At 41.2% G+C, this 115,343-nt stretch carries 100 protein-coding genes, 1 other RNA gene, 2 pseudogenes and 1 other annotated feature (1 of these 104 running past the window's edge); of the genes and pseudogenes, 16 read left to right on the top strand and 87 right to left on the bottom strand.

What is annotated here, in order from left to right; all coding sequences use genetic code 11:
• The 19 genes and pseudogenes from DXC04_RS05250 to DXC04_RS05160 form a co-directional block, all read right to left on the bottom strand.
• Positions 1 to 752, bottom strand: the 5' portion of a protein-coding gene (locus tag DXC04_RS05250) for a DUF5688 family protein (RefSeq protein ID WP_118660284.1). It extends 235 nt beyond the left edge of the window; 752 of the gene's 987 nt are visible here — the first part of the coding sequence; it begins with the start codon at positions 750 to 752; its stop codon lies off the left edge, out of view.
• A 120-nt stretch (positions 753 to 872) separates the two neighbouring features.
• Positions 873 to 980: a DUF3789 domain-containing protein gene (locus DXC04_RS05245; RefSeq protein ID WP_243112108.1), complete on the bottom strand. Its 108-nt coding sequence runs from the start codon at positions 978 to 980 to the stop codon at positions 873 to 875.
• A gap of 239 nt (positions 981 to 1,219) precedes the next feature.
• A complete protein-coding gene (locus DXC04_RS05240; protein ID WP_243112107.1) occupies positions 1,220 to 1,462 on the bottom strand; it encodes a hypothetical protein in 243 nt (80 codons plus the stop codon).
• 15 nt (positions 1,463 to 1,477) lie between these two features.
• Positions 1,478 to 2,464, bottom strand: coding sequence for a DUF3991 and TOPRIM domain-containing protein (locus DXC04_RS05235; protein ID WP_118660280.1), 987 nt, complete (start codon positions 2,462 to 2,464; stop codon positions 1,478 to 1,480).
• 141 nt (positions 2,465 to 2,605) lie between these two features.
• Positions 2,606 to 4,579 carry a DUF3732 domain-containing protein gene (locus tag DXC04_RS05230; RefSeq protein WP_118660278.1) on the bottom strand — a complete coding sequence of 658 codons (1,974 nt, stop codon included), beginning with the start codon at positions 4,577 to 4,579 and terminating at the stop codon, positions 2,606 to 2,608.
• A 1-nt stretch (position 4,580) separates the two neighbouring features.
• Positions 4,581 to 5,081 (bottom strand): three component ABC system middle component, encoded by a 501-nt coding sequence (locus tag DXC04_RS05225; RefSeq protein WP_118660276.1) that lies wholly within the window; start codon positions 5,079 to 5,081, stop codon positions 4,581 to 4,583.
• Positions 5,069 to 6,289 (bottom strand): ABC-three component system protein, encoded by a 1,221-nt coding sequence (locus tag DXC04_RS05220; RefSeq protein WP_118660274.1) that lies wholly within the window; start codon positions 6,287 to 6,289, stop codon positions 5,069 to 5,071. The genes DXC04_RS05225 and DXC04_RS05220 overlap by 13 nt, the downstream gene beginning before the upstream one ends.
• A 182-nt stretch (positions 6,290 to 6,471) precedes the next feature.
• On the bottom strand, positions 6,472 to 7,173 hold the full coding sequence (locus DXC04_RS05215; protein ID WP_118660272.1) for an RloB family protein: 702 nt from the start codon (positions 7,171 to 7,173) through the stop codon (positions 6,472 to 6,474).
• 2 nt (positions 7,174 to 7,175) lie between these two features.
• Positions 7,176 to 8,531 carry an AAA family ATPase gene (locus DXC04_RS05210; RefSeq protein WP_009268661.1) on the bottom strand — a complete coding sequence of 452 codons (1,356 nt, stop codon included), beginning with the start codon at positions 8,529 to 8,531 and terminating at the stop codon, positions 7,176 to 7,178.
• 232 nt (positions 8,532 to 8,763) lie between these two features.
• A pseudogene (locus tag DXC04_RS05205) lies at positions 8,764 to 9,138 on the bottom strand (JAB domain-containing protein).
• 43 nt (positions 9,139 to 9,181) lie between these two features.
• Positions 9,182 to 9,409, bottom strand: a pseudogene (locus tag DXC04_RS05200) (AAA family ATPase); the annotation flags it as partial.
• Between the two features lie 548 nt (positions 9,410 to 9,957).
• Positions 9,958 to 12,333 (bottom strand): trans-4-hydroxy-L-proline dehydratase, encoded by a 2,376-nt coding sequence (gene hypD / locus DXC04_RS05195; RefSeq protein WP_021859592.1) that lies wholly within the window; start codon positions 12,331 to 12,333, stop codon positions 9,958 to 9,960.
• 4 nt (positions 12,334 to 12,337) lie between these two features.
• Entirely contained in the window at positions 12,338 to 13,246 is a 909-nt protein-coding gene (locus DXC04_RS05190; RefSeq protein ID WP_021859591.1) for a trans-4-hydroxy-L-proline dehydratase activase, read from the bottom strand.
• A gap of 264 nt (positions 13,247 to 13,510) precedes the next feature.
• Positions 13,511 to 14,113: a ribosome biogenesis GTP-binding protein YihA/YsxC gene (gene yihA, locus DXC04_RS05185; protein WP_021859590.1), complete on the bottom strand. Its 603-nt coding sequence runs from the start codon at positions 14,111 to 14,113 to the stop codon at positions 13,511 to 13,513.
• A 15-nt stretch (positions 14,114 to 14,128) separates the two neighbouring features.
• A complete protein-coding gene (lon, locus tag DXC04_RS05180; protein ID WP_021859589.1) occupies positions 14,129 to 16,465 on the bottom strand; it encodes an endopeptidase La in 2,337 nt (778 codons plus the stop codon).
• Positions 16,466 to 16,615: 150 nt separating this feature from the next.
• Entirely contained in the window at positions 16,616 to 17,872 is a 1,257-nt protein-coding gene (clpX, locus tag DXC04_RS05175; protein ID WP_021859588.1) for an ATP-dependent Clp protease ATP-binding subunit ClpX, read from the bottom strand.
• A gap of 29 nt (positions 17,873 to 17,901) precedes the next feature.
• Entirely contained in the window at positions 17,902 to 18,483 is a 582-nt protein-coding gene (clpP, locus tag DXC04_RS05170; protein ID WP_021859587.1) for an ATP-dependent Clp endopeptidase proteolytic subunit ClpP, read from the bottom strand.
• A gap of 34 nt (positions 18,484 to 18,517) precedes the next feature.
• Entirely contained in the window at positions 18,518 to 19,804 is a 1,287-nt protein-coding gene (gene tig / locus DXC04_RS05165; protein WP_021859586.1) for a trigger factor, read from the bottom strand.
• A gap of 222 nt (positions 19,805 to 20,026) precedes the next feature.
• Positions 20,027 to 20,578 (bottom strand): DJ-1 family glyoxalase III, encoded by a 552-nt coding sequence (locus DXC04_RS05160; RefSeq protein WP_118287732.1) that lies wholly within the window; start codon positions 20,576 to 20,578, stop codon positions 20,027 to 20,029.
• A gap of 132 nt (positions 20,579 to 20,710) precedes the next feature.
• Here DXC04_RS05160 and DXC04_RS05155 point away from each other — a divergent pair, with 132 nt between their 5' ends.
• Together DXC04_RS05155 and DXC04_RS05150 are read left to right on the top strand one after the other, a co-directional pair.
• Positions 20,711 to 21,160 carry a CYTH domain-containing protein gene (locus DXC04_RS05155; RefSeq protein WP_021859570.1) on the top strand — a complete coding sequence of 150 codons (450 nt, stop codon included), beginning with the start codon at positions 20,711 to 20,713 and terminating at the stop codon, positions 21,158 to 21,160.
• A 111-nt stretch (positions 21,161 to 21,271) separates the two neighbouring features.
• The gene (locus DXC04_RS05150) at positions 21,272 to 21,670 is read left to right on the top strand and encodes a helix-turn-helix domain-containing protein (protein ID WP_118660270.1); all 399 of its coding nucleotides are present in this window, start codon (positions 21,272 to 21,274) and stop codon (positions 21,668 to 21,670) included.
• A 7-nt stretch (positions 21,671 to 21,677) separates the two neighbouring features.
• Here the strand turns inward: DXC04_RS05150 and DXC04_RS05145 are convergent, their stop codons facing one another.
• From DXC04_RS05145 to DXC04_RS05100, 10 genes are all read right to left on the bottom strand, one after another.
• The gene (locus tag DXC04_RS05145; RefSeq protein WP_021859568.1) at positions 21,678 to 22,886 is read right to left on the bottom strand and encodes an aspartate kinase; all 1,209 of its coding nucleotides are present in this window, start codon (positions 22,884 to 22,886) and stop codon (positions 21,678 to 21,680) included.
• A 17-nt stretch (positions 22,887 to 22,903) separates the two neighbouring features.
• The gene (locus tag DXC04_RS05140; RefSeq protein WP_117538114.1) at positions 22,904 to 24,133 is read right to left on the bottom strand and encodes a homoserine dehydrogenase; all 1,230 of its coding nucleotides are present in this window, start codon (positions 24,131 to 24,133) and stop codon (positions 22,904 to 22,906) included.
• Between the two features lie 11 nt (positions 24,134 to 24,144).
• Positions 24,145 to 25,252, bottom strand: a protein-coding gene (prfB, locus tag DXC04_RS05135) for a peptide chain release factor 2 (RefSeq protein ID WP_118660268.1) whose coding sequence is annotated in 2 segments (ribosomal slippage) — positions 24,145 to 25,176 and positions 25,178 to 25,252 — 1,107 coding nt in all. Because the reading frame shifts where the segments join, the coding sequence is not laid out codon by codon here.
• 63 nt (positions 25,253 to 25,315) lie between these two features.
• Positions 25,316 to 27,880: a preprotein translocase subunit SecA gene (gene secA, locus DXC04_RS05130; protein WP_117538112.1), complete on the bottom strand. Its 2,565-nt coding sequence runs from the start codon at positions 27,878 to 27,880 to the stop codon at positions 25,316 to 25,318.
• A 107-nt stretch (positions 27,881 to 27,987) separates the two neighbouring features.
• A complete protein-coding gene (gene hisA / locus DXC04_RS05125) occupies positions 27,988 to 28,761 on the bottom strand; it encodes a phosphoribosylformimino-5-aminoimidazole carboxamide ribotide isomerase (protein WP_118660266.1) in 774 nt (257 codons plus the stop codon).
• Between the two features lie 291 nt (positions 28,762 to 29,052).
• A complete protein-coding gene (locus DXC04_RS05120; RefSeq protein ID WP_021859563.1) occupies positions 29,053 to 29,394 on the bottom strand; it encodes a hypothetical protein in 342 nt (113 codons plus the stop codon).
• 155 nt (positions 29,395 to 29,549) lie between these two features.
• Positions 29,550 to 31,502 carry a fructose-1,6-bisphosphatase gene (locus DXC04_RS05115; RefSeq protein WP_118660264.1) on the bottom strand — a complete coding sequence of 651 codons (1,953 nt, stop codon included), beginning with the start codon at positions 31,500 to 31,502 and terminating at the stop codon, positions 29,550 to 29,552.
• A gap of 15 nt (positions 31,503 to 31,517) precedes the next feature.
• Positions 31,518 to 32,276, bottom strand: a complete 759-nt coding sequence (gene dapB / locus DXC04_RS05110) for a 4-hydroxy-tetrahydrodipicolinate reductase (protein WP_021859561.1) — start codon at positions 32,274 to 32,276, stop codon at positions 31,518 to 31,520.
• 109 nt (positions 32,277 to 32,385) lie between these two features.
• A complete protein-coding gene (gene dapA / locus DXC04_RS05105) occupies positions 32,386 to 33,276 on the bottom strand; it encodes a 4-hydroxy-tetrahydrodipicolinate synthase (RefSeq protein ID WP_021859560.1) in 891 nt (296 codons plus the stop codon).
• Between the two features lie 115 nt (positions 33,277 to 33,391).
• A complete protein-coding gene (locus DXC04_RS05100; protein WP_118660262.1) occupies positions 33,392 to 34,021 on the bottom strand; it encodes a single-stranded DNA-binding protein in 630 nt (209 codons plus the stop codon).
• A gap of 175 nt (positions 34,022 to 34,196) precedes the next feature.
• Between DXC04_RS05100 and typA the strand changes: the two genes are divergently transcribed.
• The 4 genes from typA (at position 34,197) to hpf (ending at position 38,169) form a co-directional block, all read left to right on the top strand.
• Complete coding sequence (gene typA, locus DXC04_RS05095) at positions 34,197 to 36,023, top strand: translational GTPase TypA (RefSeq protein WP_021859558.1); 1,827 nt, start codon at positions 34,197 to 34,199, stop codon at positions 36,021 to 36,023.
• Positions 36,020 to 36,907, top strand: a complete 888-nt coding sequence (locus DXC04_RS05090) for a phosphatase PAP2 family protein (RefSeq protein ID WP_021859557.1) — start codon at positions 36,020 to 36,022, stop codon at positions 36,905 to 36,907. Before typA ends, DXC04_RS05090 begins: the two co-directional genes overlap by 4 nt.
• Positions 36,908 to 36,919: 12 nt before the next feature.
• Positions 36,920 to 37,534 carry a phosphate-starvation-inducible PsiE family protein gene (locus DXC04_RS05085; RefSeq protein WP_021859556.1) on the top strand — a complete coding sequence of 205 codons (615 nt, stop codon included), beginning with the start codon at positions 36,920 to 36,922 and terminating at the stop codon, positions 37,532 to 37,534.
• 101 nt (positions 37,535 to 37,635) lie between these two features.
• Positions 37,636 to 38,169 (top strand): ribosome hibernation-promoting factor, HPF/YfiA family, encoded by a 534-nt coding sequence (gene hpf, locus DXC04_RS05080; RefSeq protein ID WP_021859555.1) that lies wholly within the window; start codon positions 37,636 to 37,638, stop codon positions 38,167 to 38,169.
• A gap of 262 nt (positions 38,170 to 38,431) precedes the next feature.
• Here the strand turns inward: hpf and DXC04_RS05075 are convergent, their stop codons facing one another.
• Complete coding sequence (locus DXC04_RS05075; RefSeq protein ID WP_118660260.1) at positions 38,432 to 39,085, bottom strand: YigZ family protein; 654 nt, start codon at positions 39,083 to 39,085, stop codon at positions 38,432 to 38,434.
• Between the two features lie 212 nt (positions 39,086 to 39,297).
• Between DXC04_RS05075 and DXC04_RS05070 the strand changes: the two genes are divergently transcribed.
• Positions 39,298 to 41,985, top strand: a complete 2,688-nt coding sequence (locus DXC04_RS05070) for a transglycosylase domain-containing protein (protein ID WP_118660258.1) — start codon at positions 39,298 to 39,300, stop codon at positions 41,983 to 41,985.
• A 110-nt stretch (positions 41,986 to 42,095) separates the two neighbouring features.
• On the opposite strand, the gene DXC04_RS05065 is transcribed toward DXC04_RS05070, so the two are convergent.
• The 4 genes from DXC04_RS05065 to ftsH form a co-directional block, all read right to left on the bottom strand.
• Positions 42,096 to 43,031 carry an ROK family glucokinase gene (locus DXC04_RS05065; protein ID WP_118660256.1) on the bottom strand — a complete coding sequence of 312 codons (936 nt, stop codon included), beginning with the start codon at positions 43,029 to 43,031 and terminating at the stop codon, positions 42,096 to 42,098.
• Positions 43,032 to 43,033: 2 nt separating this feature from the next.
• Complete coding sequence (gene hprK / locus DXC04_RS05060) at positions 43,034 to 43,969, bottom strand: HPr(Ser) kinase/phosphatase (RefSeq protein ID WP_021861292.1); 936 nt, start codon at positions 43,967 to 43,969, stop codon at positions 43,034 to 43,036.
• Positions 43,970 to 44,040: 71 nt separating this feature from the next.
• Positions 44,041 to 45,879 carry an excinuclease ABC subunit UvrC gene (gene uvrC / locus DXC04_RS05055; RefSeq protein ID WP_118660254.1) on the bottom strand — a complete coding sequence of 613 codons (1,839 nt, stop codon included), beginning with the start codon at positions 45,877 to 45,879 and terminating at the stop codon, positions 44,041 to 44,043.
• Positions 45,880 to 46,068: 189 nt separating this feature from the next.
• A complete protein-coding gene (ftsH, locus tag DXC04_RS05050; protein WP_118660252.1) occupies positions 46,069 to 47,967 on the bottom strand; it encodes an ATP-dependent zinc metalloprotease FtsH in 1,899 nt (632 codons plus the stop codon).
• Positions 47,968 to 48,148: 181 nt separating this feature from the next.
• On the opposite strand from ftsH, the gene DXC04_RS05045 reads away from it, so the two are divergent.
• Both DXC04_RS05045 and DXC04_RS05040 read left to right on the top strand, forming a co-directional pair.
• Complete coding sequence (locus tag DXC04_RS05045) at positions 48,149 to 49,642, top strand: DUF1846 domain-containing protein (protein ID WP_117538101.1); 1,494 nt, start codon at positions 48,149 to 48,151, stop codon at positions 49,640 to 49,642.
• 55 nt (positions 49,643 to 49,697) lie between these two features.
• Positions 49,698 to 51,317, top strand: coding sequence for a CTP synthase (locus tag DXC04_RS05040; RefSeq protein ID WP_117538100.1), 1,620 nt, complete (start codon positions 49,698 to 49,700; stop codon positions 51,315 to 51,317).
• 169 nt (positions 51,318 to 51,486) lie between these two features.
• On the opposite strand, the gene DXC04_RS05035 is transcribed toward DXC04_RS05040, so the two are convergent.
• The 13 genes from DXC04_RS05035 to DXC04_RS04980 form a co-directional block, all read right to left on the bottom strand.
• Positions 51,487 to 54,669 (bottom strand): AAA family ATPase, encoded by a 3,183-nt coding sequence (locus DXC04_RS05035; protein WP_118660250.1) that lies wholly within the window; start codon positions 54,667 to 54,669, stop codon positions 51,487 to 51,489.
• 1 nt (position 54,670) lies between these two features.
• Positions 54,671 to 55,819, bottom strand: coding sequence for an exonuclease SbcCD subunit D (locus DXC04_RS05030; RefSeq protein ID WP_118660248.1), 1,149 nt, complete (start codon positions 55,817 to 55,819; stop codon positions 54,671 to 54,673).
• A gap of 16 nt (positions 55,820 to 55,835) precedes the next feature.
• A complete protein-coding gene (locus DXC04_RS05025; protein WP_118660246.1) occupies positions 55,836 to 57,221 on the bottom strand; it encodes a sodium-dependent transporter in 1,386 nt (461 codons plus the stop codon).
• Positions 57,222 to 57,343: 122 nt separating this feature from the next.
• Positions 57,344 to 58,702: a M20 family metallopeptidase gene (locus DXC04_RS05020; RefSeq protein WP_199692525.1), complete on the bottom strand. Its 1,359-nt coding sequence runs from the start codon at positions 58,700 to 58,702 to the stop codon at positions 57,344 to 57,346.
• A gap of 91 nt (positions 58,703 to 58,793) precedes the next feature.
• Positions 58,794 to 59,903 (bottom strand): YkvI family membrane protein, encoded by a 1,110-nt coding sequence (locus DXC04_RS05015; protein ID WP_118660244.1) that lies wholly within the window; start codon positions 59,901 to 59,903, stop codon positions 58,794 to 58,796.
• A 1-nt stretch (position 59,904) separates the two neighbouring features.
• Entirely contained in the window at positions 59,905 to 60,438 is a 534-nt protein-coding gene (locus tag DXC04_RS05010) for a TIGR00730 family Rossman fold protein (RefSeq protein ID WP_118660242.1), read from the bottom strand.
• Between the two features lie 315 nt (positions 60,439 to 60,753).
• Positions 60,754 to 61,788 (bottom strand): fibronectin type III domain-containing protein, encoded by a 1,035-nt coding sequence (locus DXC04_RS05005; protein ID WP_118660240.1) that lies wholly within the window; start codon positions 61,786 to 61,788, stop codon positions 60,754 to 60,756.
• A 130-nt stretch (positions 61,789 to 61,918) separates the two neighbouring features.
• The gene (locus DXC04_RS05000; protein WP_118660238.1) at positions 61,919 to 63,478 is read right to left on the bottom strand and encodes an RNA polymerase sigma factor; all 1,560 of its coding nucleotides are present in this window, start codon (positions 63,476 to 63,478) and stop codon (positions 61,919 to 61,921) included.
• A 30-nt stretch (positions 63,479 to 63,508) separates the two neighbouring features.
• Positions 63,509 to 63,922, bottom strand: a complete 414-nt coding sequence (locus DXC04_RS04995; RefSeq protein ID WP_021861279.1) for a C-GCAxxG-C-C family protein — start codon at positions 63,920 to 63,922, stop codon at positions 63,509 to 63,511.
• Positions 63,923 to 63,979: 57 nt separating this feature from the next.
• The gene (locus tag DXC04_RS15505; RefSeq protein WP_021861277.1) at positions 63,980 to 64,117 is read right to left on the bottom strand and encodes a hypothetical protein; all 138 of its coding nucleotides are present in this window, start codon (positions 64,115 to 64,117) and stop codon (positions 63,980 to 63,982) included.
• Positions 64,118 to 64,297: 180 nt separating this feature from the next.
• The gene (locus DXC04_RS04990; protein ID WP_243112106.1) at positions 64,298 to 64,441 is read right to left on the bottom strand and encodes a YibE/F family protein; all 144 of its coding nucleotides are present in this window, start codon (positions 64,439 to 64,441) and stop codon (positions 64,298 to 64,300) included.
• 92 nt (positions 64,442 to 64,533) lie between these two features.
• On the bottom strand, positions 64,534 to 65,436 hold the full coding sequence (locus DXC04_RS04985) for a hypothetical protein (RefSeq protein WP_118520874.1): 903 nt from the start codon (positions 65,434 to 65,436) through the stop codon (positions 64,534 to 64,536).
• Positions 65,437 to 65,593: 157 nt separating this feature from the next.
• Positions 65,594 to 66,184, bottom strand: coding sequence for a methylated-DNA--[protein]-cysteine S-methyltransferase (locus DXC04_RS04980; protein ID WP_118660236.1), 591 nt, complete (start codon positions 66,182 to 66,184; stop codon positions 65,594 to 65,596).
• A 181-nt stretch (positions 66,185 to 66,365) separates the two neighbouring features.
• Between DXC04_RS04980 and DXC04_RS04975 the strand changes: the two genes are divergently transcribed.
• Together DXC04_RS04975 and DXC04_RS04970 are read left to right on the top strand one after the other, a co-directional pair.
• Positions 66,366 to 66,641, top strand: coding sequence for an aldo/keto reductase (locus DXC04_RS04975; RefSeq protein WP_118660233.1), 276 nt, complete (start codon positions 66,366 to 66,368; stop codon positions 66,639 to 66,641).
• Complete coding sequence (locus DXC04_RS04970) at positions 66,638 to 67,681, top strand: ABC transporter substrate-binding protein (protein WP_021861271.1); 1,044 nt, start codon at positions 66,638 to 66,640, stop codon at positions 67,679 to 67,681. The genes DXC04_RS04975 and DXC04_RS04970 overlap by 4 nt, the downstream gene beginning before the upstream one ends.
• Positions 67,682 to 67,878: 197 nt before the next feature.
• Here DXC04_RS04970 and DXC04_RS04965 read toward each other — a convergent pair whose 3' ends face one another.
• Positions 67,879 to 68,382 (bottom strand): CarD family transcriptional regulator, encoded by a 504-nt coding sequence (locus DXC04_RS04965; RefSeq protein WP_021861270.1) that lies wholly within the window; start codon positions 68,380 to 68,382, stop codon positions 67,879 to 67,881.
• 164 nt (positions 68,383 to 68,546) lie between these two features.
• Here DXC04_RS04965 and DXC04_RS04960 point away from each other — a divergent pair, with 164 nt between their 5' ends.
• Positions 68,547 to 69,365, top strand: coding sequence for a polysaccharide deacetylase family protein (locus tag DXC04_RS04960; RefSeq protein ID WP_118660231.1), 819 nt, complete (start codon positions 68,547 to 68,549; stop codon positions 69,363 to 69,365).
• Here the strand turns inward: DXC04_RS04960 and DXC04_RS04955 are convergent.
• From DXC04_RS04955 to ptsP (DXC04_RS04920), 8 genes are all read right to left on the bottom strand, one after another.
• Positions 69,335 to 71,191 carry an ABC-F family ATP-binding cassette domain-containing protein gene (locus tag DXC04_RS04955; protein ID WP_118660229.1) on the bottom strand — a complete coding sequence of 619 codons (1,857 nt, stop codon included), beginning with the start codon at positions 71,189 to 71,191 and terminating at the stop codon, positions 69,335 to 69,337. The two genes, DXC04_RS04960 and DXC04_RS04955, sit on opposite strands and share 31 nt — an antisense overlap.
• Before the next feature lie 19 nt (positions 71,192 to 71,210).
• On the bottom strand, positions 71,211 to 72,593 hold the full coding sequence (locus DXC04_RS04950) for an NCS2 family permease (protein WP_021861267.1): 1,383 nt from the start codon (positions 72,591 to 72,593) through the stop codon (positions 71,211 to 71,213).
• Between the two features lie 167 nt (positions 72,594 to 72,760).
• Positions 72,761 to 74,383 carry a phosphoenolpyruvate--protein phosphotransferase gene (ptsP, locus tag DXC04_RS04945; protein ID WP_118660228.1) on the bottom strand — a complete coding sequence of 541 codons (1,623 nt, stop codon included), beginning with the start codon at positions 74,381 to 74,383 and terminating at the stop codon, positions 72,761 to 72,763.
• Between the two features lie 16 nt (positions 74,384 to 74,399).
• Positions 74,400 to 74,657, bottom strand: a complete 258-nt coding sequence (locus tag DXC04_RS04940) for an HPr family phosphocarrier protein (RefSeq protein WP_021861265.1) — start codon at positions 74,655 to 74,657, stop codon at positions 74,400 to 74,402.
• 76 nt (positions 74,658 to 74,733) lie between these two features.
• Positions 74,734 to 76,671 (bottom strand): PTS fructose transporter subunit IIABC, encoded by a 1,938-nt coding sequence (locus DXC04_RS04935; RefSeq protein ID WP_021861264.1) that lies wholly within the window; start codon positions 76,669 to 76,671, stop codon positions 74,734 to 74,736.
• Positions 76,672 to 76,682: 11 nt separating this feature from the next.
• Positions 76,683 to 77,603 (bottom strand): 1-phosphofructokinase, encoded by a 921-nt coding sequence (gene pfkB / locus DXC04_RS04930; RefSeq protein ID WP_021861263.1) that lies wholly within the window; start codon positions 77,601 to 77,603, stop codon positions 76,683 to 76,685.
• A complete protein-coding gene (locus tag DXC04_RS04925; RefSeq protein ID WP_021861262.1) occupies positions 77,600 to 78,349 on the bottom strand; it encodes a DeoR/GlpR family DNA-binding transcription regulator in 750 nt (249 codons plus the stop codon). Before DXC04_RS04925 ends, pfkB begins: the two co-directional genes overlap by 4 nt.
• Before the next feature lie 209 nt (positions 78,350 to 78,558).
• A complete protein-coding gene (gene ptsP, locus DXC04_RS04920) occupies positions 78,559 to 80,184 on the bottom strand; it encodes a phosphoenolpyruvate--protein phosphotransferase (protein ID WP_118660226.1) in 1,626 nt (541 codons plus the stop codon).
• Between the two features lie 253 nt (positions 80,185 to 80,437).
• On the opposite strand from ptsP (DXC04_RS04920), the gene DXC04_RS04915 reads away from it, so the two are divergent.
• Positions 80,438 to 80,635, top strand: a complete 198-nt coding sequence (locus DXC04_RS04915) for a cold-shock protein (RefSeq protein WP_021861260.1) — start codon at positions 80,438 to 80,440, stop codon at positions 80,633 to 80,635.
• Between the two features lie 191 nt (positions 80,636 to 80,826).
• On the opposite strand, the gene DXC04_RS04910 is transcribed toward DXC04_RS04915, so the two are convergent.
• From DXC04_RS04910 to DXC04_RS04825, 18 genes are all read right to left on the bottom strand, one after another.
• A complete protein-coding gene (locus DXC04_RS04910; protein ID WP_118660224.1) occupies positions 80,827 to 81,567 on the bottom strand; it encodes an SseB family protein in 741 nt (246 codons plus the stop codon).
• A gap of 32 nt (positions 81,568 to 81,599) precedes the next feature.
• A complete protein-coding gene (locus DXC04_RS04905; protein ID WP_442873168.1) occupies positions 81,600 to 82,415 on the bottom strand; it encodes a YitT family protein in 816 nt (271 codons plus the stop codon).
• Between the two features lie 126 nt (positions 82,416 to 82,541).
• Positions 82,542 to 83,219, bottom strand: a complete 678-nt coding sequence (locus DXC04_RS04900; RefSeq protein WP_021861257.1) for a hypothetical protein — start codon at positions 83,217 to 83,219, stop codon at positions 82,542 to 82,544.
• An 8-nt stretch (positions 83,220 to 83,227) separates the two neighbouring features.
• Complete coding sequence (locus tag DXC04_RS04895; RefSeq protein ID WP_118660222.1) at positions 83,228 to 83,995, bottom strand: hypothetical protein; 768 nt, start codon at positions 83,993 to 83,995, stop codon at positions 83,228 to 83,230.
• Between the two features lie 27 nt (positions 83,996 to 84,022).
• On the bottom strand, positions 84,023 to 85,048 hold the full coding sequence (gene queA, locus DXC04_RS04890; RefSeq protein WP_021861255.1) for a tRNA preQ1(34) S-adenosylmethionine ribosyltransferase-isomerase QueA: 1,026 nt from the start codon (positions 85,046 to 85,048) through the stop codon (positions 84,023 to 84,025).
• Positions 85,023 to 85,538: an RDD family protein gene (locus DXC04_RS04885; RefSeq protein ID WP_118660220.1), complete on the bottom strand. Its 516-nt coding sequence runs from the start codon at positions 85,536 to 85,538 to the stop codon at positions 85,023 to 85,025. The genes queA and DXC04_RS04885 overlap by 26 nt, the downstream gene beginning before the upstream one ends.
• The gene (gene sppA, locus DXC04_RS04880) at positions 85,519 to 86,505 is read right to left on the bottom strand and encodes a signal peptide peptidase SppA (RefSeq protein WP_118287718.1); all 987 of its coding nucleotides are present in this window, start codon (positions 86,503 to 86,505) and stop codon (positions 85,519 to 85,521) included. Before sppA ends, DXC04_RS04885 begins: the two co-directional genes overlap by 20 nt.
• Positions 86,506 to 86,541: 36 nt before the next feature.
• A complete protein-coding gene (pheT, locus tag DXC04_RS04875; RefSeq protein WP_118660218.1) occupies positions 86,542 to 88,962 on the bottom strand; it encodes a phenylalanine--tRNA ligase subunit beta in 2,421 nt (806 codons plus the stop codon).
• 33 nt (positions 88,963 to 88,995) lie between these two features.
• The gene (pheS, locus tag DXC04_RS04870) at positions 88,996 to 90,015 is read right to left on the bottom strand and encodes a phenylalanine--tRNA ligase subunit alpha (protein ID WP_021861251.1); all 1,020 of its coding nucleotides are present in this window, start codon (positions 90,013 to 90,015) and stop codon (positions 88,996 to 88,998) included.
• Between the two features lie 110 nt (positions 90,016 to 90,125).
• Positions 90,126 to 90,367, bottom strand: a binding site (T-box leader).
• Positions 90,368 to 90,428: 61 nt separating this feature from the next.
• On the bottom strand, positions 90,429 to 91,256 hold the full coding sequence (locus tag DXC04_RS04865) for a YihY/virulence factor BrkB family protein (RefSeq protein WP_118660216.1): 828 nt from the start codon (positions 91,254 to 91,256) through the stop codon (positions 90,429 to 90,431).
• Between the two features lie 113 nt (positions 91,257 to 91,369).
• Entirely contained in the window at positions 91,370 to 92,725 is a 1,356-nt protein-coding gene (locus DXC04_RS04860; RefSeq protein WP_243112105.1) for a SpoIID/LytB domain-containing protein, read from the bottom strand.
• Between the two features lie 155 nt (positions 92,726 to 92,880).
• Positions 92,881 to 93,064, bottom strand: a non-coding RNA gene (ssrS, locus tag DXC04_RS04855) — 6S RNA.
• Positions 93,065 to 93,111: 47 nt separating this feature from the next.
• A complete protein-coding gene (gene pckA, locus DXC04_RS04850) occupies positions 93,112 to 94,716 on the bottom strand; it encodes a phosphoenolpyruvate carboxykinase (ATP) (protein WP_118660214.1) in 1,605 nt (534 codons plus the stop codon).
• A gap of 217 nt (positions 94,717 to 94,933) precedes the next feature.
• Positions 94,934 to 95,275 (bottom strand): hypothetical protein, encoded by a 342-nt coding sequence (locus tag DXC04_RS04845; protein WP_021861247.1) that lies wholly within the window; start codon positions 95,273 to 95,275, stop codon positions 94,934 to 94,936.
• A gap of 42 nt (positions 95,276 to 95,317) precedes the next feature.
• The gene (gene thrC / locus DXC04_RS04840; protein WP_118520182.1) at positions 95,318 to 96,805 is read right to left on the bottom strand and encodes a threonine synthase; all 1,488 of its coding nucleotides are present in this window, start codon (positions 96,803 to 96,805) and stop codon (positions 95,318 to 95,320) included.
• Positions 96,806 to 96,836: 31 nt separating this feature from the next.
• Positions 96,837 to 97,328 carry a 3-isopropylmalate dehydratase small subunit gene (locus DXC04_RS04835; protein WP_117538267.1) on the bottom strand — a complete coding sequence of 164 codons (492 nt, stop codon included), beginning with the start codon at positions 97,326 to 97,328 and terminating at the stop codon, positions 96,837 to 96,839.
• Positions 97,328 to 98,602 (bottom strand): 3-isopropylmalate dehydratase large subunit, encoded by a 1,275-nt coding sequence (gene leuC, locus DXC04_RS04830; RefSeq protein ID WP_118660212.1) that lies wholly within the window; start codon positions 98,600 to 98,602, stop codon positions 97,328 to 97,330. The genes DXC04_RS04835 and leuC overlap by 1 nt, the downstream gene beginning before the upstream one ends.
• Before the next feature lie 20 nt (positions 98,603 to 98,622).
• Positions 98,623 to 100,152 carry an isopeptide-forming domain-containing fimbrial protein gene (locus DXC04_RS04825; protein ID WP_118520184.1) on the bottom strand — a complete coding sequence of 510 codons (1,530 nt, stop codon included), beginning with the start codon at positions 100,150 to 100,152 and terminating at the stop codon, positions 98,623 to 98,625.
• A gap of 304 nt (positions 100,153 to 100,456) precedes the next feature.
• Here DXC04_RS04825 and DXC04_RS04820 point away from each other — a divergent pair, with 304 nt between their 5' ends.
• Positions 100,457 to 100,681: a FeoA family protein gene (locus DXC04_RS04820; protein ID WP_021861242.1), complete on the top strand. Its 225-nt coding sequence runs from the start codon at positions 100,457 to 100,459 to the stop codon at positions 100,679 to 100,681.
• A gap of 1 nt (position 100,682) precedes the next feature.
• Positions 100,683 to 102,773 carry a ferrous iron transport protein B gene (gene feoB / locus DXC04_RS04815; protein WP_118520186.1) on the top strand — a complete coding sequence of 697 codons (2,091 nt, stop codon included), beginning with the start codon at positions 100,683 to 100,685 and terminating at the stop codon, positions 102,771 to 102,773.
• 132 nt (positions 102,774 to 102,905) lie between these two features.
• On the opposite strand, the gene DXC04_RS04810 is transcribed toward feoB, so the two are convergent.
• From DXC04_RS04810 to DXC04_RS04750, 13 genes are all read right to left on the bottom strand, one after another.
• Positions 102,906 to 103,733 (bottom strand): PHP domain-containing protein, encoded by an 828-nt coding sequence (locus tag DXC04_RS04810; protein WP_117538263.1) that lies wholly within the window; start codon positions 103,731 to 103,733, stop codon positions 102,906 to 102,908.
• An 87-nt stretch (positions 103,734 to 103,820) separates the two neighbouring features.
• Positions 103,821 to 104,015: a hypothetical protein gene (locus DXC04_RS04805; RefSeq protein ID WP_117538262.1), complete on the bottom strand. Its 195-nt coding sequence runs from the start codon at positions 104,013 to 104,015 to the stop codon at positions 103,821 to 103,823.
• Between the two features lie 66 nt (positions 104,016 to 104,081).
• Complete coding sequence (locus DXC04_RS04800) at positions 104,082 to 104,819, bottom strand: transmembrane protein (protein ID WP_021861238.1); 738 nt, start codon at positions 104,817 to 104,819, stop codon at positions 104,082 to 104,084.
• 50 nt (positions 104,820 to 104,869) lie between these two features.
• On the bottom strand, positions 104,870 to 105,388 hold the full coding sequence (locus DXC04_RS04795) for a DUF6465 family protein (RefSeq protein ID WP_021861237.1): 519 nt from the start codon (positions 105,386 to 105,388) through the stop codon (positions 104,870 to 104,872).
• Between the two features lie 106 nt (positions 105,389 to 105,494).
• Complete coding sequence (locus DXC04_RS04790; protein ID WP_118660210.1) at positions 105,495 to 106,355, bottom strand: YitT family protein; 861 nt, start codon at positions 106,353 to 106,355, stop codon at positions 105,495 to 105,497.
• Between the two features lie 40 nt (positions 106,356 to 106,395).
• Positions 106,396 to 106,905, bottom strand: a complete 510-nt coding sequence (locus DXC04_RS04785) for a transcription repressor NadR (protein WP_117538259.1) — start codon at positions 106,903 to 106,905, stop codon at positions 106,396 to 106,398.
• A gap of 69 nt (positions 106,906 to 106,974) precedes the next feature.
• On the bottom strand, positions 106,975 to 109,287 hold the full coding sequence (locus DXC04_RS04780; protein ID WP_118660208.1) for an ABC transporter permease: 2,313 nt from the start codon (positions 109,285 to 109,287) through the stop codon (positions 106,975 to 106,977).
• 13 nt (positions 109,288 to 109,300) lie between these two features.
• The gene (locus DXC04_RS04775) at positions 109,301 to 109,999 is read right to left on the bottom strand and encodes an ABC transporter ATP-binding protein (RefSeq protein WP_021861233.1); all 699 of its coding nucleotides are present in this window, start codon (positions 109,997 to 109,999) and stop codon (positions 109,301 to 109,303) included.
• Between the two features lie 196 nt (positions 110,000 to 110,195).
• Positions 110,196 to 111,518: a sodium-dependent transporter gene (locus tag DXC04_RS04770; protein ID WP_118520190.1), complete on the bottom strand. Its 1,323-nt coding sequence runs from the start codon at positions 111,516 to 111,518 to the stop codon at positions 110,196 to 110,198.
• A 22-nt stretch (positions 111,519 to 111,540) separates the two neighbouring features.
• Positions 111,541 to 111,762, bottom strand: coding sequence for a tautomerase family protein (locus DXC04_RS04765; RefSeq protein WP_021861231.1), 222 nt, complete (start codon positions 111,760 to 111,762; stop codon positions 111,541 to 111,543).
• Positions 111,763 to 112,029: 267 nt separating this feature from the next.
• Positions 112,030 to 112,695, bottom strand: coding sequence for a hypothetical protein (locus DXC04_RS04760; RefSeq protein WP_147366232.1), 666 nt, complete (start codon positions 112,693 to 112,695; stop codon positions 112,030 to 112,032).
• Between the two features lie 87 nt (positions 112,696 to 112,782).
• Positions 112,783 to 113,880: a zinc ribbon domain-containing protein gene (locus tag DXC04_RS04755; RefSeq protein WP_118660204.1), complete on the bottom strand. Its 1,098-nt coding sequence runs from the start codon at positions 113,878 to 113,880 to the stop codon at positions 112,783 to 112,785.
• 1 nt (position 113,881) lies between these two features.
• Positions 113,882 to 114,721, bottom strand: a complete 840-nt coding sequence (locus DXC04_RS04750; protein ID WP_118660202.1) for a zinc ribbon domain-containing protein — start codon at positions 114,719 to 114,721, stop codon at positions 113,882 to 113,884.
• Positions 114,722 to 114,921: 200 nt separating this feature from the next.
• On the opposite strand from DXC04_RS04750, the gene DXC04_RS04745 reads away from it, so the two are divergent.
• Entirely contained in the window at positions 114,922 to 115,134 is a 213-nt protein-coding gene (locus DXC04_RS04745) for a helix-turn-helix domain-containing protein (RefSeq protein ID WP_118660200.1), read from the top strand.
• The last annotated feature ends 209 nt before the right edge of the window (positions 115,135 to 115,343 follow it).

Genomic DNA, 115,343 nt, shown 5'->3' with positions numbered 1-115,343 from the left:
TGTTCCAATTTATTTAAAACTTCTGGCTGCGTGATCATAGATGCCCCATATTGTTTTTCTACATTCGTAAGTGCATACAACATATCATGTGAACGAAGTCCAAAATCGACATTTTCATCTAACAGGTTTGTCGCATGTCCTTCTTCATTAAAAATACTCAACAACATTTCGTCCATTGACTGAAGAATTGGTGTATTTACAGGCTGTGTATTCGCTCTGGCCTGCTGGAACAGTTCCTTTGCATCCACATTCCACATCTTAAGATGTTCATTTTTCACCTTCATAGTCGCTTTTCCATCGTTAGACTCTACCGGGAAATCCACATAACAAATAGCCGACAGATCTTCCATATTTTCATGAGGCATTTCCTGTAACATTCGTTTGTTTGCCTGCGTGTTCACAAGCATCACTGCCAGATGTTCCTTCACTGAATCATAATCCATTGGGTTGATACCGCTATGCACAAACGGAACTTTGCCTGCTTCTTCCATACATCTTGCAATTTCATTCATCACTTTATCAACAGGTTCACCCAAACGTATTTCATTGAAGAACGGCTCTATATAAACAACTGGGCACACATTTTCTTCCTGTAGTCTTACCTGTACTCCTACCATCTGGACTCCATTATTTTTATTCATCTGCATTACCTGAAATTCTGCATTCTCATATTTAGCTGGGAGAAAATTCCGGATGTCCTTTGCTACACCTTCCGCAAACACCTTTTCTGCTATCATTTCTTTTGCAATCATTTCTTCAGTTCTCCCTTCTTCTTGTTCATTTTCTTTAAATATTCCTGATACCGTTTTTCTGCTTTCTTCTTGTCTTTCACGGATACTTCAACCTGCATCTTGTATCTCCTTTCTTTTCGTCTACTGAATCTTGTTAATCTGCAACAGGCACATCATCACAACTCCTATGATGCCACCTACTAATACTCCACAAATAAACTTCAACATTGTTACTTTCTCCTTTTCCATTTTCTGAGGGTTTCAGGGATTCTCCCTGACAAGCTGCCGCCGGACTGACAGACAGGAAACCTGTATGGCAATCCAAAGGCGTTGCTTGCTGGTATTGTGTATTCTTCTGCACCCGTCTCACTGTTCCGGGTATCAGAAGATTTACTTGCCGAAAAAACAATTGCTTTTTTTATTTTTTCAGTTCACAAATCCCGCAAGTTTCACACAAATATTCACAATCTATGCATCGTACATTTTCATCAGTTGCCCATGCATTCTTCACTTGCCGGACAATACTTTTGACAACTTCCACACTGCTCCGTACAGTCTTCTTCTGACACTTTTTCAGCAATAATTCCAAGCAATTCATCCTGTTCTTTTTCTTCTTTCAACTGTGTTTCCAGAAAAATCCTCAGCAGTTCTTCGCTGTCTACATCGTCTTCCATCGTCAAAATCAACTCTTTCTTATGCACAACCTTCAGTTCATATCTTGCAATTTTCATATCTTTTTTCACCTTCTATCTCTCATATTTTTCATGAACAGACATACTCTTTTTCGTGCTTTTTTCCCGCTTTGTAATTGCCAGATTTAACTTGATGCAGACCCGATCGTTGTAATCTTTTCCTTGTTTTGGCGGTACATCTTTTACCTGATATTGCTTCGGAAGTACTGTAGAAATTGCTTTTGTGGCAAGTCTTCCAATACGGTCATTGTCCAAATGCAGAACGATTGTCTTCACCTCTGGATGTATTTTTAGTGCTCTTGCCAACGCAGCAGGGACTTTACTTTTTTCAATTTCTTTTGCTGGCTGATAGACACCTGCCAGTGACAATAAATGTTCTTTTCTCCACTCCTTCCCGTCCAATTTCAACAATGTCGCATAAGATAACAGATCAATGGCTGACTCAAACAGATGCACCGTATCACATGATCTTTCTGTGAAAATAGAAAAAGAATAGTTCTTATCACTTCCATTTGCTTCTCCGATAAAACTGGTACCGGTTCCCCTAATGGCTGCATATTTCGGATTATCTTTCTCATCCATCCCCACAAACACCGCGTTGTGATGAAATGCACTTTCATAAACTCTTCCAGACTCTAAGCAAAACTGAATGATTTCCTTATCAATCCCACGTCCAGAAAGATACGTGATCACTTTTTGATCATCTTGATTCTTCTTTGGCAACAGCAACTGTTTCTCCATCGGAACATTCTCAGATACAGAAAGAGGCGGCTGAATATTTGCCCGTTCTGCAAGCAATTCAACCGCCTCTAAAAAACTGTATCCTCTTACTTTGATCAGATAATCCAGTGCTGATCTTCCACCGGTTCTCTGACTCCACCACATCCATTTCCCATTTGATATTTTCAAACTGTCGTGTGTTCTGGTAGTGTAGGTGTTGCCTGAAAAGTGAACTAATTCGTATGGTTCATAATTTTTCAGGTATGTGAGCAAGTCCATCCGCTTGACCTCCTGCACGACTGATAGTGGTATATATGGCATAATTTTCATCTCCTTTCCTGCCTTGGATTGATATTATTGGGAATAATATCCGGGCATGAAAATAGCCAGGTGATTCCTTTGGTTGGAACCATCTGGCTATGTATTATATTATTTTATTCAAGATAATTATTATACCTCTTTTTAATCCAACCATTCATTTGGAATCAATTTATTATTTTCGCCTCTCCACTCTTCAACCAAATGCATATTACTAACTCCTTCCCATGCCGATTCATCCGCATGCTCCAATACTATAATCTGCATCCGGTGCTTCGTCTTTTCCATGGCTTCAGACATTGCTTCAAAAATCTTTTTTACAGCTAAAATATCTTCGTCTTCCAAATGAGGATCTACATCTTTATCCTCTTCTTTTTGCGCTGCCTTATTAGGAAAATATACTTGGCTAGGCTGATCATATACAATAAACTGCGGAATTGGCGAATACTTTTTCTCTGCAAAAAACATCTGAAATGCTAATGATACAGAAATATGATAAGATAGCCAGTTAGAACCACTACCTATTTCCCATAAATAATCTTTTCTTCCAGATTTACTTGTAACAGTTATTGTAAGATTTTTGTAATCAATTTTAACACTATCTTCTGGTCTTTCCGTATCTAGCAAAGGTAATAATTTCATTATTTTCAACTCAATATTCTCCAATGCAGACGCAAATCTTTTCCTTATGCCTCCCTCATTAATTTCATTCTGTAATACAATGATTTTCTTTTGTAATTCAGAAATTTCTTCTTGTAACTCACCATCATAGCCTATTGCTCTATATGTTTCTTCTGCATACTGAAGCTTTCCTAAAAACCTGGACACACTTTCCAATGTATATTTTTGATTATATGTCTCATCTTTCTTATTATTTTGAATCTTAATACTCTTTTGAACTGCCCCAAGTCTCTCTGTCAATTCGGATATTTTTCCTTGTACAATAGAATACTCTCTTTCAAATGCTACCGGAATTTCTGCGATTTCCTCCGACTCTTCTTCTAAATCCTCTAAATTTCCAATTAGCTCCCTCATTTGACCATCAACATTATGTTTGCTACCGCAAAACGGACAAATTTCATTTTGACTTATTAATTCATTCAACCATTTTGATATACTTAATCGATCAATTTGTATTGTTAATGTTTTCCTGTATTCATCAATACTATCTATAAATTGAGTCATCTCTATATATCGACTTTTATATTTTGACAACTCCATTGATATTCGATTTTCTTGTTTTCTAAGCGATATAATTTCTTTAGATGCCGCTTCTACATTCTCTTTTAATATCACAGTATCTTCACTACTTTTTTGTGATATTCTTTTCAACAAATTCATTTGTGCATCAAAATCAAGCGTATCTGTAGAATATTTTGCATCTATTAATCCTATTTCTTTTGCAGCATTAATCCAACTACCTATTTCAATACGCCATTTTTCGGACACTTCTTGCATTTTTTGAAGTTCGCGTTCTTTTCTCTTCAATTTCTTTTGCAATTCATTCAATTCTTGCCGTTTAGCTAAAATCTCAGGTGTAATTGCCCCCAAAATGTAAGGAAAAATATTAATAAGTTTTGTACGATGCTCCATTGTATCTGCTTTATAAAATAAGGTATTAGCATTAGCCACTATATTTTGTGTTTGATAACAAAAAGCCATCATATCTCTAAAAGATGGCCTATCTGTAAACCCGTTAAATTCATCTTGATTAAGCTCTAAGAATGTAACTCTTGCTAACTCATCTAAATATCTGCGGACATTCTTACATGTTGTATTTTTCCCTGGAATCTCAGGTATCTCTATCTCTTCGCCTTCCATTAACATCATATCATCTGTTACCTTGTGTTGTCCTGGCTCTCTTCTGGCCAACAATAATTTTTTCTCATCAATTTTTACGATGATACCAAACCAAGAACAAGCATCTCTTATTGTATTAACAGGTATCTGGCATTGTCCATCACCTAGGCAATAATCTATTATTGGAATAATTGCTGATTTACCTGTTCTTGAAGCACCTGTAATTACATTTATTTTATCACAACAAAAATTTACAGTTTTATAGGAATACTGTACTTTTTTTGACCATAATATTATCTTTTCAACTTGAAAATACATCTTAAAACCTCACTTTCAAAATTTGAGAAATTTCCATCAATGTCAATCTTGAACACCATATTCCTAATTTTTCGGCAGCTTTTCCCATTTTTTCTAATTCTTTGGACTTTGTTTTAAAACTACTAATATTATCCTCTAACGGCAAAACATATGCATCTTTTTGAATCTCAAATATTTTTCCAGACATCCCTATTCCAATAGCTTCTAATGTCATTACCTTGTATCGTTGACTGGTATTTTGAATTTGGAGAATCAGGTCCTTATTACTATTCTTTTTTTCAGTGAATTTATCAGCGAAAAAACGCAATCCAGATTTCTTTTGTGTTGATGCTATAAAATCCACAATTTCTTTTTTATACATCATCGGCAGCACTATAAATAACAATGGCATTGGTGCCATATCTTGATTTTCTTCCATATATCCTAATGAAAATCTTGAAAGCAAATATGCACTTAATGCCGGATTTTGAATATTGTAAAATTCCTTAACTAAATTTCCCAACTATCACTTTCCTCCTTGATTAACTCCGAATATTGCGGATGCCAACCAATTTCTAAATTATTTGCTAAAGCATGATAACATCCATTTTTAAAAAAATCTGGCACATATACTGAATCCATTTCTACATTTTTATCTTGACATTTATAATATATCATTTTACCTTGATCTTCAGATGATTCATTCTTTTTTTCGAGCATAACTATTCTTTTTTGTAACTTCCATGTGCGCTTCAAATTGGATTCATATGTTTGAATACTTTGCATACTTATGTCTCCATTTTCCGCCCATGTAGCCCGATCAATCGCTGCTCTTAGATAATCATTAATAGCCTCTACCTTTTCAGTATAATCGCAATCGATAATATCTAACTGTTCAATATATACTCTCTTTTTCTGAAATTCTTGTTCAATTTCTTGATCACTTGGTTCTACAGAATAAGTCATAAGACTATGCTTTTGATTGTATTCTCGATATAAAGCTCTTAATTGTTTTTGGTAATCTTCTAAAGATATAGCGATTGGTTGTCCAGCCTCTACCATTTTTGTTACTTTAATGTCTATCCACCCGATAATTCCTACATAAATAGGATCAATAATATCCTCTGGAATTCCAGATTTGTTAAACTCATTCCTAACTGTAATTGTATAATCCTCAATACACTTCTTATATTTAAATTTTTCAATTATTTTTAAAGCCAAATCTTTTTTTTCATCTTTATAAAAATACTCAACATATTTTCTACATTCTTCTCCTATTTCTTTTAGCTTCCCTTCCTCATCATAAAATATTTCTTTTGTCTTATTCCACGCATCAATAGCTTCTTCTGTAGATTTCACTGAATGAAATTTATCAACAATAGTTCCTTTTTTATTAACATTAATAAATAATATATACTTTGTATTTTCCGGATCCAATTCTCCTGTTTCTGCAGAAAGCATCCAATTATACATTGTTTTCCATAAATCAATAGCCTTATTTGAAACAGGATTTCTATTTGATAATGCACTTTTCAACTGAATAGCATCCCGACTTCCATCTGGATGTTCCACACCAACATCATCAAAGACTTCTACACTTACACTGTCTCCCTTTTCACAATTTAACAATTCATACAACATATGATGCGATTGTATCATATAAGCATATACTTTATCTGGAACATGTGTATTACTAATATTCGTTTTCTTGACTACCTTTTTATTCCCCATATTCCGACTCCAAAACATAAGTAATTTTTTTCTTATTTTAGCATATTTGCTTTAAAGATTCTATTACTTAGGTTTTAATTACGCTTATTATAAGAATTTTGAGGCAATACATTAATTGAATTCACTTTACGCTCGGATTCAAAACAGATATTCACCTTTGGTTTTACTATTGATTTTATAATTTATCTTCCATCATCCTTCCGAATCTCATCAATAATCCGACCTATATTACACGTAATCTGTCCTTTACACTGATGAATATCTTCATTGATTTTCTTTTCCTGTTCAATAGCAATCTCTATATTCTTCGCCAGTTCTCCAATTGAGGAATTCTTCTTTGGATTGATTCCTGTTCTGGCAAGTAACAACTTATAGATAAATGTCTGATGTCCATCTTTTTCATTCTGGATAATCTGTTCAGCATTTGGCTCAATATCATCTTCGTATGAGTTTTCATAATGCAACAGCAGGAACAATTCAAATGCCGGATTGCTGACCGCTAATATATTATTCTTTTCACCTTCTGCTACCAATTCATCATAATCAAGTACTTTCTCTTCAAAAATATCTCCATCAAATACAACAATCATCTTATCCCGTTCTTTATCAAATGCTATTTCTGAATTTTCTTTCTGATTTTCTGCAAATTCAATCAAACGTCTTGGAAATGAAATATCCCTGTCTCCCTCTGTTTTTTCAAGTAACCGGATATCGATCAATGGATGAATATTTAACTCTTTTCGGATATCAATTAACTTTTTGAAATACCATGTTTCAGTATTTGCACCCTCACATATGAAAAAGTACTTACGATAAGGCTCAATCTGTTCTTCTTCATCTGTAGTTCTGCTATTCCAATTCGTATAACTTCTTACTGGAGCCAAGGCTACTCCTCCTCTCTAAAGTCGAATGTTGAAAATACCGGTATCGCACCATATCTTCCTTCCAGATATGCCTTGCTCAACACTTTATCATACCTCTCCTTGAAACGATCTAAGGAATAAATAGAGCTTGCATTTTCTGCGTTACGTTCTACAAACCAGATTTCATCCCTTCTAAAAATAGCCTGATCCATAATGGATGATTCATGTGTAGTGAACAATAGCTGCATACGCTGCTCATCATGTAGCTGCATAAACAATTGCAAAAATCGTTCTGTCAGCTTCGGATGTAAGCTTCTCTCCAATTCATCCACAACATAAAGAACATCTTCTCGTTTATTCAACAGCATATCCATCAAATCGAATAATCTTCTTGTTCCATCAGACTCTTCATCAAAACCGAACTCATAAAATGACTTATTATGATGCAACCGGATTGTTGTGACCTTCGGTTCAGAATGTCCTTCAACTTCGATATTAAAGAAAGTTTCCTTCGACCTCATCGTCATTCTGAATGATGGTTCTTCCTGCTCTTCCATTCTATTTTTTACATGCTGCATCATCTTATCAAATACTGATTTTGGCAATGCATTTGATAACTCATCCAATGTAATTTCTTCTATTTTCACCTGGCTGATACCCGTATCAAATGTTTTGATTAATTTGTTAATCAGCTTCAGCGAATTATCATCATAATAATATTCCAGATCAATCAATGGCGTATCCGGTGTAATGATTGAAATATGATTCTGAATCCAGTCATATACATCCCGGAAGAACAATAATTTAGATCGTGTGCTATATTTTTTTCCACGATTCATTTCTGTCAGGAACAAAGATGTTTCATTTCCTTCAAAATCATCTGCATAGGTTTCAAATTTATTTTTTTCTGTGTTTGTCAGCGTAATACCATCATTTAACACCGGACGTTTACTTCCTTCTCGTTCAAAGAGACATTTTGCTGAACCATTCTGATATAATTCATATAACCATTCTCCGGTTACTTTTCGTCTGCTTAAAACTGCAGAAAAACCATAGGCATAAAATTTGTCACCTACAGTAATCTGAATTTCAAAACTACTTTCTCGTTCCTTATTCTCCTGCCGATTCTTACAAAACATCTGTGTAGCTTCTATCGGAATACCATTGCAGACACTATCTTTAAAAAATTTAAAAAACAATGCCAGATTAGTCTTTCCAGATGCATTTGCTCCATAAACTACTGCATATTTTAATAACTGGGTACTTTTTATCTTTAACCTGTGATTTGCATTTGTTCGTATTTTATTTGAGGAAATCATTGTCAGCTCTGCTGCTTTATCAAAAGATTTAAAATTTTCAACACTTACTTTTACTAACATTCTTATACACCTCCACCTTTATTATATGTTTTACTCTTCTCTCAGTCAATGTAAATTTTCTTATTTAGAGATTTTTTCGTTATATATTGTTTCTTTTTCTATTTTTAACAATTTTATTTTGAGTTATGCATATAATATCAATGTATAAGTCAGCTTTTTGTAGCGACACTATTTTACTAATGCCGCTACATGAAATATTACAATAAATAAAAACTTCTAATTCTTTTTTCTTCTATCTCTCCCAATCCATCCTTCCTGTCACATTCAACATCTTTTCTTCTCGGAAACTGAGCATCTTTCCATTAGTTCCGCCGACAATGATATGATCCAGCAATTCTATCCCCAGTAGCTGTCCGCACTTCTACAGCTTCCTCGTAACGATCATATCCTCTTTTGACGGTTTCACATTACCACTGGGATGATTATGAAGTCCAATGATTGCAGAAGCATTTGCCAGAATACTGCTCTTAAAGACTTCCCTCGGAATTACCAGTGAGGCATTGATTGTTCCAACACTGACCAGATTCATATTGATTACCTGTCCATTATTTTTCATATTCAAGATGCAAAATACCTCTCTGTCATATTGCGATAACTCCTTCCCCATCAATTCTACAACAGCCTGTGGACTGTCCAATATCTGCTCCTCCAAACGGTTCGTCTTGTAATATTTTCTTCATTTGCGTATCCAACGTAATCGGAAGATTATCTGCATCAGTCCACCCTAATGCGGTTGTTAAGTCTCCCTGTGGATCAGCATCAACCAATAATACTTTTCGCCCCTGATGTGCAAGACCAATTCCAAGATTTAATGTCGTTGTGGTCTTAGCTGTTCCTCCCTTCTGATTTGCAAGGGCGATTACTTTACATTTGGTCATATGGTTTCCTCCTTCCTCGAAAAAATTTAATAGCCAATCCTTTTTACGGGACCGGCTATGTACAAAAATAGGCATGAAAAAAGCCGACGGATTCTTAGCGAACCAATCGGCTATGTAATTACACTTCCCTATTAATATTCTTTTGGAATTTCTTTAGAGAAAGTTATATTATAAGTTTCAGAGTATAGTTCTGGTATCCGACCTGCGTGGCAATCTCTCCGATTGTAAATGAACTCTCCTGCAGCTAACGCTCTTCTATCTGCAAACAACATCTTTTCATATAGGCATAGATCGTTATAGACAAGTTCTATTCCCGGAAAAGCACGATATAAAGATACTTCTCCGGTTCCAGTCTCATTTTCCAGATGAAACTGCTTTCCTTCCCTTTGATGAACTGCATTTCCATACTGATCTATACTTATAAATGCTCTCGTCTGCGTTATGTATAATTGATATTTAAATTTCTGGCAAGCAGCGTCAATAAAAAGATACCCGGAAACTTTTACATTTCCGGATATCCTGTCTTATATCTTATATTATTTTACATCTTAGCCGAAAGACTGCTCTGTACGGTTGATGATCTCATCCTGTAACGGTTTGCTTAAGTTACGGAAGAAGTCACTGTATCCGGCTACACGAACGATCAGGTCGCGGTAGTCATCCGGATGTTTCTGTGCTTCGATCAATGTCTGTCTGTCAATGACATTGAACTGGATATGATGTCCGTCCATTGCGAAATAGCTACGGATCAGGCTGGACATGTTCTCAAGTCCTTTTTCTCCTGCTACAACATCCGGAGTAAATTTCTGGTTCAGAAGAGTTCCTGCTGTTGCAAGGTGATCCATCTTTGAGCAGGATTTGATAACTGCTGTAGGACCGTTTGTATCAGCGGATTTCTCCGGTGAGATACCTTCAGATACCGGAACATTTGCTTTTCTTCCGTTAGCAGTTGCTCCGATTACTTCTCCGAAGTAAACGTGGCATGTTGTCGGGAGCATATCTACTCCGTATTTTCCGCCTCTCATAGTCGGACGTCCTGTAATCAAATCATGGTACAGGTTAAATACATCCTGCATGATAGAATCTGCATAGTCATCATCATTACCATACTTCGGTGTCTTATCATGTACCATACGATAAATTGCATCGTATCCTTCAAAGTTATGATCCATCGCTTCGATCAGTTCTTCCATTGTGAAGTTTTTCTTATCGAATACGTTATATTTAATTGCTGTGATACAATCTGTAACAGTTCCGATACCTACACCCTGGATATAGTTTGTATTGTATCTTGCTCCACCTGCATTATAATCTTTTGCATTGCTGATACAGTCGTTTGTTACAACTGAAAGGCACGGTGCAGGCATGTTCTCTGCATATAATTTCTCGATTACATTATTTCCACGTACTTTGATATCGATGAAATGTTTCAGCTGTTTCTGAAATGCATCCCATAATTCTTCATATGTCTTGAAGTCTTTTGCATAACCAAGTTTCAGACCGAGCTGTTTGCCGGATTCATTGTCAAATCCATTGTAAAGTGTAAGTTGGAATACTTTCGGGATGTTCAGATATCCGGTCAGGATATATGCTTCACTTCCCCATGCTCCTGTCTCAACGCATCCTGAAGATCCGCCGCGACGTGCATCTTCCAGTGATTTACCTGCATTGATAAGCTCCATTGTCTGTGCTTCTGTATTGTAGAATGCCGGCTGTCCCCATCCTTTTCTTGAGATCTCGCATGCTCTCTTTAAGAAACGTGCCGGTGTCTTCTTGCTGATTGTTACGTTAGAGTTTGGCTGAACCAGTTTCATCTCGTCCATACAGTCAAGGATCAGATAGCTGACTGCGTTAACTCCATCGCGTCCGTCCGGCGTCACACCACCTGTATTGATATTTGCAAAATCTGTGTATGTAGCACTTTCTTTTAGTGTGATACCTACTTTTACCGGTGCCGGCTGGTTGTAGAATTTCACCCATAAGCACTCTAACAGCTCTTTTGCTCTATCATCATCCAGAATTCCTGCTTCCGTATCTGCCTCGTAGTATTTGATCAGATGCTGGTCAAGACGTCCCGGGCTGAATGCATCCCATGGGTTCAGCTCTGTTGTAACTGCCAGATGTGTGAACCAGTATAACTGGATTGCCTGCCAGTATGTCTTTGGTGCATGTGCAGGAACAACTTCCAAGTTGGCTGCGATCTGTTTTAATTCTTCTTTACGAACCGGATCATCTTCTTTCTCAGCCATCTCCAGTGCTAATTCATGATATCTCTCGCCAAGGATGATCACTGCGTCGCAGGAAATATCCATAGCTTTTAACTCTTCCATCTTGTCGTATGCTTCCGGATCATTTAAGAAATCAAGCGAATCCATTGTCTTCTTGATTTTCTCTTTGTAATCCATATATCCGGTTGTAAATACCTGTTCTCCACCACATGTATGTCCCGGTCCTCTCTGCTCCATGAACTCGGTGAACATACCTGCTGAATAACAGTCATTCCACTCCGGAGTCATAGTTGCAAGAAGTTTTTCTCTCATGCTGCGTCCCTGCCAGAATGGGATGATCTCCTCTGCCTGAAGCTTTCTGTCTTCTTCTGTTGTATGGAAAGATACAAGGTCACGCTCGCTCATAACTGTCATATCTTCTACGCTGTGGCAACAAAGTTCCGGGAATGTCGGAGATGCCTGCGGGTCTTTTCCTTTTTCACCTACGATCAGTTCTCCATCACCCAGATATAATGTCTTCTTGGAGAAATACTCTTTTAATACCATAGATCTCATTACAGGAATAGAATATTTTCCATCATTCTCTCTGTAAAAATCTGTCTCGATCTTCGCTCTCTCCAAGTCGATATGTACCGGTGTTGTTACACTCAGTTCTCTCAGTTTCTGAATTCTTTCATTCATGCCTCTTTTTGCCATTGTTTTAACCTCCTATTCTGGTATTTGAGAAGCCTTCATCCTGGAAAAGTTTTACAAAACCTTCCATCTCTTCATTTGTTGGTGCCGTTAAATCAGTTCCTTTATATTCCATATCCAGTTTTGGATACTTGCTGCTTCCTGTATTATGGTACGGCAACAAATTCACCTGTGCCGGATGGATATTGTGTTCTTTTAAGAACTGAATGGTTGCCTTCATATTCTCATCATTGCCATTCACTTCTTTGACTGTCGGAATACGGATGTAAATCCTTGCTCCTGCATCCGATAATTTCACAAGGTTCTCAAGAATCAGTCTGTTATCTACGCCTATGTACTTCTTGTGAAGCTCCGGATTCATCACTTTCACATCATATAAAAATGTATCTACATACGGTAAAACCGCTTCAAATTTATCATACGGCACATATCCGCACGTATCAATTGTTAAAGAAATCTCTTCCTTCTTAAGTGCTTTGGCAATTTCCAGCACATACTCCGTAGACATTGCCATAACTTCTCCGCCGGAAAGAGTAACACCGCCGCCGGATTGCTCGTAGAACATCAGATCCTTCATCAGTTCTTTTACCAGTTCTTTTACCGGATACTCTTCTCCCACTGTCTCACGGATTCCTTCCGGGCAGTAATTCTCACACTTTCCGCAAAGATTACACAGAGATTTGTCAAGAACCGGCTTTCCCTCCGTCATTGAAATCGCGCTCTGCGGACAGACTTTTGCACAGGCTCCGCATCCAATGCATTTTTCCTTATCGTACTGAAGTTCTCTTTCAAATCGCTGCGTCTCCGGATTGTGACACCAGACACATTTCAGTGGGCATCCCTTAAAAAAAACGGTAGTACGAATTCCATCTCCGTCATGAATAGAATACTTCTGGATATTCGTAATATAATTCATGATCTTACTCCTTCCCGTTACTTTTGTTTTACTGTTAGACTTTTGTTTGTACTTTAGTCTAATAATAGCAAAAAAAGAGAAGTTTGTCAATCTGTTATCAAACTTCTCTTTCCTTATTCTCTTATTCTCTTATTCTTCGCGCTGTCTCCATGCCGTTTAATTCTTTCATGTAGGTATCAAGAAACAGCAGTTCCATAGCAGTACTGTATTCAAAAGGTTTCTTTCAATCTCTACATCTTCACAGATGACAATTTCTCTCATCCATTACTCCTCTTCATTCTTCTCCATAAATTCCGTCTCAACCAGCTCCCATATCTCATCTCTTCCTTGCTTCGTCACAGATGAAAATGGAATAACAATCGTTCCCGGAAGCAGATTTAATCCTTGGCGAATTGCTTTGATCTGCTTTTGTACCTGGCTGCGCTTGATCTTATCTAATTTAGTCGCGATAATAATTGGATTGAATCCCTGCTCCACGATCCAACTGTACATCAGTTTGTCGTTCGCAGACGGATCATGCCGGATATCAATCAGAAGAAAGACTGCCTTCAACTGTTCCGATCCATGGAGATACCGCTCAATGAGCTGACCCCATTTCGCTTTTTCCTGCTCAGATACTTTTGCATATCCATATCCCGGAAGATCTACCAGATATAATTCTTCATTAATATTGTAAAAATTAATCGTCTGTGTCTTTCCTGGTGTCGCGGAAATACGCGCAAATGATTTCCGATTCATGAGAGCATTAATGAGGGATGATTTTCCAACATTTGATTTTCCTGCAAATGCAATTTCCGGATGTTCATTTTCCGGTAATTTACTTGTAATTCCACATACTGTTTCCAGATTCAGGCTTCTTATAACCATATTCTTTTCCCCCTTTTAACGCTTTAGTGCAAGCTTCAATACTTCATCCATATGAGAAACCGGAATGATCTCCAGTCCTTTTGTAATCTCTGTTGATATCTCTTCTACATCCGCTTTATTTTCCTTTGGAACAAGAACTGTCAGGATTCCCGCATTTTTAGCAGCGAGAAGCTTTTCTTTCAGACCTCCGATTGGAAGAACCCTTCCACGCAGCGTAATTTCTCCGGTCATTGCCAGATCTGCACGGACTTTTTTCCCTGTAACAGCCGAAAAGATTGCTGTTGCCATTGTAATTCCCGCCGACGGACCATCTTTTGGCACTGCACCTTCCGGTATATGTATATGAATATCATGCTCTTTGAAAAATTTCTCATCAATCTTATGCTCCGAGCTGACGGAGCGGATATAACTGATACCTGTACGTGCGGATTCTTTCATCACATCTCCGAGCTGACCGGTCAGCAGGATTTCGCCTTCTCCCGGCATGACATTTACTTCAATCTGAAGCGTATCGCCGCCAACACTTGTCCATGCAAGTCCCCGCACAATACCAACTTCATCCTTGTCATTTTTCATCTGATAGCTGAACAACTCTCTTCCGAGATAATGCTCCAGATTCCTTTCTGTCACGCGGACTGCTTTCTTCTTATCTTCCAAAATCTCTCTTGCTGTTTTGCGGCAGATATCAGCAATTTTACGTTCCATCTGCCTGACTCCGGCTTCTTTTGTATAATTTCTTGCAATCTTCCACAGAGCTTTCTTGCTGATCGACAGTTGTTTTTCTTTTAAACCGTGCTTTTTCAGCTGTTTCGGGATCAGGTGTTCTCTTGCAATATGAAGTTTTTCATTTTCCGTATAACTGCTGATCTCAATCACTTCCATACGATCTAAAAGCGGTCTTGGAATCGTCTGTAATGTATTCGCTGTTGTCACGAATAATACTTCCGAAAGATCCAGCGGAACCTCCAGGTAATGATCTCTGAAATTCTTGTTCTGCTCCGCATCCAGTACTTCCAGAAGTGCTGAAAATGTATCCCCTTTATAATCATTGCTGACTTTGTCGATCTCATCCAGAAGGAGCAGTGGGTTCTTCACTCCGGCATTCTTCACAGCCGCTGCAATTCTTCCCGGCATCGCTCCGACATAAGTTTTTCTGTGACCGCGGATCTCTGCCTCATCTCGTACGCCTCCGAGTGAAATACGCACATACGGCTTCTTCAAAGCATGCGCCAGTGATTTTGCAATGGATGTCTTACCGGTTCCCGGAGGTCCAACCAGGCAAAGGATTGGTGCATCTGTACTCTTCGTCAGAGCGCGTACCGCGAGAAATTCAAGCACACGTTCCTTTACTTTGTCCAGTCCATAATGATCTTCGTCCAGAATCTTTTTGGCATATGCAATATCTTTGTGTTCTTTGCACATGTGATCCCACGGCATATCCAGCATCGTTTCGATATAAGTACGGATAACTCCCGACTCTGCCGGATTATTCATGGAATTACGGAATCTCCGTATCTCTTTGGAAATCTTCTCTTTTACTTCATCCGGTGCCTCCAGCGCATCACACTTCTGCTGAAATTCATCCGCATCCGATAACTGATTTTCATCTCCAAGCTCTTCACGAATCAGTTTGAGTTCTTCACGCAGAATATATTCCCGCTGGTTTTTATCCACACGTTCTTTAATCTTTTCCTGTAATTCTTCTTTAATATTAAGTACCTGAATCTCATTCACAAGCTTATAGGCAAGTTTGTCATACCGTTTCATAAGATTCGTTTCTTCCAGAAATTCCTGATATTCCGGATAAGACATCGGAACATTGGCATTGATCACATTTACCATTTTCTTAAGATCTGTAATCTGATCGATCTGATCTGAAAATTCCTTCGCAATCTTTGGATTCTTTGCCATGTATTCTTTGAAAATATCCCGGAGTCCCTGCACCATTGCTTCCAGATTGAGTGGTGACTGTTCTGCTCCGGTATCTTCCCATGAAGTATCCACATCCTCTCGCACTGCAACCATTCCGCGCAGATATGGCTCTTTAAACTCCAGATCAATGAGTTCTGCTCTCTGCTCTCCGCTTACCAGAACACGGCTGATCTTCTTCGGAAGCTTCACAATCTGTTTGATTGTTGCAATACATCCGATTCTGTGTATATCTGTCACATCCGGATCTTCTGTCTCTATCTCATACTGCCCTGTCAGGAAAATCTTCTCTCCTTCTGTCATAGCCTGGTCAATTGCCTGCAGTGATTTCTCACGGCTCACATCAAAATGTGCCACCATTTCCGGCAGGATCGTCATTCCACGCAGTGCCACAACAGGCAGACTTATTCTTTCATTTTCCATATATACTCTCCTGTTTTATCTTCTTGGATCTCTTTCGTGCTTTTCTTATAAAACTGAAAGCTTCTCCGGCTCTTCTCATACAAAGTTGAAAAGCTTCTCCGGCTAATATATAAAAGCAGGCGGGCACAATTACCTGTACCCGCCCCATAATTACGCACTCTCTGAACTTATCATCTCATGCTCACATACAGGTTCACCAATGCCTTTTACTACATCTTTCGTAATCCTGCACGTCTTCAACGTCTCATCGGAAGGTGCTTTATACATAATATCCATCATGATGTTCTCCATAATTGCACGGAGTCCCCTGGCACCTGTTCTTCTCTTAAGTGACGTCTCAGCTATCTCTTCAAGCGCAGCCTTATCAAATGTAAGATCCACACCATCAAATTCCAGCATCTTCTGATATTGTTTCACAATTGCATTCTTTGGTTCTGTTAAAATAGATATCAACGCATCACGGTCTAACATCTCCAGTGTTACATTCACCGGCACACGTCCGACCAGCTCCGGAATCAATCCGAATTTTACAAGATCCTGTGGAAGGACCTGTTTCAGCAGACGATCCACGTCATCTTCATGCTTCTCTGCAATCTCTACATTGAAACCAATAGATTTCTGATCAATACGTTTCTCAATGATTTTCTCAATTCCTTCAAACGCACCACCACAGATAAACAAAATATTCGTAGTGTCGATCTGGATCAGTTCCTGATGTGGATGTTTTCGTCCGCCCTGTGGCGGAACACTTGCCACGGTTCCTTCAATAATCTTCAACAATGCCTGCTGTACACCTTCTCCGGATACGTCTCTTGTAATTGATGGGTTCTCGGATTTTCTAGTAATCTTATCAATCTCATCAATATATATAATTCCATATTCTGCGCGCTCAATATCGCCATCTGCTGCCTGGATGATCTTAAGCAGAATGTTCTCAACATCTTCACCGACATAACCGGCTTCTGTAAGTGCAGTTGCATCCGCAATTGCAAATGGAACATTCAGGATCTTTGCAAGCGATTGTGCCAGAAGCGTCTTGCCACAACCAGTAGGTCCAAGCATCAGAATGTTACTCTTTGAAAGCTCCACACCGTCTCTTCCTGCCATAATCCGTTTATAATGATTATAAACTGCTACGGAAAGAACCTTCTTTGCTTCTTCCTGACCGATCACATACTCATCAAGAAATGCTTTGATTTCTTCTGGCTTTAACAGATTGATATCTGAGAACGGATTCCATCCGGCATTACTGTCCGGATTCATCTCCTCCTCGATAATCTCTGCGCACACTTCAACACAGTCATCACAGATATATACGCCTTCCGGTCCTGCGATCAGCTTACGCACCTGCGACTGTGTCTTATTACAAAACGAACATCTCACCTGATCATCGTTTCTTCCTGCCATTTTCTCACCTCATATCCCGGAGAACCGTCTTAGCGACGTGTAATTACCTCGTCGATCAGACCATACTCCTTTGCTTCCTCAGCCGACATAAAGTTATCACGGTCTGTGTCCCGGCTGATGACTTCTAACGGCTGTCCTGTATTCTCTGCAAGGATCTGATTCAGTTTCTGGCGTGTTTTCAAAATATGATCAGCCGCAATCTGAATCTCTGTAGCCTGTCCCTGCGCACCACCGGATGGCTGATGGATCATAATCTCCGCATTCGGGAGTGCAAGTCTCTTTCCTTTAGTTCCACCGGAGAGAAGGAAAGAACCCATGCTTGCAGCCATACCAATACAGATTGTCTCGATATCACATTTGATATACTGCATGGTATCATAAATTGCCATACCTGCTGTTACAGAGCCTCCCGGACTGTTGATATACAGATGAATATCTTTCTCCGGATCCTCTGCTTCAAGGAATAATAACTGTGCTACGATCACACTCGCGGACACGTCTGTTACTTCTTCCCCTAAAAATATAATTCTGTCTTTTAATAATCTTGAATAGATATCGTAGGAGCGCTCTCCACGGCTTGTCTGTTCAATGACATAAGGTACTAAACTCATGTATATGCCTCCTCAATATAATATCTGCTGTTATTTATTTCTCTACAGCATTTTCTACAAGGAATGTAACAGCTTCCTGAACTGCCATATCCTCTTTCATCTGCTTCTTCTCAGCATCACCCATAAATTCTTTCAGCTTGTCAGCTTCCATCTTATAAGCTTCTGCCATCTTAGCGATCTCTTCGTCCAGTTTCTCATCGCTGATCTCGATGTTCTCAGCTTTTGCAATAGCTTCCAGTACAAGACGAGTCTCGATACGTTTTACAGCCTGTGGCTTGAACTCTTCGTTCATCTTCTCCTCAGTCATTCCTGTGAACTGATAGTACTGCTCCATAGTCAGTCCCTGAGACTGGATTCTCTGTGCAAAATCGTTAGCCATCTGTGAAATCTGTGTATCAACCATAGCATCCGGGATCTCATAAGAAGCATTCTTAATTGCCTGCTCTACGGCCTGATCTTCCTGTTTGCGTTTTCCGTCTGTAGCTTTCTGCTCTTTGATCTTAGCTTTTACGTCTGCTTTGTACTCATCTAATGTATCGAACTCAGAAACTTCTGCCGCGAATTCATCATCGATCTCAGGAAGCTCTTTTGCTTTGATCTCGTGTACTGTGCATTTGAATACAGCTTCTTTTCCCTTCAGCTCTTCTGCATGATAATCTTCCGGGAATGTTACTTTTACTTCTACTTCTTTTTCGGCTTCTGCTCCGACAAGCTGCTCTTCGAATCCCGGGATAAATGATCCGGAACCGATAGTCAGTGGATAGTTCTCACCTTTTCCACCCTCAAATGCTTCTCCGTCTACAAACCCTTCAAAGTCAAGGATTACTTCGTCTCCATCCTGTACTGCACGGTCTTCAACTGTTACAGTTCTTGCGTTCTTTTCAGCTTCTTCCTCGATCTTAGCTTCTACTTCTTTCTGTGTTACACGTGTAGATACTTTGTCTACTTCCAGTCCTTTGTACTCTCCAAGAGTAACTTCCGGTTTTGTAGCTACTTCTGCTGTGAAGATAAACGGTTTTCCCTTCTCAATCTGTACGATGTTGATCTCCGGTCTGGAAACGATCTCAAGCTCGCACTCATCATAAGCATCTGCATATGCTTTTGGAATGATCTCATTTGCAGCATCATCAAAGAAGATCTCTGCTCCGTACATCTTCTCGATCATCTGACGCGGAACTTTTCCTTTACGAAATCCCGGCAGACTGATTTTGTTCTTCTGCTTCTTATACGCACTCTGAAGTGCTTTTTCTAAATCACTGGCAGGTACTTCAATTGTAAGTTTTGCCATGTTCTTTTCTAATTTTTCTACCTGTAAACTCATGTTACAATTTCCTCCTGATTCTATTCTTTAATCGCGCTTTTATGCGCCTGCCCCATACGGGGTAACGATCGCCTGTTACAGGCATATCAAATAACATTCACCACAGAATTATAACACAAACATTTGCAAATATCCACCCTTAGTTTTTATCTGTGAAAAAAACTGTTTTTTCGGGAATTTCTATACATTTTCTGCAGATATTTCTGCTCCTCCCGGTGCTTTTTATTTTTCATATACAATTGCTTCTGCAATCTCTCTTGACTTGTCTTCTCCAACAAGCACTTCGATTAGTTTCAGAGCAAATGCTATCGCCGTTCCTACTCCCCGGCTTGTAATAATATTGCCATCCACTGCTACCTGTGTGCGAAGCATAACCGCTCCCTGGATCTCTGTCTCCACCCCCGGATAGCAGGTAATTCTCTTTCCTTTTAATAATCCGAGATTACCGAGCACTGTCGGAGCTGCACAGATTGCTGCTATCGGCTTTCCTTCGGCTGCAAAATCCTTTACTACGCGTCTGACACCTTCATGTGCATTAAGATTCGTTGTTCCCGGCATTCCTCCCGGCAACACGATCATATCTGATTCCACAAAGTTCACTTCTTCAAACAGATCTTCTGTCTGTATATTAATACCATGGGCACCATGTACAGTATAATCCTCCATGATAGAAATCGTATCTACATATATCTGTGCTCTTCTGAGCAGATCAACAACGGTCAGCGCTTCGATCTCTTCAAAGCCGTCCGCCAGCAACACACTTACTTTTATCATTCCTTTTTCTTCCTTTCATCGTATTTTTTGCATTTTTCTTCCAATATAAATATTAACACCGTTTACTTTTTGTGTAAACTATATTATCATTAGTACAGAACTGTATGTCGTATCAAAAAAGGGGGACTCCTATTGGAAATCGAGCGCAAATATCTAATCCGACACTTACCGGCACATCTGCGTCTGGATTCTTTTTCTTGTCGAATCATTGAGCAGGGTTATCTAAACACAACCCCCGTCATTCGTATCCGCAAAGACAATGACAAATATGAACTCACTTACAAATCTTCCGGTCTTATGACCAGGGAAGAATACAATCTTCCGCTTACAGAAAAAGCATATCTTCATCTGTTGCCGAAGATTGACGGAAGACTGATTCGCAAGAAGCGGTATATGATTCCTTTATCCGATATTCTGACGATCGAGCTTGATCTCTTCGAAGGAGATCTTGCTCCACTCATCCTTGCCGAAGTAGAATTTCCGGATGAAACAAGTGCCAATACTTTCTGCGCACCTGACTGGTTCGGAAAGGATGTTACCTTCTCCGGTGAATACCACAACAGCAATCTCAGCAAGATGTAGCAGCAACTTTTTGTTTAAAATACTCTTTTGAAACATTTCGGTGCAAACAAAGCAATTTTTTTAGTAAATTGCTATACTAACTAACATACACTCAAGCACGGAGGTGATACCATGTCCAATATACAGCTTGCTAATAACTTACGATTTTTAAGGACAAAACACAAACTGACTCAGGATGATCTGAGCAGTCTGCTGAATATCTCCAGACAGGCTTATTCGAATTATGAAACGAGCAAACGAACCCCGGATCTGGATTCGCTGTTACATATATCCAGATTTTATCGGATTTCTATCGATGAACTGGTCCTTGATAATCTTCAGAGTACTTATCACACAAGCGCTTTGAAAACCGGAGAAGAATATATTCAGTATGTAGTTATGGCAAAAGAAAAAAATACCGGCAATTCCATTTATCTTTCCAGAGAAGAGCTTGACTTTATTATTAAATATCGTGCACTCTCTGAAGAAAACAAACAGATTCTTGCCGGTTTTCTTTCAAACAAACCTTAACAGACGATTATTCCGTCATAATGAATCCATCATGTACTGCGTTCATCGCTTTCTCGATGTCTTTCTCATCTACCAGTACAGTAATTCTGATTTCAGAAGTCGAGATCATATTAATATTAACCCTTGAGTTGTAGAGAGATTCGAACATCTTGGCTGCAACTCCCGGGTTACTCATCATTCCAGCTCCAACCACTGATAATTTTGCAACATTCTTATTACAAGTAATCTCCTGAATCGTCAGACGCTCCTTGTTCTCGTTCAGTATTTCAAGTGCACGATCCAGATCATCTGATGCAACCGTAAAGGAAATATCTTTTGTTCCTTCTCTTCCTACAGACTGGAGAATAATATCTACATTAATATTGTTCTTTGCAAGTGTATTAAATATTACAAATGCCGTGCCCGGTTTATCTTCTACACCGATCACTGAAATTCTGGCTGTATTTGCATCTGCTGCGACTCCCGTTACTAACAGTTTTTCCATCTTGGCTGCCTCCTTGACTACTGTTCCTTCTGCCTCTGTCAGGCTGGAACGTACTACTAATTCTACATTATATTTCTTTGCCATCTCTACGGAACGGTTGTGCAATACTTTGGCTCCCAGACTTGCCAGCTCCAGCATCTCGTCATATGTGATGACATCGAGTTTTCTTGCATTCTTTACTACACGTGGATCTGCTGTATAAACACCTTCAACATCTGTATAAATCTCGCATTTATCTGCATGAAGAACTGAAGCCAGCGCAACTGCTGTTGTGTCAGATCCACCACGTCCCAGAGTCGTAATATCATCGTATTTGTTAACTCCCTGAAAACCGGTGACAATAACAATCTTCCGGGAATCCAGTTCATGCTGGATACGCTCTGTATCTACGCGTTTAAAACGAGCATTTCCATATCTGGATGTAGAATGCATCATAACCTGAAATGCATTCAAGGATACCGCCGGAACATCCAGTGCCTGCATCGCCATAGCCATAAGCGATACGGATACCTGCTCTCCGGTTGTCAGAAGCATATCCAGTTCTCGCTTCTTAGCATCCGGATTAATATCATGTGCCATTTCTATCAGATTATCTGTAGTATCACCCATTGCGGATAATACAACTACTACATCATGTCCTGCTTTATAATCTTCAATGCATCGTCTGGCAACATTGAAAATACGTTCTTTATTCGCAACAGAACTGCCGCCGAATTTCTTTACAATTAACATTCGCTTGCCCTCTTTTCTTATGCTTTCTGATCTTCAATCCTTATCATATGTAAGATCTGATCTTTGTACCGGTTTGCTCTTGTATCATAATCACCTTCCATCATAACCGGCGTTACAATTCCAAATTCACCTTCTAATCCCGGGACTTTCACGATTTCGATCTCTCCAAAGGAATATTCCAGATCTTTCCGCATCTCTTCTTCATCACCTTTCATGCGGATGAAGAATCTGCGTTTGGCATCACCTTTATCTTCCAGCGTCAGTTTTTCCTGTTTCCACATTGTCATAATATTGCGGTTCAGGTGTTTTGCTGCATCTACAACATCTGCTACAACTGCACTTGCTGTCGGCAGTTTACCGGCACCGCTTCCATAAAACATTGCATCACCAAGAACATTACCATGTACAAAAATCGCATTGAACACTCCATTTACATTGTACAGTGGATGTTCCGGATAAAGCATGCAAGGCGCAACGATCGCATGCAGTCTGCTGCCGTCTCTCTTGCTGGAAGCGAGCAGCTTGATCGTTGTTCCCATTGCCTTGGCGTATTTCATATCCTCTGTCGTGATCTTCGTAATTCCTTCACAGTAAATGTCTTCAAAGTCAACCTGATTTCCACTGATCAGAGAAGATAAAATTGCAATTTTACGGCAGGCATCATATCCTTCCACATCCGCTTCCGGATTGCGCTCCGCATAACCATTCGCCTGCGCCTCTTTCAGAACCGTGTCATAATCAGCTCCTTCATAGAACATCTTTGTCAGCATATAATTTGTTGTACCATTTAAAATACCTGTGATCTCTTCAATTTCGTCCGCTGTCAGAGATGAATTGAGCGGACGGATGATCGGGATTCCGCCGCCTACACTTGCTTCAAACAGGAAATTAATGTTCTTTTCTTTTGCAATCGACAACAGCTCTGCACCGTGTTTCGCTACAAGAGCCTTGTTTGAAGTTGCAACGCTTTTTCCTGCCAGAAGACTTCTCTTTACAAATGTATAAGCAGGTTCAATTCCCCCCATCACTTCTACAACAATATTAATCTCTTCATCCTGTATGATCGTCTCAAAATCATGGACAATCTTCTCCTGCACCGGATCTCCCGGAAAATCTTTCAGATCCAGGACATACTTCACCTGAAGTTTCTCACCAATTCTCTGATTAATTCCTGCTCCATTTGTATCAATTACTTCTACGACACCGGAGCCTACGGTTCCATAACCCAAAACTGCAATATTTACCATATATCTCTCCTTTATCTTTCCGCTTTCTGTTTCAGATATGCATTAATAAATGCGTCAATATCCCCATCCAGCACCGCATTTACATTACCGTTTTCCTGACCGGTTCTGTGATCCTTGACAAGTGTATACGGCTGCATTACATAAGATCTTATCTGGTTTCCAAATCCAATCTCCTTGATCTCACCACGGATATCTGACACTTTTTCTGCCTGTTCCTGCTCTTTCATAAGCTGAAGCTTTGCTTTCAGCATCTGCATCGCTTTTTCTTTGTTGTGATGCTGCGAGCGTTCGTTCTGGCACTGCACAACAATCCCAGTAGGCAGATGCGTAATACGAATTGCCGAAGATGTCTTATTAACATGCTGACCACCCGCACCGCTGGCACGGTATGTGTCGATCTTCAGATCCTCATCTGCAATGTCAATATCAATATCATCTTCTATGTCTGGAACAACATCACAGGAAGCAAATGATGTCTGCCGTTTCCCAGCCGAATTAAACGGCGAAATGCGAACCAGACGGTGTACGCCTTTTTCAGATTTCAAATAGCCATAGGCATTCTCACCATTCACTTCAAACGTTACTGTCTTAATTCCGGTAATATCTCCATCCAGATAATGCAGTACTTTTAACGCGAACCCTCTCTGTTCTGCCCAGCGGTTATACATACGATAGAGCATACCTGCCCAGTCACAGGATTCGGTTCCTCCGGCGCCTGCGTGAATCGTCATGATCGCATTGCAGGAATCATATTCACCTGACAACAATGTCTGGATACGAAGTTCTTCAAAAAGCGTTTCGAACTTCTTCCATTCCTGTTCAATTTCTTTCACTACAGAAGGATCCTCTTCTTCATATCCCATTTCCAGAAGAATCGCCACATCTTCATATCCGGTATAAAGCGTGCGGATCTTCTCTGTAAGTTCTTTCAGATCCTTCAGTTCTTTCATAATCTTCTGGGATTCTTCCGGATCATTCCAGAAATCCGGTTCCTCTACCTTGCGCTCCAGCTCTTCGATCCTTTTCTCCTTGCCGGCGACGTCAAAGTGAATCCCTCATCTCGGCAAGAGGTTCTTCGTAAGCATTATAAATGCTCTTAAGCTGATCTAATTCAACCACTTTTGCTTCACCTCTTTCTTTTTTATATTCTCATTTTTGTATTCTGTTTACAGGCTGTGGCTCTTACTTTCTGCCACAACACTGTTTGTATTTCTTACCGCTTCCACACGGACACGGATCGTTTGGATATACCTTTTTCTCTGCTCTCTTCTTCGGAGTATGTGCTGCGGAATCGTCTTTATTCGTTCCTGTAACCTGTGCAACCTGTTCACGTTCTACTTTTTCTTCCAGCCTTACATGGAACAGTGCACGTACAGTGTCAGCAGAGATGCTCTGTGTCATCTCGCCGAACATCTCATATCCGATCATCTTATATTCTACCTTCGGATCTCTCTGTCCATAAGCCTGCAGACCAATTCCCTGACGGAGCTGATCCATATCATCGATATGATCCATCCATTTTGCATCGATAACCTTAAGCAGGATCACACGCTCGATCTCACGTACCTGTTCTGGTTCCTGATACTCCGCCTCTTTTACTTCGTATGCTTTTGCTGCACGCTCTTTTAACAGATGTTTCAGCTTCTTCGGTGACAGTCCTTTGACATCTTCCGGTGCCAGAGGTTCCATTGGAATTGTCTCTAAGATATTGCGGTTCAGTTCTACCAGATTAAACTCTTCATAATCCTGATCCGGACTTACGATCATATCTACGGTATTCTCAATATAATCATTCATCATATGGAAAATAGAATCACGCATGTTGTCTCCATCCAGTACATGTCTTCTCTCTTCATAAATGATCTCTCTCTGCTCATTCATTACCTGATCATACTCTAACAGATTCTTACGGATTCCGAAGTTGTTACTCTCGATCTTCTCCTGTGCTTTCTGAATCGCACTGGATAACATCTTATGCTGTATCTGTTCTCCTTCTTCTACACCAAGTGCATTAAATACACTCATCAGACGTTCAGATCCGAACAAACGCATCAGATCATCTTCCAGTGAAATATAGAATCTGGATTCTCCCGGGTCTCCCTGACGTCCCGAACGTCCACGAAGCTGATTATCAATACGTCTGGATTCATGACGCTCTGTCCCGATAATCTTCAGTCCGCCTGCTTCTCTGGCTTCATCGTCCAGTTTAATATCCGTACCACGACCAGCCATGTTTGTTGCGATCGTAACTGCATCATGGATACCTGCCTGTGCAACAATCTCAGCTTCCAGTTCATGGAATTTCGCATTTAATACATTGTGCTTGATTCCACGACGTTTTAGCATACCACTGAGAAGTTCGGAATTCTCAATTGTAATCGTACCAACCAGTACCGGCTGATGTTTTGCATGCGCTTCTTCGATTGCATCACATACAGCTTTGAATTTTTCCTTTTCTGTCTTGTATACAGCATCTTCCAGATCCTTCCGGATAACCGGTTTATTTGTAGGAATCTCTACAACATCCATTCCGTAAATCTCACGGAACTCCTTCTCCTCTGTCAGAGCAGTACCTGTCATACCGGACTTCTTCTCATATTTGTTAAATAAATTCTGGAACGTAATCGTCGCAAGAGTCTTACTCTCTCTCTTAACTTTTACATGCTCTTTCGCTTCAATCGCCTGATGAAGTCCGTCAGAATAACGACGTCCCGGCATAATACGTCCGGTGAACTCATCAACGATCAGTACTTCATCATCTTTTACAACATAGTCTTTGTCACGAAACATCAGATTGTGTGCACGCAGTGCCAGAATAATATTATGCTGGATCTCCAGGTTTTCTGCATCTGCCAGGTTCTCAATATGGAAGAACTTCTCTACTTTCTTCACACCATCTTCTGTAAGGTTGATGTTCTTTTCTTTCTCGTTAACAATGAAATCTCCGGTCTCTTCAATATCTTCACCAAGGATTGCATTCATTTTGGAGAACTCACCACTCGCTTCACCACGTTCTAACTGACGTGCGAGAATGTCACACGCTTCGTAAAGCTTTGTAGATTTGCCACTCTGTCCGGAAATAATAAGCGGAGTTCTTGCTTCATCGATCAATACCGAGTCAACCTCATCGATAATGGCAAATTTCATACCTCTCTGTACAAGCTGTTCCTTGTAAATTACCATGTTATCTCTCAGATAATCAAATCCAAGTTCATTGTTCGTTACATATGTGATATCGCAGTTATATGCATCTCTTCGCTCGTCATTGTCCATCTCATTCAGAACTACGCCTACGGTCAGTCCAAGGAACTCATGAACCTGTCCCATCCACTCAGCATCACGCTTTGCCAGATAATCATTGACTGTTACGATCTGCACACCTTCACCAGTCAGCGCATTCAGATATGCCGGCAACGTTGATACAAGTGTCTTTCCTTCACCAGTCTTCATCTCTGCGATACGTCCCTGATGCAGGACAATACCACCGATGATCTGTACTCTGTATGGTTTCATTCCCAGAGTACGGTATGCTGCTTCACGCACAACTGCAAATGCCTCTGGAAGGATATCATCTAATGTTTCTCCGCCAGCAAGTCTGTCTTTGAATTCTTTTGTCTTCGCTCTTAATTCTTCATCTGACAGACTCTGCATCTGCGGTTCTAACGCTTCAACCGCATCTGCGATCGGATAAATTCTCTTCAGCTCATGTTCACTGTGTGTTCCAAATATTTTCTGTATAAAACCCATGTTGATATATACTCCTTATTTGTAAATTTACTCAAATTTTATTCTAGCACTATCCGAATCTCAATTCAACCAATTTATAAAGTGTTTACAAACTGGTAACACTTCCTTTACGAACGATATTTCCGGACTTTTTCATACGGAAGCGTTCCGCCAAAGAGATCAAGGGCACTGCCGATTGTAAAGTCCAGACATCCTTTTGTCAGATGCGCAAATTGCTCTAAATCCTCCATGCTTCCGATCCCCCCCGCATATGTAACCGGATTGCCATGATATCTACCGAGAAGTTCAGCCAGATGCTTGTCCACACCGGCTGCTTTTCCCTCTACATCCACACCATGCACAAGGAATTCATCACTGTATCCCGCCAGTTCCTTTAATATCTGTTCATTCAGGACAACATCTGTAAATGTCTGCCACCGGTCTGTCACAATGTAATACTGCCCATCTTTTTTCCGGCAGCTTACATCAATGACCACATGTTCTTTTCCTACTTCTCTTTTCAGCTTCTCCATCGCATCCCAGCGGATCTTACCACCTTTAAATACATAAGAAGTTACGATTACATGGCTTGCACCTTTTTCAATATAGCCGGAAGCATTCTCCGCCGTAACCCCACCGCCGATCTGCATCCCGCCGGGATATGCCCGTAATGCTTTTTCTGCCTGTTCCAGTGTCTTCTTATAATATTCGGAAGAAGGCGGATTCAGCAATATGATATGCCCGCCTTTCAAGCCATCTTTCCTATATAAATCTGCGTAATAATCCGCATCCATTTCAGACGCAAAATTTTCTGTTGCCTGATTACCTTCGTCTCTTAAGCTTCCGCCTACGATTTGTTTTACTTTTCCATTATGAATGTCAATACATGGTCTGAATCTCATAAATCTGCGTTACTCCTTCTTTACGATTACACTACTAGTGGATAAAGCCCAACTACATTTAATAATGATACCCACGAATTGTTCCGTGCTGCGCACTCTCACAATTCTGCCCACTATTCGCATATCGTGGGATCACAATCCCACTTTTATGCTCATATTGGGGCAGGTTCCAAGGTCATACAGCCACTTATGAGCAAGCTCATGCGGCTTTCGACCTTTTGACCTTGGTATCATTGCATTATTATAGCACACCGCCTTTTCAAAAAAAAGAAAAGGCGGTGTGCTGTCTCATTATTTCTTATCTTTTTTTGTTGTTTTGTCTGTCTTCTGATCCGTTGTCTTTTTGTCTGTTGCTTTATCTGTCTTCTGATCTGCATTGTTATCTGTGCCGTCAAAGCCATCTTCTACATCATCTTTGATGTCTTCAGCTCCGTCTTCAATATCATCACCAATCTCATCTGCGACTCCATCATCATTTTTCGTATCGTCTGCTGTTCCATTTGTCGCATCATTTGTACGATCACCATTGTAGTCTGTAGCCTTATTATCTGCATTGTCATTTCCACAGCCTGTCAGTGCACCCATCACGCAGACACACAACACTACCAGCATACATCTTCTCAACTGTCTCATATTTTCATTCTCCCTTTCGTTCCTGTATATTTATCTATTTATCAAGTAATACTTGTTATCATGTAATATTTACATTTTTGCAGATTCTATACTTTCACGATTCTGGGATTATTTTACATCTATATCACAGTTTTACAATCAGCATTGTTTTCACATTACATACGCTCTGTAATCTCACCGCTTCTGTATGCCTGAAGAAGCATTTTCAGATCTTCAATCTGTTCTTTTAACTCCTGACCTATATCCGTATCTCCTACCAGCTTTCTCTCCAGCACACGTTTTACAACAACGCTGTCTGAATGGATGTCGCTTTCTTTTTCAATCGCTGCTTCTGTTGATTCAAACGGTTCATGCGCCGCAAGAATCAGTCCGTAAGAATTATAGATCAGCGTATATCCTGCAATGCCGGTCTGTTTCTGATAGGCTCTGGAAAATCCGCCATCGATCACAAGCACTTTTCCGTTACATTTGATCGGGCTTTCTCCCGTAATCGCTTTCACCGGCACATGCCCGTTAATGATATGTGCACTCTCTTCGGTCAGTCCAAATTCTTTCAGAATCATATTGATTACTTTTTCATTTTCAAGCAAATTATAATATAGGTTTTTCTTTTCTTTATGCGTCTCTTTTTCAGCAAGGAAATAACGTTCAAATGTTGCCATTTTATCTTTTCCAAACAATGGGGAATTTTCACTCAACCAGATATACCACATCATGTCCTTTCCCCGCTCTTTTTCCTTCTTATTTAATGCATAAAATCCTTTTCGCACATAGCTTTCCAGCACTTCATACAGACTCTTTCCTTTGTAGGATCTGCCGTACAGCCGTACACTTTTCAATGTTCCGTCCTCTTTAAGCGGAACACAGCCATGATAGAGCAGATTTCCATTATAGACTTTGTAGAGTCCACCCTTGTTCAACAGAAAGCGCATATGATCCTGCAGTTTCTCACAGTTTAAAAATGCACTTTCAAGGCGCGACATGATCTCTTCCTCGTCTTTGCTGAGCGCATATGGATGTTTCGGATCGATTGTCGGAAAATTTATATCCAGCATCTCATATTCTTTTCCATTCAGAGTTATAACACCACGTTCATAATCGATCTTGTCTAACAGATTGCGATCCTCCAGATGAAATCCCGGATTCTTTTTGATAATCTGTCCTTCCACTTTAAATTGAATAACCGACATTGCTTTGTGCATTCGCATCTCGAGCTGTTTTTCATTGATGTCTCTGTTCTGCTCTCCTTTTAATTTGAAACATTCACACGGATCATCCTTATATACCCGAAGTGCAAATGTCGCAAGCGGAAGCAGATTGATCCCATACCCATCCTCCAGAATATCCAGATTGCCATATCTTGCGCAGATACGGATCACATTTGCGATACAGCCACGCTGCCCGGCAGCTGCCCCCATCCACAGTACATCATGATTCCCCCACTGAATGTCTACGGAATGATAATTCTTTAATTTGTCCATGATGATATGCGGTCCCGGACCTCTGTCGTATATATCCCCCACAATATGCAGGTGATCCACCGTCAGTCTCTGGATCAGCTCACTAAGCGCCACAATAAAAGGTTCTGCTCTGCCAATTCCGATGATCGTGCTTACAATGGAGTTATAATACGACTCTTTGTCCGAAACTTCCGGACGCACCGTGATCAGCTCCTCGATTACATAAGCAAATTCTTTCGGCAGTGCCTTTCGCACTTTTGATCTTGTGTATTTGCTTGCTGCGCATTTACACACTTCAATTAACCGGTACAATGTAATCTTGTACCAGTCCTCCATACTCTCTTCGGTCTGTCTGATCCGATCCATCTTTTCTTTTGGATAATAAATAAGAGTAGCCAGAGATTGTTTGTCTCTGCTACTCAAAGTATTTCCAAATACATCATCAATTTTACGGCGCACAGAACCTGAGCCGTTCTTCAGCACATGTGAAAACGCCTCATATTCTCCGTGAATATCCGTCAGGAAATGTTCGGTTCCTTTCGGAAGATTCAAAATTGCCTGAAGATTAATAATCTCCGTTGATGCCTTAGCGATGGTCGGGTACAGCTCAGAAAGTCTCTCCAGATAACGTTCTTTTAATTCTTTCATAAACTCCTCCCATAATTAAAACTGAATGACATCCGACATGTCATACAGCCCTGCCGGTTTACCTGCCAGAAATTTGGCAGCTTCCACGGCACCTTTTCCAAAGATTGTCTTGGAATATGCTGTATGCTTAAATTCTATTACTTCATCAGTTCCGGCAAACAGTACTTCATGTTCCCCTACAATCGTACCGCCACGGACTGCTGAAATCCCAATCTCTTTTGTATCACGTTTCTTACGCTCCTGGCTTCTGTCATATACATAATGATATGCTTCATCCATTGCTTCATTCATAGAATCCGCAAGCGCAATTGCTGTTCCGCTCGGTGCGTCCAGCTTCTGGTTGTGATGCTTTTCAACAATCTCCATATCATATCCTGCCGGTGCAAGAACTTTGGTTGCTTCTTTTAATAATTTCATCAGAAGATTGATACCAAGAGACATATTTGCAGATTTTAAAACTGCTGTTTTCTTTGCTGCTTCTGGAATCTTTGCAAGTTGTTCTTCTGAAAGACCTGTCGTGCAGAGAACAACCGGCATTTTTTTCTCTTCACAGTATGTAAGCAGAGCATCTGCTGCTGCCGCGTTAGAAAAATCAATGATCACGTCTGCTTCCACGTCGCATTTTTCCAGGCTTTCAAAAACCGGATAATCATTGGCGATTCCTGTATATTTATCAATTCCTGCAACAAGCTCGATTCCTTCGTCGGCTTTAATAAGCCCCGTAATTACCTGTCCCATATGTCCATTGCATCCATGCATGATTGCTCGTACCATTTTATTTCCTCCTGTATGTTCCCACGATTGTCATAGAAAAAGGATATCACAACTGGTGCCAGTAAGCAACCAATGATATCCTTTTCACATATTCTGCACAATATGTATCTTATGCTAATTGAATTCCGAAATCTTTCATTGCTTTTGCCAGCGCCTGTTCATGCTCTTTAGAGATCTCTGTAAGTGGCATGCGAAGCGGTCCACACTCAACTCCCATAAGCTGCATGGCTTTCTTAACCGGAATCGGGTTCACTTCACAGAACAGTTGCTCAATAAGAGGCAGTGCTTTCAGCTGAAGTGCTGCACTCCCTTTTACATCTCCGTTAAAGAACTTCTCGCAGATATCATGTGTTTCCTGCGGCGCAACATTAGACAGCACAGAAATAACACCTTTGGCTCCCAGTGACAACATCGGCACGATCTGGTCATCATTACCGGAATATAAATCAATATTTCCATCTGTCAGAGCCATGATCTTCGCAACCTGTGAAATATTGCCAGACGCTTCTTTTACAGCTACGATATTATCTACATTCTTAACAAGCTCTGCAACCGTTGCCGGTTCAATATTGCATCCGGTTCTGCTTGCAACGCTGTACATGATAATCGGAGCTTTTGCTTCTTTGGCTACTGCTGTATAGTGACCGATCAGTCCTGCCTGTGTTGCCTTATTATAATAAGGTGTTACCAGTAACAGACCATCTGCGCCATAATCTGCCGCCTCTTTTGACATGTCGATGGCTGTTCTTGTGCAATTAGAACCAGTTCCGGCAATTACCGGGATTCTGCCTTTCACACGGTCAATAGCAAATTTCACACACTGCATATGCTCTTCTTCCGTCATTGTAGCAGATTCTCCGGTCGTTCCGCAGATAATGATCGCATCCGTACCGTGTGTACAATGATAATCAAGCAATTCATCAAGTTTATTATAATTAATGGTTTCGTCGCTGTTAAATGGTGTAACGATGGCTACACCTGCACCTGTAAAAATAGACATACATATCCTCCTGACTGCATTTCGTTATTAACAGAATTTTATCACCATTCAAATATGATGTCAATGAAACTCTTTCCCCCTTTACAGGCATTTTGTCATTTTCTCTCATTTTCCATCAAATTCCCACACATTCCAGTTTGCTTACCGAAACTTCATATGCTATGCGTTTTTGGGTTTCTGTCTCTGAAAGTTTCTTTACATATTCCCGGCTCTGGATTCTCCCAAGGATCTGCACATGCTCTCCCACTTCAAAAGCAGAGGCAAATCTTGCATTTCTTCCCCAGCAGATACACGGTATGTAATCTGATTTTCCATATGGCCGGTTCACCGCAAGCAGAAGATCTGCAATTTCTCTTCCGAGCGGAGTTTTACGGTATACCGGCAGTTTACAGATATAGCCGTCCAGCAGGATATTGTTTGTCCGCGCTCCATCCGGCTCTTCTTCAATAAATGTAACTTCTCTGGCGAACACGGACAGTACAAGTCTGTTTTTCTGTTCCTCATGGCGGTTGTAAGAGCGGAACTGTCCACAGATCATCAGATATTCTCCTTTATAATCCTGGCTCACATCAATCAGTCGTTCCGATACCATTACCGGTATCCGGTCCCTGGAATTGCTCAGACGCTTCACATCAACATCTACCATATAAAAGCCCTCACCGAACACTTCGTGGCTGAATGTAAAGCCTGATACAACTTCTCCCATAATTGTTACCTGATTGTTTTCAATAACCTTATCTGACATAATTTTACATTCTCCTTCCTCTGAATCGTATTTTGAGTCATACCATAATCTATGAAAGTCGGAATGCTTTTAGAACTAAATACTTGTAAATTCTATAAAATATGATAAACTAATAAAGTTGTACAATGAAAAATGGAAAATTATATGTTAATAGGAAGAGAAAAGGAAGGTTCGTATGAAGACAAAACGCGAAGATGTACGTAATATAGCAATCATTGCCCATGTCGATCACGGTAAAACGACATTGGTTGACGAATTATTGAAGCAAAGCGGTGTATTCCGTGAAAATCAGGAAGTGGAAGAACGTGTTATGGATTCCAACGATATTGAACGTGAGCGTGGAATCACAATCCTTTCCAAAAACACAGCAGTCTATTATAAAAATACAAAGATCAACATTATCGACACACCGGGGCATGCTGATTTTGGTGGCGAGGTAGAACGTGTTTTAAAAATGGTAAACGGTGTTGTCCTCGTTGTAGATGCATTTGAAGGTGCTATGCCACAGACCAAATTCGTTCTAAGAAAGGCACTGGAACTGGAACTTCCGGTTATCGTATGTATCAATAAGATCGACCGTCCGGAAGCAAGACCGGATGAAGTTATCGACGAAGTTCTTGAACTGTTCATGGATCTGGATGCTTCTGATGAACAATTAGACTGTCCGTTCGTTTACGCTTCTGCAAAAGCAGGTGTTGCAGTTCTGGATCTCTCTGATGAAGAGAAAGATATGAAGCCTCTTTTTGAGACAATCTTAGAGTATATCCCGGCTCCGGAGGGTGATCCGGAAGCTCCGACGCAGGTACTGATCAGTACAATCGATTACAATGAATATGTCGGAAGAATCGGTGTCGGCAAAGTTGATAACGGTACAATCCGTGTAAATCAGGATATGGTTCTTGTAAACCATCATGATCCTGACAAACAGGAAAAAGTAAAAATCAGCAAACTTTATGAATTTGACGGTCTGAACAAAGTAGAAGTAAAAGAAGCTACGATCGGATCTATCGTTGCAATCTCCGGTATTTCTGATATTTCCATCGGTGATACACTCTGTTCTCCGGAAGCTCCGAACGCAATTCCGTTCCAGAAGATTTCAGAGCCAACGATTTCCATGAACTTCATCGTTAACGACAGTCCGTTTGCCGGACAGGAGGGAAAATACGTTACTTCCCGTCACTTACGTGATCGTCTGTTCCGCGAGCTGAACACAGATGTCAGCCTTCGTGTAGAAGATACCGAGAACATGGACAGCTTCAAAGTATCCGGACGTGGCGAACTTCATTTATCCGTTCTAATTGAGAACATGCGCCGTGAAGGTTATGAATTTGCAGTCAGCAAAGCAGAAGTTCTTTATAAGAAAGACGAAAAAGGTAAATTATTAGAGCCTATGGAGGCAGCTTATATCGATGTGCCGGATGAATTTACCGGAACTGTCATCGACAAATTAAGCCAGCGTAAAGGTGAGCTGCAGAACATGGGTGCAACCGGTGGCGGATATACCCGTCTCGAATTCCGTATTCCGGCACGTGGTCTGATCGGATACCGTGGAGAATTCTTAACAGATACAAAAGGAAATGGTATCATCAATACTGCATTTGACGGCTATGCTCCGTACAAGGGAGACATCACTTACCGTAAGCAGGGCTCTCTGATCGCATTTGAGACAGGCGAATCTGTAACTTACGGACTGTTCAGTGCCCAGGAACGCGGTGTGCTGTTCATCGGTGCCGGCGAAAAAGTATATTCCGGTATGGTTATCGGAGAAAATGCAAAAACAGACGATATCGAAGTCAATGTATGTAAGACCAAACATCTTACCAATACCCGTTCCTCCAGTGCAGACGAAGCACTTCGTCTGACACCTCCGAAAGTATTAAGTCTGGAGCAGGCACTGGACTTCATCGACACAGACGAATTACTGGAAGTAACTCCGAAAAACTTAAGAATCCGTAAAAAGATTCTGGATCCAAAGATGAGAAAAAGAGGAAATCGATCATGATCTTTTTGTGGCAATTAGAAAATATTCGAACACCGTTTTTCAACGAAATCATGCAATTTGTCACTTATTTTGGTCAGGAACTATTAATCATAGCGGTTATCTGCGCACTGTACTGGTGCGCGGATAAGCGCTTTGCTTATTATCTGGGCTTTACTTATTTCACAGCAGGATTCTGTGTGCAGGCGTTAAAGATCACTTTCCGGATTCCAAGACCGTGGATTCTGGATCCAGAATTTAAAGCTGTAAAAAGTGCAATTCCTGCCGCCACCGGATATTCCTTCCCAAGCGGACATACTCAAGGGGCTACATGTCTCTTCTTCCCGTTAGCTCTTCGTGCCAAAAAAGCATGGGCAAAAATACTGTTTATACTCGCATTTTTATGTGTTGGTTTTTCCAGAATGTATCTCGGATGTCACACACCAAAGGATGTTTTCGTATCTATGGGTCTGTCCATTATCATTGCATCCGTTTTCTGGCATTTCCGTTCAAAACTTGAAAATGTTACTACTTGCACCGCACAGATTTCTGTCCTGCTCGGTATACTCGCATTCGCTCTCGCCGGCTATGCATGGTATTTATATCATGGACAGATGATTGCTTTGAAATATGCAATGGACTGCTTCAAAGCTGCCGGAGCCGGATTGGGTTTTGCCCTTGGCTGGTATCTTGAACGCACACATCTGGACTTTCAGCCGGATAGCTGCTCCGGAAAGGGTCAGATTTTGAAATTTATCATTGGTATACTACTGACACTTTGCGTGAAACTCATCATCTCTTTTATTTTCGGCTCTTCTATCTTGGCAAAATCCGCCGAATATTTTATACTGCTGTTATGGATCATTTATTTTTATCCTTATCTGTTTACCAAATACAGCAAACACTAAGAGGAGAATTTTATGCGAACAATCATTGCCAATTTTTTAAAACGACTGACCGAAATTCTGGAACTTTTCATTGCTTTGATGCTGGCTGCCGGTATTATTTTATTATGCGTGCGGATCGCCACATCACTTGCCAATGTTCCAGATCTGAATACGTGGCCAAACTATGACGATCTGCTGGAAACCTGTTTTAATCTGATCATCGGAGTGGAGCTTATCCGCATGGTTTATTATCATACACCGGCGACTGTATTTGAAGTTCTGATCTTTGCGATTGCAAGACAGATCATCATCGATCACTCTTCCAGCTATTCTAGCCTGATCGGCGTATGTGCAATTGCTGTTTTATTTGCAACAAGGAAATATCTGTTCTGTGAATTTGATATTCCAAACGAAACTATTTTGCGCGCAACGACGAAAGTAAAACTTGCTAATAAACTTCTGGGTATCTCGCTTCCTTACGAAGAAGATACTGCCACACTTCGAGATATTCTGGAAGAAAGCCTGAAAAAAGGAGAAACCGATATCGGTGTCGGTGCCTGCGCCTACTATTCAAACTGCGGACTTCGTGTTGCAAAAATGCATAATGGAAAAATTTCCAGAATTGAAGTAATTCATGCTATACAATAGTCAACAAACATGTTATACTGAATATATCAGATATATCTCTTTCTGTATAGCAATTGTCAGATTTTATATATCTGAAAAATGTCAAAAAGGAGTTGAGCATCATGAAGTTTATCATTATCGGAAAAAACATCGATGTAACACCAGGCTTAAAACAAGCTGTAGAAAGTAAGTTAGGAAAATTAGAAAGGTACTTCACTCCAGAGACGGAAATTCACGTAACCTTAAGCGTACAGAAAGAACATCAAAAAATTGAAGTTACAATCCCTGTAAAAGGTACAATTATCCGTTCCGAACAAGTCAGCAGTGACATGTATGTATCCATCGATCTTGTCGAAGAGGTTATTGAACGCCAGCTTCGCAAATATAAGAACAAACTTGTTGCCAGACAGCAGGAAGGCGGCAACTTTAAACAGGAATTTTTCGATACCGCAGAGAATACAGATGAAGACGAGATCAAGATCGTCCGCACAAAGAAATTCGGCATCAAACCAATGTATCCAGAAGATGCATGCATCCAGATGGAACTGCTCGGACACGATTTCTACGTATTCTGCAACGCAGAGACCGAAGAAGTCAACGTAGTCTACAAACGCAAAAACGGCTCTTTCGGATTGATAGAACCAGAGTTTTCATAAAGCTACGAGCAAGACATAGAATAAGGGAAGCGGGTGGTAATGTGAACATTACCACCCGCTTCCCTTATTCTTATGTATGGCGACAGCCATGACCGAGGAATCACCGCAGGTGGTTTCGAGGTTCTTGCTCGTTGCTTTCACTACTTCTGTGTATGGCGACAGCCATGACCGAGGAATCACCGCAGGTGGTTTCGAGGTTCTTGCTCGTTGCTTTCACTACTTCTGTGTATGGCGACAGCCATGACCGAGGAAACTTTTCCCACTACTCAAGCACCTGCTCTTTTCCGTCAACTTCCGCAAAGAAACATGCCTCTCCCACTTCCATCTTTGCCTGCCCGGAAGTTCCTTCTGTAATCTCCGCCTGCACCTGCGCCAGCTGCTCATCGGACAGTAGCACTTCCAGCACAACCTGATCCGTATACTGCGTATCCAGAACCTGAATTCCGTTCTCTCCTAATATGTACTGGATTTTACCAAGTCCGGTATAATCCGTTGTAATCTGAAGTTTAGATCCTGAAATTCTGGTTACAATCTGGGAAGAAGCCAGTCCTGCCTGCACCGAAGACGAATATGCCCGTACCAGTCCTCCTGTTCCAAGAAGTGTTCCTCCGAAATATCTTGTAACAACTACTACAACCTGATGAAGTCCCGCACCAGTCAGCACATCCAGCATCGGTTTACCGGCTGTACCATTCGGCTCCCCATCATCACTGCACCGCATCAGTTCCTGCTGCTCTCCAACAATATAGGCAAAACAATTGTGTCTGGCATTCCAGTATTTTTTCTTTGTGGCTTCGATAAAAGCAAGCGCTTCCTCTTCTGTCTTCACCGGACTTACAGTTGCAATAAAACGGGATTTCTTTTCTACAATTTCGGCTTCACCGCCGGTATATACAATTTTATATTCTAATGCCATTATCTTTGTTCCTTTCTTTCCTGCACGAGCTGATGATACTTTCCTTTTACATCAGGCAGTCACTCATGATAAAACAGCCCGAAAAATGCACTTACTTATTATAATACCGAATTTCTTAAGATTTTCCTACCAAAATATGAAGTTTTCATTTTTTTCTTTATTTCAAAGACTATCTTTGCTATAATGACGTGGTATGAAGGAGGCAAAAACTCATGAATTATGGTAAAAGAAAGGCTGCCAGGCAGCAGAAACGAATAACATCCAAATCTGCCATGCAAGGGAAACGCGTCGGCGTCCGCCTGTTCAAAGCTTTGCTACTCTGTATTGTGCTGGTCGGAGTGATTGGTATCATCGGCGGCGGATTATTTGTAAAACGTATCATAAACAATGCGCCTGAGGTATCCCCTTCCGATGTCAAACCGCAGGGATTTACAACTTTTGTTTATGCAGATGACGGTAAAACGGAAACACACCGTTTTGTAGCTTCCGGTTCAAACCGTGTTTACAAAACAATTGATGATATTCCGGATAATCTGGCTCACGCATTTGTTGCAATTGAGGATGAACGTTTTTACAAACATAATGGTATCGACTTACAGGGTATCGCCCGTGCAGCAGTTTCCACACTGACCGGTTCCGAACAAGGTGCCAGTACACTGACACAGCAGCTCATCAAGAATAATGTTTTCCCGAACTTTGTAGACGAGAAGACATTTGCAGACAAATTAGAGCGTAAGTTCCAGGAGCAGTATCTTGCTTTACAGATTGAGAAGCAGATGAGCAAGAATGAGATTCTGGAAAGTTATATGAATACGATCAACCTTGGACAGAACTGTCTTGGTGTACAGTCCGCATCCATGCGTTATTTTGGAAAAGATGTGTCCAAACTTACATTATCTGAATGTGCGGTTATTGCCGGGATCACTCAGAATCCATCCGGCTACAATCCGGTAACACATCCGGATGCCAATGCCAAGAGACGAGACAACGTTCTGAAAAACATGCTTGAACAGGGTTATATTTCAAAAAAAGAATATAACAAGGCAAAGAAAGACAAAGTTTATGCACGTATTCAGAAAGCCAACAAGAAAAACAGTGATAATAATAACGCTGCCAGCTATTTTGTAGATGCACTTTCTGACCAGGTTATCCACGATCTGAAAGAACAGCTCGGATACACAGATGCACAGGCATACAATGCTCTCTACAGTGGCGGCTTAAGCATCTATTCTACCCAAAACAAAAAGATGCAGAAGATCTGTGATGAAGAGCTGAACAAAGACTCTAACTATCCTGGACTTAAGGAATACGGTCTGGATTATGCTCTTACCGTAACCCGTGCTGACGGTTCTGTTAAGAATTACAGCTCTGGCCATGTAAAAAAATACGTCCAGAAGAAATACGGCAAATCACAGGGGCTTTTATACTCCAGCAAAGAAGAAGCCAAGCGTATGGTAAAAGAATGGAAGAAGACCATCGCCAAAAAAGGAGACAAATATAACGAAGTAATGAACATTACTCCACAGCCTCAGGCCTCCGTTACTCTGATGGATCAGAGCAACGGCGAGATCAAAGCTATGGTAGGCGGACGTGGTGCCAAAGGTTCCAGCCTCAGTCTGAACCGTGCTTACAAGGGTGCAAAACGTCAGCCTGGATCTACATTCAAGGTTCTGGCAGCTTATGCACCTGCAATTGATGCATGTGGCAAGACACTTTCTTCTACCGTTGTTGATGAGCCTTACAGTTATAAAAATGGCAAAAGCGTGCGAAATGCCAGCCGTTCTTACAAAGGAACTGTTACTTATCGTACTGCTATCGCCAATTCCATCAATGTCTGTGCAGTCAAGGTCAGTGATGAGATCACACAACAGCTGGGGTATGAATACTGTAAAGACAAATTTGGAATCAGTACACTTGTTAAGAACAAAGAAATCAACGGAAAGATTTTCAGTGATGTTAACCAGACACTTGCACTTGGTGGTATCACAGAAGGTGTTTACAACTATCAGCTCTGCGCTGCATATGCTTCCATTGCTAACGGCGGTGAATATAACACACCTACCCTTTACACGAAAATCGTAGATCATGATGGGAATGTTCTGTTAGAGAATCCGGGTTCATCCCACAGAGCAGTCAAAGAAAGCACTGCTTCTCTTCTTACAAGCGCATTACAAAGTGTTGTTAAAGAAGGTACAGGACGTTCCTGCCAGTTAGACAATATGGCAACTGCCGGTAAAACCGGTACAACAACTTCCAACAAGGACTTATGGTTCTGTGGCTTCACTCCTTATTACACCTGTGCAGTATGGGGTGGATACGATGACAACAAGGAATGCGGCTATGACACAAGCTTTCGTTTCCGTCTCTGGAAAGGAATTATGAGCCGTATCCATGAGAATCTTGAATCAAAAGATTTTGATACAAACGCAGGACTGGAAAAAGTATCTGTCTGTAGCATTACTGGTAAGCTTCCGCGTTCCGGATGTCCGACCGAGACAGAATACTTCACGGAAGACACCGTACCTACAGAGACCTGTCCGGGACATTCCAGCTACGACAGTGGATCCAATTATAACAATGATAATAACAGCAATAACGGTAACACCGGTGATACGAACAATGGTAATACCGGCAACAACTCTGGCGGTAATACTGGCGGTAACTCTGGCGGCAACTCCGGTGGCAACTCTGGTGGCAACTCTGGTGGCAACTCTGGCGGTAACTCTGGTGGCAACTCTGGCGGTAATACCGGTGGCAATACTGGCGGTAATACCGGTGGCAACACTGGTGGCAATACTGGCGGTAATACCGGTGGCAACTCTGGCGGTAATACCGGTGGCAACTCTGGTGGCAGCACTGGTGGCGGCACTGGTGGCGGCACCGGCGGACATGATAATTAATCATCAATAAATGAATAGTAAAAAAGCATTGGGTTTGTAGAACCGAATGCTTTTTCATTTGCTCAGCTATTTTTTTATTTTATGATCTCTGCAATTTTAATTCTGCAATTTTAGTCAAAGATTAGTTTTGCAGCTCCGCATATTCCTGCATCATTTCCTAATTCTGCAAGTTTAAACTGTACATCCTGATTTGCAAAGAATGCATTTGCTCTGTAGTTCTTGACAATATAGTCAAGAAGGATCTCTCCTGCCTTTGATACACCTCCACCAATTACGATTACTGCCGGATCAACAACAACTGCAATGTTAGCAAGTGCATGTCCAAGATATTTTCCAAATTCTTCTACAATCTCTTCTGCAACTTCATCCTGTGCCTTTAATGCATCAAATACTGCTTCTGCATCTACATGTTCCTGACTGCGTAACAGGCTGGACTTTGCATCCTTTGCGAGACGCAGTGCTGCAAGTCTTGCAATACCTGTAGCGGAAGCATACTGCTCCAGGCATCCTTTTTTTCCACAGCCACAGGTTTCTGTCTCTGTTTCATTCACACAGATATGACCGATCTCCCCACCGGCACCATTCGTACCAACCAGAGGATGTCCTTCCAGGATTACGCCACCGCCTACACCTGTTCCCAGCGTAACCATGACGATATTCTTCTCACCTTTTCCAGCCCCAAGCCACATCTCGCCAAGGGCTGCTACATTGGCATCATTTCCCAGTCTGACTTTCAGACCGGTCAGCTCTTCCATTTCTTTTTTAACTTCCTTATAACCCCATCCGAGATTCGCTGTATTCTGTACAATACCCACTTCCGTCACCGGAGCCGGAACACCGATTCCTACTCCTTCGATCTGATCCTTTGCAATCTTCTTTTTCTCACAAAGTTCCTCTATAGAAGCGGCAACATCCGGAAGGATCGCAGCGCCTTCGTTTTCTGTGTGGGATGGAATCTCCCATTTTTCCAGAAGTACACCATCGATCTGGAACAATCCCATCTTCACAGTTGTTCCGCCAATATCTACACCAAAACAATATTTCATAATTATTCTCCCTGTTTCTTAGCCATATTTTCCTGCACACGTTTGTATAATTCCTGTGCAGCATTATATCCCATACTTTTCTGTCTGTGGTTGATTGCCGCAGTCTCAACAATGATAGCGAGATTACGTCCCGGACGGATCGGTAACTGATGACATACAACTTTATTGCCAAGAAATTCTGTATATTCTTCTTCCAGTCCCAGTCTGTCATATTCTTTATCACGATTCCAATCTTCTAATGTGATAACAAGATCGATATTCTGTGTCTCTCTTACACTCTGTACACCAAACAGCATCTTCACATCTACAATGCCGATTCCTCTTAACTCAATAAAATGTCTCGTAATATCCGGCGCCTTACCTACCAGTGTATCATCACTGACCTTGCGGATTTCTACAACGTCATCGCTTACAAGACGATGTCCACGCTTGATCAGCTCAAGCGCCGCCTCACTCTTACCGATTCCACTCTCTCCCATGATCAGCACACCGACACCATATACATCAACAAGTACACCATGAATCGAAATGCAAGGCGCCAGTTCTACATTTAACCAGCGGATGATCTCAGCCGTAAATGTAGATGTATTGACCCCTGTAGAAAATACCGGAATATTTGCCTTATTTGCTTTCTCAAGAAGCATTGGTTCCGGTTTTAAACCACGGCAGTATACAATACACGGAATCTCATAAGACAATAACATGTCATAGATTTTCTCTTTTTTCTCTTCTTCTATATTCTGAAGATATGTGTATTCTACATATCCGATAATCTGCACACGTTCTGATGCAAAATGTTCGAAAAATCCAGTAAGCTGCAATGCCGGACGGTTTACATCCGGAACGGAAACTCCTGTTTTTGTATAATCTACATCCGGAGTCAGATTCTTTAGGTCAAACCGCTCTACAATCTGACTTAATTTCACTTGATTTACCATACTGTTTCCTCCACCCTTTCTTTCCAGTATTTCTTAATTGTGCAAAAAATAACACACAATATTATATCATATCAATGAAAGAATTTGTATACATCTTCTGCTGATTTTTTATTCATTGATGGCAGTTTCTGAAGCTCTTCTACAGATGCTTGTTTTATTGCATCTATATTTTCAAAATGCTTCATCAGTTCTTTTCTTCTTGCCGGCCCTACTCCCGGAATGTCGTCCAGAATCGAACGTACCTGTCCTTTTCCTCTCAGTTGTCTGTGGAAGGTAATAGCAAAACGGTGTGCTTCATCCTGAATTCTGGTGATCAGCCGGAATGCTTCTGAATGTATGTCGATCGGAAGCTCCACATTTTTATAATACAGCCCTCTTGTGCGGTGATGATCGTCTTTTACCATTCCACATACCGGGATCGAAATGTCAAGTTTTTGCAATACCTCTTCTGCAATATTTACCTGTCCGCGTCCACCATCCATCAGTATAAGATCTGGAAATACCGTAAATCCTCCCAGCTCTTTTCCTTCTTCCTGTTCTCTGAGACCATGGGTAAATCTGCGCGTCAGCACCTCTTCCATACTGGCATAATCATCCGGTCCCTGTACGTTCTTGATACGGAACTTACGGTAATCGTTTTTCTTTGGCTTGCCCCGCTCGTACACAACCATGGAGCCTACCGAAGCAAAACCACTTGTATTGGAAATATCAAATGCCTCCATTCTGGAAATGCCTGACAGTCCGAGTATTTTTTCCAACTCTTTGACAGCTCCGATCGTCCGTCCTTCTTCTCTTTTCAGCCGTTCCTTGTCCTTTTGTAATACCATGGCGGCATTCTTTTCAGCCAATTCAACAAGTTTCTCTTTCTGCCCTTTTTTCGGAATGATCAGGTGGACTCTCCGTTCCTTTTTCTTGCTCAGCCACTCTTCCAGAAGTTCCTGGTCTTCCACTTCCTGCGGAAGCATAAGCTGCGAAGGAATATACGGTGTTCCTGCATAAAATTGTTTGATAAAGCTGGTCAGTGTTTCTTTTTCTGTCTCTCCCGGCGCTGTTTTTAAATAAAAATGATCTCTTCCGATCAGTCTGCCTCCACGGATAAAAAAAACCTGCACGACCGCATCTGCATATTCTGTCGCCATAGCAATAACGTCTCTGTCTTCTCCTGCTGTGTCCGTGATCTTCTGCTTCTGCGCAATCTTCTGCACACTGAACAATAGCTCCCTGTATTCTGCTGCCTTCTCAAATTCCAGTACTTCTGCCGCATCCTGCATCTGTTTTTCCAATCTCTTTAATATAATGTCATAATTCCCATTCAGAAAATGCAGTACCTCCTGCACGGACTTCTGATACGCTTCCTGGCTTATATATCCCTGACAGGGCGCATCGCACTGATGAATGTGATAATTCAGGCATGGGCGTTCTTTTCCCGTATCCCTTGGCAGTTTACGATTGCAGCTCCGGATATGATATAATTTGCGGATCAGTTCGATCGTATCTTTTACTGCACCGGCACTTGTATATGGTCCAAAATATTTCGCTTTGTCTTTTATCATCTTTCGCGCCAGCATTATTCTTGGATATGCTTCATCCGCTGTCACTTTGATAAATGGATACGCCTTATCATCCATAAGCATCGTATTATACTTTGGATGGTGTTCCTTGATCAGATTACATTCCAGAACAAGCGCTTCCAGTTCAGAATCCGTAACGATATACTCAAATCTCCGGATATGCGTTACCATCTGCTCAATCTTTGCGCCTTTATTCCTGCTACTCTGGAAATACTGACGCACCCGATTTTTAAGGCTGATCGCTTTTCCGACATATATGATCCTATCTGTCTCATCATGCATGATATATACTCCCGGTTTTCCCGGAAGTTTTTTTAACTCTTCAGGTATATCAAACATTTGTCTTCCCTTTCTTTTTCTGATTCACATCGTAATTATTGTATCGGAAAATAGGTCTGTAAGCAAGGTCTTGCAGAAGGCTTTTCATTATAACAGAAATCATATTTTCTCTATGCAAGTAAAAAAGAGTACGCAGATAAGAAAAATGGAGCAGATAAAATCTGCCCCATTTTGTATACTTACAATCTCTTATACTTCTTTCATTGCAATTCGTTCTTCGCCGGATGCCTTCTTCTCTTCCGGATCGGTTCCTTCCACTTCATGTAATATCTGCATAAATTCCTTACCTGTAATGGTCTCTTTCTCGATCAGGAATGCAGCAATCTTATCCAATGTTTCTCTGTGTGCCTGTAATAATGTCTTCGCCTGCTCGTAAGCCTCTTTTAGCATCTTCATGACTTCTTTGTCAATCTCAGATTCTGTCTCTGCTCCACAGTTGGAAACCGGTCTTCCGTTCAGGTATCTGTTCTGTACCGATTCCAGTCCGATCAGTCCGAACTTCTCACTCATACCATACTGCGTGATCATCGCTCTTGCTACCTGTGTTGCTTTCTCGATATCGTTTGAAGCACCTGTCGTAACCGTATCAAATACAATCTCTTCTGCAGCACGTCCGGCAAGCATACCAACTAACATTGCTTCCAGTTCTTTCTTCGTATTCAAATACTTCTCTTCCTCCGGAGTCTGCATAACATAACCGAGTGCTCCCATCGTACGTGGTACGATCGTAATCTTCTGTACCGGCTCTGCATCCTTCTGAAGTGCGCTCACCAATGCATGTCCGACTTCGTGGTAGGAAACAATTCTTCGTTCCTCCTGACTCATAATACGGTCTTTCTTCTCCTTGCCGACCAGTACAACTTCTACAGCCTCAAACAGATCTGCCTGCGATACCGCATGTCTGTCATGTTTGACTGCATTAATCGCAGCTTCATTGATCATATTGGCAAGATCTGATCCGACAGCACCAGAAGTTGCCAGTGCGATCTCTTCCAGATCAACCGTCTCATCCATACGGACATCTTTGGAATGAACCTTTAATACTTCCACACGTCCTTTTAAATCAGGTTTTTCAACAATGATACGTCTGTCAAATCGTCCCGGTCTTAACAGCGCCGGATCCAAGATCTCCGGACGGTTCGTTGCCGCCAACAGAACAAGTCCTTTATTGCTCTCAAATCCGTCCATCTCTGCAAGGAGCTGGTTCAGTGTCTGTTCTCTCTCATCGTTACTTCCCATCTGGTTGTCACGGCTCTTACCGATTGCATCGATCTCATCAATGAAAATGATACACGGTGCCATCTGCTGTGCCTGTTTGAACAGATCTCGTACACGGGAAGCTCCAACACCCACATACATCTCAACAAAAGCCGAACCGCTGAGTGAGAAAAACGGTACTTTCGCTTCTCCGGCGACCGCTTTTGCAAGTAATGTCTTACCGGTTCCCGGAGGTCCGACTAACAGTGCACCTTTCGGAAGTTTTGCACCAACGCTTGTATATTTTCCCGGATTATGCAGAAAATCTACGACTTCCTGCAGAGATTCTTTTGCTTCATCCTGTCCTGCTACATCCTTAAATGTAACTCCGGTCTGCTTCTCCACATACATCTTGGCATTGCTCTTGCCGATTCCCATCATGCCGCCACCCTTAGACATACGCTTTGTCGTCCAAATGATCAGTGCCACCAGACATGCCACCGGAAGGAATGTGCCGAGAAGCTGGAGCATGACTGCGGATGTTGTATCCGGTATCTTTGCGTTATATTCTACATGCGCTTTATACAGTTTGTCAGACAGCTGATCGTCCTTGACAACTCCTGTATAATACTTCTTCGCAATCCGGTCTCCGGATTCTTTCTTCATTGTGATGATCAGTTTATCACTGTCGATCTCAACTTTGTCTACTTTTCCTGCATCGACATATTTTAAAAACTTGTCGTAGCTGATCTCTGTCTCGGATCCTTGTCCCTGAAACTGGTAAAGTGCCAACACAAGTATCGTCGTGATCAGAGTCACTAAAATGACAAATGAAAAGCCCTGTCGGTTGTTCTTTTTAGGATCTTGATTTTTCTTATTCTGGTTGTCCATATTCTTCCTCCTATTACATTACATAATTATAAGGACAGCCCACCCGGAAATCAATAAAAGATTTATGAAAAGATTGTAAACTTCCCATATCCTGTAGTATACTTGGATAGAAAATAGTTCATACAGAAATTTACACTTTTATGAAATATTTTTAATATAACGTTATTAAGAGGATTGAATAATGAACATAGGATTTGACAACGAAAAATACTTACAGATGCAGTCCGCTCATATCCGGGAACGTATCGCCCAGTTCGACAACAAACTTTACCTGGAATTTGGCGGCAAATTATTTGATGACTTTCACGCATCCCGTGTACTTCCGGGATTCCGGCCAGACTCCAAGATGCGTATGCTGATGCAGCTAAGCGATCAGGCAGAGATCGTCATTGTCATCAGTGCCGAAGACATTGAGAAAAACAAAGTCCGCGGAGACCTTGGCATTACTTATGATGTAGATGTTATGCGCCTCATGTCTATTTTCAAAGGCCACGGACTGTATGTCGGCAGTGTCGTAATTACCAAATACAGTGGACAGCAGAGTGCTGCTTTATTTAAGAACAAACTGGAAAAACTCGGCATCAAAGTTTACAACCACTATCCGATCGACGGCTATCCTTCCAACATTCCACACATTGTAAGTGACGAAGGCTATGGCAAAAATGATTATATCGAAACTTCCCGCCCGCTGATCGTCGTAACAGCGCCGGGACCTGGAAGCGGCAAGATGGCTGTCTGCCTGTCACAGCTCTACCATGAACACAAACGCGGGATCTGTGCCGGTTATGCCAAATTTGAAACATTTCCAATCTGGAATATCCCGCTCAAGCATCCGGTCAACCTCGCTTACGAGGCGGCAACAGCCGATCTCAACGACATCAATATGATTGATCCGTTCCATCTGGAAGCATATGGAAAGACAACCGTCAACTACAACCGTGACGTGGAGATCTTCCCTGTCCTGAATGCGATGTTTGAACGAATCTATGGAAAGAGTCCATACAAATCACCGACAGATATGGGCGTCAACATGGCAGGTAACTGTATCTGTGATGATGAGGCATGCAAAGAAGCTTCCAATCAGGAGATCATCCGCCGTTACTATGATTCCAGAAGACGTGCCCTTGCCGGTGCATGTTCGGATGAAGAAGTATACAAGATCGAGATGCTGATGAACCAGGCAGGCATCACCGTTCATGACCGTCCGGTTGTTGACGCTGCAATGAAACGTGCCGAAGAAACAGGTGCTCCGGCTGCTGCAATGGAACTGCATGATGGTCGTATGGTCACAGGCAAGACTTCCGATCTGCTCGGCGCATGCGCTGCTCTTCTTTTAAATGCTTTAAAAGAGCTTGCCGGCATTCCACATGATCGTCCGGTTATTTCTCCGGCAGCAATTGAACCGATCCAGACTTTAAAGACTCAGTATCTTGGAAGCAAGAACCCACGTCTTCACACAGACGAAGTGCTTATTGCGCTGTCTGTCAGTGCAGCTTCCGATCCGGATGCACAGAAAGCACTGGAACAGCTTCCGAATCTGAAGGGCTGCCAGGCTCATACTTCCGTAATGGTAGGTGATGTTGACCGCAAGCAGTTTATGAAACTTTCGGTTCAAGCAACTTTTGAAGCAAAATATGAAAATAATTCTGTATTTTTTCCGAAAAAGGGTGTATAATTTTTAAGTATTTTTTTGGAGCATACTTATTTATTTGAACGCGAAGGAGGAAATTATGGCAGTAAAATATGTATTTGTAACAGGTGGAGTAGTATCAGGACTCGGAAAAGGAATTACAGCCGCATCACTCGGAAGACTTCTGAAAGCACGCGGCTACACAGTGACCATGCAGAAATTCGATCCTTATATCAATATTGATCCGGGTACTATGAATCCGGTACAGCACGGAGAAGTTTTCGTCACAGACGATGGTGCTGAGACAGACCTTGACCTTGGTCACTACGAGCGTTTTATCGACGAAAGTCTGACAAAGAATTCCAACGTCACAACCGGTAAGATCTATTGGTCCGTATTGCAGAAAGAACGTCGTGGAGATTTCGGCGGAGGAACTGTACAGGTTATCCCGCACATCACAAACGAGATCAAGTCCCGTTTCTATCGCAATCCATCTGCTGAAAATACAGAAATTGCCATTATTGAAGTAGGCGGAACCGTCGGAGATATCGAAAGCCAGCCTTTCCTTGAGGCGATTCGTCAGTTCCAGCACGAGAAAGGACGCGAGAACGTTGTTCTGATCCATGTAACTTTAATTCCTTACCTTCGCGCTTCACAGGAGATGAAAACAAAGCCAACACAGGCAAGTGTCAAAGATTTACAGGGAATGGGAATCCAGCCGGATATCCTCGTATGTCGTTCTGAGCATCCTCTGGATGACGGCATCAAAGACAAGATCGCACTTTTCTGTAATGTACCATCCAACCATGTACTCCAGAATCTGGATGTGGAATATCTTTATGAAGCACCGCTTGCAATGGAGAAAGAACATCTTGCAGAAGTAGTATGTGAGTCACTTCATCTGGACTGCCCGACACCGGATCTCAAAGACTGGACAGAGATGGTTGAATATCTGAAGACACCAAATACAGAAGTAACTGTTGCTATTGTCGGTAAATATATCCAGCTTCATGATGCTTACATCAGTGTCGTAGAAGCATTAAAACATGGTGGTATCTTCAGCCGTGCTACTGTAAATATCAAATGGATCGATTCCGAGACGGTTACTGCTGAAAATGTAGATGAGCAGTTGAAAGACGTCAGCGGTATCTTGGTTCCGGGCGGATTCGGACAGCGTGGTATTGACGGAAAACTGCAAGCTATCAAATACGCACGTACCAATAAGATTCCGTTCCTCGGTCTGTGCCTGGGCATGCAGCTTGCAATCGTTGAATTTGCAAGAAATGTCATCGGTTACCGTGATGCACACAGTGCAGAACTTGATCCGGATACAACACATCCGGTTATCCATATCATGCCGGAACAGCTTGGCATTGAGGACATCGGTGGTACTTTAAGACTTGGATCTTATCCATGTGTTCTTGATAAGACTTCTACAGCATACAAATTATATGGCACAGAAGAGATTCATGAACGTCATCGTCATCGTTATGAAGTCAACAACGACTATCGTGATGCTCTGACAGCCAACGGCATGAAATTATCCGGTCTCTCACCGGACGGACGTATTGTCGAGATGATCGAGATTCCGGAACATCCTTGGTTTGTCGCAACACAGGCGCATCCGGAATTAAAGTCCAGACCGAACAGACCGCATCCGTTATTCCGTGGCTTCGTAGAAGCAGCTTTAAAATATCAGGATGATAAGGCTACAAAATAATCCTGTTTCTTCAAGCGTTTCATAAATAAGTGAATATATAAAGAATATAATTTTATATTCTGATATAGTAAAAATGTGTAAGTTTCTATGCTCAGAAACTTACACATTTTTTTATTTACTCATTTCTTAATTATCTCTTTTCTATTATCTTATCTCTATTATCTTATCTCTATGCCCAGTCGATCCTGCTTCCTTTCGCCGTTTTCTTTACGACAAGCTTCGTATCAATCTGTTCTTTTAATTCATTGACATGAGAAATAATTCCCACAAGCCGGTTTCCCCCAGCCAGTTCTACCAGCACACGGACCGCCTGCTCTCTTGTACTGTCATCGAGAGAGCCAAATCCCTCATCAATAAACATTGTATCCAGGCGGATTCCTCCGACACTACTTTGTATTGTATCTGCAAGCCCCAACGCCATCGATAACGCTGCCATAAAGGATTCTCCACCGGATAGCGTACGCACATCCCTCACTGCGTCATTTACCATGCTGTACACGTCCAGATCCAATCCTGACTGTCCCTGGCTTCCCATATGCGACAAATCTTTGCACTGCAGGATAAAAGAGCCATCCGTCATCTTAATCAAACGTCGATTCGCCGCCTGAATAATCTGTTTAAAATACTGCCGCTGTACATATGTTTCAAAATCCATCTTCACATTGCCGGTCAATGTACCATTTGCAGTCTTGCTCAGATTTGAAATCCACTCGTACTTCTTCTGCTGCTCACCGATTTTTTCAAAAAAATGTTCCAGGCGCTTTTTCGTTTCCTCGTGACTCTGCACAAGATTCGTTATCAATATCTGTTCTTTTGTAAGCTTTTCTTCTTCACTGCGTCTGCTTTCCAGTTTTTTCAAAAGTTCAGAAATATCCGGGCGCTCTTCCCCCTCCAGACGTTCCCGCAGACTCTTTAATACCCCTGTATTTTCACTGACTTGTTTTTCGTATTCCCGCAGCTTGTTCTCCAAGCCCGGAAGCCTTTCTATTTGCGTACAAAACTCTGAAAACTGCTCTTCTGTCAAACTGTATTTTTCCAATGTCTCTCTATATGATTTTTCATTTTCCAGACATTGCACTTCCTGCTCTTTCTCATTTTGAAGTTCGCTTTCTAGCTTTCCTTCCCGCTGTTTCTGGTTCGCAATCTCTTCCTGAAGTATTTTCTCTGTTCTGTCAGTTTCTTCCTGCAGTCTGTTTTTCCGGCTTGTCTTTTTCTTAAGTTCCTCTTTTGCAGCCTCTCCGGACTCCCACGGCAAAGCATCTTTTCTCGTCTCATACTCCGCTTTCAAGCTTTGTCTCTCAAGGTCCAGTGCTGCTTTTTCTTTCTCTGTCTTTTCCAGTTCCCTGTTTTGTTTTTCCAGCTCTTCCTGCTTTGCCGGCAGCTTTTCCACCAGTGCTTTTGCATGTGCAAGCTGCTCTTTATTCTGCTCTTCATTCTGTTCCAGTTTCTTTCGTTCTTCCCGGACTACAGCCAGTTTCTTTTTTAACATTTTTTCCGTTTCCAGCAGATCAAATGTAGCAGTTTTCAGGAAATCATTTTCACCAAGAAGTTTTCTGCATTCATTCGAAAATACCGACCGGCTGCTTTCAAATGCATTCCATCTCTCCCGGTACAGATCTGCCGCCTGATCTCTGGCTTTTTCTGCTTTGTCACGCATCTTCTTTGCACTCTCAACTTCCTGTTCCGATACTGCATGCAATGATAACTGCCTTGGATGCGGATGTTCTGTAGATCCACAGACCGGACATGGTCTTCCTGTCTCAAGTCCTGCTGCCAGGATTCCTGCCTGCTCTTCAAAAAACAGACTGTATTTCTGTTCATAATCCTCAAAAACAGATCGGTAATTTTTCACTGCACTCTCCAGCTTTTTCTGCAGTTCTTCACAGGCTTTCTTTTGAGTATCCAGCTTAGGGATCTGTGCCGTAAGGGTTATCACCCAGGATTCTTCTTCCGTTTTCTGCTCTTTTAACTGCCCGAGAAGCCTTCCGTTTTCTTCCCATCCTGCAATAGATTTCTCTGCTTTCTCCGTATTCTCTATCCATTTCTTCAATTCCGTATGAACAGCTTCTGCCTTTTCTTTCCGCACTTCGTTCTTACGGATTTCCGCTTCTGTCTCTTCCATCTTTTTCTTAAGGGCTTCCAACATTTCATACTGTTTCAGTCCTTCTGTAAGCTTCACAATCTCTCCCGATAATACAGGTTCTTCTCTCTTCAGACATTCCAGGGCAGATCTGGCGGTCTCTGTCTTCTCAGACACCCTATCCATGCCGGTTTCCAGCTCCTTTTTCAGCATTTCTATCGTCTGTCTGATCTTTAAAAGTCTCTTCGTTCCATTTTCCATATTTTCAAAAATCGGTCTGACATTTGCCGCCGCACGAATGTGCTCCGTCTGTTCTTTTTCTTCATGATACAGTACTTTTCTCGCTTCTAATTCTTCTGACTTTTTTTTCGCTTTCTCACAGTCATCAAAAAGCGCAAGCAGAAATTTGGCATTCTTCACTTCACTGTTTAACCGCTCCACTGCTTTTCTTTCCTCAGCCGCCAATTTCGTATAACTTTGCTTCTTTTCCTGCTCTGCGGAAATAATCTCCTTTAACACCTGTAACGTCTCATCCTGCGCCGGGAACACCTGTCCTTTTAACAGTTTCCAGTGACTGAAAAGTTCTTTCCCTGCCAGATCTGCAAGAGACTCTTCTTTCACACGTTCCATTTCCATTTGCAGATTTCTCCGGCTCTCCTGCATATCCTGCTGCATTTTCAACGCTCTCTGTCTTAAGATTTCCTGTACCTGTGCATATATTTTCGTATGGAAAATACGGGAAAAGATTTTCTTACGGTCTTTGGAATCGGCAAGCAGTAACTTCAGGAAATCGCCCTGCGCGATCATCGCCATCTGCGTAAACTGTCCGGCATCCATCCCCATGATCTCTGTGATCTTCTGCTCTGTCTCACGCTTTCTTCCCGGGAATACACTACCATCCGGCATTGTAAGTTCTACTTTTGCGCTCTCTTTTACAAGACGTACAGAACCGTCCGATGCCTTTCTCTTTCCTGCACGCATATACTCCGGATTCCGGCGCACCTCATACTGCTCTCCATGATAGTCAAACACCAGTCTGACATAAGTTTCCACATCTTCGGATGCATACTGGCTACGCATCATATTTCCTTCCCTGTTGCCACCGCTGGTCTGGCCGTAAAGCGCATACACAATAGCATCAAACACCGTCGTCTTTCCTGCTCCTGTATCTCCTGTGATCAAAAATAAACCTTGTCTTACGCCTGTAAAATCAACCACTGTCTTTCCTGCATAGGAGCCAAACGCTGACATTTCTATTGTAATCGGACGCATCTTACTCAGCCTCCTTTGCTTCTTCTAATATCTGCAGGATCAGTGTTTCCTCTTCCGGATCCATCGTTCTTCCCTGCATTTTTTCAAAGAAATCTGCAAAATTTTCTTCCGGTGTTTTCAGGACCAGCTCTTCAGCTTCCATCCATTTCGTTCGGGTTCTTGTATTATCAATCCTCACTTCCAGTATTTTGGAAAATACGGTTTCTAACTGTTCTTTCGGATGATAGGGATCTGTCTCATCAGTCAATGTAATACTGACATAATCTTCCGGGCTGCGTTCTTCTTTTAAAATCTCCTTAAGTTTCCCTGTGATCTTACGGACATCCCTGAGAGGATGCAGCGGATACTCTTCTATTTTCACAGATTTCCCTTTTTCTCCGAGCGTTACAACTGTCAAAGCTTTCGTATGAGAGGCTTCACTGACCGAATATTTTAAAGGTGTTCCACAATAACGGATATGCTCATCTTTTACTTTCTGCTTTCCATGCAAATGTCCCAGTGCAACATAATCAAACGGCTCCACGCCTGTTATGTCTATCTGATCAAGCCCGCCAATCGAAATCGTTTCCGAATCACAGGTTTCCGGCAGGTAGCTTCCCATATAAAACTGGTGGGATACTAATACATTTCTCTCATCCTTAAAATTAATATTTTCCCTCTTGATCAGACGGTTCAACGCATCACTGTATGTCTCCGGTGGATTCTCTTCAAATAATCTGCGCACATATGCTGGTTTTAAAAAAGGGAGCAGGAAGAAGTTCACTTCTCCCCACTCATCCTTCAATGCAACCTTTTCTATATGCTCTTCTTCCTTCTGCGGCACACTGCCGGCCAGGTAAATCTTCTCTTTTTTCAAAATACCTGCTGCATACCTCAGACGATCCGCAGAATCATGATTTCCACTGATGATCATAACCGGAATCTGCGGACGTATCTTTGCTAATCTTGTAAGGAAATCATCAAATAATGTTACTGCCTCTGCAGACGGCACCGGCTTATCGTAGATATCTCCAGCGATCACAACCGCATCCGGATGTAATTTTCCGGCATATTCAATAATCTCTCCAAGAATGTGTTCCTGATCTTCCTTTAAGCTGTAATGATGTAACTGTTTGCCGATATGAAGATCGGACAAATGAAAAAATCGCATATCGTCTTACACCCCTTTACATGGAAATCCATCCAAATGCATTTGCAACCGAACTTGCCAGAATAATCATAGTGAAAATCGGGCATAAGTATTTGATCATCACAACAAAAATCTTCTTCCTGCGGAAACTGTTTTCCCCATGTCTGATCTCTTCCTCGATCCGGTCAATTCCAACGACTCTTGAAACTAATAAACTTGTCATCAGCGCTGCAATCGGCATCATGACTGAATTTGTCAGAAAATCAAAGAAATCCAGGAACTGCATACCGATGATCTTTACGAACGCAAGCGGTCCATATCCCAGACAGGATAAAGTACCCAGTAAGAGCATAATTACACCTACAACCACTGTTGCTTTCTTTCTGCTCCATCCAATCTCATCCTCGAATGTCGACACTGCACTTTCCGTCAGCGCAATCGAACTTGTAACAGCAGCAAAAAGCACCAGTAAAAAGAACAGGATACCGATAGCTGTTCCAAATCCCATATTCTGGAAAACCTTTGGAATGGTAATAAACATCAGCGACGGTCCTGCCTGAAGCGTATTCGGATCCCCGCCGGAAAATGCAAAGACTGCCGGAATGATCATAAGTCCCGCCATCATTGCGATTGCTGTATCAAAAATCTCAACATTTCTTGTAGAGTCTTCGATTGATGTTTCTTTCTTCATATAAGAACCAAATGTAACCAAAATACCCATCGCAATTGACAGGGAATAGAACATCTGTCCCATAGCTGCAACAACTGACATCCATGAGAAATTCTTAAAATTCGGTATCAGGAAATACTTCACTCCTGCCATTGCTCCCGGTCTTGTCACGGAATAAATGGCGATAATTACCGATAATACAATCAGTACCGGCATCATCAACTTGGATACACGTTCAATTCCGTTCCGCACTCCTGCATAAATAATCACCAGCGTAAACATACAGAAAACTACAAAACAGATCTCTGTAGATACTCCATTTGAAATAAAGCCGGAAAAGTACCCATCGGCTGCCAAATCTTTTCCATTTCCCATAATATATTCTTTCAGATACTTGAGTACCCATCCACCAATTACAGAATAATATGGCACGATCAGTATCGGAATGATCGCATTGATCCAGCCACCAAAAGACAACCAACCTGCTTTTTCAAATGACTTGAATGCCCCAACCGGACTTTTTCTTGTCATGCGTCCGAGTGCCGATTCTGCAACGATCATCGTATACCCGAATGTTAACGCAAGTATAACATAAATGAGAAGGAACATTCCTCCTCCGTACTTTGCTGCCAAATATGGAAATCTCCATATATTTCCCAGACCGACAGAGGCACCTGCCGCTGCCAGTACATACCCCAGTTTCCCTGAAAATGAACTTCTGTGATTCTTCATGACTTTTCCTCTCTTTTTCATTCGTTTTGCACATCGTAACATTCATTCTATCATTTTTCTCATCAAAAGTCACTACAGAGTTCCAAATATGAAAGAATCACAAATCAAAATTTCATCTTTTCATTTTATCGGTCAATCCCAGATTAGATCGCCAGCAGATTTTTCAAAGCTTCCATATACATCAGCACTGCCTCTTCCATGTCTGAAATGCGAATAAACTCATCTGCACCATGAATACGATAATCGATCTCCGTCTTTTCCGGTCCAAATGCAATTACATTCTTCAGATATTTTGCATATGTTCCACCTCCGATTACGATCGGCTGATTCTTCGTATCACCTGTCACATCTACATACGATCTATAGATCGCTTCTACAAGCGGAGACTCTCTTGGATAGAACAACGGCTCACCGAGCTTCTCAATCTCCATCCTGCCGTTTTCATCTTCTAATTTACCTTCACACATTTTGCGAACATCCTCCGGATGTAACGTCACAGGCACACGCACATCAATAGTACAAATAATTGTGCCATTTTCTGTCCGGACGGTTCCGTTGCACAAAGTCAGCACTCCGAATTCATCCTCAAATTTCAGACCAATCCCGGAGCCATCGCATGCTGTACCGATATGGGAATTATAATATGTAACAAAATCATCTTCGAATCCCGCTTCTGCAAGGCACGCACATGTAACACCTGCCGCATTTACTCCCTGTGTCGGCATACTTGCATGTGCCGGTACTCCTTTCGCGTAAATATGAAGTTCTCCATTTTCTTCCGTTACTTTGTACTCCGGAAGTCCAGATTCTGAAAACGCTTTTTCCAGACGTTCTTTCAGGCCTTCCTCTGCCGGAACTACCGTTGTACAAGTGTCACATACTGCATTGAATACAAATCCACCATTCATAGAAATGATCTTTGTATGTTTGGAGTAGGCATTTAACGCCATCTGTCCCATCTCTCCGTGAATACATGGGAAATCTGCGTCCGGGGTAAATCCATAGGACAGCTCTTCTGCGACTTTGTTGTAGTGTTTCATACACTCGGAGCCATTTTCCTCATTGCATCCCATAATCAGGCGCACTCTTTTATTCAGTTTTACACCGGAATCACGGAGCATCTTCATAGCATACAATCCTTCTACAACCGGTCCTTTATCATCTGTTGTTCCACGCCCGTATACATAATCGCCATCCCTTGTAAGCGCAAATGGCTCATATGTCCATCCGTCTCCTTCCGGTACAACATCCAGGTGTGCCGCAATACCTATGATTTCTTCGCCTTCACCCATCTCGGCATAACCGCAATAATTATCCAGATTCACGGCCTTAAAGCCAAGCTCGTCTGCGATCCGAAGTCCCTCTTCCAATGCTTTCGCCGGTGCTTCACCAAACGGTTTTCCTTCCAATGGTTCGCCTTCTACGGACGGAATGACTACCAGTCTTTCTAATTTTTCCAGCATTTCATCTGATAATGCGTGAATTTCTTCTTTTATATTCATTTCTCTACCTCCTCTTCCTGCCTAGTTTCTATTATTATACTGCGACTCATTTTCCTAATCAATGCGCAGAATATCTCCTATCATATTCATCTTATCTTTTTTTCAGACACACATTCATATAATTGTAAAACAGAATCAACAAAATTACAAATCCCAGATATCCGATAACCGGATACAACACGCTGACAATTACAGAAAAACCAAAGTGGCTTCCGGCAAGCCCGACAAGCGACATCACCAGTACGCGGAACCAGTTCGTATTCACAATTGATTTTTTCTGCACTTTCCACTCTTCTGCTCTGGAAAGAACCGCATACATACAACCACATGCCGCTGCCCAGATGCAGATTACCATCATAATTGCATAAACCGTACCGGCAGCCGGATGCAGCTTACGCGCCATCACAAGCGTCGGAAGTTCAGCCTGATAAACATTTCCATAATTACGGATAATCGCGATCACACAGACACATATCATTGCCGCAAGTGCTCCCGCACCGAGGATTCCTCCTCGGATAATCTTCCGATTGTCTTTCGCTTTCTGCCCTAACGGAACTACAACTGCAATTCCCACCGTTGTATTATAAGAGAAATATAAAAGTGCCGCCAGAAACCAGTTTTTCATCAATCCGTTTGTCACCTGCAGACTCTGGAAATCAATTGCTTTTGCCTGCGGCTGCATACATACGCAGAGGCAGATCACAACTCCTGCAATTACAACAAATGGGATAAAAGCTGACATGGATTTTGTAAATCCTTCGGTTCCAAATAATACCGGAACTGCCACAAAACAGGTATAAACAATCGCTGCAACCTGAAAGTTCATTCCGAACTGCTGTTCCAGAACCGTTGCTCCGACTGCTGTCATTGCCGGTATACATGCGATCATAAATCCAAGTGTGACAATCATGGAGAAAAGCCGGAGAAGTTTACTAAAGAAACCATCTCCCATTGGAGAAACCACTTTATCAAAATAAGGCGTATCCATTTTCTGCGCCAGACGCATAGCCATGATCACTGTAACCGCAACCAGTGTTTCACATACAAGAACGCCTGCAACTCCAATATATCCGAAATTTCCAAAAAACTGCATTAATTCATTGCCGGATGAAAATCCCGGTCCAACCATACTCCCGATTAAAGCTGTCGCAATTCCGAGAGTTGTAATCCTGACAAATTCATTTTTTTCTTTTGTTTTCATGTTATTCTCCTAAAATTGCTTTAATATCCGCAAGATTTTCCGCGAAATAAATCTGTTTCTGCCGTTCTTCTGTCGATAATCCCATCTCGATCATATGGAAAAGCAATGCTTTCAATCCATCATAATAACCGTTCAGATTGTATAAAATACATGGTGCATCCAATTGCTGCAGAGCTATCTGCGACATCACTTCTGCGATTTCTTCCAATGTGCCGGTCCCACCGGGAAATGCAATAAATGCATCGCCAAGCTCGATCATCTTACGCTTCCGCTCCGGAAAATCTTTTGTAACGATCAGCTCGGTCACGCCATCATACTGTACTTCACTTTGTATGAACATCTCCGGCTCTACACCGGTCACTTTTCCACCGGATTCCACTGCGCCTTCCGCCAGAATCCCCATAAGTCCGGTTTTTGATCCTCCATAGACGAGTGCATGTCCACTGTCGCCAATCCACTGCCCCAGTTCTTTTGCGGCTCTCTCCAAAGAATCGTCATTTCCTTTGTTCGCTCCTAAGTATACTGTAATATTCATCTCTTATGTTCCTGCCTTTTTCATTTATCTGCTATTTTTACACACATTCACCTACTACTATCTCTCGACACTCACTTATCAGTCAAACATTGTCTGCCAGTTCTCATTCTCATTTGCTTCAAAACACATCAGAATCTGTCCATTTACTCATGATTTTTTCTCCTATTGTCTTTGTCATTTTTTTGTTAGAGCCAATAGATACTATTTTATTATATAACAAACAGCAGACACATGAACAGCTTTTATAGCAATAAAATATGCAGATAGCCTGTTTCCAGACTGTCTGCATGTGTCATATCAGAATTTCTTCTGTTTTTATTTTGTTTTAACAGACTTCTTTGCTGACCAGGAAGAATATACTTTATGATCTAAATAGTTATTGTATGCACGAACTCTTACATAGTATCTCTTCTTTGCTTTTAATCCTTTGACTGTATAAGAAGTTGAACCAAATGTCTTTGTCTTGCTTCCTTTGAAGTTGCTCTTCTCTGAATACTGTACCTGATAACCTTTTGCGGTTACTTTCTTTGCAGTTACTTTAAAGCTCTTTTTGCCGCTGCTCAGTTTTGTAACAGAAGTAGCTTTCGGTCTTGCAGCTTTTTCATCACTAATACGGAAATTGTATCCGCCATGTCCCTTTCCGGAGATTTTTATGTAGTAAGTACCTTTCCCAAGGGAATCCAGCCACCAATTATCGATATAGTCTCCATTGCTGTTATAAACATCCTTAGACGCCTTGCCGGAATATACCAATGCTCCTTTGGATACTACCGTAAATTTAAACCAGTCTACATCGGAACCGATTCCATTAAATCCATAATATGTCTTATTCAGACCAACTGTTCTGGCATCATATTTTTCCTCTACCTGATTTACGAAGTTTTCCGGAAAAGTCTCTTTATATCCTTTAAACTGGAAAGTAATGTTATACGGATTACTGCTTGTATCTGAGACACTGTTCTTTACCTCGATCAGATAGGTTGCTCCTTTACTCAGAGAATAGGTTTGCGTGTATTCCTGGCTTGTACTCCACCGGTCTGCCCAATTACTCAGTACATCATCAGAGAACTCTTCTACCAGACGTAAGTTTACAGCTGCTGTTTTCGCTTTTACAATTGTTTTTAAGTCGCCTGCTGTTTTCGGTGTGAAACGATAACAATGTACTGCATCCTTACTGAGATTTTTATTTGAATATTTTGCTCTTCCATTCGAATCCAGTTTGATGGTTCCCTGTGTACTTTCCGTTGCATAGGTTGCGATAGAATTATCTGCCGCCTGTACGGTTGCCGGTGACAAAGCAGCAAATCCCATTGCCGCTGTTAATAAGAATGTGATCATTTTCTTTTTCATAGTATGTCTCCTTTTCTTTTGCCTTCGCGTAATTAAAAAATTACGCTTACATTTTTGTATTATACTATATAGACAGGTCGAGTTTGAAAAAAGTTTTAAAAATTTGAAAAAAATTTTTATTTTTTTATCTTTACTTCAAAACCTGCAATCCGCTTTGATCTGTAATGCTTTTCCAGGATACTTCCTGATTGCTGTTTTCAAACTCAGAAGTCGCCGTGTCATCGATACGGAATGTCTGTTCTGCTGAACCATATACCAGTATTTTGTTCCTTACTGTAATCCGGTGAACCTCACACATTCCAGTTCCCTGTGTGATCAGATTCATGAGCAGTCCATTGCCATCTGCCGCTATATGCAGATCTTCCACATTCTCTTCACCCTGAATTGTCACCAGCTCATACCCGTTCGCTGTCTGTTCACAGGAAAACAAGCGCAGATCATAGATTGTCATCGGTGCCGCGTCCTGTTTCGGACCGACTCCCAGTTCCGGGATCTGGTCTCCATCGATATCAGTGACAAAATAATAATAGTCTGTATTATTCTCCATCTGCGTAAATTCGTATTTTCCATTCTGCACATCAGTCAGCACCTGCTCGTATAAATTCCGTATCTCTGTCTGATCTGATTGTTTTTTATCTTGTTTCTTATCCTGTTGCTGTTTGTTTTCTTTCTTTTGATGACTTTTTGTATCTGTTGTTGTATCTGTATCTTCTGTCATCTGTGCGGTTGTCGCTGCCTTGGAAAGCCGGTCTGCCATGTGATTTTCGTTATTCAACTGATACACTCCGTAACTGCCTGCTCCGACTATGCACGTTGCAACAACTGCCGCTGCGATTTTACCGGCTGCAATCTTTCCTGCAGTGGATGCAGTGCCTTTCGCTACTGTTTTTCCTGCCGCGGATGCAGTGCCTTTCGCTGCTGCTTTTCCTGCCGCCGAGGTACTGCTCTTCGCTGCTGTATTTCCTGCGATCGTAGAAGCTTTAGCCGTAGCTTTTTTCAAAACAACTGCTTCTACTTTTTCTCCTGCCATACGAAATGCCGGCTCTGCTGCCATGACCTTCTGATCGGTACTCAGTAAATATAACACAAGCGGAATCGGCGCCACACTGTACAGCCGGTATCCTTTTTTCTGCATTTCCTCTGCTTTACTCTTCAGATTTTTTCTTCCATAATTTAATCTGGATTTGACTGTATTCTCTGAACAGTCCATTGTCCGGGCAATCTCGGAAATGGATATATTTTCAATATGAAACATCAGAATACACATCCGCTGTTCTTCCGAAAGCGTATCCATCATCTCATGCACCAGTTCTTTCGTCTCTTCCTGTGTATAGGCAAGTTCCGGCTGATTTTCTGGATTGTCATCCTCTACATCATACACATATTCTTCGCCTTCCCCATCCACAGCAAGCTCTGAAAACAACATCGGATTCTTCTTTGCCAGCATATTTTTCGCCGTATTTGCCACGATCATTCCAAGCCAGCCTTCAAATGCTTCTGGGTTCTGAAGCGTTGGCAGTTTCTGAAATGCTTTCAAATACGCTTCCTGCAGCACATCTTCTGCTGCCTCTTTGTTCTTCATATACTGTAAGGCCAGATAATATTTTTTCTGACAGGTCTGTTCATATAGATAGGCGAATCCTCTCTCATCGCCTTTTACTGCCTGTGCAATTGCTGTCTTAAGATCCATATTTACCCTCTTCTTAGTCGTAATTTCCTTTTATTTCGCAGATTTTAAATATTCTTCCGTCAGCTCTACTGCATCTGCGATACACTGCGGGCAGCTGCACAGGACTTTCCCTGTATCCACACCTTTTAATTCACGACAGATGCAGGAACCATTTTTCTCTTTAAACTTCTGGACATAAGTTTTAATTTTCTTATAGGTATCTCCTTTTGACGGGGAACCTTCTTCTACATTCCCTTTACTGTTATCCAGACCAATGATCATTGCCATTCCGGAAAGCGCACCGCACATCTCCATCACGCCCATGCCAAGTCCAAAACCTTCCGCGATCCGGAACATTTCCTGCTCGACAATCCCAAATTCTTTGCAAAATGTGCAGGCTACTGCCTGTGCACAGTTGCATCCATTTTTATGTAATTTTACTGCATATTCTGTTTTTGCGCTCATTTTGTCTTCCTCCTGGTCTTTGTTGTAAGTGATTTTGCCCATTTTTCAATTTCCTGTTTATTTGCACGGTTCAGAAGCAACTCTCTTTGTTGTTCCACTTGCACTGAAATATGCAACCAATTTCTTTGCCATTGTAATTACCTTCTTAAATTTTACATTAAAAAATGTGTAAGACTTTCTTTTTATCGTACACATTTATTATAGTTCTCTTTTTGTATTATGACTAATACTTATATTAGTATGTATGACAATCTGGACTCTTGGATAATTCTTTCCTTTGCGTCACTACTTTATTTTCATTTATCTGTATTGGCCATTTTAGTTATATACGATTAAATCATCTGTATTTTTCTCACATATATACACCATAACGAATTACTTTTCACAAGTCAATTCGTTTTTTCCTTTTCTTCCAATCAAAAACGCTGCTATAAACGCAGTAACCGGCACTGTCAGAACAACTCCAAGGCTTCCGGACATGCCCTGCATGATCTCGATTTCTCCTTTATAGTTGAGCATTTTCGGTGTCGAGATTCACTATAAAGGAGGATTGTAAAAATTTGATATTGAAAATCGGGAAATTTAATTTAAAAGATTATAAGTTTACGATATTAAAACAAATCCAGCATATTGTCCAGATAAATTTCTTCCCTTACCTTAAGCTGGTATTCCGGCTTTGTCATGTAATACAGCAGGAATTCCAGAATCAGGGCACTGCCAAGGCTTCGTCCTTCAATTTTAAAATTAGAAAATCCCATTGGCAGATATCTCTTCTGAATATCCTGGATACCAATAAATCCCTGATTCTTCATGGCTTTTGAAAATCGATACCCGCCTTCTGAATCCGGTGCATTGCAATGGAAATCGCTGCAGTCTTCCCCCAAATTTCTGCGGCTGACCGTTTCATAACACTCTTTTCTGTCTTTGCAGCCAAAATAGCAACATTCATTACAGAGAAATTCTATTTTATCCTTCTGTCCGGCAGACAGCGTATCTAACTTATCAAATGCTTTATTCAGCCGGAAATCCGGCACAACAAACTGAAATTCATCTCTTATTACTTCCTCATGCAGCTGTATGAAATCTTTCAGAACCTTTGTTGTCGAAGATACCAGGTAAAGGTCCGGATAATTTCTGCGCAGATGATCCACCAACAAGTCTGCGTAAACGATCACTCCATTTTTCACCGCGCTGTCATGTGCAAACAATGCACAGAGTGCATTACATTTTTTATCTGTAAGATGCTCTTCTTTAAGCAGGGAATTGCTAAATGTCAAACGGGCGGATATTCCGTATTCCTTCATCAACGCCAGTACATCCTGTGGACTCCCATCTCCGAATCCGGCACGTCCACCACCCCAGAGACAGTCAGCAGGTGCCCCGTAGATGGAACCAATCTCGCACCAGTTGTAAAAATATTCTCTGTGTTCACGAAATAACGGCAGAAATACACGATAAAATTCATAAAACTCGAACAATCCCGGAAGATGATAATATGCTGTATCTTTTTTCATTTTATATGTTCCTCAAATCACTTATTTATCTGCTATTCCAACATTGTTTTTTCTGTTCATGCAGATATAGTAGACCGCACTCATAACAACTCCCACCGTTGTATATACTGGTACAGCCAGTCCAATCATTGTCAGGCTTGCATTTGGTGGATACTCATCACATATGCAAACGGCAGACATATTTCACGGCAACTTCTTTTATTTGTTCTTCATCTGACTTTCTTCTGCAAGTTTTTTTCCCTGTGCCAGCATTTATATCTATATGTTCTAACTCAAGCAGTGCAATTTTCTTATCAATTCCTCCGGCATATCCTGTCAGACCGCCATTCGTTCCCACTACACGGTGACAGGGAATGATAACAGAAATTTCATTATGTCCGACTGCACCGCCTACTGCCTGTGCAGACATATAGGAAGTATTTTTCATCTCAGCCACTTTACGGGCAATTTCTCCGTATGTGATTGTCTGTCCATATGGAATCTGCAATAAGATCTGCCATACCTTATGTCTGAATTCTGATCCTTCTGGATTAAGAGGCGGTGTAAATTCTGGTTCTTTCCCGGAAAAATAGATATCCAGCCATTTTTTTGCCTCTGTAAGAATCTTCGTTTCCTGTGAAATATGCTCATCCGAAAGTGTATTTGCAAAATGTTTCTGCCCTTCAAACCACAAACCGGTAAGACCGATTTCATCAGCTGCTAAAAGGATGTTGCCAATTGGTGATTTATATTTGCAAGTATATATCATATCAATGCTTCTCCTTTTTCGTTATTTTGAAAGCCGCCATTTCAATGTTCAGGTCTGTCCTCCGGAGTTCCGTTTTTAGGACGTCCCTAAATTTTTTCTTGACTTCGTGTTGCACAAACTTGTTAGGATAAATATAGCACAGAGAGTTACTCCGAGTAAATACAATAGTGGAGGATTGAACATGGAATATTTAGCTTTAAATAACGGCATTCAAATGCCACTTGCAGGTTTCGGTACATTTATGCTTAACAAAGAAACCTGTACAAATGCAGTCACAGCAACCATCGAAACTGTCTATCGGATGACCGACACTGCTGAACAGACGGTCATGCAATCGCTTTCAAATCTTCAGACAGACTATATTGACCTGCTGCTCCTGCACTGGCCACATCACCTTTTCAACTCTGCGGAATATACTATACATCATAGAACTTATTTCATAGGGAGGAATATATGAAAAAGCATATTTCCGCATTTCTTCTGCTTCTTGCAGTATCTGTCACTACCATTTTCGGATGTGCTTCCACAAAAGAAACAACTTCAGATTCAACCAAAAGCGAAAAAACATCAACAGAAATGACTCCGGTTACTTTAAACGAAGTTGCTCATTCCATCTTTTACGCACCGATGTATGTTGCCATCGAGAAAGGTTATTTCAAAGATGAAGGAATTGCCCTTACGCTCCAGACCGGTTTTGGTGCTGACAAGACAATGACTGCTGTCATTTCCGGAAGTGCTGATATCGGATTCATGGGATCTGAAGCTTCCATCTATACCTACAACGAAGGAGCAAATGATTATGTTGTCAACTTTGCACAGTTGACACAGCGCGCAGGAAATTTCCTTGTAGCCCGAGAAAAACTGGATAATTTTAAATGGGAAGACTTAAAAGGCAAGAAAGTACTTGGCGGAAGAAAAGGTGGAATGCCGGAAATGGTATTTGAGTATACCTTAAAGAAAAATGGCATTGATCCGTCCAAAGATCTGTCCATCAATCAGAACATTGATTTTGGTTCAACTGCTGCCGCTTTCGCTGAAAAAAAGACACCAGCTGACTTTACTGTAGAATTTGAACCAGGTGCAACCAACCTCGAAAAAGAAGGCAAAGGTTACGTTGTCGCTTCTCTTGGCACTGACAGCGGCTATGTTCCATATACTGCATTCTGTGCAAAACAGTCTTATATCAAAAAGAACGCCTCTGTCATCCAAAACTTTACAAACGCACTGCAAAAAGGTATGGATTATGTACAGTCCCATTCCCCGGAAGAAATCGCAAGCGTTATCGCCCCTCAATTTAAAGAAACAGATCATGGCACCATCACTACAATCCTTACCCGCTACTATAATCAGGATACATGGAAAGATAATCTGATTTTTGAAAAGAAAAGCTTTGACCTCTTACAGGATATCCTGGAAAGCTCCGGTGAGCTCACAAAACGTGCTCCATATGATGACCTTGTAACAACCACTTATGCCGAAAAAGCAGCTGAAAGATAAAATTTGTTGTCAAATACTTTATGTAAGCATAGCGCATTTTTCTCTCTGTCATAATTTGCATAACCTGCCATTGGATTCTATGACAACAGAGGCAAAATAAGCAGGAACAGTCAGAAATATTCTACTCCTTCTGACCGTTCCTGCTCTTTGAAATTATAATCATCCCCATATAAATACCAATTACAATTCTTCTCGAATTATGCTCCCTTCATCTGGCTGCTTAAGTATCCTTTCACCTCTTCACGACTCATCTCCAGCGCCACCGCCAGCTCGCCGCAGAGAAATTTCTCCGCAATTCCAAGATACCTGTCATCCACATGTGTAACTTTCTTTCCTCTGGAAAGCCGCTCCATCTTTCTTTCATAAGAGGTTTTAATAATAACGATCCATTCTCTGCACTGATTTTTCAACATTGCTTCTTTGTAAAGTCCTTCACGTTTCTTCTCATCTGTCACAGTCAGTTGTTCAATATCACCCAGCTGTGCGATCAACGTCTCCGCTTCCTGTTTTGTAATCACTTCCCGAATCTGGTTCTTCTTGTTCTCCACCGGGGTATATACCGTTCCGTCTTTATCATAAATTGGCTTTAACGTATAATACTCTTTCTCGTTGTCAGAACAACTCAAACTGATTTTTCCAATATCTACAACCTGACACACACCTTCTTTATAATGTGCTACATAATCACCTATTTTAAACATATCTTCCTCCATCTCATCATCTGACAAACTACAGCACATTTTCCCTCTTATAATACAATTATAGCAATTTTTTTCATATTATGTAAGATTTTTTTACTATTATTCATAAAATTTCTGTCTATGGCATATATCTTAATAATCAATCGGACTTTTGGAGACTCTCTATGAAAAAAACACTTTTGAAATTTGCCGGAATCGGACTCTTATTTGTCTACTCCTTCTTCTCCGGAAGATATCTCGCTTCTCTTTTCTCTCTTTCTTCTTCATCTACCGAAACTGCTGCATCATCCGAAGCTATAGAAAACTGGGGTCTCGGATTCCAGAAAGATGGAACCCGTCCCACTGCAAATGCAACTATCGATGAACTGAAAAAATATAATGCCCACTACGCAGCAGACACCAATAAAAAGAAAATCTATCTGACTTTTGATTGTGGTTATGAAAATGGAAATACAGGCAAGATCCTTGATACACTGAAAAACCATCACGCCAAAGCAACCTTCTTTGTTGTCGGTAACTTTATTACTTCCAATCCGGAGCTTGTAAAAAGAATCCATAAAGAAGGACATATTGTCGGCAATCACACGTATCACCATCCCGATATGTCTAAAATTGCCACAAAAGAGGCTTTTGAAAAAGAATTAAAAGATGTGGAAACTGCTTATAAGCAGCTCACCGGTGAGAAAATGACTCGCTTCTACCGGCCACCACAGGGCAAATACAGCATCTCTAATCTTAAGATGGCAAAGGAAACAGGTTATCATACTTTCTTCTGGAGTCTTGCCTATGTGGACTGGTATGCCGATAAACAGCCAACAAAAGAAGAAGCTTTTAAAAAGCTTCTTCCTCGTATTCATCCCGGTGCTATTGTTTTATTACATAATACTTCTTCTACCAACGGTTCCATTCTTGACGAACTGCTTACACGCTGGGAAGATATGGGATATCATTTTTATTCTTTAGAAGAATTTGCCGCTTCCTGAATCTGTTCATTCAGATCATTCAGATAAACCCACCGGTCCATTTTCTCGTCCAGCTGCTGGCTCACTTCTTCCTTTTTCTCGAGAAGTTCATTTAACTTCACAGAATTGGAGGCGTTTTCCAGCATCTGGGCATCCAGAACTTCAATCTTCTCTTCCAGTGCAGTGATCTCCTCATCGATCGTCTCAAATTCCCGCTGTTCTTTGTAGGAGAATTTTAATTTCTTATCATGTTTTTTCCATGTTACACGACTGTCCTCAGCGCTATTCTCACTTCCGGACTTCTCCGTCTGTGCTGCGGAACCGACTCCCATACTTTTAACTGTCATATCCGGCAGTCCTTCCAGTTCTTTACGAATCAGATAGTCAGAATATCCTCCTTCATACTGGCGGATCGCCCCTTCTCCCTCAAATGCAAAGATTCTTCTTACTGTCCGGTCAAGGAAGTAGCGGTCATGCGATACGACAATGATGATTCCATCAAAACCGTCCAGATAATTTTCAAGAATTGTAAGTGTCTGGATATCCAGATCGTTGGTCGGCTCATCCAGGATCAGCACATTCGGCGCACTCATCAGAATCCGCAGAAGATACAGTCTCCTCTTCTCACCACCGGAAAGCTTCTCAATCTTTGACCACTGGATCGCTCCCTCAAACAGGAAACGCTCTAGCATCTGTGATGCTGTGATTCTTCCATCCGAAGTCTGAATATACTCTCCCGCTTCTTTCACATAGTCGATGACTTTTATTGAATCATCCATGTATTCATTCTCCTGAGAAAAATAGCCGATCCGTATTGTCTGCCCGATTTCTATCGTTCCGGTATCCGGTTTCACAATTCCATTGATGATCTTAAGTAACGTTGTCTTTCCACATCCGTTCGGTCCGATAATTCCAATCCGGTCATTTTTCAGAAAAATATAATTATAATCCCGGATCAGCAGATGATTCCCATAGGATTTGGAAATATCAGAAAGTTCAATTGTTTTATTTCCCATCCGTGATGCGGTAGACGTAAGCAGTACCTGCTTTTCTTCCTGAATATCCTTCATCTCCTGCATTGCCTGAATACGGTCAATATGTGCTTTCTGTTTCGTGCTTCGTGCACGTGCGCCACGGTGCAGCCATTCAAGCTCTGTCCGAAGCAGGCTTTTTCTCTTGCGTTCTGTTGCAAGTGCCATATTCTGACGCTCTTCTTTCAGTTCCACAAACTTCGCATAATTTCCCGGATAACTGTACAGCTTTCCTTTGTCCACTTCTACGATCCTGGTTGCGATACGGTCAAGGAAATAGCGGTCATGTGTAACCATCAGAACCGCACCGCGAAATGAGATCAGATAATTTTCCAGCCACTCTGACATCGCATTGTCCAAATGGTTGGTCGGCTCATCCAAGATCAGAATGTCCGCAGGCGTCAGAAGCGCGTTGACTAACGCAACACGCTTCTTCTGTCCGCCGGACATATGCTCTACTTTTTCTTCATAATCCGCAAAACCGAGCTGGTTCAGCATGGATCTTGCATCCGCTTCTATCGTCCAGCGGTTCCATTCTTCCATATTTCCGCCGACCGCAGCCTGCAAAATCGTTGTTCCAGGTGTAAATACCGGTGTCTGCGGAAGATAGCAGATCTTCACCTGATTACCCATACTGATCTTTCCGGCATCTGCTTCTTCAATCCCTGCAACCACTTTCAACAGAGTTGATTTCCCCATTCCGTTTACACCGATCACACCGATTTTTTCATTTTCATTAATACTAAATCCTACATCATCCAGAAGTATCCGGTCTGTGTATGATTTTGTAATATTTTCCATTGTAAATAAATTCATGCTAAATCCAGCCTTTCTTTTACAGGAAGATATATTTTAATACAAATAAAACTGCAAGCACATACATCAGTGCACTGATTTTCTTCTCTTTTGCCTTACCTGTCAGAAGATTTAATACTACATATGTGATAACCCCCATAGAGATTCCTTCGGAAATGCTGTAGAAGAACGGCATAGCTCCGATACAGATGTAACATGGAATTGCTTCAGAAACATCTGAGAAATCAATATTTACAACGTTTGTCAGCATATAGAATCCAACGATGACAAGTGCCGGTGCTGTTGCAAAGGATGGGATGGCAAGGAAGATCGGTGACAGAAACAGTGACAGTCCGAAAAGGATCGCTGTTGTAACTGCTGTGAGTCCGGTTCTTCCGCCTTCTGTAACACCGGATGCACTTTCAACGAAAGTTGTTGTTGTAGAAGTACCAAGAACAGCTCCTGCTGTTGTTGCTACCGCATCTGCCATTAATGCCCCTTTGATATGTGGCAGTTTTCCATCTTCATCCAGCATGTTTGCTTTGGAAGATACACCAATCAGAGTTCCGATCGTATCAAACATATCTACAAACAGGAAGGCAAATACAACCACAATAAAGTTCAGTGAAAACATAGAATGGAAATCCAGCTTTGCAAATACCGGAGCAATACTTGGAATAGAAAGTCCGTTGCTGAAATCAGGAAGCAGACTGTAGAATCCAACATCCGGATTCGGTACATAGATTCCTGCGAACTGACATCCGATTCCTAACAGCCATGTAATCAAGATTCCCCATAAAATATTTCCCTTGATATTTCTTATAACTAAGATTCCTGTGATCAGAATACCGATAATTGCAAGAAGTACTGTGATTCCTACATCATGGAAAGTAGCTTTTACGCCATTTGCCGCATTGTAGTTATCCAGTGAATATAACTGAAGCAGTGTAGATCCTCCGATTACAATCTTAGCATTTTGTAAACCGATAAATGCGATGAACAGACCGATACCTACGCTGACTGCAGCTTTTAAGTTCTTCGGAATTGCATTGAAAATTGCTTCACGGACATTTGTTGCAGACAGAATAATAAAGATAATACCTTCTGCAAATACTGCTGTTAATGCAACTTTCCAGCTGTATCCGTAGACACCTACAACTGTATATGCAAAATATGCATTCAGTCCCATACCTGGTGCAAGTGCAAACGGATAGTTTGCAAATACCGCCATCAGGACTGTGCCAAGTAATGCTGCCAGTGCTGTTGCTGTAAAGACTGCACCTGAATCCATACCTGCTGCTGACATAATACTTGGATTAACTGCAAGAATATATGCCATTGTCATAAATGTTGTGATTCCGGCAATAACTTCTGTCTTCACATCTGTGCCGTTCTCACGTAGTTTGAAAACTTTTTCTAACATGTATTTTCCTCCTTGTCCTCTCATTAATTTAGAAACATAGTTTCCTAGGTAACAATAACAGTTTCATTCTAACAAAATAGAGCCATAAAGTAAATGGCTCTATTTCTTGAAAACACTTTTTCATCTATATTATTTTTAGGAGGGGTTTATATTTTTTTATTTTGCTTCTAATCTGCTTCTCTTATTCGTTTGCGGAGCGGGAGAATCATTCCCGGTGCAACGGATAATTCATCAATTCCCATCTCAAGGAATGTCTCTGTCAGACTTAAGTCTGCTCCGAGTTCTCCGCAGATTCCAATCCATTTTCCTTCTGCATGTGCATTTTCTGCTGCCATACGGATCATAGATAATACTGCCGGATGATGGGAATCATAAAACGGTTCCAGCTTCTGATTCTGACGGTCGATCGCCAATGTATACTGTGTCAGGTCATTTGTTCCGACACTAAAGAAATCCACTTCTTTTGCAAGGTCACGACTTACCATGACTGCCGCCGGTGTCTCGATCATAACACCAAGTTCAACATTCTCGCGGAAATCAATTCCTTCTTCCTTAAGTTCCTGCTTTACTTCCTCAATAATCTTTTTGATCTGCTTTATTTCATCTACAGATATGATCATTGGGAACATGATTGCAATCTGACCGTAAGCCGATGCACGATACAGCGCACGGAGCTGTGTCTTAAAAATCTCCTGTCTTGTCAGGCAGATACGAATCGCACGATATCCAAGTGCCGGATTTTCTTCTTTATCCAGTCCGAAATAATCTACCTGCTTGTCGGCTCCTATATCAAGCGTACGGATAATGACACGTTTTCCTGCCATATTTTCCGCAACCTGTTTGTATACCTTAAACTGCTCTTCCTCAGTCGGGAAAGTTTCACTTTCCAGATATAAGAACTCACTTCGGAACAGCCCAATACCGCCTGCATCGTTTTTAAGAACAGCACCAACATCTGAAAGATTTCCGATATTGGCATATACCATTACTTTCTGACCGCTTTTCGTAATATTTTCTTTACCCTTAAGCTGCTCCAATAGTGCTTTCTGCTCCTGATCTTCTTTTTGTTTCTCGCGCATACGCGTAAATGTCTCTTTATCCGGATCGATGTAGATTACACCTTCCATTCCGTCTACGATTGCTTCTTTTCCGTCATATTCCTTTTTCAGGTCTTCTCCGATGCCAATCACTGCCGGAATGTTCATCGTTCTTGCCAAAATTGCAGTATGTGAATTTGCAGAACCGAACATTGTAATAAAAGAAAGAACTTTTTCTTTATCCAGCTGTACTGTCTCGCTTGGGACAAGATCATCTGCTGCAATGATCACCGGTTCATTCATTTCCATGGATGCACTGTTCTGGTCACTTAAAACCTGGATCAGACGTTCGGATACATCTTTTACATCCGCTGCACGTCCCTGCATATATGCATCATCCATCGCCGCAAACATTGCCGCAAAATTATCGGCTGTTGTCGCAACTGCATATTCTGCATTCACTTCCTGGGAAGTAATAATATTTACAATAGACTCTACATAGTCTAGATCTTCCAGCATCATCTGGTGAATTTCAAAAATCATGGCATTTGTCTCGCCAACGTCATCCAGGGCCTTGTCATGTAATTCCTGAAGCTGTGAGACTGCTTTTTCTTTTGCAGCCTCAAAACGCTTCACTTCCTGTTCGGTATCTTCTACACGGCTCCGCTTGATCTGGATTTCATTTCTTTTATAAAATGCGATTTTTCCAATCGCAATTCCTCCAAATACACTTTTTCCTGATAAAGTAATCATAGCCTTCTACCTCTTCTTACAGGTTCTCTTTGAAAAACTGTTCCATTCCTTCGATTGCTTCTGCTTCGTCAGCACCTTCTGCTGTCATGAAGATTTCTTCTCCGTTTTTCACTCCAAGTCCCATAACACCGAAGATTCTCTTAGCGTCTGCGCTCTTTTCACCTTTGCCGATCATAATTGTTGATGCATAGGAGGCTGCCTTCTTTACTAAAAGTCCTGCCGGTCTTGCATGGATTCCTTCTGGATCTGTGATTACATACTTAAATTCTTTCATTTTTTTGTTCTCCTTTTCTCTTTATTATAATTTTTTGTTACTTACAACTAAAATACTTCTATATCAATTAATTAACTTATTTTGTCTGATCTGTCAATGGCTTCTTCAACAGTACAATTCCTGCCATCGTTATAATAGAGCCAATAACAAGTGCCATTAAAAACATCGGTGCATGTTCCATAATACCAACTACGAAAATTCCTCCGTGAGGTGCTCGGGAACCGCATCCAAATGCCATGGATAGTGCTCCTGCTACAGCAGAACCAACTACGCAAGGCGGAATGATACGAAGCGGATCGGATGCTGCAAATGGAATGGCACCTTCTGTAATAAAGGATAATCCCATGATGTAGTTTGTAATACTTGTCTGCTGTTCGCTCTTTGTAAATCTGCTCTTGAAAAATGTTGTCGCAAGTGCGATTCCGATTGGCGGAGTCATTCCTCCGATCATAACCGCTGCCATAATATCAAACTGTCCGCTTCCGATCGCCGCAGTACCAAATACATACGCTGCTTTGTTAAACGGCCCTCCGAAATCAATGGACATCATTCCTCCGAGAAGTGCTCCCAAAAGAACTTTGCTGGATTCTCCCATTCCTGCCAGTCCGTTGTAAAGCCATGTGTTAAATGCTCCAACCGGTGGATTTACGAGAAAGATCATGATTGCACCCATTGCCAGAATTCCAAAGAATGGATATAACAGAACCGGTTTGGTTCCTTCCAGTGCTTTTGGAAGTTTCTCCAGCAGTTTTTTAATCAGCAACATCAGATATCCTGCTACAAAACCTGCGATCAGTGCTCCGAAAAATCCGGATGAGATCCATTTCTCTTCCGGAAGGAAGATAGAGGTTCCTGCTTTTGCGAGCAGACCACCGACAATACCAGGCATTAGTGCCGGTCTGTCTCCGATCGCCATTGCGATATATCCCGCAAGTACCGGGAACATCATTCCAAAGGATGTATTTCCTACTGTATTCAGGAAATGTGCCAATGGGGTTCCGTTACCAAAGGTATCTGTTCCGGCGTTTCCGGCATCTACCAGGAAAGAAAGCGCGATCAGAATACCGCCGCCGATGACGAACGGAAGCATATGGGATACACCATTCATCAAACTCTTGTAGATCTTACGTCCAAGGCTCTCACCTTCACTGCTTATGGAAGCTTCTTCGCCACCTTTGTTGTGATAAACCGGAACTTCGCCACTCATTGCCTTTGTGATAAGCTCTTCTGCTTTGCTGATTCCGTTTGCTACCTTCGTCATGATCACCGGTTTACCATCGAATCTTGCCATTCTGACATCTTTATCTGCTGCAATGATGATACAGTCACATGCTGCGATTTCTTCTGCAGTCAGCACGTTCTTATCTCCACCGGAACCATTTGTCTCAACTTTGATCGTATACCCCATCTCTTTTGCTTTATTTTCCAGACTCTCCGCTGCCATGTATGTGTGTGCGATTCCAGTCGGACATGCCGTAACTGCAAGGATCTGGTAGCCTGTTTTTTCTGCCGGTTTTTCTTCCCGCTTTTCTTCCTGTTCTGCTTCATCCGGAAATTTTGCTTTTTCTGCTGCATCAATATATCCAAGAAATTCCTCTACTGACTCTGCACTCTGCAGATTCGCGCGGAAGTCATCATCCATCAGAAGCATGGACAGACGACTCAGTACTTCCAGATGTACATTATCTTCTGTGTTCGGTGCCGCGATCAGGAAAATAAGATGTACCGGTTCTCCGTCCAGCGAATCATAATCCACACCATCTTTTACAACCATTGCTGCAAGTCCGGGCTTCGCTACTGCATCTGTCTTCGCATGCGGAATCGCAATTCCTTCACCGATACCGGTTGTTCCTTCTTCTTCTCTTAAGAAAACGCCTTCCTTATAACGCTCCACATCTGTGATGTTTCCTCCGGCTGCCATCAGAGAAACCATTTTCTCAATCGTCTCTTTCTTATCTGAGACAGTTCCGTTCAGATCAATACTTTCTTTTTTCAGCAAGTCTACGATCTTCATCTTTCTTCCTCCTATAATCCATAAGTTTCTGGTTTATCTTCCATCAATGCAACGATATCTTCTTTTGTCGCCAGCCAGTATTGAAAAGCTGTCGCACTTCCAGTCACAACACCAAGCCGGAATGCTTTTTCATATTCTCCGGTATTCAAATATCCGGTCAGAAATCCTGCCACCATAGAATCTCCTGCTCCCACTGAGTTCAGAACTTTTCCTTTTGGTGGTTTTGCTTTATATATAATGCCATCTTCTGTCAAGAGAATGGCGCCATCACCTGCCATGGATACGAGTACATTTTCCGCTCCCATCTCCTGCAGTTTCTTCGCATAAGTCACAATCTCGTCCCTGGTCTTTAATGTCACTCCGAACATTTCGCCAAGTTCATGATTGTTTGGCTTGATCAGGAACGGATGATACTTTAATACTTTCAGGAGAAGTTCCTTCGTCGCATCCACCACAAAATGAATTCCTCTTCCCTGTAAATGTTCCAGAATCCGTTCATAAATATCAGACGGAAGTGTATTCGGAATACTTCCTGCAAGTACGAGTATATCTTCTTTTTTTAATGCATCCAGCTGTTCAAATAATGCCTGCTGTGCTTCTTCTGTGATCACCGGCCCCTGTCCGTTGATCTCTGTCTCTTCGCCTGCATTAATCTTCACATTGATTCTTGTGGAACCTTCCGGGAGTCTTATAAATGCAGTATCACATCCAAATTCCTTCAGCATATTTTCTAATGCCTCTCCTGTAAAACCAGCGGTAAAGCCAAGCGCTTTACTGGAGTGTCCCAGATTCGACAGGATTACGGAAACATTATTTCCTTTGCCCCCCGGATAAACAGCCTCATGTGTTGTCCGGTTAATCTCACCCGGCACAAGCTTATCCACCTGGATCACATAATCCAGAGAGGGGTTAAAAGTAACTGTGTAAATCATGCCTCAACCTCCATAACATTTTTATATTTTTTATATTTTTCATCTGCTATTCCTATTGTGAGCAGCTTTGCATCTTCAAATGCAGAAAAAGTAACCGATGAGATCTGATTGATCTTCGTCGCGTCCGCAAGAACAAAACATTCACGGCACTGCTCCATTGCTTTTTCTTTTACCATTGCTTCAGCAATATCCGGTGTGGTATATCCTGCATCCGGATGTACACCGTTTGTTCCGAAGAAACCTTTCGTAAAATTATATTTACGAAGTCCGGAAATGGCATCGGCTCCGACGATTGCTTCTGTTATCGCTTTCAGCTCTCCACCGATCAGAATGACACGAAAGCCTTTCTGCAGCAGCTTTTGTGCATGGCCAATGGAATTCGTTACATAGACTGCATCTGCCTGTGTCAGATAATCAATCATTATATCCACGCTACTTCCGGCATCCAGATATACAAAATCATCTGCCTGAACAAGTGTCGCCGCATATTTGCCAATTTTCTGCTTTACTTCACGGTTCAGGTCTCTTCGTACAGACAACGCCGCATCCTTTGTTGTATATCCAGATTCTACTGCGGTTGCGCCACCATGTACTTTCACCAGCTCGCCCCGCTTATGAAGTGTTGTCAGATCTCTTCGTATTGTAGATTCCGAAGTGTCCAGAAGTTCTGTCAGTTCCTGGACTGTAACCGCATGTTCTTCATTTACAACACGAAGGATTTCGCTATATCTTTCTTCTGCAAGCATTCCCTTCATCCTTTCATTTTCAATCACTTTCATTCATCTTCATTCATCTTTATGCTTATATTACAACCATTTTCAGTCAAAGTCAATCATTTTCAGTCAAAAATAATCATCAAAAAAGGACTTTTATCTTCGTGCAAACTGCACAAAAAACAAAAATCCTTTTATAACATCTATATATTTTTAACTGCTACGCTCCTGGCAATCATAAACTACTGGATCTCGCGGATCTTCTTACGAAGCGCCAGTACCTGCCCCGGTGCTACTGATAATTCATCAATGCCAATCTGCAGGAAAAATTCTGTCAATGACAGATCTGCCGCCATATCTCCGCAGATACTGATTGGCTTTTCTTCCAGATGAACGTTATTAGCTACAATACGCAGCATCTTAAGTATCGCCGGATGGTGCGGATCAAAATATTTCTCCATCCGCTCATTCTCACGATCCATTCCGAGTGTGAATTGCAGCAGATCATTCGTTCCGATACTGAAGAAATCAACCTCTCTTGCAAGTTCTCCGCTAATCATGACTGCCGCCGGTGTCTCTATCATTACGCCGACCTGGATTTCTTTATTATAAGCGGTCTTCTCGGCACTCAGCTCTTTTTTCGCTCTCTCTAACAGAAGCTTTGCACTTCTTACTTCTTCCACAGTAGAGATCATTGGAAACATAATTGCAACATTACCATATACAGAAGCTCTTAAAATTGCACGGAGCTGCGTCTTAAACATATCTTCTTTCTCCAGCGATACTCTGATTCCACGGTAACCCATGGACGGATTCTTCTCCGGTCCGATTTCAAAGCATGCCGCCTGCTTCTCTCCGCCAAGATCTGCTGTACGGATCACAACTCGCTTGATCCCCATTGATTCTGCTGCCAGCTTATATGTCTGGAACTGCTGCTCTTCTGTTGGCAGCTTTCCACCATTCTCCATATACAGGAATTCACTTCTGAACAGCCCGATTCCACCGGCGTCACTTCGGATTACATTCTCAATATCCTCTCTGTTACCGATATTCGCACAGATATCAATTTTCTGACCGCTCTGTGTAATATTCTCTTTTCCTTTCAGCCGTTCCAGATTCCGCGTCTTCTCATGGTTAGCGTCCTGTCGCTTCTTCATCTGCGTGATCGTTGTATAATCCGGCTCGATGTAAACCTTTCCTTCAAATCCGTCAATGATGATCGTCTTTCCATCGTACTCTTTCTTCAGCGCATCACCCAGTCCGATGACTGCCGGGATTCCTTTTGTACGGGCAATCACTGCCGTATGGGAATTGATCGTTCCATAACGCGTCACAAAACCAAGTACCTTGGACTTCTCTAACTGCATTGCCTCACTTGGATAAAGCTCTGATGCAGCCAGAATAAATGGTTCATCTGAAAGCAGACGATCCTTCCAGCTTCTGGACAGGATCCGGATCAGGCGGATCGCCACATCGCGAATATCTGCATCATGCCCTTTCAGGTAATTCTTATCTTCTTCCGGTCCGTTCTTGATCAGTTCTTCAGCTGCATGGGAGACTGCAAATTCTGCATTCAGCTTCTCTTCCAGAATGATATTCGTAATCTTTCCGACAAATTCCTCGTCCTCTAAAATCTGCTGCTGCATTTCGAAAATAGCTGCATTCGCCTCTCCCACTTCTTTGATAGAAGAAGTATGCATCACTTTCAGTTCCATAAATGCCTTATCTTTGGCTTTTTGAAAACGGGCAACTTCTTTTTCAATATCTTTTACATAAATCCGTTTGATTTCTTTAATATCACGTTTATATAAAGAAAGCTTTCCGACTGCGATCCCTTCTGAAATTTTCTTCCCCGTTAATGTAATCATACTATTATATCCTCACTTCTTCGAAATATTTGCGTAAAATCTCCTAAATATACTTTACACGTTCCATACTCTTTCGTCAAGGAAAGGATACCGGCAAATGTCGAAACGCGCTGTTGCTTTTGTGTAAAATCGCCAAAAGCCCTTTCGTTTTTGTTGACTTCTTTATCAAAACATGTTAAAGTAACGGAGTGTAATCTTGGCTGACATCAGATTACACTGGATCTATTATTTTTCATTTTATGGAGGTATCATCATGAAAGGTACAGTAAAATGGTTTAACAACCAAAAAGGCTATGGTTTCATCTCTGATGAATCCGGCAAAGACGTTTTCGTACACTACTCAGGACTGAATATGGAAGGCTTCAAGTCTCTTGAAGAAGGACAGGAAGTTGAGTTTGATGTAACAGAAGGCGCCAAGGGACCTCAGGCAGTGAACGTAACGAAGCTCTAAGAGCCAGATTTAATCGAAATTTAGATGTACCTTTTAACTATATAAAGTAACTGGATTTTAGATATTTAAAAGTAATACACGAAAAATGAGATTAAGACAGCGAAGGCGGACAGTTTCTACTGTCCGCCTTTTTGTTGCCATAGCATCCGAAAGAATCTGCCAATGGCAGGTTCTGTAGGTTATATCATCATTTATTCTTCTTCACCTGCTGTAGATTTTGAAATATCAAGCAGCACATTTACTCCAAATGGATTGATCGCTACACCTTCCATCCCATCCGGGAGCTGCTTTGCTACCGTCTCTGCATCCATGATCAATGCTCTGTATTTCTGTTCCTTATCAAACTTTACAAATTCCATCAGATCTGTAAAGATTGGCTGATATACTTTTCCACTTGTTCTGCGAAGTGCCGGAATCTGATTGTCTTCCTGTACTGCAACCAGATATTTTCCTTCATAGAAATGCGCCATCATCTCTTCATTCAACGCATCCATCTCTTCTGTCATCTCTTCCGGATTTCGGCGAAGCTCCTGTACAAAATAAAGCGCTGTCAGGTGAAGTTCCGGATTCTCAATTCTCGGTTCATCCTCCGGAAGATCCTCTTCTGCTGTTCTTATAACCAGATCATTTAACTGTACCTGCACTTTCTCTTCACCGGTACAAACCAGAATACAGTTTACTCCCATCGGAAACAGACCTGTGAAAAATTCCAGTCTGTGTTCCTTCTTCACATTTACAAGTCTTACCGGAATTTTGGCATCCAACATTCTGTCTGCCTGTTTTTTTGCTTCTTCTTCACTGTCAAATAGGATCACTTCATCATCATAAGTCTCCGGATCACAGTAGACAAATGGCATATTCGTACAAGCCGAATATATGACATATATATCTTCTGCTTCTCTTAACATCTCCAGCACGTCCATCTTTTCCATTTTTTATTTCCTCTTCCTTTCTTCCGCCTCTTTTAAAACGATCTGACTTTCGGTCGATAGCGCATATCTGCCACTGTGTAAACCGTAACAAAAGCTTCCGGATCTTTGTGGATAATGTAATTCATTAGTTTCTGATACTCGTTTTTATCCACAATTGTAATGATTTCTCTGTATTTTTCCATATTATATGCACCGATTGCTTCATAGAATGTCGCACCACTGTGCAATTCATGCAGGATAAACTCCCGCACTTCCTGTTCATATTTTGTAATGATGCAAACACGACGTTTCACATTCTGTCCAAATATAAAATGATCCAGCACAATTCCGTTGAAGTATGTACCCAGTATACTCAAAACAACTGCTTTCTTATCATAAATCAGCGCTGAAGAAAGCGCTACACACATCCCGGAAATGGACATTGCCTTTCCCAGTTCAATATGCAGATACTTGTTCATCATCTTCGCTACGATATCCAATCCACCGGAAGATGCATTCATATTGAACAAAATGCCGAGTCCGATACTTACAACTAAAATATAACATAACACATCCAGTTCCGTACTTTCTGTCAGAGACTGAAAATCCGGAAAAATTTTCTCAAAGACTGCCAGATAAAGCGGCAGTAAAATACTGGTATATACTGTCTTCGCGCCAAATTCTTTCCCACAGGTCAGAAATCCGATCACCAGCAGAACTACATTCAGGATCATGGTAACACTCGATACCGGAAGCGACACATAATGTGCAAGAATGATTGCCAGCGCCGATACACTGCTGATTGATGTCTGGCTCGGAATCAGGAAAAAGTAAACAGCCGATGCAATGATCCCCACGGCAACCGACATAACTGCAACTTCTTTCACATTCTCAAACGTACAGCATATTTTCTTTTTTTCGTTCATACTCTTATCCCCACTTTTTTGAAAACTCCTCATCAAGCATACAAAAAAACAGAGAAGAAAGCAATCCTTTTACCGAAAATATTTTGTCAACCCATTGTCCTTAAAAAACACGACAACTTCTTTGTCATGAAGTCCGGTTCCTTTATCAACATAAATCTTATTTCCGTCTATGTTAATATTGATATCCAGATTCTGTCCAAAAGACTCTTCATAAATAACAGTTATTGACACCACATCCGAAGATTCTCCGTTCTTCCGGTAATTCTTCTCAAGCTTTCTCTGCTCGTTTTCAGAAACCGGTTTTAACTGTTTACATAAGCGGATGATCTCTTTCGTTTCATTTTCATCGTATTTTTCATTTAATTTTTCATCGGATGTTTTATAGAAAAAATGATCCAGCACCGCTCTGTCTTCCATGGCAGATGCCGTAAAATTACAATTTACAAAATATCCTGCAACAATCAAAGCCGTAAGGCATCCCCCTACAGCCAGCGCTGATACTGTTTTCTTAAAATCTGTTCTTTTAATAAGAAGCCGAATCGTTATCACCAGAGTCAGTACCAACACCGTGAAAGCAAGATTCATATAACTGACCGGCTGATTTGCCGAACTGACAAACGGATTCCCATATCTCAGCATAAAACGTCCAAAAGTATCCGATAACAGATAGGAACAACTATATACAACCAAAAATGTAAGCGTCAAAAAAGTAATCTGCTCTTTTTTATTCTCTCTTTCTCGTATCATACTTTCTCCTACAGTTTCCGGAATTCCGGAATATCACCGGATATCTTATACTGTTTTACATAGTTTGCAAATTTCTTATCTACATGATAAATTGTAATGTCATTTATCACAATATAACATTTTTGCGGATTTACATAAGCATCTGTAAATCTTGTCTTATTCCCCATAATAAGCCCGATTTCTATCTCATCCTCATAATTTCTTGTGATTCTCGGATCCTTTTTCAGACCTTTCTGTAAACTATCTTTCAAAGTTTGCGCTGATTTTCCCGAAAATTCCTCACTGATCATCTGGGAACTCTGAAATACAAATGTATTGATGCCTTTCAGCTCTCCACAATCACTGACTGCCTTTTTATTAATGCCATAAGTCAGACAGATCAGCATTGCGATCACAATAATATTTCCATAAAGAAAGTGTGTATATCTCTGCAACGTAAATATTTTCTTATCTCCTGTAAAATACGCAAAGGACCCCACCAGAAATAAACCAATCAGCATAGGTGTGATCCATCTTGCCACCCCTGTGGCAATCAGACTGTGTGGAAAAAAATCCGTATTCAGATTCGCCAGAGTCTCTTCTGCGTCTGCCGCATCTGTTCCAATCATAAACTGATAGATTGCTTCACTGATCTTGTATGGAAGCCCCAGTATTCCTTTTGTTATAAAAAATGTATCTTTCTCATAAAGGTGGCTGAATAATCCGATCAGAACTCCTGCTGTACAGAAAAGCGCTACTCGGTTCGATCCCTTTTTGCCACTTATTATCTGCTGCATCTTTTCTCCCTTCTTTATGTATCCATTTTACTGGATAAACATCGCATCTCCAAACGAAAAAAATCGATATCTCTCTTTCACTGCCTCTTCATATGCCGCAAGGACATGCTCTCTTCCGGCAAGTGCTGATACAAGCATTACCAGCGTAGACTCCGGCAAATGGAAATTCGTGATCAGGCAGTCTAAAACCTTGAACTTATATCCCGGATAGATAAAAATCTCTGTCCAGCCGCTACATGCTTTTAAATGCCCGTCTTCATCTGCCGCGGATTCGATCGTACGGCAACTTGTCGTTCCGACACAAATTACTCTTCCGCCGTTTTCTTTTGCATGATTGATCTTCTGTGCTGCTTCTTCTGTAATCTGGAAAAATTCCGAATGCATATGATGTTCTGTGATCTCATCTACCTTCACCGGTCGGAAAGTTCCAAGCCCGACATGCAATGTCACACTTGCGATATCCACGCCTTTCTTCTTAATCGCTTCCAGAAGCTCCGGTGTAAAATGCAGTCCTGCTGTCGGCGCTGCTGCCGAGCCGTTATGCTTCGCATAAACAGTCTGATAACGATTCTTATCCTCCAGTTGATGTGTGATGTAAGGAGGAAGCGGCATCTGGCCAAGCTGGTCAAGGATCTCTTCAAAAATCCCGTCATAAGTAAACCGGATCAGACGATTTCCCTCCTCTACAATATCTACAACTTCTCCGATCAAAAGTCCGTCACCGAAGCTGATCTTCGCTCCGACTTTTGCCTTTTTCCCCGGTTTTACAAGTGTCTCCCAGGTGTTGTCGCTTTTTCTTTTTAATAATAAAATCTCAATCTTTGCATTTGTTCCTACTTTGGAACCAATCAGCCTTGCCGGAATTACCTTCGTGTCATTGATAACCAGACAGTCTCCCTCATGCAGATAGTCAATAATCTCTTTAAATACATGATGGGAAACAGCCCCAGACTTCTTGTCAAGGACAAGCAGCCTGGAGCTGGAACGATCCTCAAGCGGATCCTGTGCAATCAATTCTTCCGGCAGATCATAATAAAAATCCTGTGTTTTCATTTTCTATATGAATCTCCTTTATTTTCTTTGCATATACAACTCTCGTATCACTGAGTCTGTCATGCAGTCCACATTTCTGCTGATCCAATCCTGCCAGCAGATAGCCAAATCCTAACGATACGTGGCACAGAAATCGTCCTATGGTCTCTCTGTACACAATATCGAACAGATCTAATCTTTCTTCTTTTGCACTTACAACCTTAAGATGGAATACGCGCTTTCCAAAAGTTGTTCCGGTTTCGTAAGTACATATAATAAAATATAACACCTGACAAATATAAAGTGCAACATCTTTTAAGGAATATTGAAACAAAACATTCGTATTCAATATGTTAATCTCAAGAAGCCCTAATACAAATGAAGCAAACGCCAATACCAGACGGACTCCGATAAGTCCAAAAAAGATAATCATATGATCCAGCACATATGCAGCAAACCTTACCCAGAATCCTGCGTATTCCAGATTTTCACTATTGCAATCCCTCTGCATAATACATCAATCCTCCGCTTTTACATTCTTCGGCAGTCTCTTTCAATACCTGTGCCTCTGACTTTGGAACCAGACTTCCTGCTTTCGCAAATAGTTCATCCAGCAGGTTCGTCTTACGCTCCGGCTCATAGAATTCATCCGTCTTAAGTTTGTCACTCATTTCATCCTGCATCTCATCATAACTGCTGATTTTATCGATCAGACCATTATTTTTTGCCTGCGTTGCTGTGTAAGTTCTTCCATCAGCCAGCTTTTTCACCTGTTCTTTGGACATTTTTCTTCCGTCAGCTACTTTGGATACAAACGCTTCGTAACACTCATCTACCTGTGACTGGTATATCTTCACCTGCTCTTTTGTCAGTCTGCTGGAATCTTTATTTTTACCGCTCGTAATACTCACATAGCGGATGCCCAGTTTCTTGTATAAGCCTGTCAGGTCATAACCGGACATAATAACTCCGATGGAACCGGTCACTGTATTCTTATTTGCATAGATTTTATCTGATGATACAGAAGCCATATAACCTCCCGAAGCAGCATAATGTGCCATATAAGTCCAGATTGGCTGTTTGGTTATCTTCTTGTATTCCATCAGTTTGTCATACAATTCTTCCGATTCGTAGACTGCTCCGCCCGGCGAATCTACATAAAGCAAAATTCCTTTATTATTTTCGTCATCCATAAGTTCATCCAGATACTCCATTGTCGTATCATGCTGATAACCACTGTTCTGTCCGCTCAGAATATCTGTCGTGTCTGATGCCTGTTCCTGAATCGTTCCCTGCACTTTCACAACTGCAATGTAATCGTCATCCGGTGGATCAAAATTACTGCCACCTGCAAGGATCTCTTCTGCTGCATCCCCTATAATACTTTCTGCCGCTGTATTTACAAATACACTGATCACTCCGATCACAGCGAACAGAAGACCTGCTATAAGCAGGCCTATGATCTGTTTCTTTTTCATTTTGGAAATTACCTTTCCTTTCTGTGAATGAACTGTTTATTTACGAAGTTCGATTCCAAGCGCTTCCAGTCCTTCCAAAATCTTGTTCATAGCACTTGTAATCTCTGCCTCTTCCAGTGTCTTATCCTTTGCACGGAATACGATAGAATATGCTACGGACTTAAAGCCTTTCTTAATCTGCTCTCCTTCGTAAATATCAAACAGTGCATAGCTCTCCAAGTAAGTGCCACCCTTCTTCTCGATGACTTCTTCTACCTGTCCGACAAGAATCTCTTTCGGCATTACCATACTAATATCTCTGGTAACTGCCGGGAATTTGGCAATTCCCGTATATTTTCTGTCAAAGGTTGCCTTCTTTACAATCTCCGGCATATCAATAACAGCAATGTAAGCTCTTGTTCCGATTCCGTAATTGTCTGCAACATCCGGATGTACTTCTCCTAAATATCCGACAACTGTTCCATCATAAATGATATTTGCCTGACGTCCCGGATGCAGATATGTCTTTCCGGCATTTGGATCGTAAGTTTCTTTTTTATGAAGTCCTACTTTTTCAAAGAACTCTTCTACAACACCTTTCATGCTGAAGAAATCTCCGTCTCCATACATTCCAAGTGTAAACTGCATACGCTCTTCCGGCAATTCTGTAAGTGGCAGAGCCTTTGGCAGATATACATTACCAAGCTCATATAATCTTACATTTTTATTTCTTCTGTTGTAGTTTGTTGCAAGAGAAGTCAGCATACCATTTAAGGATGTTGTTCTCATTACGCTGTAATCTTCTCCCAGCGGATTCACAATGTCAACTGTCTGGCGAAGCGGTGAATCCTCCGGCAACAGTAATTTATCAAATACCTTCGGGCTTTCAAATGAATAAGTCATTCCCTGGCTGAATCCACAGAACTCCGCGATATCACGCGCAATCTCTTCCACTCTCAGCTTGAATGATAATTTACCTGTTGTTGCCTCTCCTCTCGGAAGTGTTGTCGGGATATTATCATATCCATAGAATCTTGCAACTTCTTCTGCAAGGTCAGCCATGCGGAACAGGTCATGACGGAAAGTCGGAGCGATCACTTCTCTCTTCTCTTTGTCATATTCCAGATCAATCTTCTTGAAGTATCCGATCATATCTTCTTCTGCGATCTCTGTTCCAAGCAGATTGTTGATTGCTTCCGGATCAAATGGCACACGTACCGGCTCTTTCTTCTTTCCATATACATCTACCATACCGCCGACAACTTCTCCGGCTCCCATCTCTTCAATGAGCTGGCATGCACGGTCGATTGCAGCCTGTGCATTGTTCGGATCCAGACCTTTTTCGAATTTACCGGAAGCATCTGTACGAAGTCCGACTCTCTTGCTTGATTTGCGGATGTTTGTTCCGTCAAAACATGCTGCTTCAAAAAGCATTGTCTTTACATTATCTGTGATCATGGAGTTCTCACCACCCATGATTCCGGCAATACCGATAGATTTCTCGCCGTCGCAAATCATCAGAACGTCTTCATCCATCTGTCTTTCCTGTCCATCCAGTGTTGTAAATTTCTCATCTGCTTCTGCAGTACGGACAATAATCTCATGATTGGCAATCGTGTCCAGATCATAAGCATGCATTGGCTGTCCGTATTCTTCCATTACATAGTTTGTAATATCTACGAGGTTATTGATCGGACGAATTCCTACGGAAGCCAGTCTTCTCTGCATCCATTCCGGTGACGGTGCAATCTTGATATTCTTTACAATTCTTGCACAGTATCTCGGGCAGAGGTCTGTATTTTTTACAGTAACTTTGATGTAATCATTGACATCTTCGTCATTTCCTGTTGCTGTTACAACCGGCGGGCAAAATTCTTTGTGGAAAGTTGCTGCCGCCTCTCTTGCAATACCAACAACACTGTAGCAGTCTACACGGTTTGATGTGATCTCATATTCAAATACAACATCGTGCAGTCCCAGTACTTCAATGGCATCTGCTCCGACTTCTGTATCTTCCGGGAAAATATAGATTCCGTATTCCGGTGCATCCGGATACATGTCACGGTTTGATCCCAGCTCTTCGATCGAGCACATCATACCGTTACTCTCTACTCCACGTAATTTGCCTTTTTTGATCTTGATTCCACCGGCAACTCTCTGTCCCGGCTCATGTCCGCCTGCAACACGTCCGCCGTCCAGAACAACCGGTACTTTGTCACCTTCTTTTACATTCGGTGCACCTGTTACGATCTGAATGGATTCTGTTCCGATATTTACCTGACAGATAATCAGCTTGTCAGCATCCGGATGCTTCTCAATCTTATCAATCTGTCCGACTACAATCTTGTCCAGATCTGCATCCATCTTTTCAAATCCTTCTACTTTTGTTCCGGTCAGTGTCATTGCATCGGTATATTCCTGTGCTGTCACGTCAAGATCCGGAACATATGCTTTTATCCATGATAATGATGTATTCATCTTATTACTCCTTTCGCGTCCTTCATCTATCGTTTAAAACTGTTTTAAGAATCGGATATCATTTTCATATAACAGTCTCATGTCATCAATTTCGTATTTTAACAGTGCAATACGTTCCAGACCTACACCAAATGCAAATCCTGTATATTCATCCGGATCAATTCCACACATTTCCAGTACATGTGGATGTACCATACCACAGCCAAGAATCTCAATCCATCCGGATCCTTTACAGAAACGGCATCCTTTTCCGCCGCATTTGAAGCAGGTAACATCAACTTCTGCACTTGGCTCTGTAAATGGAAAATGATGCGGACGGAATTTCGTCTTTGTCTCTGGTCCGAATAACTCTTTTGCAAATACTTCCAGTGTACCTTTCAGGTCTGCGAAAGAAATGTTTTTGTCAATAACAAGTCCTTCGATCTGATGGAAAGAAGGAGAATGTGTTGCATCTACTTCGTCAGAACGGAATACACGTCCCGGTGCGATCATACGGATTGGGAGTTTTCCCTGTTCCATTACTCGTGCCTGTACCGGCGATGTCTGGGTACGAAGTACGATATCTTTATTAATGTAGAACGTATCCTGCTCATCTTTTGCCGGATGATCTGCCGGAATATTCAGTTTTTCAAAGTTGTACAAATCGTATTCTACTTCCGGTCCTTCTACAACTTCATATCCCATACCAACGAAAATTCTCTCTACTTCTTCCAGCGCAATCGTGTTCGGATGTCTGTGTCCGACCATATTCTTCTTGGACGGCAGTGTTACATCGATTACTTCCTGTTTCATCTTCTCTTCACGGATCGCACGCTCCATTTTGCTCTTGCTTTCCTCTAATATCTTCTCAATTGCTTCTCTTGTCTCATTGACCATCTGACCAACCTTCGGTCTGTCTTCTTTGGCAACATCTTTCATACTCTTTAATACGGCTGTCAGCTCTCCCTTTTTACCAAGGAATTTTACGCGGACATCATTCAGTTTTTCAGGCATATCTGCCTGTTCGATTGCTTTTAATGCTTCTTCTCTGATGGCTTTAAGCTTCTCCTGCATCTCTTTTCTCCCTTTCTTCATCAATATATCTGTCCATATTCAGACACCTGCAGAACCTGCCGACGGCAACTTCATCCAGATGCTGTGGCAATAAAAAAAGAACTTCATCCCCTAGGGACGAGGTTCTACCCGTGATACCACCCTGATTCCTGCAGCATATTACTTGCGGCAGGCACTTATCTTCTGCGTAACGTGCAGGTTACGTTTTCTCTTACTTACAGATTATCTCCGTTTCAAAGAAACAGCTTACGTGGGAAATTCAATCCTTATCTGAACCGAAGAAGACTTCCAGCCTGCGATCTTCTCTCTCTGTCGGAAAATAATTCTCTACTTACACGGTCATTGCTTTTTCCAAAAATAGATTGAGTTCTAATACTTCATTATTGTATCATACAGCCCGGAGATGTCAAGTTCTATTCTCCAAAAATCTCATCTGATACCATCACATTCACTACACCGCCAAGCAGAATCGTATACATACAGAAATACATCCAAAGCATGATCAACACGATTGTTGTCAGACTTCCGTACATATCCGAAAATCCCTGAAATACATCTACATACACAGAAAAAATCCAGGATATGATCATCCAGCCGATTGCTGCAAATACCGCACCCGGAATCTGTCTTTTTAATTTTGTCCTGCGGTTTGGCAGAAACTTATAGATCAAAAGGAAGAATATCATCAATGTGATAGGCGTAATGATCGTACGCGTTTTAATCAGCCAGTCAGCAATCTGTTTCATGATCGTTACATGATTTGTGATAAATATATTTATTGTATTACCAAACACAGACAACAGCAGCAGGAATATGATCACGATCAGGAACATCACTGTATAGATCGTTGCCCGCAGACGGAGATAAAAATAGTTACGTGTCTCATGGCATTTGTAAATGCAGTTCAGTCCGGAAGACATCGCAAGTACACCTTTTCCTGCTGACCAGAGCGCTACAACTACCGTGATCGGGATGATGCTCATTGACTGGTTGTAAACCTGATTCACGATCGATGTGATCAGTGTCTCCACAGATGACGGGAACACCTGGATCACTGCCGCCATAACATCTGCTTTCGTCACTGGTGTATAACGCACCAGTGTCAGAAGAAGCAGAATGATCGGAATCAGACACAGCATAAAAAAGTATGCCGACTGTGCAGCATACGCACCTACATGATCATGGGATATGTCTGTTGTTATCTGTATTATTTTTGAACCTATTTCTTTTATTTTCTTCATAGTTCTCTCCTGACATTCGCACCCCATTTTAACTGATTTCATGCGCTTTGTCTACGATTATCTGTCTTTTATCATACCGGTAGACATTTTCTTAGATGTTTTTCTTCATATTATTAATTTTCTACCGTAATGTCAGAATAAAACAGTTTCAATATTTCTTTGTAAGTTTTCCCCTGTTTTGCCATTTCATTGGCTCCTGTCTGGCTCATTCCGATTCCATGTCCGAATCCGCCTCCCCGGATGTGAATCTGGCTCTTTTTTTTCGTAATTGTAATAAACGCACTTGGAAGCAATGTTCGAAACTTCACCTTACTTCCGTCCTGCTTCCGGATATCATAATCTCCCGCAAGCGCTGACCGGATTTTATTCTCTGTTTTTACAGTCAGATTTCCTTTGTCTCCCTTTACTTTAAGTTCCAGCGCTACTTTTCCCGGACCTCTTTTTGAAATATATATCTTGCGGATACTTCCGACATCTTTTCCGGTATTTTTATAAAGAATCGTTGACAATCTTGCTGCCGTTACGTCCACTGTCCACCGGTACCATGGAAGATTTTTCTCATAATCCCCATTTTTTCCACTGACTCTGACGGATTTCAGATAGCCGGTAGCTGCTGATGAAGTGCTTCCCCACGCTGCAGTTGTCGTCGTTCTTCCGGAAGATGTCGAATAATAGTATGTTGTTGCAATTTTCCCTTTATACTTTGCAGTTTCTCCGGCTGTCTGCCTGACCGCTTTCACAGCAGAATCCGCCTGCTTTGAATTGCCATATACCTGATAATCTGTACTGTCATTGACATGCGCCCGGTATTTCGGATAAGCATAGTTCTCCATCTGCCGGTAAGCATAGCTTCTCGCGCAGACAGCCTGCGCTTTTAATGCTTCCAGTTTATATGACACCGGCATCTCGCTCGGAACAACCGCACAGAGATAATCTTCTACCGTAAGTTCATTAATCAGTGCGATCTTCTTTCCGGCAGGCTTAAGTTCCAGTGTCCCGCTGTAAGACGGCGTTCCATAACCTCTTCGTATGCTCTTAACCTGTACCGTACCTTTTCTTGCACGAATTTTTATTGTATGTTTTTTCAGTCGCCGATTTGAAGCTTTTATCGTCACAGTTTTTCCGGCAGGTACGGAAACTTTTTTCGCTCCTATTCTTAATATCAAGCCTTCTTTTCCCGAAACTTTCACTTCCGTATGAAACGCCCGGGTATATCCTGTTGTCATCAGGAGAACACGGATCTTTGGATTCTTTTTCGCTATTTTCGTATTATCCGTCTGTTTTTTTGACACATCTTTTTCATATGTATTGTTGTATGTCTGTTTCTGCCTGTCACTTTCGCGTACTTGTCTTCTCCTCGCTACTTCCGGCAGTTTTCCACTGAGTAACACAATAAAAAAAGCGGCAATGAGAATACAGCCACACAAACGAATACTCTTTTGATGTTTTCTGTTTTTCTGACATTTCAACTGAATCCCTCCATATACATTCGTAACATTCGTAAAGCCACACGTTTCTTGTACTTTTCGCTGCATTAACAGCTCCTTTTTGTTCACATATGGATAAAAAGAAGATGCCGCATCGGATTATCGCTAATCGTTCTGCGGCATCTGCCTTATCTTCTGTATTCCCCAAAATGCCGGTTTCTGTATTTTGACTCCTAGCCATCCGCTAGGTGGGTGTCCGCATCTGCTTTTCTGCCTTCCCCTGCATAAATGAGGGCTTGACATATTACAGAGATAATAAGAGTCCCGTTTAAAGTATTGTAGGTTCAAAATAACAGAAGTTATCGAACATTTCAGGTTTCCAACTGAGATTATTATACTCCAATAATCTCTATTTTACAACTGTTTTCTTATAACTGTGGTCCGGCAGATACAAGTGCCTTACCATCTTCGTTACCTTCATATTTAGCAAAGTTCTTAACAAATCTTCCTGCGAGGTCTTTTGCCTTTGTCTCCCACTCTGCTGCATCGGCATAAGTATCTCTTGGATCAAGGATTCCTGTATCAACGCCCGGAAGCTCTGTCGGAACTTCGAAGTTGAAGTACGGAATTGTCTTTGTCGGTGCATTCTTAATATCTCCGCTTAAGATTGCATCAATGATTCCACGAGTATCTTTGATAGAGATACGTTTTCCTGTTCCATTCCATCCTGTATTAACAAGATATGCTTTTGCTCCGTTAGCTTTCATCTTTTTAACTAATTCGTGAGCATATTTTGTCGGATGCAGCTCCAGGAATGCCTGTCCAAAACAAGCTGAGAATGTTGGTGTAGGCTCTGTGATTCCACGCTCTGTTCCTGCAAGTTTTGCTGTAAATCCTGACAGGAAGTAATATTCTGTCTGTTCCGGAGTTAATACAGATACCGGAGGAAGTACTCCAAATGCATCTGCTGACAGGAAGATTACATTCTTAGCTGCCGGTGCTGCTGATATCGGACGTACGATCTTCTCAATGTGATCGATTGGGTAAGATACACGCGTATTCTCTGTTACGCTCTTATCTGCGAAATCAATCTTACCATCTTTGTCCAGTGTGACATTTTCAAGAAGTGCGTTACGTTTGATTGCATTGTAAATATCCGGCTCAGACTCTTTATCCAGGTTGATAACTTTTGCGTAACATCCACCTTCAAAGTTAAATACTCCATTATCATCCCATCCGTGCTCGTCATCACCGATCAGAAGTCTCTTCGGATCAGTAGAAAGCGTTGTCTTACCTGTTCCGGAAAGTCCGAAGAAGATTGCTGTATTCTCTCCGTTCATATCTGTGTTTGCTGAGCAGTGCATAGATGCAATACCTTTTAATGGCAGATAGTAGTTCATCATAGAGAACATACCTTTCTTCATCTCTCCACCATACCATGTATTGATGATTACCTGCTCACGGCTTGTGATGTTGAATACTACTGCTGTCTCAGAATTCAGTCCTAATTCTTTGTAGTTCTCAACTTTTGCTTTTGACGCATTGTAAACAACGAAGTCCGGCTCAAAATCCTTCAGTTCTTCTTCTGTTGGTTTGATAAACATATTTGTTACAAAATGTGCCTGCCATGCAACTTCTACGATAAAGCGGATTGCCATACGTGTATCTTTGTTTGCACCGCAGAATGCATCTACAACATAAAGTTTCTTATCGGAAAGTTCTTTCTGTGCAATCTCTTTTACAGCTTTCCATGTCTCTTCTGATGCCGGGTGGTTATCATTTTTATACTCATCAGAGGTCCACCATACCGTATCTTTGGAATTTTCATCCATTACGATATATTTATCTTTTGGCGAACGACCGGTATAGATACCTGTCATTACATTCACTGCTCCGAGTTCGCTCTCCTGTCCTCTTTCATAACCTTCAAGTTCAGGTTTTGTTTCTTCTTCAAATAACATCTCATAAGAAGGATTATAAACAATCTCTGTAGTTCCTGTAATTCCATACTTGCTTAAATCGATTTTTGCCATTTTACATTAACCTCTTTTCTTCATTATTTACATTGTCCTGTCTGTGCACGACAACATTTTCTCCTATTATCTCATTTATTTCAAAAAAAGTCAAGACTTTAACAATCTTTTTTCGAAAGTTTTAGACATTTTTTATGCATTTATCTTCCTTTTTTCGTTAAATCCTTGTCTATGGTATTTAAAAAATGCAAGATTGCATACGCAATCTTGCATTTCCTTATGCTTTAAAATATTTATTATTGATTTTTTTAATCATTACAGCGTAAATCACAAGCGCAACGATCGTAATGGTCATGAAAACATAAAATACCGTCTTCGCTTCTCCGATATAAGTGTTATACAAATCGGAAGCACCATATAAAGTTGCTGCAATACCAAGTATTAAAAGTGGCGGCAATGCCTCCTTACAGTATCCATCCAGATCTTTGCACTTTTTAATATTCACGTTTTTCGGAAGTAAGATCGTCCGGTTGATCTCATGTTTGAATCTCAGCATGTAACATCCATACAGGCAATACAATCCGAGTCCCAGACCTATTACTCCAAATACACCTTCCATTCTTCGTTATCCTCCGTATCTTCTGTATTTCTCTTCTTTTGACTAACGGTTCAGAATCTGTTTTACAGTCTCTTCCATCTGATCTACATCACATTCGATATTATGCAGGACATTTGCATCCAGAATGTCTTTGATTGCCTGCGGCATATCGACCTGTGAAAGCTCCTGCAATTTCGGAAGCAGTGCAAATTCATCTTCTTCTGCATATTTTGCATCAATTGCTGTCATAACGCTCTTCACGAATTTGTACGGGCTTGCTGTGGACGCGATCAGATATTTCTTGCCTGTCTTTTCTGACTGTTCATACCGGCTGCATACATAAGATGCAACTGCTGTATGTGTATCCATCACATAACCGGTCTTATCATAGACATCATGGATCTGCTCTGCCGTCTCGTCCTCTGTGGCATATCCTGCAGCAAAATCAGACAGTTTTGCTTTCATATCTTCCGAAACCGTATACGTTCCATCTTTTTTCAAAGCTTCCATCAGTTCTTTTGTCTTATCGCTGTCCTCGCCTGCAATTACATAGATCAGACGCTCCAGATTGCTGGAAATCAGGATATCCATAGATGGCGATGTTGTCAGCACAAATTCACGGTTCTTATCATAAGTTCCTGTCTGGAAGAAATCAAACAATACTTTATTTTCATTCGATGCACAGATCAGTTTACCAATCGGCACACCCATCTGTTTTGCATAGTAAGCTGCAAGAATATTTCCAAAATTACCTGTCGGAACGACAACTTGTAATTCTTCTCCGTTCGCAAGTTCTTCATTTTCCAGAAGTTTTGCATATGCATATACATAATAAACAACCTGCGGAACCAGGCGTCCGATATTAATAGAGTTGGCTGATGAAAACTGATATCCCTTGCCGGCAAGTTCTTCTGCAAGTTCTTTGTTTTCAAACATTGCTTTGACACCGCTCTGCGCATTGTCAAAATTGCCGTGGATCGCAACAACATCTACATTGCTTCCCTTCTGCGTTACCATCTGAAGTTCCTGTACTTTACTGACACCGTTCTTCGGATAGAACACGATGATCTGTGTCCCTTCCACATCTGCAAATCCTGCCATTGCAGCTTTTCCGGTATCTCCGGATGTCGCTGTCAGGATCACGATCTTATTCTTTACGTGATTCTTCTTCGCAGAAGTCGTAAGGAGATGTGGCAGAATGGAAAGTGCCATATCTTTAAATGCGATGGTTGCACCGTGGAATAACTCCAGATAGTAAGTATCCGATACCTTTACCAAAGATGCAATCTCTTCCGTATCAAACTTGCTGTCATATGCTTTCTCAATGCACCCTTTCAGTTCTCCCTCTGTAAAATCGGCCAGAAACAGCTTCATTACTTCATAAGCAATCTCCTGATAGCTCATACTTTTTAACTGCTCCATAGAAACATCCAGTTTTGGAATCTCTTCAGGTACAAATAAACCGCCATCCGGAGCAAGCCCTTTTAAAATTGCTTCAGATGCAGTTACCTTTAACTCGGAATTCCGGGTACTTTTGTAATGTAGACTCATATTTCCACCTTTCCTTTGGTCTTTCTTGCTATTATTTCTTCTTGCTGTTTGTATATTTTACAAGACCGCCTGCCGCAATCAGTTTCTGCATGAATTCCGGGAATGGCTGTCCCTGGAATTCTGTTCCTTTTGTACGGTTGTAAATCTTACCACTGTCGAAATCTACTTCCACTTCATCGCCTGCTTCGATTCCTCTTGCAGCTTCCGGACATTCGATGATCGGCAGTCCGATATTAATAGAATTACGGTAAAAAATTCTTGCAAATGTCTCTGCAATCACGCAGCTTACTCCTGCAGTCTTAAGACAAAGCGGTGCATGCTCTCTGGATGAGCCACATCCGAAGTTCTTATTTGCCACGATCAGATCTCCCGGTTTTACTTTATTCACAAAGTCCGGATCAATGTCTGCCATTGCATGACTTGCCAGCTCCTGCGCGTCAAATGAATTCAGGTATCTTGCCGGAATGATTACATCTGTGTCTACGTTGTCTCCATATTTAAATACATGTCCTAATGCCTTCATTATCTGTCACCCACTTTCTCCGGATTTGCAATACATCCTGCGATCGCACTTGCTGCTGCTACTTCCGGCGATGCAAGATAAATCAAGGAATCTACATGCCCCATTCTTCCTACAAAATTACGGTTTGTTGTAGATACACACTTCTCTCCTGCTGCCATAACGCCCATATGTCCGCCCATACACGGTCCACAGCTTGGTGTGTTCACGGCACAGCCCGCATCTACGAAAATATCAAGAAGTCCTTCTTTGATACACTGTTTGTAGATTTTCTGTGTTGCCGGAATTACCATTACACGCACATCTTCATGTACTTTATGTCCTTTTAAAATAGCTGCTGCCTTACGCATGTCTTCCATACGTCCATTTGTACAGGATCCGATTACAACCTGATCGATCTTGATCGGTTCCATTGCTTCAATCTCATCGATTGTCTTAGCATTACCCGGAAGGTGTGGGAATGCAACGGTCGGACGTACTTCGGAAAGATTGATCTCAATCACTTCGTCATACTCTGCATCCTCATCCGCTTCATAGACCTGATATGTTTTCTTCGTATGCTCATTAAGATAAGCTTTTGTCTGATCATCTACCGGGAAGATTCCGTTCTTTGCGCCTGCTTCAATCGCCATATTCGCCATTGTAAAACGGTCATCCATGGAAAGAGCTGCAATTCCTTCACCTGTGAATTCCATAGATTTGTAAAGTGCTCCGTCCACACCGATCTTACCAATGATATGAATAATAATATCTTTACCGCTCACATAAGGTCCCGGCTGTCCTTTCAGGACAAATTTTAATGCACTTGGCACTTTGAACCAGAGTTCTCCGGTTGCCATACCTGTTGCAATATCAGTTGTTCCGACACCGGTAGAAAATGCCCCCAGTGCTCCATATGTACAGGTATGTGAATCTGCACCGATAATACATTCACCTGCTGCTACAACACCTGCTTCCGGAAGAATCGCATGCTCTACACCGGATTTTCCCTGTTCAAAATACCAGGAAAGTCCTTGATCTTTTGCAAATTCGCGGATTGATTTTGAATTCTCTGCGGATTTAATATCTTTATTCGGCGTAAAATGATCCGGTACAAGTACTACCTTATCTTTGTCAAATACCTTCTCTGCCATCTGTCTGAAAATCGGCAGTGCCATTGGCCCGGTAATATCATTTGCCATAACTACGTCTAACTTTGCTTCTATCAACTGTCCTGCCACAACATGATCAAGACCTGCATGGGCAGCTAATATTTTCTGCGTCATTGTCATTCCCATCACGACAACCTCCTATTCCTCTACTTAGTCTTACGAGCTATTCTACCACAGGTAAATATTACAGTGCAAGAAAGAATACATAAGACCGTAAGAAGTATCAAATCTTGTTCGTCTCCGGTTTTTACAATCTCTTTCTTCTTCACTGACGGTTTTTCTGCCTTTTTCTCTACTTTCACAATCTCAGGTTTCTTCTTTTCTGCCGGTTTTTCCGGTTTCTCCGGTTTTTCTGGTTTCTCTGGTTTTTCCGATTCTTCCACAGTCACGATTTCCGTATCATCCACATCTTCCGCATTATCGGCACGGACGATTACTTCATTTTCAATCTCTTTTCCGATCAGTTTCTCATCCAGAATTTCCACCTGATAAGTCACTGTGTATTTGTCACCGGAATGAATACTTTCCAGAAAATGTTTTGTTTCAATTGTATATGTGTTCTCTTTTACAGAAATAACCGCGTCAGATACAACGCTTTGATCTTTGTCATACAGAATAATAGAATCCGGAAGAAGTCTCACTCCTTCCGTTAGAATCCGGTCTGTGATCGTAACGCCTGAGGCAACCGCCTTCTCAATCTGCTGCGTCACATCTACCGTATATGTAATCCTGTCACCAACTTTATATTTTTTATCTTCCCGGTCAGCGCTCTTTTCCACTTTAAGTTCCGGCTTTTCAATCCATTGCACCGCAAGACTGGTTGGAATATTATCCGCACTTACCAGTTCCCCGACTCCCAGGTGCTGTCCGCCTGCTCCGGTATTAATCACCAGACTTCTCCAATTCTGTCTGTTTTTCCCATAAATGTTGCCTGTTTTCCACGTCTGGGCATTCCATTTTCCCACCGGACACTTCAAATAAAAACGATCGCCGCCGTAAACCGTCACATTTCCTGTCTTTTTTGTCCCTTTTGTTTCATTTACCAGTATTACATCCGCAGGCAGTTTCAGGACAATTGAATTATCTTCATCGCCCTTGCAGGTGATAGTTTTTGTCTTTTGCACTTTTTCATTTTTATCATAAACAGCCGTCAATGTCTTCTCTGAAAAAGCAATATCCGGATCCGGTATTTTCGGAAATGTCTTAATCTTCGCCGTACAGCTTTTCACTTTCTGCTTCATTGTGTCACTTAATCCCAGAAATGCATCACTTGAATCTTTGCATTCGTCATATACATAGGACAAAATACAATGCGACAGACTGTAAGCTTTTTTCTTCTCCTGCCAGTTTTCTCCAAATACAGGTTTCAAATACTTCTGATACCCCGGATTGCCATACGCATAATACAGTGTTTTACTTAAAAGCGTGTCATTCGTCAATTGTTTTGACGTATAGGTTCCGTCATGCGGAGAACTTCGTTTTGGTTCCAGACAATATCCAAGGGTTCCGTCAATATAATAGTAAAACGTTGAATACCCTTCATAAAATACTTCTTCGCCTCTTCTCAGCGACACATCTTTCGCCTCACTTTTTACTGCCGGCACGCAACAGAAAACCAGACAAAGCACCGCCAGAAACCGCACAAAAGGACTCCATGGGAAATTTCTTTTTTTCATAAGCACTACTCCTTCTTCAATTGTAAAATTAAATTGCTAAAACCAGTTACTGTAACTGCCCTCCTTTCCTTTTATGATTTCTCGTTTTGTGAAATTCGGGAAGATCATTTCCCTGTCGGGGGATTCCCCGTACGAATATTGATTATAAAGAATCATCAGAACTTCTTAAGACGAGTGTATTAATCATATAGACGTTTTACACATTTGTCAATACTTTTCAGATTGATATATTCTCTAAAAAATGATATTATAAAAGAATTATTATAGATAATATTTATCATTAACATTAGAGAGGAATACATACATGACATTAAAACAGGGAAACAGTAATACTTCCTATCAGGTTGTTTCCATTCAACTGGAAGAAAAACTGGAACGCCGTCTGGAAGCCTTAGGACTTACGGAAGGCAGTACCATCACAATAATGAATAATCAGAAAAAAGGCTCACTCACTGTGAAATTCCGCGGAACACGTTTTGCTCTCGGAAAAAGAATTGCCAATCATATTGAAGTAAAGGAGCAAAACTGACATGGGACTTGCAGACACAAGAGAAAAAAATAACCAGACTAATAACAACAGCGAAATTATCAATGTCGGATTCATCGGGAATCCAAACTGCGGAAAGACAACGCTTTTTAATGCGTACACAGGCGCGAATTTAAAAGTTGCAAACTGGCCCGGCGTAACTGTTGAAAAGAAAGAAGGAAAAACCTTTTACAAAGGGCAGGAATTTCGTCTGATCGATCTTCCCGGCATTTACAGTCTCTCATCTTATACGATGGAAGAAACCGTATCCAGAGACTGTATTTTAAGTGATGAAGTAGATGTCATTGTAGACGTCATTGATGCTTCCAGTCTTGAACGCAATCTCTATTTAACATTGCAGCTTCTTGAACTTGGCAAGCCGGTTGTACTGGCGCTCAATATGATGGATATCGTTGAAGAACGCGGGCTGGAATTAGATCTTCACCGGCTTCCGGAAATGCTCGGCATACCAGTCATTCCGGTTTCTGCACGCAAACGCACCGGACTATCTATCTTAATGCATGCTGTAGCACATCATAATGATCCTGATGTTCAGGATCCGTTGATTCATCATCACACTGGGAAGTCTTCTCATCACCGACATGATCACCATTCTGAATATGCAATGGTTTACAACGATGAAATCGAAGACAAAATTGATCTCCTGATCAGCCGTCTTTCAAAAAAATATCCGGATATGACAAACAAACGCTGGCATGCGATCAAACTTCTCGAAAACGATCCTGATATCCGCAAACGTCATCCAATTGACTGCGCCGATATTATTGAGCGAAGCTACGAAAAAGATATGATCAATCAGAAATATGATTTTATCGAAGAAGTGATCGGTGAAGTCCTCGTTGGTAAATCAAAAAAAGAAGCAGCTACAGATAAGATAGATTCTTACCTGACGAATCGGTTTCTGGGACTTCCAATCTTCCTTGGCATTATGGCAATTGTATTTTTCCTAACATTTACAATTGGTGATTTTCTGAAAGGATATTTTGAAATTGCATTAGACTACCTGACATCCGGTGCATCTGCCCTTTTACAGGCACTACATGTACACCCGATGCTTTCATCGCTCATCACGGACGGAATCATTTCCGGTGTAGGCGGGATCTTAACTTTTTTGCCAAATATTTTTATTCTCTTCCTGGCACTGGCGTTTTTGGAGGACAGTGGCTATATGGCAAGAGTTGCTTTTGTAATGGATGATATTATGAGCCATCTCGGACTGTCCGGAAAAGCTTTTCTGCCATTACTTCTGGGATTTGGCTGTTCCGTTCCCGCTGTTATGGCATCCAGGGCTTTAGAGCATCCGAAAGACCGGTTCAAAACAATTTTGATCACACCATTTATGTCCTGCAGTGCAAGACTTCCGATTTACGTCCTGTTCTCATCCATGTTTTTTGGAGAACACGCAATGCTCGCCTGCTACTCTTTGTACATACTTGGAATTTTGATTGCGATCACAACCGCCTACATCCTTTCACGTATAGACGGTTCAAAAGCCGATCATGCACTGTTGATCGAGCTTCCGGAATACAAGTCACCAAATGCACACACCATTGCAATTTATGTATGGGAAAAGATCAAAGACTACCTGACAAAAGCTGGAACCGTTATTTTCCTGGCATCTGTTCTGATGTGGATTATTTTAAATTTCGGTCCGACCGGATATGTAACAGATATCAGTCTGAGTTTCGGATCCTATATTGGGAAAGCAATCGTCCCGCTCTTTCGGCCTGTCGGTCTTGGATACTGGCAGATCATTGTCGCACTGATTGCCGGAATTGCCGCAAAAGAAGTGGTTGTGTCCAGTTGCAGTGTCCTTTTCGGGATACAGAATATTACAACCGCACATGGCATGACAACCATGTCTGCCACTTTGGGTACTCTTGGATTCGGTCCTGCAAACGCATACGCTCTTATGGTTTTTTGTTTGCTTTATGTACCATGCACTGCTACCATCGCAACGATTCATAGAGAATTGAACAGTTGGAAATCTACTATATCTATTCTTCTCTATCAATTAGTTACTGCATGGACATGCAGCTGCATTGCTTACCACGTCTGCTCTTTATTATTTTAATCTTGTCTGCGTAAGATTGAAATTTAAAATACTGCACTGACAGGCTTTCCATTAATAGTATTACAGTTGCAAAGGCACATATACGGATTCTTTAATCTTGTATATGTGCCTTTCTCTTTCTCTCAGAAATATCTAAGAATTATGCTCTTTTAAATATTGAATCTCGATTGGATCGATCGGATCCATTGGATTTTCAATCTTACCTTTTTTCCGTCTCTTTCTTCTCTTCAGCAATTCGCCGCCTTTGTTATAAAACCAGAATGAATATGCCAAAAGCTTGCTTGCTTTTCCAATCCTGTCTTTCGTTGTCTTATCGTACAGTTTCCCTCCTGCTTCTATCGGTACTTTCTTCCGTATCAGTGCAATCAACTCTGTCTCACAGGTGACACGCTCCGGAAGAATCGTATATCCCATGGAAACACAATTCAGCTTATGAGAATCACTTCCTCCGATCCCCGGTTTCTTATACTTCTGCGCCAGCTTCCTTGCACCTTCATTCGATGCTTCCGGTTCGCAGGCGTTAAATGCTTCAATAAAATCAAAACGCTTGATAATCTCCGGTGAACGATAATATCTCTTTGTATTCGTAAAGCTCATATATTTCTCGCCACACGGATGTGCCGGTCCTAAAATTCCGCCATGCCTATGCACAAAATCGATCAGCATAGCTACTGGCATTCCACGCATCTCAAGCAAACGCATCTTCACACCTTCCGGCATAATGCAGATGATATGTCCTGCATCACAGGTGTCATACTCGATGCCTTTGAGTACAACAAAATCTTCGTACGCCTTGCCTTTCATCTCGTTCTTCCAGTATCTGTATCCTTTATACGTATCATGGTCGGTGATCAACATTCCGTCAAATCCGTGTGCTTTCAGTTTTGTAATATATTCGTCCAGACTCACTCTGCTGTCAACAGAACCTTCCTTCACATGACAATGCATATCCAGCTTCATAAACAAGCCTCCTTTGCATGAACTTGATTTTATTATATCACATATCATGCAAAATACAACTGATCCGGACTTCTGCCTGTATTTCCCTCAAAACGCTTTTTTTGATTCTTTCGTTCCTGTCACACTACAGCAGAGAATAAGACCTGTACACCAGATCAGAAAATACAGACAATTCGGCAGCTCAACTGCTGTGAAACCAAATAAAAAAGCTGCCATCATCTGAACAAGCACGCCTGTTATCATCTTGCTGTTTTGTAAAAATCTCCTTATAATTCTTCTCATAAAAAAGCACCTCTCCTTCTATAATTCAATACTATAGCAGAAGAGGTGTCTCATAAAACGGACTACTTACTCATCATCTTCATCCGTATCATCATCAAAATCATCCAGTATCATTCTTGCTTTCTCAACTTCTGACTCCACAGAATCCTGTTCTTTTATTTTTTCTGAGAATTTCTTCTCTTTTTTGCCAAGTTTTCTTGACTGCATCATAAACTGTACAATCATGCCGATAATTGCAACAACAACACCGATCACCAGTCTTGCCACTCCTGCAAACGGAAGATCCACAAGCATTACAACTGCTGTTCCAACACTCATTCCGCCGGCAAATGCTGTTACAACGATCATCAGTGGTTCTGTGAAAATCACCGCAAGTATTGCAAGTATCAGAGATACCACAACATAAATTCCGGCGATCAGTAAACTGTGTGGCATATTCGCCGTCACCGCAATCGCCATAGATACTATAAACACCGTGATAAATATACCCAGTTTATGTAGGAAAAACGCAAGCACAGCCATAACGACAGCACAGCCAAACAGAATAATCATCCCTGTCATCTGAGACGGATGCATAACCTGTACAACTCCCGCTCCGATTGCTGCACCAATGCCGAAGCCACAAAGCGCCGTAAATAATTTTACCAGTTTCAGTCCAAACAGTGCAAGCAGCACTCCAACAATGATCATTGCACCAATAATTCCCATATTCATCCGGCTGTTCGGTGCAAGATCGATAAATGCCTGTTTCATATCGGATGTTTTACTTAAAACGTTCTCTAATAATGTCTTTATTTCATCCATATTCGTCTCTCCTTTTGTCCCTTATCTTCTAATCCCCTGTCTTTCACAGTTTAATATTCTACTGCGCCGGTCTCCTCACTGTTGATTACATAATAAACAGCGCCTTCTTCCGGTTTGACATATAGTTCCAGTGTCTTAATCTCCCCGACTCTCTTTCCCTTTTTCGTCCACGCCTTCTTGACTCTGGCGATCATTTCTTTTTCCTCGACCTGCTTGCCATAATATTCCACAAATGTACGGACTTTCATATCCTTCTTAGATGGTCTCTTTGCAGCAGTCTTCTTCACTGCTTCTTTGGCTCCCTTCACTTCTTTGGCTGCTGTCTTTTTTACAGTCTCTTTGGCTGCTTTCGCCTCTTTTACAGCTGTTCTGGCTGCTGTTTTTGCTGTTGCCTTTATCTCTTTCGCAGTATCGCTGACTTTCTCTGCTACTTTTTCTTCTGCAGACTGTGTCTTCTTCTCCTCTGTAAGCTGCGCTTTTTCTGCTGCTTTTTTCTCCTCTGTAAGCTGCGCTTTTTCTATTGCCGCTTTCATTGCTTCTTTTTTCTTTATTACTCGTTTTCTAGCCATGGTATTCCTCCTTACATCGCTACACCAATTTTTTGGTCGCAACTATTATACCATAGCCAGTCATAATTGCAAATTTTTCCTTCGACACATTTCTCATACCTCTGTCTTAATCTGTCGGTTTCTGGTAGAAACGTCCGGATAGCTGCTCTGTCTTCATTACATTGACAAAAGCATGCGGATCGGCTTCTTTGATTGCTTTCATAACCTTTTTGATCTCAGCGCTTGATATAACAGAATAAACGACCTTACGTTCACGGTGTTCATAAGATCCTTCACCTTCCATGATCGTAGCACTGTGATTGCACACTCTTGCAATTGCTTCATAAACATCTCTTGCGTGATTCGTTACAACAAGCACTGTATTCTGCTGATATTTTTTATACAGCTCATGAAGCACCTGCGTTGACGCATACTGGAAAATAATCGAATACAGCGCTTTATCCCATCCGAACAGTACACCTGCTGCCGCAAGGATGATCACATTCAGTCCAAGAACCATATTCCAGGAATCGATTCCTTTCTTATCTGACAGATAAATTGCAATAAAGTCAGTTCCTCCACTGGTCGCATTGACCGCAAGACACAGGCTGATTGCCAGTCCATTGATCATTCCTCCAAAAATACTGATCAAAAGTGTATCATACGTGATCGCATATCCCGGCAACATATCTGTCAGCACACTGGTCAATACGATCATCAGACAGGAATACAATGTAAACTTTTTACCGATAAAGCGAAATCCGATATAGATCGGCACTGCATTCAGCAGCACATTGACGAATGTATATGGAATCGCAATATGGAAAAACAGTTTTGCACTTCGCTGAACAAGAAGTGTAAGTCCTGTCGCACCGCCCGGATACAGTCCTCCGGCACGCACAAACGTCTTAATGTTTAATGCCATCATCAACGCCGCAAAACATACAACTACAATTCGCTTCAAATCATTTTTTGCTTCAAATTTCATTTTCCCTCTTCCCCTTGAGGTACAACATCTGTCGATGTCTTTAGTCCTCAACTAAATATCCTTTCTCTCTTAACATATTTTCTATCATGTCCAGTGTCTCTTCACTATCTGCATGCACCTCATGGTAATGATAGTTTGATGTGATATTCTTAAGCGGACTGGATTTGCCACTCCTTATATCTTCCAGAAATTCCCACGCAAGTCTCCGAGACGTAATATGAAGCTTCGCCTCCATCCGTCCATATACTTTATGATTCACAATAACCGTCTCCACGCAGCCTCCCAGATCCACAATTGAATAGAGCTCATCTTCCATCTGTTCATCTGTATGCTGCACTTTAAAAATACGTTTTACACTCTTCGGACTGTTCAGAATATATCCTCTGTTCGTAGATATGATATCATATCCGGCTGCACGCATCAGAGCGATATCCTGAACGATCACCTGACGGCTTACATTGTAAAAGGACGCCAGTTCCTTCCCCGGAACCGGCATCCTGTTTTCCTGCATTGTGGCAATTATCTTATCTCTTCTTTCAGAACCGGTCATACTTTCGTGTTTTCCTCCCACTGCACTATGATAGTTCTATTATACTACAAATATTTTCTGATTCAAACCTTATTCTACATTTTTTAATGCTTCATCCATCGGAACCTTCTGAATCTTTCTGTATTCCAGCGCTGCAACTACTGCATAAGTTACTGCTCCGATTACGAACATTTCTACATAAATCATCGGATCTATCCACAGTGTGATCCAGCCGGAAATGCTGGCTAGCATCATCTCCCGGAAGATTATTTTCATAAATGTTTCTTCTATCGGAAAACTGAACAAAAGGCAAAGTATTACAACGATCGATGTTGATAATATATATAACCTGCCAATCTCTCCATTTGTGTATCCAAGAATTTTCGCCATAGATATCGACTGTGCATTTTTCTCTATAATGATCTTGGACAGCAGATAAATGAGTACAAGGAAAATTGCAACTGCAAATCCGTTGACCAGTCCCATCATATTTCCCATCGACACATCCAATTGTCTGGATACTTTTGTAAGTGCACTCAAATCAATGACAGAACCGATATATTTTTCATCAATATCCGTAATCTTTGTTTTTGAAAAATAACCACTGTAATAATCGGTTCCCAGATCAAATGTTTTATTCAGCTTCTGCTGATCCATAAAGACACAGAGTGCACCGCTGTATTGGTAGATTCCTTTTACTTTAAAAGAATAAGTATCTTTTTCGTATTTCTCTTTTAACTTGATCATGTCACCTTTTTTAATCTGGAATTTATCCGCATAGGCGCTTGAAATATAAACGCCATCTTTCGTGTCAACTTTCACATAGTCACTGTCCGGATCCACACCATAAAGCATGATTTCTTCTGTTTTATATTTTCCCGGGAGTGTATCCAGACTGTAAGCACTGAATTCTTCCGCATCCGGATTGTCCGTCTTTGTTCCAGCTGAAAACTCCAGCATGGAAATCAGTCTGTCCAGTTCATTTCCACTTGCCGCTGACACCGGCGCTTCTAACAGATACTGATATTTTGCCAGAAGCCCGTTCTGGATCTCCACCTGATAATGACTCAGTACTGACGGAAGCAGCAGTCCGAAGAACAGCAGAAGATTTGCAAATAATATACCTGTAAATAATACCAGATAATTACTCTTGTTCTGGAAAATAATTCGCAGCCTGAAGCGATGGAAAATGCTTGTTTTCGGGCTTAAATACATCGCCTTTTTCTTCTTTTTACCAGACAGATCTCTTCTTAAAAACTGTAACGGAGATAATTTTAATTTGTGATGCAATACCATATAATTAATCAGCAACATGATCAACACCGGCACAACCGTTGTCAGCAGAAATGCTTCTCCGTTCCATACAGTTACATAAGTCGGCAGACTGTAACTGCCGTAATACATCCCTGCACATACATTTTTCAGCACCGTATATCCAAGTATATTTCCAATCAATGCGCCAGCCAGCGTCACGCATATCGGAAGAACCATATAATGATGTATCAGTTCTTTTCTTGTGTAGCCGGATGCCCTGAGCGTTCCGATGACAGCTGCTTCATTTCGTATCGTATTGCTGATCGTCACGCCAAATACAAATGCCATGATCACAATAACCATGTAGAGAAGTACGATGATCATCGCACGGTCACTTCCCATGTCCTCTCCGGTGAAATTGATCGCCTGATTCTGATATCTTGGAACGAAGCTCTCCAGCGTAACTTCTTTGCCAATGTTTTCCATCAGGTCTTCCGCTACCTCTTTTTCCAATTTCTCATTCTCCGGTTCCTTGTTGTAAGTCCATGAATAGTTGTATTGACATGCCTTTTTATCCAATGTCTGAAATCCTTTATCCGTCACTATCGCAACACCGAATTTCACTGCATCAAACATCGTATCACTGTTATTCTGGAACAGGCAGCTATAATCAGAAAGTGCCACCAGCCCCGTAATCTTCCATATCTTGCCTTTACTCTTCATTGTATCGCCAACAGCGAGCTTATTGTTATCCGCATACATACGGTCGATTGCCATCTCGTCCGCCTTCTTTGGAAGACTTCCTTTCATAAGACAAACTTTGTTGACCTGTTTCCGATTTTTGAAGAAACGTATGGTGCTTTTGTTGGACATTGTCTGCTCGATATAATAATTTTCATAAAGCTTTATGTCATTTTTTTCTATTTCTTCTTTCTGTGCCGGGTAAATCTTTTCTTTGACACGGAAATTTCCATTTTCAATATTATATTTGGCGAATCCTTCATTATATGCTTTCAGCATACTTCCATCTGCTACAAGGAAGCCGGATACAAATCCGATCGTAGCTACCATCAGAAGGAATACAACCAGGTATTTTCCCAACTCTCCCTTTAATTCCCGCGGGAGTCTTTTACGCAAAGGACTCTTCATCTGTTCGTCCTCCTTACCATTCCAGTTCTGCTGCCGGAATTTTATTCTTATTTAATATATTGCTCCGGATACCACCATCTTTTAATTTTACAACACGGTCTGCCATATCCTTGATCGCATCATTGTGTGTTACCATGATAATAGTATTTCCGTATTTCAGATTCACCTTCTCAATCAGTTTCAATATCTCTTTTGACGTATGATAATCCAAAGCTCCGGTCGGCTCATCACAGAGCAGGATATCCGGATTTTTTACAATGGCACGACCGATCGCGGTACGCTGCTGCTGTCCGCCGGATAACTGATTCGGCAATTTCCTCTGGTGTTCTGTCAGTCCTAATATATTTAAAAGATCATCCACCGGAAGCGGCTGATCGCTTAAGTACGCTCCTACTTCAATATTTTCCCGCACAGTCAGATTCGGGATCAGATTATACATCTGGAAAATGTATCCAAGGTGCTTTCTGCGGTACAGCGATAATCGTTTCTCCGACATATCTTCCAAACGTTCACCTTCAATTGTGATGCTTCCGTCATCTGCTCCGTCGATTCCTCCAATAATATTAAGAAGTGTGGACTTTCCAGAACCGGACGGTCCTAAAAGCACACAGAATTCGCCTCTCTCAATCTCCAGATTCAATCCTTTTAATACTTCTACCCGGTTTTCCCCGGAACCAAAAGATTTTTTTATTCCCTCTATTTTTAAAAACATCTCATTCCTCCCTGGATTTTGATTTTGTTTCTCATTTTCATGTTAGTTCACGCTAACTTTTTTGTCAAGTATAAAGATTGTGTCTCGGCACAATCTTTTCCGGAAAGCTTTCTATGTCACAGGAACATTACGGAGTAATTTCCTATGGCATAGGAAAAGGTCTGTGAAAATATATATTTTCACAGACCTTTTCTTCTTATCCGATACCTCCAAGTGCAATTCCAAGAATCAACACAATGAAACACACCGGTACATATACATATTTACAAATTGTATAGAAAGAAGCGCGATAGTCCTTCTCTCTTCCAAGGTTCACCTGGGCTTCTACATATTTCTTACCGCATACCCAGAAGAACATGATACCTGCAAGTCCCGCTCCGAGCGGACAGATATATACGGATAAAACGTCCATCCACTGTGACACAATTCCCTGGATTACCAGCGAAACAATCACACCGACCACTGCGATCACACCGCATGCCGGAACACGTGACAAATGCAGTTTCTCCTGCACGGTAGCAATCGGTGCTTCGTAGAGATTGATCAGCGATGTCATACCTGCAAGCAATACTGCCACGAAGAAAATAATTGCGATCACCGGCCCACCCGGCATGGTCTTAATCAGATTCGGCAGGAAAATAAATAAAAGTCCCGGTCCGCCCTGATTCAGCTGTGCACCTGTTGTTGCCATCGCCGGAATGATCACCAGCGCCGCAAGAATTGCCGCAATCGTATCAAAGAATGCTACTCTTCCCGCAGATGCCGGAATGTCTTCTTCATCTGACAGATACGATCCATAGATCAACGTTCCGTTTCCTGCTACAGACAGGGAAAAGAACGCCTGTCCCAATGCAAAGATCCATGTTGCCGGATCACTGAATGCTTTTGGATCGATCCGGAATATGTAATGATATCCGGCTGATGCCCCCGGCTGAAATGCTACATAAATCCCAAGTATCACAAACAATGCGAAGAATATTGGCATCATAACTTTGTTTGCTTTTTCAATTCCACTTCCGACACCAAGCATCAGAATCAGCATACATGCAGCCAGTGCAACGATCTGCCATAAATTATTTCCAAATGCAGATGCCATCTGTCCAAACTTTGCACCAAATGCCTCTACATTTTCCGGCTCTAACGTTGCTCCGGTAAATGTTCCTACAGCGTATTTCAAAATCCAGCCCATAACAACCGTATATCCGATTGCCATAGCAAGAGATCCGATCACCGGGATCATTCCCAGTGCTTCTCCGCTCTTCCTTCTTCCTCTTTTCTCACATGCGATTCCAAATGCATCGATCGGTCCGGACTTTGCAGCCCTTCCAAAACTCATCTCACCGATCACGCCGGTAGAACCGATCAAAATCACAAACAGAAAATACGGAATCAGGAAAGATCCTCCACCGTACAGCGACACTCTGGTCGGAAACATCCAGATATTGCCCATTCCTACGGCAGAGCCAATGCAGGCGCAGATAAATCCCCACCTACTGCTAAACGACTCTCTCTTATTCATACCTCATTCCCTAATCCGTGCATTACTCTGCACGGAACATCTTTCCGGCATAAATTTTGTCATCCGGTGTTGCTGCACCGACTTCTTCATTCCATTTCTTCGGATCTACATCCTCTACCGAAACTGACAGGTTCTCTGCCGGAATCTGAAGTTCCTCTGCTGCAGTCTTTAATAACTTCTCTGCAAGATTCTTCTTAATTTCATCATTTCTTCCCGGAAACATTTTAACATCGATATGTGGCATAATATTATCCTCCTTGTTTTTTTATTCTTATACCCGTTTTGCATGTAAGCAAACGATATCGTCTGCTTTCTATTGTGCCTAATTTTGCGGGGAATGTCAATCTGTTTAGATATTATTCTGCAATAGAATAAGCAATTTCAACCTCATATTTTGTAATTTCATTTTGCAAAACACCGCTGAATATCAGTCATTAACCTCATATTCAGCGGTATTCTTATTTCCATCTATTTTTTACTAACTCATCATATCTAAAAATCCATTGCTATATTACCAACATTTTTTTGAACGTGTATTAGACCAGGATCCATATACTGAAATTCCATTTACCTTTTTACAAGCACGAACTCTAATTTTAATTTTCTCAATGTCAGAACCTTCTATAGATACTGATCTATTTGATTTAGATTTCTTTTCATACATTGTATTCCATTCACTCCAGCAATATGTTTTCAACTGACATTGATATCCCATTGCCCCGGATACTTTATTCCATGTTGCTGTATATCTCATGACATCCGCATGAGGTGTTGGATATTTTCCTTTTATCGCTGATAATTTAGGAGCTTTGATTACATTATAAACTTTGTACACACCGTTGTATTTCTTCTGTGACTTTTTGGAAAACTTCGCTTTGATCTTATTAATCTTCCCTGATTTATAATAAATCTTAACTGTTTCTTCGCCATTTTTATCTTCCCACCACATATGACCTTGAAACCGTGTTCCGTATAGTTTTGTCTTCATAATATGAGAGCTGTTGCTTTTCCGGAAAGCTGCTGTCATTGTCCATCCATCTTTTGAAATATTCACAGCAGCGGTATTGCTTCCTTTCTTTAACGCAGCGGACTCTGCATGAACATTTAGTCCACATACCCCAAATATTCCAATCGCCAAACATAAAGTTGCTAAACACTTTACAACTTTTAAATGCATCTTCTTTTTCACTTTTCCTTCCTCCCATTTCTTGTAATATTATTTTTTGTGATTGCATTACCACGTAATAATTATAGAATGCACTTTTTAACTTGCATTTAAATTATATTTTTGATCATTCAATGCATAACATAATGGTCTAACCATCTGCATCGTGTCATCAGCAAAGCCATTTATCGCATGGACCTCAAAATTATTCTTACCTGTCCATACCATTCGAATCGTTTCTCCTGCATCAAGCTTAAAATCGACCGTTTTTGAATTTATTACATTTCCATAATACTCAAAATCATCATAATCCGGAATATGAATATCAATTTTAACTTCTTTTTCTGAAGTCGGAGTCACTCTGATGGTTGTATGATCATTTTCTGTGTCCAGATTAAAATATTCTGTACTGTATTTTAAAATAAATCCATTCTGCTGTTGCTTCTGCTTAGCTGCAGCTTCCTTTCTTTGTTTTTCCTTTGCTTTTTCTTCAAGTGCTTCCTTATTTTGCGAGGTCTCACTTGAAGAATTTTGATTATCGTTTACTTCCTTTTCCGAATCATCTTTTTTATCATCCGATTTATTACTTGTCTCATCCTTTTCTTCCGTAGAATAATCCGGTTTGTATTTGTTTAGATAATTATAGAATTTATTCCATTTTCCACCTTCAAAATAATAATTATCCTCTTTATCAATATAAACCAGCAAATCTAAACAATGTTCTTTTTGTGAGGCCTGAAATACTGCATGCGTCTCTTCGCCATCGATTGAACTGCACATAATATATTCATTTCCTTTGTCATCCGCTGCAAATCCATCAATAAACGAATCTTTATTTTTATTCTTAATGGCATCAAACACTATTACATCTTTATTCTTTCGCATTGTGTAGGTGCTATATTTGTTATCTGATTCGGTATCAAATGGCCATTCCGCAGTTTTTATAAACTTTGTTAAATTTTCTCTTTCTTCAGCTTTTGCCTTTTGGTTCTGTAAATAATTAATTCCCGCGACAGCCACAACTATCATAATCACTACTATGCAAAGTATGGTTATCTTTCCTTTTTTAGAGGCTCCATTCGCAGCTTTCTTTTTACCTTTCTCCTCATAATCCTCTAACTTCTGCCTGGCTCCGCATTCCGGACAATATTTTTCATTTTTCTCCAACTGCGCCCCACAATTACTACACCATTTCATACTATTCTTCACCTCTCTCTATTTTCGCTCCACATGAAGAACAGAATGCTGCATCACTCGATACTTTTCCCCCACAATTAGGGCATGTTGTTGATATCACATATTCTTTGATCGGTGCTCCACACTCTGAACAAAACTTTTCATTCGCTGATGCTTTTCTTCCACACTGTGAACATTGATATTTTTTCACTATTTTCTGTTCAACAACTATTTTTTCACCACAGTTAGGACAAAACTTTTTGCCACGCTGAATTTTATTTCCACACTTTTTACACTCGACAAATGCAGAGGATTGTATAGATGCTCCTATTTCACGAGCAACATTAGAAATATTTTTAACATTTATATTCTTAAGATTATTATTCGTCTCATTAGAAGAAGCGGACATTACTCCCTTCTTTTTTAACATTGTGATGACAAGAATCAACACGTTACAAAGTAAGGCGATCCAAAATCCTATTAATTTAGGAATCTTTAAAGAATTATCAACTAAAGTCACTTCTACCTGTGCTGGTTTCAAGATAGAACATGTGATAAACATTGCAACTATTGACCAGATTGGCAATATCAGATAAAGATATTTCTCATATTCTTTAAGTGCCTTCACAAAAGGAATAGCTATTATGATAATCGGCATAATATAAAATAAAACTCCAAATACAGAATAAGATATCATACCAAAACCTGTAATACTCGTAGAATAATCAGCACCCACTCCAAAAGCACTTACCGATACATCAAATGAAATCCACGGCAGAAAGAAACTTATAATGTTTACAATTGCAATGATCGAACGTGGTTCTTTTGTAATTTTCTTAATATAATCCATTTTCTTTTTCATGATAGAAATAATCTATCATTTCCCTCCTTTTTTTAGTTTGCATTAAAATCGCATCATTTGCCACTTAATGAATCCCTCTTTTTCAATGCGGCCTCTTTCTTTTCTCCTGCATATATCTCATGTATGCATTATATAACTTATGCATAAGTTATTCAATAAGATTTTTTCTTATATAATTGTAAAATAGCAGGAGGAAAATCATGGTACGATTACGAGTTTTAGATATTTTAAAAGAACAAAATCATACAAAATACTGGCTTTATAAACAGATGGATTTAAGTTACCAAAATTTTAATCGCATGGTAACAAATCAAACCAACTCCATCCGTTTTGAAAACCTTGATGCATTAAGTCGTATTCTTAATTGCCCAATAGGCGATTTGTTTGAAAAAACGGATTCTCTTGATAATTGACTTTGGTTTTATCCACTTGTATCTTTTTTTCTTATCTTAACAAAATGCCCAGACAATTTATGTCTGATTAAAATTAAATTTTACTTTTCTTTTAAATTATCTGTTACTTCCACAATCGAGTAGGAGGGAAAATTAAATAAATTTTCCCGACCTCTCACACCACCGTACGTCAGACTGTCTAACGATTAGCAAAAATGTTATAATTAAAT

It is taken from the genome of Dorea sp. OM07-5 (assembly GCF_003481355.1).
Taxonomy (GTDB): Bacteria; Bacillota; Clostridia; order Lachnospirales; family Lachnospiraceae; genus Dorea_D; species Dorea_D hominis.
This window is presented reverse-complemented; position numbering and strand designations above follow the sequence as displayed.

Excerpts from the sequence above, each read along its gene's own strand:
- DXC04_RS05245 (WP_243112108.1), bottom strand. The coding sequence starts at position 980 with ATGGAAAAGGAGAAAGTAACAATGTTGAAGTTTATTTGTGGAGTATTA.
- DXC04_RS05240 (WP_243112107.1), bottom strand. The coding sequence starts at position 1,462 with ATGAAAATTGCAAGATATGAACTGAAGGTTGTGCATAAGAAAGAGTTG.
- DXC04_RS05235 (WP_118660280.1), bottom strand. The coding sequence starts at position 2,464 with ATGCCATATATACCACTATCAGTCGTGCAGGAGGTCAAGCGGATGGAC.
- DXC04_RS05230 (WP_118660278.1), bottom strand. The coding sequence starts at position 4,579 with ATGTATTTTCAAGTTGAAAAGATAATATTATGGTCAAAAAAAGTACAG.
- DXC04_RS05220 (WP_118660274.1), bottom strand. The coding sequence starts at position 6,289 with ATGGGGAATAAAAAGGTAGTCAAGAAAACGAATATTAGTAATACACAT.
- DXC04_RS05210 (WP_009268661.1), bottom strand. The coding sequence starts at position 8,531 with ATGTTAGTAAAAGTAAGTGTTGAAAATTTTAAATCTTTTGATAAAGCA.
- hypD (WP_021859592.1), bottom strand. The coding sequence starts at position 12,333 with ATGGCAAAAAGAGGCATGAATGAAAGAATTCAGAAACTGAGAGAACTG.
- DXC04_RS05190 (WP_021859591.1), bottom strand. The coding sequence starts at position 13,246 with ATGAATTATATTACGAATATCCAGAAGTATTCTATTCATGACGGAGAT.
- yihA (WP_021859590.1), bottom strand. The coding sequence starts at position 14,113 with ATGGTTATAAGAAGCCTGAATCTGGAAACAGTATGTGGAATTACAAGT.
- lon (WP_021859589.1), bottom strand. The coding sequence starts at position 16,465 with ATGGAAAATGAAAGAATAAGTCTGCCTGTTGTGGCACTGCGTGGAATG.
- clpX (WP_021859588.1), bottom strand. The coding sequence starts at position 17,872 with ATGGCAGGAAGAAACGATGATCAGGTGAGATGTTCGTTTTGTAATAAG.
- clpP (WP_021859587.1), bottom strand. The coding sequence starts at position 18,483 with ATGAGTTTAGTACCTTATGTCATTGAACAGACAAGCCGTGGAGAGCGC.
- tig (WP_021859586.1), bottom strand. The coding sequence starts at position 19,804 with ATGAGTTTACAGGTAGAAAAATTAGAAAAGAACATGGCAAAACTTACA.
- DXC04_RS05160 (WP_118287732.1), bottom strand. The coding sequence starts at position 20,578 with ATGATAAAAGTAAGTGTGTTGCTGGCGGACGGCTTTGAAGAGATCGAA.
- DXC04_RS05150 (WP_118660270.1), top strand. The coding sequence starts at position 21,272 with ATGTCCAATATACAGCTTGCTAATAACTTACGATTTTTAAGGACAAAA.
- DXC04_RS05145 (WP_021859568.1), bottom strand. The coding sequence starts at position 22,886 with ATGTTAATTGTAAAGAAATTCGGCGGCAGTTCTGTTGCGAATAAAGAA.
- DXC04_RS05140 (WP_117538114.1), bottom strand. The coding sequence starts at position 24,133 with ATGGTAAATATTGCAGTTTTGGGTTATGGAACCGTAGGCTCCGGTGTC.
- secA (WP_117538112.1), bottom strand. The coding sequence starts at position 27,880 with ATGGGTTTTATACAGAAAATATTTGGAACACACAGTGAACATGAGCTG.
- hisA (WP_118660266.1), bottom strand. The coding sequence starts at position 28,761 with ATGAGATTCAGACCATGTATTGACATTCATAATGGAAAAGTAAAACAA.
- DXC04_RS05120 (WP_021859563.1), bottom strand. The coding sequence starts at position 29,394 with ATGAGACAGTTGAGAAGATGTATGCTGGTAGTGTTGTGTGTCTGCGTG.
- DXC04_RS05115 (WP_118660264.1), bottom strand. The coding sequence starts at position 31,502 with ATGAAAGAATTAAAAGAACGTTATCTGGAGAGACTTTCTGAGCTGTAC.
- dapB (WP_021859561.1), bottom strand. The coding sequence starts at position 32,276 with ATGGTACGAGCAATCATGCATGGATGCAATGGACATATGGGACAGGTA.
- dapA (WP_021859560.1), bottom strand. The coding sequence starts at position 33,276 with ATGTCTATTTTTACAGGTGCAGGTGTAGCCATCGTTACACCATTTAAC.
- DXC04_RS05100 (WP_118660262.1), bottom strand. The coding sequence starts at position 34,021 with ATGTCAGATAAGGTTATTGAAAACAATCAGGTAACAATTATGGGAGAA.
- typA (WP_021859558.1), top strand. The coding sequence starts at position 34,197 with ATGAAGACAAAACGCGAAGATGTACGTAATATAGCAATCATTGCCCAT.
- DXC04_RS05090 (WP_021859557.1), top strand. The coding sequence starts at position 36,020 with ATGATCTTTTTGTGGCAATTAGAAAATATTCGAACACCGTTTTTCAAC.
- DXC04_RS05085 (WP_021859556.1), top strand. The coding sequence starts at position 36,920 with ATGCGAACAATCATTGCCAATTTTTTAAAACGACTGACCGAAATTCTG.
- hpf (WP_021859555.1), top strand. The coding sequence starts at position 37,636 with ATGAAGTTTATCATTATCGGAAAAAACATCGATGTAACACCAGGCTTA.
- DXC04_RS05075 (WP_118660260.1), bottom strand. The coding sequence starts at position 39,085 with ATGGCATTAGAATATAAAATTGTATATACCGGCGGTGAAGCCGAAATT.
- DXC04_RS05070 (WP_118660258.1), top strand. The coding sequence starts at position 39,298 with ATGAATTATGGTAAAAGAAAGGCTGCCAGGCAGCAGAAACGAATAACA.
- DXC04_RS05065 (WP_118660256.1), bottom strand. The coding sequence starts at position 43,031 with ATGAAATATTGTTTTGGTGTAGATATTGGCGGAACAACTGTGAAGATG.
- hprK (WP_021861292.1), bottom strand. The coding sequence starts at position 43,969 with ATGGTAAATCAAGTGAAATTAAGTCAGATTGTAGAGCGGTTTGACCTA.
- uvrC (WP_118660254.1), bottom strand. The coding sequence starts at position 45,879 with ATGTTTGATATACCTGAAGAGTTAAAAAAACTTCCGGGAAAACCGGGA.
- ftsH (WP_118660252.1), bottom strand. The coding sequence starts at position 47,967 with ATGGACAACCAGAATAAGAAAAATCAAGATCCTAAAAAGAACAACCGA.
- DXC04_RS05045 (WP_117538101.1), top strand. The coding sequence starts at position 48,149 with ATGAACATAGGATTTGACAACGAAAAATACTTACAGATGCAGTCCGCT.
- DXC04_RS05040 (WP_117538100.1), top strand. The coding sequence starts at position 49,698 with ATGGCAGTAAAATATGTATTTGTAACAGGTGGAGTAGTATCAGGACTC.
- DXC04_RS05035 (WP_118660250.1), bottom strand. The coding sequence starts at position 54,669 with ATGCGTCCGATTACAATAGAAATGTCAGCGTTTGGCTCCTATGCAGGA.
- DXC04_RS05030 (WP_118660248.1), bottom strand. The coding sequence starts at position 55,819 with ATGCGATTTTTTCATTTGTCCGATCTTCATATCGGCAAACAGTTACAT.
- DXC04_RS05025 (WP_118660246.1), bottom strand. The coding sequence starts at position 57,221 with ATGAAAAAGAGAGGAAAAGTCATGAAGAATCACAGAAGTTCATTTTCA.
- DXC04_RS05020 (WP_199692525.1), bottom strand. The coding sequence starts at position 58,702 with ATGAATATAAAAGAAGAAATTCACGCATTATCAGATGAAATGCTGGAA.
- DXC04_RS05015 (WP_118660244.1), bottom strand. The coding sequence starts at position 59,903 with ATGAAAACAAAAGAAAAAAATGAATTTGTCAGGATTACAACTCTCGGA.
- DXC04_RS05010 (WP_118660242.1), bottom strand. The coding sequence starts at position 60,438 with ATGAATATTACAGTATACTTAGGAGCGAACAAAGGAAATGACGATTCT.
- DXC04_RS05005 (WP_118660240.1), bottom strand. The coding sequence starts at position 61,788 with ATGAAAAAGAAAATGATCACATTCTTATTAACAGCGGCAATGGGATTT.
- DXC04_RS05000 (WP_118660238.1), bottom strand. The coding sequence starts at position 63,478 with ATGGATCTTAAGACAGCAATTGCACAGGCAGTAAAAGGCGATGAGAGA.
- DXC04_RS04995 (WP_021861279.1), bottom strand. The coding sequence starts at position 63,922 with ATGAGCGCAAAAACAGAATATGCAGTAAAATTACATAAAAATGGATGC.
- DXC04_RS15505 (WP_021861277.1), bottom strand. The coding sequence starts at position 64,117 with ATGTGTACGATAAAAAGAAAGTCTTACACATTTTTTAATGTAAAATTT.
- DXC04_RS04990 (WP_243112106.1), bottom strand. The coding sequence starts at position 64,441 with ATGCTCAACTATAAAGGAGAAATCGAGATCATGCAGGGCATGTCCGGA.
- DXC04_RS04985 (WP_118520874.1), bottom strand. The coding sequence starts at position 65,436 with ATGAAAAAAGATACAGCATATTATCATCTTCCGGGATTGTTCGAGTTT.
- DXC04_RS04980 (WP_118660236.1), bottom strand. The coding sequence starts at position 66,184 with ATGATATATACTTGCAAATATAAATCACCAATTGGCAACATCCTTTTA.
- DXC04_RS04975 (WP_118660233.1), top strand. The coding sequence starts at position 66,366 with ATGGAATATTTAGCTTTAAATAACGGCATTCAAATGCCACTTGCAGGT.
- DXC04_RS04970 (WP_021861271.1), top strand. The coding sequence starts at position 66,638 with ATGAAAAAGCATATTTCCGCATTTCTTCTGCTTCTTGCAGTATCTGTC.
- DXC04_RS04965 (WP_021861270.1), bottom strand. The coding sequence starts at position 68,382 with ATGTTTAAAATAGGTGATTATGTAGCACATTATAAAGAAGGTGTGTGT.
- DXC04_RS04960 (WP_118660231.1), top strand. The coding sequence starts at position 68,547 with ATGAAAAAAACACTTTTGAAATTTGCCGGAATCGGACTCTTATTTGTC.
- DXC04_RS04955 (WP_118660229.1), bottom strand. The coding sequence starts at position 71,191 with ATGAATTTATTTACAATGGAAAATATTACAAAATCATACACAGACCGG.
- DXC04_RS04950 (WP_021861267.1), bottom strand. The coding sequence starts at position 72,593 with ATGTTAGAAAAAGTTTTCAAACTACGTGAGAACGGCACAGATGTGAAG.
- ptsP (WP_118660228.1), bottom strand. The coding sequence starts at position 74,383 with ATGATTACTTTATCAGGAAAAAGTGTATTTGGAGGAATTGCGATTGGA.
- DXC04_RS04940 (WP_021861265.1), bottom strand. The coding sequence starts at position 74,657 with ATGAAAGAATTTAAGTATGTAATCACAGATCCAGAAGGAATCCATGCA.
- DXC04_RS04935 (WP_021861264.1), bottom strand. The coding sequence starts at position 76,671 with ATGAAGATCGTAGACTTGCTGAAAAAAGAAAGTATTGATCTGAACGGA.
- pfkB (WP_021861263.1), bottom strand. The coding sequence starts at position 77,603 with ATGATTTACACAGTTACTTTTAACCCCTCTCTGGATTATGTGATCCAG.
- DXC04_RS04925 (WP_021861262.1), bottom strand. The coding sequence starts at position 78,349 with ATGCTTGCAGAAGAAAGATATAGCGAAATCCTTCGTGTTGTAAATGAA.
- ptsP (WP_118660226.1), bottom strand. The coding sequence starts at position 80,184 with ATGATTACATTAACGGGGAAGAAAATTTCAGAAGGGATCGCAGTCGGA.
- DXC04_RS04915 (WP_021861260.1), top strand. The coding sequence starts at position 80,438 with ATGAAAGGTACAGTAAAATGGTTTAACAACCAAAAAGGCTATGGTTTC.
- DXC04_RS04910 (WP_118660224.1), bottom strand. The coding sequence starts at position 81,567 with ATGGAAAAGATGGACGTGCTGGAGATGTTAAGAGAAGCAGAAGATATA.
- DXC04_RS04905 (WP_442873168.1), bottom strand. The coding sequence starts at position 82,415 with ATGTCGGTTGCCGTGGGGATCATTGCATCGGCTGTTTACTTTTTCCTG.
- DXC04_RS04900 (WP_021861257.1), bottom strand. The coding sequence starts at position 83,219 with ATGATACGAGAAAGAGAGAATAAAAAAGAGCAGATTACTTTTTTGACG.
- DXC04_RS04895 (WP_118660222.1), bottom strand. The coding sequence starts at position 83,995 with ATGCAGCAGATAATAAGTGGCAAAAAGGGATCGAACCGAGTAGCGCTT.
- queA (WP_021861255.1), bottom strand. The coding sequence starts at position 85,048 with ATGAAAACACAGGATTTTTATTATGATCTGCCGGAAGAATTGATTGCA.
- DXC04_RS04885 (WP_118660220.1), bottom strand. The coding sequence starts at position 85,538 with ATGCAGAGGGATTGCAATAGTGAAAATCTGGAATACGCAGGATTCTGG.
- sppA (WP_118287718.1), bottom strand. The coding sequence starts at position 86,505 with ATGAAAAAGAAACAGATCATAGGCCTGCTTATAGCAGGTCTTCTGTTC.
- pheT (WP_118660218.1), bottom strand. The coding sequence starts at position 88,962 with ATGAATACATCATTATCATGGATAAAAGCATATGTTCCGGATCTTGAC.
- pheS (WP_021861251.1), bottom strand. The coding sequence starts at position 90,015 with ATGCAGGAGAAGCTTAAAGCCATCAGAGAAGAAGCATTAAAAGCAATC.
- DXC04_RS04865 (WP_118660216.1), bottom strand. The coding sequence starts at position 91,256 with ATGAAGAAAATAAAAGAAATAGGTTCAAAAATAATACAGATAACAACA.
- pckA (WP_118660214.1), bottom strand. The coding sequence starts at position 94,716 with ATGGCAAAAATCGATTTAAGCAAGTATGGAATTACAGGAACTACAGAG.
- DXC04_RS04845 (WP_021861247.1), bottom strand. The coding sequence starts at position 95,275 with ATGGAAGGTGTATTTGGAGTAATAGGTCTGGGACTCGGATTGTATTGC.
- thrC (WP_118520182.1), bottom strand. The coding sequence starts at position 96,805 with ATGAGTCTACATTACAAAAGTACCCGGAATTCCGAGTTAAAGGTAACT.
- DXC04_RS04835 (WP_117538267.1), bottom strand. The coding sequence starts at position 97,328 with ATGAAGGCATTAGGACATGTATTTAAATATGGAGACAACGTAGACACA.
- leuC (WP_118660212.1), bottom strand. The coding sequence starts at position 98,602 with ATGGGAATGACAATGACGCAGAAAATATTAGCTGCCCATGCAGGTCTT.
- DXC04_RS04825 (WP_118520184.1), bottom strand. The coding sequence starts at position 100,152 with ATGAAAAAAAGAAATTTCCCATGGAGTCCTTTTGTGCGGTTTCTGGCG.
- DXC04_RS04820 (WP_021861242.1), top strand. The coding sequence starts at position 100,457 with ATGACATTAAAACAGGGAAACAGTAATACTTCCTATCAGGTTGTTTCC.
- feoB (WP_118520186.1), top strand. The coding sequence starts at position 100,683 with ATGGGACTTGCAGACACAAGAGAAAAAAATAACCAGACTAATAACAAC.
- DXC04_RS04810 (WP_117538263.1), bottom strand. The coding sequence starts at position 103,733 with ATGAAGCTGGATATGCATTGTCATGTGAAGGAAGGTTCTGTTGACAGC.
- DXC04_RS04805 (WP_117538262.1), bottom strand. The coding sequence starts at position 104,015 with ATGAGAAGAATTATAAGGAGATTTTTACAAAACAGCAAGATGATAACA.
- DXC04_RS04800 (WP_021861238.1), bottom strand. The coding sequence starts at position 104,819 with ATGGATGAAATAAAGACATTATTAGAGAACGTTTTAAGTAAAACATCC.
- DXC04_RS04795 (WP_021861237.1), bottom strand. The coding sequence starts at position 105,388 with ATGGCTAGAAAACGAGTAATAAAGAAAAAAGAAGCAATGAAAGCGGCA.
- DXC04_RS04790 (WP_118660210.1), bottom strand. The coding sequence starts at position 106,355 with ATGAAATTTGAAGCAAAAAATGATTTGAAGCGAATTGTAGTTGTATGT.
- DXC04_RS04785 (WP_117538259.1), bottom strand. The coding sequence starts at position 106,905 with ATGACCGGTTCTGAAAGAAGAGATAAGATAATTGCCACAATGCAGGAA.
- DXC04_RS04780 (WP_118660208.1), bottom strand. The coding sequence starts at position 109,287 with ATGAAGAGTCCTTTGCGTAAAAGACTCCCGCGGGAATTAAAGGGAGAG.
- DXC04_RS04775 (WP_021861233.1), bottom strand. The coding sequence starts at position 109,999 with ATGTTTTTAAAAATAGAGGGAATAAAAAAATCTTTTGGTTCCGGGGAA.
- DXC04_RS04770 (WP_118520190.1), bottom strand. The coding sequence starts at position 111,518 with ATGAATAAGAGAGAGTCGTTTAGCAGTAGGTGGGGATTTATCTGCGCC.
- DXC04_RS04765 (WP_021861231.1), bottom strand. The coding sequence starts at position 111,762 with ATGCCACATATCGATGTTAAAATGTTTCCGGGAAGAAATGATGAAATT.
- DXC04_RS04760 (WP_147366232.1), bottom strand. The coding sequence starts at position 112,695 with ATGCATTTAAAAGTTGTAAAGTGTTTAGCAACTTTATGTTTGGCGATT.
- DXC04_RS04755 (WP_118660204.1), bottom strand. The coding sequence starts at position 113,880 with ATGAAATGGTGTAGTAATTGTGGGGCGCAGTTGGAGAAAAATGAAAAA.
- DXC04_RS04750 (WP_118660202.1), bottom strand. The coding sequence starts at position 114,721 with ATGAAAAAGAAAATGGATTATATTAAGAAAATTACAAAAGAACCACGT.
- DXC04_RS04745 (WP_118660200.1), top strand. The coding sequence starts at position 114,922 with ATGGTACGATTACGAGTTTTAGATATTTTAAAAGAACAAAATCATACA.